Raw genomic sequence first — 115,343 nt, forward strand, 5'->3', positions numbered from 1 at the left:
GAGTCCGGGAAGCCGCCGCGTTCTCGTTGATGAAACTTTCAGAAAACGATCGGGATCTGCAGGACTTGCTGATGGAAGCCGCCGAGGATACGTCTAATCCGGTCGGAGTTCGCACCGCTGCGCTCAATGCTCTGGCGAGTCAGCAGGAGGCGATCGGCCGCTTCCATTCCCGCCTCAACAGGCTGGCCAAGTCGGACAAGGAAGAAGCTGTCCGCGTGGCCGCCGCCGCTGGGCTCCAGCCGCTTCGCTGACTTCGACAGCACTTGAAATCGACGCCGTCCGTGCGGAACAATAGCCCTCCATCGGATTTCATCTCGATAGACATGCTCGCGAGGTCTGCGACGAGGCACCATCCTGGCCGCCGCCGCTTGTGAGTACCGCCGCCACGGAGTGACGGTTCGGGTTGAAAAATGGACTGGTCCACTCGAGATGAACACGGAGTCTCCGCTTGAACTTCTTCGCCCACGCGATTGCCTTCCTCGATAATCCTTACTTCGTCGCCGGGACCTCGGCCCCTGACTGGTTGAGCGTCGCCGACCGACCGGTACGCATTCGGGCCCGCCTGATCGACAAGTTCCTCGGTGAGCACGATCAGAACGATGCCGACGAGAACTGCACCGACGTTCCGTTTGCGTTCGCAGCCGGGGCCCGCCAGCATCTGACCGATGACGACTGGTTTCATCGCCAGCGGATCTTTACGGAAGTGAACGCTGACCTCGCGAAGCGATTCCGCAGGGACCTTGGCCCGGACGACAACTTCCGCGCTGGCTTTCTCGGGCATATCGTCACCGAGATGCTGCTCGATCGAATCCTGATCGAACGGTGTCCGGAACTGCTTGATCGCTACTACGAAGCCATCGCGTTTGTCGACGCCGACGAGATCCAGGCCACGGTGGGGCAGATCGCGACGCGGCCGACCGATCGGCTGAGCAGTCTGTTGCCGCGGTTCGTCGATGAACGCTTCCTGCAGGATTACGTGGACGAGAAGAAACTTCTGTTTCGCTTGAATCAGGTCATGCGACGCGTCAAACTCCCAGTGTTAGCCGACGAAATCGAGGAAACCCTGGCCGAATCTCTGGAGGTCGTGGAAGCACGACATCGGGATCTGCTGCCGGCTCATGTCCTCGACTCTCTTGATGCTCACACAACTCAAGTGGACTCCGGTCGTCCGCAGTCGCGATGACCGTTCGTCCCTGTCCCGTCTCTCAGATCATTCAGACTTGCGTTCGAGGAGTGCGTTGATGAAATACGGAATGAACCTGCTGTTGTGGACCGCAGCCGTGACGGAAGATCACTTTCCGCTGCTCGAAAACATCAAAGGCTGGGGCTACGACGGCGTTGAACTTCCCATGTTCGAGTTCGACGTTCCTCATCATCAGAAGCTCGGCCAGAAGCTGAAAGATACCGGCCTCGAAGCAACTGCCGTGACGGTCTGCACGCCCGAAGAGAACCCAATTTCGCCGGACGCCAAGATCCGTCAGGCGGGTCTCGATCGTTTGAAGCGGGCCATCGATGCCTGTGAAGCCGCCGGTGCCACGCACCTCTGCGGACCAATTCACTCGGCTCTGGGTGAGTTCAGCGGACAGGGCCGCACCGAAGACGAATGGAAGTGGGCTCAGGAGATACTCGGCCAAGCCGCCGATCACGCCAAACAGGCTGACGTGATGCTGGTCTGCGAGTACCTCAATCGCTTCGAATGCTACTTCCTCAATTGCGCCGAAGACTGCTCGAAGTTCACTCGCGAAGTCAATCATCCCAACTTGAAGATGATGTACGACTCCTTCCACGCCAACATCGAAGAAAAGTCGATCACGCAGGCGATCGAAACCTGCCAGGATCAGATGGTTCACGTTCACATTTCCGAGAACGACCGCTCCACTCCGGGTGAAGGGGACATCAAATGGGATGAAACCTTCCAGGCACTGAAGAAGGTCAACTACGACGGCTGGTTCGTCATCGAAGCCTTCGGCCTGGCTCTCCCGGAACTCGCCGCCGCAACTCGCATCTGGCGACGCATGTACCCCAGCGAAGAACATCTGGCCCGCGAAGGCCTCGCCTTCATGAAGGGCAAATGGGAAGCGCTCAACTAGAGGATTTCCATGCTTCTCCTGCAGTCGCATGGGTGCCAAGCCGCGGCCATGCTGAGTTTGCTCCTGCAAACGCCTGCAGTCGAAGTTTGAATTTGCTTTGGAGCGGATCGCTCACGTTCAACAGAATCACAAGAGACTCAGCGCTGGCATCGCCGGCGCTGAGTTTTTTTCCATGGAAGGACGGAGACCATCAGTTGGCCAGAAACTGATCGATCGGCGTGCCGTTCACCGTCTTCAGTGTTGCGATTCGGCGGATTGTCTCGCGGGAATTCTTCGCGAGTTCAGGAGGACAGGTCAGTTCTCTGAGCGGCAGTGAGACAAGCGGCGAGAGATCGAGTCGCGCCGGTGCACCAGGGAGCGTCAGTTGCTCGAGAGTCGTCATCGCGACCAGCGGCGTCAGGTCTCTGGTCTGTTCCGTCAGGCTCAGAGTCAGCCCTCGAACTTTGTCATCGGTCTGTGAGAACTGAAGGGTGGTCTTTTCAGGATCGTTGTACTCGTCGAGCTTTGTTCGCAGAGCCGAGATCTGATCGGCAGCGGCTAGAGATTCCAGCGACCGGCTGAACTGCTGCAGCTCTTCCCGACGTTCCCGTCGCTGCTCCCAGAATTCCCCGGCTGATCTGGAGTTGATTGTTCGCACCGAAAGATCTCTGACGAGCTCTTCAGCAGCGGGATCGTGGAACGGAAGATCAATCGTCAGTTCTTTGAGAGACAACGATTTCAAAGGCTGCAGGTCGATGAGATCCAGCCCGGAACAGTGGAGCTGAGTAATTGTGGCCTCCCCGAGAGCAGCCAGGTCTCGGACCCGGGTGTCATTGCAACTGAGATGATCCAGGGTTTTTCCCTGAAGCGGCGCCAGATCGGCGACCAGAGTGCGGTCCAGTTTGACGACTTTCAGCGGAGCCGGAGCCAATGGCGTGAGGTCCGCGACTTTCGATCCTGACAGGTCGAGTTCCGTTAACGGACAACCGGCGATGGGGGCCAGCGTGTCCAGCGCTCCACAGTTTCCGGCCTCCAGTTTTTCGAGCGGCATCCCGGCCAGCATCGAGAAGTCCGAGACGGGGAGCCCGGCACATTCAAGCCTTCTCAGTTTCATGCCTTCAAGCGGACTGAGATTGACAATTCTCGTTTGACCACAGCTGAGCTCCCAGAGGGGCATCCCGCGAATCGGTTCCAGATCATTGACCGGCGTCCCGTAAATCGCCAATCGTTCAAGAGGCATCCCCTTCAATGGCGAAAGGTCTGAGATCGAGCAAAGATCACAGTTCACATATTTCAACGGCATCCCGGCCACGGGCGACAGATCAGACAGCTGCTCATTGCACCAGAAAAACAGAACCTCGAGTGACATCCCCGCCAGCGGGGAAAGATCGGAGATCTTTGTATGAGCACAATAGATCTTCTTCAGGTTCAGACCGCGCAACGGCGAGAGGTCGGAAACGCTTGAATTGCTGATGTCGAGTGTTGTCAGCGGTAACCCCTGAAGCGGCGCGAGATCGGTCAGCCCGCTGTGAGTCATGTGAGAGCCGCTGATCCAGAGTTCCCTCAAATGGGGCAACGCTCGTACTGGCCAGAGTCGTGCCAGGCCGTCTCCGTTGAAGGAGAGGCTGACGATCTGACCGTCTTCGACCTTCTCGATCACATGGGAACCGAATTCGGGATTCTCCCATCGAATTCGGTTCTTAACAACTTCGAGTTGCCTGTCGATCGGCAGCCTTGCCACGGAGTCGAAGAACGTTTGCTGATCGGCGGTCGGCGTCCATACCGGGACGGGATTCGAGACTCGCTCGTTCCAGTGAATCGTTGTTCGGGGAAGGACCTGGGAGATCCTGTGGAATCCAGCTTGTGTGACTTTTGTCTTCGTCAGAAACAGGGTGTGAAGTTCGCGTAGATCCTCCAGGTGCTTCAGTCCGTCGTCGGAAACAGAGGTTCCTTCGAGAGTGAGGAAATTCAAATGGGGGGCCTGTTTCAGGTCCGCCACCGTGGCATCGTCGGCGGGTGTGTAGGTCAACAGCAGACAGTTCAGGGTTTTCATTCCCGACAACGATGGGAGAAGAGAAAGGTTCTCGTGCGTGATCCGCGTGAAGCCAACACGCAGGTCGACCAGTTCAGAACAATTCGTGAAGTACTTGAGGCAACTGCCGTCGATATTCGATTCGCCAATGTTGATCACCTTGAGGCCACGGTTCTGACGGAAGTTTGCCAGCCCCGCATCGGTGTAGTTGGGAGACCGTTCCATAAACAATCCCCGCAAGTTCGTGGTTCCCTGGAACGCCGCCAGACCGGCATCGGTGACACGCTCATTGCGATCGAGACTGGCATGGGTCAGCCGAAACGATCCCGGCGGCAGGTTCTCAACTGAAGTGATATTGGGTGTCTCACCATAAGTGCTGTCATCGTTGATGCGGATCTTCCCGCCGATCGAGAGCACATACTCCGCTGCCCGACGATCGACGTCGACCTCAGCGAGATCCGGTGCTGTTTCGGGCGGCGGTTCGCGAGAAATGCGGATGACCTCACGTCCATTTCGCGAGACGGTCACCAGTTCCTGTCGCAGAATCTGCCCCTCCTTCGTCGCGACGAACCTGTAGCTTCCCGGCTTCAGTTTCAATTCTTTGATCCCAGTCCCGGAGACGACAATCTCCCTGCCATCGACGGAGACGCTGACCTGTGGATCTCCGACATCGATGACGAGCGTGCCTTCGGGATAGAACAGGCGAATGACCGAACTGCTGACGCTGGTGAGGCCGGTCGCTTCCGTCGCTCCCATGCTGAACAGCAGAAGACAGAGCAGGCTGACAATCATCACCGCAGGCCGGAGTCGTGCGTTCTTTCCAGCGGCGGCGATGTCCAGGTTCTGCAGCTGTCGCTGATAGTCGTCCAGCAAATCCGCCACCTCGCCAGCGGTCTGGAATCGCTTTGCCGGATTCTTGTGGTGAAGCTTTCGGACAACATCGGTGATCCACTGCGGCGTTTCGGGAATGATCTCGCGAATATCACGCGGCTTCTCATCGATGATCCGATTCATCACCGCGATCGGTTTGGGGGCCCGGAATGGCAATCGGCCACTGCACATCACGTAGAGCACGCTACCCAGACTGAACAGATCACTGCGAGAGTCGAGCCGATGGCCCAGCGCCTGTTCTGGCGACATATAGGATGGAGTTCCCGCGATTCCGCTTTGCGTCTGACTGGCATCATCCGCGGCTCGGGCGAGACCGAAGTCGGTAATCTTGACCTGTTCGGTGCCGGCTTCGATCAGAATGTTTCCCGGCTTGATGTCGCGGTGAATCAGACCTCGATCGTGAGCAGCGGCCAGGCCGCGGGCGATCTTCTTTCCGATTCGCAATACGGCTTCGATCTCGAACGGGCCGGTCTCTTCGTGAAGTTCCTGCAGAGACTTCCCGTCGACGTACTCCATCACAAGGAACGGCACCGGCGAGTCTTCCACGGCATAAATGCCGACAACATTCTCATGACGGATCGATGCGGTGGCCCGTGCCTCTCTCAGGAACATTTTCCGGGCTGGCGATGTCACCGCGAGTTCGGGTTTCATCACCTTGATCGCAACCGTGCGATGCAGTCGTTCGTCGAATGCCTTGAACACGATCCCGCAGCCACCCCGGCCGAGCAGTTCGGTGATCTCGTAGTGTGCGAGGCGACCGATCGAATCCGGCGAATCGGAAGGTTCCAGAAACGGAAAGGTCGCCTCAGCGGAATGTTGTTTCCCGCTCGGCTCTCCATCGGTCGGCGCGTCCTGCGCCAGGTAAGTTGCCTTCATCTGCTCCAGAGCAGGAACATCCAGAAACTTGCCCGAGCGTTCATACTCGACAAGCAACGCTTCGATTCGTTGACGCAAATCGGAGTCCGTGCCACATGCGCGCCGGACGAAATCCGTTCGCTGGCGGGCGTCGGAGATTGCGAGAGCCTCCGTAAAGATCGTTTGCTCATTCATCGTTACGACTTCAACGCTTCGTTTGGACGGGAGATGATAAAGTGAACACAGGGTGCACTATTGGATAGAACTCGACCGGGATTCAAGTCACTCGCGAAAAGCCGGAAGGTGCCCATCATCCCGACGAGTTCCGTCGAACTTTCAACGGGTCCCGAACGCCTGTCGAAGACCGATGCCCATCTCGAGCAATCCCTTCGAATCGGAGTTCTGGACCATTCGCTGAACCTGCTTCAGTTCCTCGGTCGACATCTCCTCGCGGAAGGCTTCGATCAGCAGCTGACCGATGATTTTGATCGTCCCGTTTGCCACGAGAAACGGGGCCTGCAGCACACCCGACGAACCGAGATTCTTCACCTCGTAAATGTTGCCGCGTTCATCGCACAGGAAGGCGAGTCGAGTTTCGCCGTAGCCGCCCGAGTTCCATTCGTAGTCGTAGGCAAGGTAGAAGTGCCCCGGGATCGATTCGCCGGCATGATTGGTCACGCCCCCCCGTCGCACATAGCTGAAGCTGGTCAGGTCCGCCCCCATGTGAACGATTCCGATAATGTGCTTGGCATTGTTTGTCGAATCGAGATAGTCCTGAGCCCGGTTGATCGCGGTCGAGGTCTGGGCTTCGCAGAAGCTGGCGGTGACGAGCAGCGAGAAGAGCGCAACGGTAGCGGACAGACTGCGGTTGGAAATCATGACGTTTGCCTTTCTGAGTTCAGGAGCGGAAGAGAGCAGCGATTGCGATCCCGTTTCGCTGAACGTGAAAAGGCGCTGGGATCGCGAGCGTGCGAACCCCGGCCGACCAGGCACTCAGACAAAGAGTGTTTCGCACGTCATCAGTCAGTGCGATTTCTGCGCGTTGAGTACGTCAGCAATTTTCAGAAAAATCGCGAGAACCACGAATCTCACGTCCGAGCCAGGCTTTGGCGTACGCCCAGTGACGGTCGGCGGTTCGCGGAGAGATCTCGAGAATTTCGGCGGCCTGCCGCAGCGTCAGCCCTGAGAAATAGACGAGCTGAACGAGCTCAGCCGCCTGCGGATTCACCGTGGTGAATTTCTCGAGCGCATCATCAAGCGCGATAAGATCCTCTGCCGGATCTGAGAAGGAGACGGTCATCTGCTCGTGGAACTCATGGCGAATCGCGTTTCCGCCCCGTTTGAGACTCTGCTTCCGACGAGCGTGCTCGACAAGAATTCGGCGGATCGCAATCGCAGCCGCCCCGAAGAAGTGCCCCTCGTTCTTCCATTCATCGCGACAATGCAGCACGAGCCGAAGATAGGCATCATGAACCAGAGATGTCGCATGGCGACTGTTGCCAGCGGGTTCGCGAGCGAGATAGGAAGCGGCCAGTTTGCGGAGCTCATCGTAAACGTGGGGGAGCAATTCTTCAGCCGAGGACTGATCCCCCGCCTGGACCGCCTGCATCAGTTTTGTGATTTCAGGCATGCTGGCCCGCCCCGCTTGTGATTACCGACCTGTTCAGCACTGAACTGTCAGTCTACGAGGTTGAGGACGGGCGTACAACTGGAGACGGAATTGTGCGGCCTAAGCTCGATTCCGAAGAAGCTTCTGAAGCAATGTCAAAAGTCGACGGCGAGAGAAGCGTGGAACGTCGCTCAATCCGGGTCGCCGCCCTGGGCGCGGAGGACCGCTACTTCGTCGCCGGGGTTGACGTGGGTTCGCAGGCGAGCCAGCAGGTGGATGACTTCGCCGGCGGACTCGGCACTGACATCGACAACGACGCCCGGCCAGGTGATCTGGTAGAGTAGATCACCGGCGGCAATCTGCTGGCCGGGGCGGACATACCAGGCGGTCAACTCCCCTTCAATCTCCGTCGTCTCACCGATGCCCGGGTTCGGCACCTGAAGCGCGAGATCATGGAAGCGGCCGGACGACGAATTCATAGGGCAGCCGGCGATGAATTAGTGGGAGACCTGGGCAGCCATTTCGCCGGCGTGATAGCTGGAGCGAACGAAGGGTCCGCTCGCGACCATCGAGAAGCCGAGCAGGCGGCACTGTTCGCCGAGTTCGTCGAACTCTTCCGGCGGAATGTACCGCTCGACCGGCAACTGTCCCGGGCCGGGCTGCAGGTACTGGCCAATGGTCAGCATGTCGCAGCCGACGCCGCGAAGATCGGAGGCGACTTCGAGGACTTCGTCCATCGTTTCGCCAAGACCGAGCATGAGTCCGCTCTTGGTCGGCATCTTCGGGGCTTCGTCTTTCACCTGCTTGAGCAGATCGAGCGACCGCTGATAGCCGGCGTTCCGACGCACGCGGTGATACAGTCGCGGCACCGATTCCATATTGTGGTTGAAGACATCCGGTCGGGCTTGAATGACCGTCGAAATCGAATCGCGGTTGCCTCGGAAATCGGAGGTCAGCACTTCGACCTCGGCTCCGGTCTTCTCGCGAACCGCTTCGATGCATTCGACGAAATGCTGAGCCCCGCCATCGGGGAGGTCGTCGCGGGTGACGCAGGTGATGACGACGTACTTCAGGCCCAGGCGAGCAGTCGCTTCGGCGAGTCGCTGCGGCTCATCGATCAGGATGTCGCCGGTTTTCCCCTTGGGAACCGAACAGAATCCGCACGGGCGGGTGCAGACGTTGCCCAGAATCATGAAGGTCGCCGTTTTCTGGGCCCAGCACTCGGTCCGGTTCGGACATTTTGCGCTTTCGCAGACGGTTTCCAGTTCCAGGTCTTCAATGATATTGGACGTGAACGCCATCTGCGTGCTGGGAAGCGGCCGCTTCAACCATTTGGGGAGGCGGCGTTTGGGGCGTTCGGGCTCGGGGGTGACGATCGTCAGTTGTTGCATGAGAGCAGACACCAATCTCTAACAATGAGGTTCCGCATGGCGGGTGTGCACCAGATTATAGACGGCAGCGGCTCCGATGCGAATCATGCTCAGAATTCTGCGTCTCTGTTCCTCGGAATCGGCAACCGATCGGCTTGCCAACGGTTCATTTAGGCGAATTCGACGAAGAGATTCGGCTCAGCAGCGGATGGCGGGAGAAAACGGTAATCTCGGTCTGATCCAACCAGCGATTGATGAGATCGACAAGCGAGGTTTTCACAGCCGGGAGGCCGACTCGCTGCATCGTTTCGGATGATAATGACGAGGAATTCCGCTCTTCAGCGAGCCGATACGTGCGATTGACATTAATATAGGTCGCGCCCTGAATCAGCGACTGTCGAGCCGCATGCCCGCTGCGGGCAATCAAACCGGTCCGTCCCAGATGCCCTGCTCCGGTGGTAAACGACACCTGGGGCGCCAGGACTTCGCGGCAAAGTTCCTGAATCAGCCGGGCGAATTCGTCTCGAAACGAAATTGCCGAAAGTTCAGTCTGGGCAAGGGAAAACGTCGAATAGACGCCGAGTTGACCGGGACCGTGCTCCCACAACCCGCCCGGACGGATCATCGGAACGGCACTGCGTCGCAATTTCACGAGTTCGGGGTCTTCGTACTCCCTGCTGGAGATCGCCTCGGTTCCGCTGGAGGTCGATTTCGGGTGCTCGCAGATCAGGATCGCCGCCCGATGAATCCGCGTGGCACGCACTTCTTCGGCGAACAGTTTCTGCAGTGCCTGCGCGGACGAAAAGTCGACCTTGCCGAGCAGAAAGAGCTCCAGCGATCGGGGAGGACGAAAGAAAGACGACATAAGTAAATAATCGGGTATTGGGACAGAAACGGGGTGTCAACAGGTCATCATATCCCCCAAAACCCTGAAAACAAAGTGGATTTCGCAACCTCGCTGAAGCGGTCTGGTTTCGGGGAAATCCGCCATCTGAATAAAAAAATCACACATTGGGGTTGAATATCGGTATCGGATGACCGAAGCTCGATCAAGACAACAAATCAATGATTGCTCATTCGAGCGCATTCGCACGACGCTTTATATCTATTTGTCAGCCCACATATCTATGTGTGGGATATCTTCCTGTCACAGCTAAGGAGATGTTGTCATGTTTCGGCACACGGAGCGCCGTTCGGCGTTTACTCTGATCGAATTGCTTGTCGTGATCGCAATCATTGCGATCCTGGTCGCGCTTTTGCTTCCAGCCGTCCAACAGGCCCGCGAAGCTGCACGACGCTCCGCCTGTAAGAACAATCTCAAGCAGATTGGCCTTGCCCTCCACAATTACCACGACACCTTCAAGGTGTTCCCACCAGGCTATATTGGCGACTTTGGCCATTACAGCAATTCTGGTGCAACTCCGGTCGTCCATCCCAAGGGGGCGACCAACAACGTCGCTCAGTGGAACTGGACCGCCTTCATCGCTCCGATGGTTGAACAGGGAGCGGCTTACGATCTGCTTGCAATCAGCGATCGGCACGGAGCCGCGGCTATTGATGACTGGGCCAATACGCAGTCGACGTTCCAGACACCCGTCTCCGTCTTTCGCTGTCCTTCGGATGCCGGGCCGGATACCGGAAGCGGTTTGCGACGCGCACGCGGCGAGACCAGCACCGCCCGTCGCGAGGTTGCCATCAGTAACTACGTCGGCATGAATCGTGGAGCCAACAACACCAACGTCCGTGCCCGGAAACGTCAGTCGACTGGCATCTTCTATGTCGACAGCAAGACCCGCATCCGCGACATCACCGACGGGACGAGCAATACGCTGCTGGTTGGTGAGCGTTGCTGGCAGTACAAAACGGTGCATCCGACCAACGGAAACGTCGTGACGATGAATGCCAACGCCGGTAACGTCTGGGTGACACGGTCTTCGAATGACCCGAACAATGAGTGTAACGGCTGCGGATATACCGATTCTCTCGCTGTGACCGGCCTGTCGGTGAATGGGAAAGACATTCTCAACTCGGCCGGCAATGTGGCCCACAATCGCATTCGTGGACGTCTCTCTTCGCTTCACGCTGGTGGAGTTCAGGTCACCATGGCGGATGGCTCGGTCCGGTTCGTCAGTGAGAACCTGAGCACAACCACCCTGAATCGCATCGGCAATCGTCGCGATGGCAACGTGGTGGGCGAGTTCTAATCCCCCGACAGCATTCCGATTGTTTCCTGGGATTTTCTCTGTCGGTTCCTCTGTTACGGAGTCTTTATGTCTACTCTTAAGCCTCAGTCTCTTCGCAGGTCGGCCTTTACGCTGATCGAGCTGCTCGTTGTGATCGCAATTATCGCCATTCTGGTCGCACTGCTTCTGCCCGCGGTCCAGCAGGCCCGCGAAGCCGCACGTCGTTCCGCCTGTAAGAATAATCTCAAGCAGATTGGCCTGGCGCTGCATAACTATCACGACACCTTCAAGGTCTTCCCACCCGGATACATCGGCGATTTCGGCCATTACAGCAATTCGGGTGCTACTCCCGTCGTGCATCCAAAGGGGGCGACCAACGGCGTCGCCCAATGGAGTTGGACTGCCTTCATCGCTCCGATGGTGGAACAGGGGTCGGCGTATGATTTTCTCGGGGTGAGCGAACGGCATGGGGCCGCGGCGATCGATGACTGGGCCAATACGCAGTCGGCGTTCCAGACGCCGGTCTCTGTCTTCCGTTGTCCTTCGGACGCCGGTCCGGATACCGCGGGAAGTATTCGACGGACCCGTGGCGAAACGAGCACCACGCTCCGCGAAGTTGCTCTGAATAACTACGTGGGCATCAACCGCGGGGCCAACAGTCTCAACGTTCGGGCTCGCAAGCGTCAGTCGACTGGAATCTTCTATGTCGACAGCAAGACGAAGATCCGGGACATCACCGACGGAACCAGCAATACGCTGATGGTTGGTGAACGTTCCTGGGAGTACAAGACAGTCCATCCGAACAACGGGAATATCGTGACGGCGCAAACCCGGGCCGGCAACGTGTGGGTGACCCGTTCATCCAATGATTCAAACAATGAGTGCGCCGGATGTGGCTATTCCGACGCACTGGCTGTGACCGGGTTGTCCGTGAATCCGAAGGATATTCTCAACGGGGCCGGAAACGTCGCTCATTGGAGAATTCGCGGTCGCCTGTCATCGCTCCACGCGGGTGGAGTCCAGGTAACGATGGCAGACGGTTCGGTTCGATTTATCAGTGAGAACATGAGTACCGTCACCTTGAATCGGATCGGGAATCGCCGCGACGGAAACGTGGTCGGCGAGTTCTAATCCGCTGAGGCAACAATCCCCTGCCCATCATGCGGTGTTGCGGCGTTTCGTTCGCAACACCGTAGCGGTGTGGAGGGTGCGTCAGGATTTCAGACAAAATTTTTGAACGTACATGTTTCGACTTGAACAAATGTCCGACATCAGCGATCGTTGATGCTATGGACGGCTTCCTGTGGCAATCTGTTTGACCTCCGTCCAGATCGATCCAATTCGTAGTTCCGAGTTCTCGGATTTTTCTGTGTCGGTTGTTCTGTTCAGGGAGTCCCCATGTCGCCGTGCCGCCCCCATTCTCGTCAGAGATCCGCATTCACGCTGATCGAACTTCTTGTTGTCATCGCAATCATTGCGATCCTTGTTGCCCTGCTGCTGCCCGCAGTCCAACAGGCCCGGGAGGCAGCTCGCAGGAGTTCCTGTAAGAACAATCTCAAGCAGATTGGCCTGGCATTGCACAACTACCACGACACGTTCAAAGTGTTCCCGCCGGGATACATCGGCGATTACGGGCACTACAGCAATTCGGGAACCACCCCTTCGATTCATCCCAAGGGAGCGACAAGTGCGGGAGGAAACGGGGCCGCACAATGGAACTGGACGGCTTTCATCGCTTCGATGATGGAACAGTCCGCCGCTTACGATCTTCTCGACGTTTCCGGCCGTCACGGTGGTGCCGCGATCGACGCCTGGTCGGCGACCGGAAATACGTTTCAGACTCCGGTGTCCGCGTTTCGCTGTCCGTCTGACGTAGCTCCGGACGTTGGAACGGGTCATCGCCGCGTGCGGGGTTCGACCAGCGGAACACTGCGGGCTGTGGCGATCACGAATTACATTGGTGTGAACCGCGGAGCGAATAACCGGAACGTGTGGGCTCGAAAGACCCAGGCGAACGGAATCTTTACCGTCGACAGCAAAACCCGCATGAGGGACATCACGGATGGGACCAGTAACACGCTGATCATCGGCGAGCGATGCTGGGAGTACAAAGTCACGAACCCGGGTTCTGGTGCGGTTGAAACTGTGAACGCCAATGCTGGAAATCTCTGGGTTACCCGATCCTCGAATGATGCGGACGTTCAATGCACAGGCTGTGGCTACGGAGACGCTCTTGGCGTGACCGGCCATGAACCTAACACCAAGAATGTACACGACTCGTCCGATGTCCTGCAGCATAATTACACGCGAGGACAGTTTTCTTCGCTCCACTCAGGTGGAGCGCAATTTGTCCTGGCGGATGGGTCGGTCCGGTTCATCTCTGAGAATCTGAGTAACGCCACTTACACCCTGTTGGGTAACCGACGTGACGGTAACGTGATTGGTGCGTTTTAAGACGATTCGCCGGCTGCGGGTTCATTTGCCCGCAGCCGGCATTCCTATCTGAGTGAGTATCATCAGGCAGAGCCGCATTGTCAGTGGTCCTGATCCTTGTGGCCTGCCTTCCCTTGCCGTTCAGGCATCAGTGAACAGGTTGCACATCCTATGACGAAGACTTCGCTGCGAATTTGCTCTCTTGTTATCCCGGTTTTTGCCCTCGGTCTCCTCACGGGTTGCGGCGGCGACTCCGGTCCGAGTCGCGTGCCCGTTTCCGGGAAAATTACGGTCGACGGCAATCCGATTGAGCTGGCTCAAATCGAGTTCCGCCCGAACGTCGGCAAGGGAGACATCACCAATGCTCCAACCGCTTTCGGGTATGTGAAGAACGGGGAGTATTCGATCCCGGAAGTAACCGGTGCGATTGTTGGCGAGCACGATGTTACCGTCCGGGTCGTGGAGCCGAGCGAAGAAGAAGAGGATGAGGAAACCGTGGTGGGTGAGTTTCGGACGACCGCCACCGTCCAGAAAGACGGCGAGCATGTTCACAACTTCGACTTCACCCAGGGAGAAATCGTTCGTCCTGAAGATGAAGAGAACTAATCGAGGCGACGTCATCCCGTGCTGGCAGCGTGGTTTGCCGGGCGGTGCAGCGATCGGTGTTAGAGTCTGCCGATTTTCTCCAGGTTGACTCAGACAAGGGTGAAGACCTTCACTCGTCGCGACGATAATCAACGTAAGTGGTTCCCAGCTTACAGGTTATCGCCATGCGCACTCTATCCAGTCTTCATCTCTTCGCGACTCTTCTGATTCTGGCTGCATTGCCGGGCTGTACTGGTCTGCGCGGGTTCCCCAGTCTGATTTACCTCAATGCCGATACGAACAGCTACTCCCGGCCGAGCCTGATCTTTGAACGGATCGGCCATGACAGTTCGCCTCCGGCGTCTACGGCCTACTTTGGCTGGCTGCATGGTCCGGCATCGATGACGCCGGCTCCTTCGGAGTATCAGACGGCTTCTTCGCAAGTGACGCCGAATCACGCGACCGTGAATTCCCAGCCGATGGGTGTCCGCGAGTCGCTGAGACCGATGTCCGAGCCGGGATCTGTCGAGAGACCGATCGCGCCAGCCCCGCCGGCGGCGCCTATTGAGATTATCGTGCCCCCAGAGCTTGCTCCTCCGCCGGTTCAGTTTCCGCGGCAGGTGCCGCTTCCCGGTGCCCCGGCTGAGACGGAATCGCGACAGGAACTGCCTTTCGACGCCCCGTCCGCGTCCATTCAGCGCTCGACCGTGGTGCAACCTGCGGGGTATGGCCGTCCGAGCCTGCCGAGTTCACGAGTTCTGTTTGCCCGGCCGTAGTGGGAGCTTCGCGGTCATGGTGTGCCGTAAAGTCCTTAATCATATGGGCTTGCTTCATGCGGAACGGCCGAGTCCGACTCTCTGTTCGACGCTTCGACCGACGTGCTACACTGCGCGGGGAAGTGTTGCATAGCGGTTCATAGGGAGCGGTTCGATTCACAAGAATAAATGGGTCCATCTGGCGGTTGGGTTCTCCATCACGATCGCCTGTCTGGCGTGGGCGGTGCGAGATGTCGACTGGACGGAAGTCGGACGACAGTTTTCGAACGCCCGTTATGAAACGATCCCTCTTTACCTGATCGCTCTGGCGGCGTTCTATGTGCTCAAGGCGATCCGCTGGAAATGGATCCTGTTGCCGCTCAAGGATGTGCCGGCCCGCCGGGCCGCCGGGCCGATGATGATCGGCTTCATGGGCAACAACGTTCTGCCCGCCCGTCTGGGCGAACTGATCCGCGTGTTCATGCTCAGCAGGCAGGAGAAGATTCCGGCTGCGGCCGTGTTCTCCAGTGTGGCGATTGAACGCGTGCTCGATCTCCTCGCGGTTCTGTCTCTGGTTGGTCTGGGCATGATTACCGTGCAGAACCTTCCCCCAGTCTTTGTGGAGCGCTTCTTCTATATTGGACTTGTCGCGATCGCGATGGTCGTGGTGTTGATTCTGGCCGTGATCTGGATCGAACGAGCCGTCCGACTGGCTCGCTGGCTGATCGAACATTTGCCGCTGGGATCCGAACTTAAGCACAAGCTGACCGAACTTGTCGTCGCGGCGGCGGAAGGAACCGGGGTGTTGCGACGGGGCCGTCTGCTTGCCCTTCTGATGCTGAATTCTTTCGTTCAGTGGAGCCTGAACTGCGTCCTCATCCTGATCTCGCTCTGGAGTTTCGGGGTCGAAGTCCCCTTCCCGGCCACCTTGATTCTGCTGGGCGTGCTTGTATTTGCCGTCACTATTCCGACCTCGCCCGGCTTTTTCGGAGCCATTCAGGTCGCCTTCGTCGAGACGCTGAAGATCTTCGATGTCTCGGCGAACGCGGCCTTTGCGGCTTCGATTTATTACCACCTGCTGCAGTATGTTGTGGTGACCGCGATCGGTTTCTGGTACCTCGGCCGCTCCGGTTTCTCGCTGGAACGCCTTCAGGACGAAGCCGAACATGTTGATGAAGAGATCGAAGCCACCGCCTGATTCGGGGCGGTGCGAGCCGTTATTGACCGATTTTCCCGGAAAATATACAGTCCGCGCAGTGCTTCGGACGGCGATCGGGTCAACAGCAACGTTGCGGGCCCGCAGCCGAATTCAGGATGAGAGCGGCGCTCCATGAGTTACGGTGACGATTCTACGATGACTCCGATGACGGCTCGCAGTCGCGGCTGGCCGTGTCTGCGGCAGTTCTGCGTCTTTATGGAGAACCGCGTCGGGCGTCTGCACGAGTTGTTTCAGGTGCTGGAACGCAATGAACTTCGCGTCATCGCGATGAGCGTGGTCGACTCGGCGGATTTTTCAACCCTCCGCCTGATGGTCGACGATGCCGACCGGGCCCGGGAACTGTTCAAGCTCTCGAATTTCACCTGGTTCGAGAACAATGTCGTCGGCGTCTGCCTGCCGGACGATCCGCAGCCGATGGTTCGCGTCTGCCTGGCTCTGATGCAGGCCGAGCTCAATATTCAGTACACCTATCCTCTGATCTACCGGCGTGGTGGACGCGGAGCGATTGCCATTTCCGTCGATGATGTCGACATCGCCATGCAGATTCTGCGGGATCGCGGTCTGGAGATTATCACGGAAGACGATCTGAGGGACGACGACCATTACTTCTGTTGATCCCGATTCGTCCGCCGGCCGGCCGAACATGCGGCGCCTCGCGATTGCTCTACTGAAGTGGAGCCTGTTCATCGTTGTGATGATCTTCGTGGTCCGCTACGGCTATCGTCAGACGCAGCAAATCGACTGGCGGTCGATCTCGTGGTCGCCGGGCTGGTTGATTCTCGCTGTGATCGTCTACTTCCTCGGGTGGATCCCGGCGGCCTGGGTCTGGGGCGAACTGATGCGCTCGGCCGGGGCCTCGATTGATTCCTATTCGCTGCTCCGGGCTCACTTCTGCGGACACATCGGGAAGTATGTGCCGGGCAAAGCGCTGGCTCTGGTGATTCGAGCCGCCCTGGTTCGCGAGTTCAATATCGGGATGGGTCTGGCCGCGATGATGGCGACTGTCGAAACCCTCTTCACGATGTCGACCGGGATGCTGCTGACCGTGGTTCTGTTGCCGGTCGTACTCGGGACCGCCAGTCCTCAGTTGATTGCCGAAGCGCCGCCGCAACTGGCGCCGATCTTTCAGGCTCCTTCGTGGCAGCGCTGGCTCGCTGCGGGAGTTGTCGTGATTGTTGCCGCGGCTCTGATTCCTGTCTTCTCGAGACTGCTGGCACTGGCGGCAAAGAAGCTCTCGGGAAAATCTTCGAACGGATCTCAACCGCCGGAACTGCGTCTGCCATTCAAGACCGTGCTTCTGTGGGGGATTGTGATCGGCATCGGCTGGCTGCTGAATGGGCTGTCGCTCGGTCTGGTCCTCAAGGGCATCGGCATCAATCCTGATCTCACCAATCAGCCCCTGCTGTGGACCTGTGCGGTCGCGGGGGCAACTTCGCTCGGCTTCTGGGTGCTGTTCGCTCCCGGCGGCCTCGGCGTTCGCGAAGCCATTCTGGTCGGTCTACTCCAGTTGTCTCCGCAGATTGACACCTCAATCGCCGTCCTGGCATCGGTCCTGCTGCGACTGGTCTCTTTCGGTAGCGAAGTCGTGTTCGCTCTGTTGCTGTATGCCGTGCCGCGACGACGAATCATCGCTCCAGAGGAATCGGCAGAGTAGCTCCGTTTGGCTGTTAGTCGGCGATTTCTTTCAGCACCTCGGTCGCGGCGTCGATTGTGGCGTCGAGATCTTCATCCGTGTGGGCGGCTGAGATGAAGAGGGCTTCGTACTGGCTGCAGGGGAAGTAGATGCCCCGGTCGAGCAGGCCGTGGAAGAAGCGGGCGAAACGCTTCGTGTCGTTCTGACTGGAGATCGAATAGTTCTTTACCGGCTGGTCGTTGAAGAACAGCGTCATCATGCTGCCGACGCGGGCGAGTTGATGCGGGATCCCGGCAGCTTCCGCGGCGGCCTTCAGTCCGGCTTCCAGTTTCGCGCCCGCCTCATCGAGCCGCGGATACGGATCGAGTTCCTTGAGCAGTTGCAGGGTCGTGAGTCCAGCCGCCATAGCAACGGGATTTCCGGACAGTGTCCCGGCCTGATACACGGGCCCTTCTGGCGAGACGCGGCTCATGATTTCGTTCTTGCCGCCGTAAGCACCGACAGGCATGCCGCCGCCGATGATTTTCCCCATCGCGGTGAGATCCGGCGTGATGCCGAACAGAGTCTGAGCGCCGCCGAAAGCAACGCGGAAACCGGTCATCACTTCGTCGAAGATCAGAACCGTTCCATTGTCGTCACAAAGTCGGCGCAGCGTCTGCAGAAACTCCTGATCAGGAACGACGGTTCCCATGTTGCCGACGACCGGTTCGAGAATCACACAGGCGATTTCGGAGCCGTACTTCTGGAAGGTCTCTTCGAGCTGCTGGCAGTCGTTGTACTCAACCGAGAGCGTGTCTTTGGTGCAGCCTTCAGGAATGCCGGGGCTCGATGGCGTGCCGAGTGTGAGTGCTCCGCTGCCGGCCTGAACGAGCAGGCTGTCGACATGGCCGTGATAACAGCCGGCGAATTTGACGATGCGATCCCGTCCGGTGTAGCCGCGAGCGACACGAATGGCCGACATCGTCGCTTCGGTACCGGAGTTGACCATGCGGACCTTTTCCAGCGAAGGCACGGCTTCACAGAGAAACTCCGCCATATCGGTCTCAGCGGCAGTCGGAGCACCGAAGCTGGTCCCCTTCTCCAGAGCAGCGGCGATCGCTTCGGTGACTTTGGGATGTCGATGGCCGAGGATCTGCGGCCCCCAGGAGCCGATGTAATCGATGTAGCGGTTGCCATCGAGATCGTACAGGTACGCGCCCTGGGCGCGGTCGATGACTACGGGATCGCCGCCGACGGCTCCGAAGGCGCGAGCGGGACTGTTGACTCCACCCGGGATGACTTTGCGGGCCCGTTCGATCTGCTGCTGACTGGCGGTACGTTTCATGGGGTGTCCTGACTGGTGTTCTTTGCCGGCGGCTCGTTGAAAGAGGGCCGCGATTCCTGATTCGGTGCGGCAGGCGGGAGCCTGCTTGTGGTTGTATTCGTTACGACTTCTGGCGGGTGGCCCACCAGCGTTCGAAGAGGAGGACGTCCATCTTCAGGTCTTCGAGCGTCTGGTACTGTGCGTTGATTTCGCTCACCATGAAGTGGGCGTACTTCTTCTTGTGCAGAAGGTTCCAGATCTCGAACATCAGTTCGCGGGAACAGTACATCGGCCGATGTTCGTCGTGCCCAGGAACATAACCGGGCAGGTGGATGTGATTCAACTTGTCGGGGTACTTCTCGAGAATGCGCGAGACGAGGTCGATCACCTTTTCTCGTGGCCCGTCCTTCAGTGTGAACTTCCACAGATGTTCGATGTCGAGGTTCAGCCCGGGGTTCTTCTCGGCCCAGTCCCAGATCTGCTTCTCATCGAGATAGTGATTCTCGACAGCCAGGCGGATCTCGGGATGCAGAGTTTTCAGTGTCGCTCCCCACTGGTCAATCATCGGCTGGTGAATGACCATCGTGCGGCAGCCGAGCTGGCGATAGAGTTCAACCGCTGCAGCCACGGTCTTCTCCGTCACCTTTTTATTGGGGAAGTGGGGCACGTACTCGAAAGGAAAATCGTGCGCGTTCGCGATGATCTTCTTGACGTTCTCCAGCAGATCGGCCGACAGGTAGAACTCGGCGAAACGGAAGCCGGCTCGCCAGGCGAGTTCGAAGGCAGGCGTTTCCGGGGCGAACTTGGTCGCAATTTTCAGCATGAAAGGTCTCTCTTTCCTCAGTGGAAAGTGGCGTACAGGGGGCCTTCCGCATTATGGCGACTGATCCTCATCGTGCAACGAGGGCCGGTCGGTCAGTCTGTCGCGGCCACGGATCTCGGCTTCACGCATGCGGCCGCAGGACGTTCCGGAGTTGCTCGACGAGAGCTTTCTGAACCGTCCCGGAACGATCGTGATTGCCGCACGCGGCCGACCGCACTCCGAACAGATCGGGCCGCACGCCGGCCTTCAACAGAGACTCCATCGCGCCTTGCGACAGCGAACCGGCGAGGCCAATGCGAATCGCCGACTCTCGACAGAGTTCAACGAGATCCCGGAGTTGATTCACCGGCAGGCTGTCGAGCAGGGACCGTCCCGCTTTCTCGGCTGTATCCACCATCAATCCGTCGTAGCCGATGTTCCGCAATGAGACGATTTGGGGGAAAGCCTTCGACAGCAATGGACGATCGGCGTAGAGTGCGGCAATCCAGCGAGGGCGACTGATTCCGGCCTGATCAAAACGTTGCCTGAGACGCCGGAGCGCTTCTTCCCATTCGGCGGGATCCTCAAGTGTCCCCGGGCCAACCTTCAGATAATCGCAACTGTTGAGCAATGCAGGGATCGGGCGCTCAGCGGGCCATTCATCAAGCTCTCCCAATGCCACGCTGAGCCGGCGGAGGCGGGACGAGCCGAGGTGTTTCGCGATTGACACGATCACATCAACGCATGCCATTCCGAGAGGGCCGTTCGCCGGTTCTTTGATGTCCACGATGCTGCAACCGCCGTCCAGTGCGGAAGTTGCTTCAGGGACATTTCGGACACTGATTAGCAGTTCTGGCATCAGCAAACTTTGATAAAGAGCAGAGAACTCGCGGAATTCCGGACGGAAACTGCAAAACTGATCGTGATGTTTTCCGGAATGCCCTTATAATCCCCGCGTCTGCCGACCTGCAAACGTCAGTCATTACGAGCAGGGAGAGCGTCGTCCAGTTGACGGTCGGCGACAATGCTTCGCCCGTTTCGCGCGAAACGGCACTACCCCGCGGCTTGATGCCGCCCAACCTCCGACGAGTTCCTACACAAATGCAACGTTCCGACCTCCGCAATATCGCCATCATCGCCCACGTCGACCACGGGAAGACCACGCTCGTCGACAGTCTGCTCAAGCAGTCAGGGCAATTCCGCGACTCCCAGCTGACACAGGAGTGCATTCTCGACTCGAACGATCTGGAGCGTGAACGGGGTATTACCATTCTCGCGAAGAATATCGCCCTCAGCTACAACGGCGTGAAGATCAATATCATCGACACCCCGGGCCACGCCGATTTCGGTGGCGAGGTGGAACGCGTTCTCAGTATGGCCGACGGAGCCCTCGTGCTCGTCGATGCCTTCGAAGGTCCGCGTCCCCAGACTCGCTTCGTGCTCTCCAAGGCTCTCGAGCAGAAACTGAAGCCCCTGGTGGTTATCAACAAGATTGACCGCCCCGACTGTCGCCCCGATGAGGTGCTGTCCTTTGTCTTCGACCTGCTGGTCGAACTGGGAGCCGATGACGAGACGCTCGACTTCCCGTACGTCTACGCCAGTGGCCGCAGCGGCTTCGCCACCCACGATCCGAAAGATCGCGAGGGCACCATGCAGCCGCTGCTCGACATGATTATCGAACACATCCCCGGCCCGACCGTTGAGATGGAAGAGCCGTTCCAGATGATTGCGACGACCCTCAGCTGGTCGAAGTACGTCGGCCGGATCGCCACGGGGCGCATCAAGTCGGGCAAAATCAAGACCGGCGAAAAAGTCGTTGTCATGCGGGCCGATGGCAAGCGGGAAAACGCAACCGTGGAACAGGTCGAGGTCTTCAATAACCTGGGCCGCGTCGCCGTTCCGGAAGCCACCGCGGGCGACCTGGTCGCTCTGATCGGACTGCCGGACCCCGAGATCGGCGATACAATCGCCCATCCGTCGGTTACGACCGCCATGCCGCGGATCAAGGTCGATGAACCCACCATCTCGATGACGTTCACGATCAACAGCTCGCCGTTCGCCGGAAAGTCGGGCAAGTTTGTGACGACTCGCCATTTGCGTGAACGTCTTCACCGCGAACTGCAGTCGAATGTCGCCCTTCGCGTTGAAGAAACGGATGTCAAAGAGTGCTTCCGAGTTTCAGGCCGTGGCTTGCTGCATCTGTCGATCCTGATCGAAGAGATGCGACGGGAAGGCTACGAGCTTTCTGTGGGCAAGCCGGAAGTTATTCGCAAAGAGGTCGACGGCGTTATTCACGAGCCATTCGAACAGCTCTCGATCGATGTTCCGACCGATCTGGTTGGAGCGGTGATGGAACTGATCACGCCGCGTCGCGGACAGATGCTCGACATGAGTTCGGGCGATTCCGGTCAGTCGCATCTGGAGTTCATGATTCCCGCTCGTGGCCTCATCGGCCTGCGAACCCGGTTGCTCAATGCGACCCGTGGGGAAGTTGTGGTCAACCATCGCTTCGATTCGTATCGCCCCAGCGAAGGCGAACTGCCGAGCCGGGCGAACGGCGTACTTATCTCTCAGGATTCAGGCAAGGCTTCGGCTTATGCTCTGTGGAAGCTGGGCGAACGAGCCGTGATGTTCATTCCGCCGGGAACCGAGGTCTACACCGGAATGATTGTCGGGGAGAACTCCCGCGACAACGACATGGTCGTGAACCCGATCCGCGAGAAGAAGCTGACGAACGTCCGGGCGTCCGGTTCGGACGATGCCATCCTGCTGCAGCCGCCCCGCGACATGTCGCTGGAAGTGGCTCTGGAGTACATCGAACGGGATGAATATGTCGAAGTCACGCCGGATGCGATTCGCCTGCGGAAGATCGGCCTGACCGAGCAGGAACGTAAGCGTCGCCCGCAACTGGTCAACTCGTAAGACTCAGCCGAGTCGACTGAAAACAGAAAGCCTTCTCCCGGAAATCGAGAGAAGGCTTTTTTTTGTCGCGTGGTTTCCGTTTACAGTCGGTCAGGTGTCGACTGAACTATTCAAAAGAGCGGGTTTCGCACTTCGATTCGCTGGGGAAGTTCTTGGGAACGTCGGTCATGCTGACCTTGCCTGTCGCGGCCCATTCGGTGCCACGCTGCAGCGTCACCTGGAAACCGACGCTGCTCAGCGCGACGGTATCGTGTCCGAGGACGGTGTGGAACACGCGGCCGTCTCCGTATTCGAGTGTCATCAGCATTGGTTCGACTTCGCCTGAGCCACGAGTTTCTGGATCGGAATAAGCGGTCGCCAGCACGTTCAGATTCCGTGCCGGTCCGCGCAGCCGATCGTAGAGCTCGTCTTCGCAGTGCATCCATTTCGAAGGCAGCCCTTTCATGATGGGATGGTCTTCATCGAAGGTGGTGACGACGAACTCGTGCCGCGATCCGTGGCTGCCGCCACGACCGGGCGATTCGTCGCGAACGACCTTGCCCTCGCGGAAGCGGATGTAAGGGCCCGAGGCTTCTGAACGACCGCCCCAGCCACCCAGCCCGATGATCTGGTTGTATTCCGGCCATTCCGGGAAGGAATTGTTAGCTGCGTGGACAGAGACGAACCCGCCTCCATTCTTCACGTAGGCGACGAAGTCCTTGCGGGTCTGTTCCGACCAGAGGGTGCCGTTGTAATTGGAGACGACGACATCGTAGTCGGCGAAGTTGGGCCGGAAGGCGGACATGTCTTCGCCTTTCGGAGGAGACGTCGCCCGATCGACCTGAAAGCGTCCTGTGGACTCCAGAATGTCGATCAGGATCGGCGAAGTGATTTCCCACTTGTGATTATTCTGGCCATCGACCAGCAGGACTGACAACTTGTCGGCGGCGGAAGTGGAAGTCGCGGAAACGAGGACGACGGACAGAATCAGACCGAGCAACTTGTAGATTCTCATGATGTGTTTCACTCCTGTGAGGGCAAAAAAAAAGCTGCCCGCCAGGCGGACAGCTCTGTTTGATTGTCTGGACTACTTCGCTTTGAAGCAGTACAGGCGGGACCGGTCGGCGACGTACATCTTGCCGTTGGCAAATGTCGCCGTGCTGTAGATCGACGAATCGAACAGCTTTTCGGCCAGCACCTTTTCTTCCTTACCGGCCTGAAGAATAACGAGGTCGCCGTCTTCATCGCCCAGGAAGACCTTGCCGTCTGCAACCATCGGGGAACCCCAGATGGCGGCAAAGGCGTCGTATTCCCAGTAGCGTTCCCCGGTCTTGAAATCGATGCAGTGGAGGAAGCCACTCAGGTCCGGAGCATACACGAGACCATCGTGGATCGCCGCTGTGGAAATCGTGCGGCGGAAGATCAGGTCGCCCTTGCGGCCGGTGATTGAGCCATCGGCATCAACACCACCGACGTGCCAGATCTGAGCCGAGTTCGGGTTCTCTTCGCCTTCCGGAGTGACGGGAGAGACGTCGCCGGTCTTGGTCGCATCGACGCGATAGATGTGGCCAACCCCTTCGCCGTGTTCCGGATCCTGACCGACGGCCAGGATCACGCTGTTCTCAAAGAAGACCGGCGTCGAAACGATGTTGTTTCGCGTTCCACGTCCACCCAGTTCCCAGCGGGAGTCTTTCGGGTTGAGGTCGAACTTCCAGACGATGTCGCCCGACTTGCCATCGAAGGCGTACAGCCAGCCGTCTCCACCAGGCATGTAGACCTGAGCCTGCCCGTTGATCATTCCGACAGCCGGCGAGGACCACTGACCGTGGAGAATCTGGTCGAACGGTTCGTTGCTTTCCCAGATGATCTCACCGGTGTTCTTGTCCATGCACAGGAAGCTCGGAGAGCGAGGAGCAGGGATTTCGAGGTGAGCCTCATCGACCCCGTTGGAGGTCAGCAGATACAGATAATCGCCATGGATGACGGGCGAGCTGGTTGCCAGGTTATGCGGGAACACGCCGAGCGTTTCGATCATATCGTACGACCAGATAATGTCGGCATCCTGCTGTTCGCTGTCGGCTTCTTCGGTGTACGGACCATCGTTCTCGTTGTCCCGAAAACCTTCCAGGTCGAGGCACATCACTTCGCAGCGATTGGTGATGACCCAGACGCGGTTGCCTTCAACACAAGGCGTCGAGCAGATGCCCTGTTCCGGCCAGTCGTTCACACGGCCCTGAGGCAGTTTTTCGCGAGTCAACTGCCAGAGGAACTCGCCGGTTTCGTCGTCGAAGCAGAGGACGACGCCGCGGTCCCCTTCGTGCTGCGGACGGTATTCCCCACCGTTGTTGGTTCCGACCAGCACTTTGCCATTGGCGACAACCGGGTTGCCGTAGGTCTGGGAGCCGAGACGAGCGGTGAAGATCAGGTTCTTCCCTTCAGAAGCTTCGAGAGCCGGCTCGAAGTCGAGCGAAACTCCGGAGATCTTGTTGACCATGTTGCGGGTCGGATCTCCACCCCACATCGGCCAGTCGCCAGCACCCGCGCCGTTCGCCTGAGCGGTTTCCGCCGGCTTGCTGTCAGCCTTGGACGTTTCAGCCGCGGCTGGCTTCTCTTCCTTCATTCCTTTTGCGGCTGTTGTGCCAGCTGGAGCTGGCGTCGACGTGGTGGCCGGGGCCGGGGTTGAGGTCGTTGCCGGAGCAGGAGTGCTCGTTTTGGCCGGTGGCGGAGTCGTGGTCGTAGCCGGGGCTGGCTTGTCAGCCGGCGGCGAAACCTGCGGCACGGTCGTCAGATCGGGAACGATCATCTTCTCGAGAGCGTCCGGAGCCAGGGCTGCCGGAGCAGCATCGTCGGCATGGCCGTGATCACCGTCATGGTCGTGATCGTGTCCATGATCGTCGTCGTGTCCGTGATCATGACCGTGGTCGTCGCCGTGATCATCATCGTGACCCGCTTCTTCCGTCGGCGTGGCAGGTTGGGGAGGTTCAGCACATCCCACCACCCAGACGGCCACGGAGCAGCCGAGCACCGCGAACGAGGTCTGTTGTAAAATGGTTTTCCAGGACCATTGAGGCATCTAAGTAATCCTTTATTTCAGAGGAAGCGGCTTGCGCTCGCTGTGTATCAATTATTCTTCGCGGAAGACTTTGACGTTGTCGAACAGCGAGTCGGCCATGGCGTAAACATAGAAGCCCGGGCTCCCCTGCTCGTTGGGATGTGGATCTTCGGCATCGATGGTCCACTCTTCCGGCTCGTCTTCATCACGCTTCCAGACCTTGCCCAGAACATGGGCCACGCCATCGCGGATCTCGACTTTACACTTCATCGTGTACCAGACATCCGGATCGGAGCGGTACTTCACTTCCTTGGCCATCCGCAGGTGCGGAGCCCAGCTCTGCACTGTCAGCTTGCCAAAGTTTCCTTTGAGAATCAGGTTGTACCGCTGCACGGTAATGCCGACGCTCGGCAACTGGCGAGCCGATTCTTTCATCATCACATCGGCCTGCATCGTGTAGCCGGACATTTCCGGATAGCCGATCCACATGTAGGCGGAAGGACGTCCCTTGTTCAGGGAGTTAATCAGCACGTTTTCGCCATCGACCTGATGCGGCTTGAGCTTCAGGAACGCATTGACCCATGTTGGCGGAACCTGGGTTCCAGTCAGGCCATCGAAGTTCCAGCTCCAGTCGCCGCCCGGGAAGTACCGGACGCGAGCGGTGGTGGTCAGATCCCCCGCCTTGGCCGTGACCAGGCCGGCGTAGTCCTTTTTGCCACCTTCCAGAACCAGCTTCTTCCCGTCTGCTTTGGCGACAGAAGCCAGTGCATCGTCCGGGGTCAGTTCGAAGTCGAGCGTCTTCAGGAAGACACCGTTCTTGTCGTAAGCACGCAGTTCATATTCGACGGAGCCATTGTCGGTGACGTAAGTCTCGTACGGCATCAGGTGAATGGTGTCGATCTCGTCGCCGGCACTTTCTTCCTTCGCCAGCGGCGGAATCGGGTCTGCTTCGACCTTGGCATCTTTGTCGCCGATGCAGATCATCCGGTCGCGAGTACAGAAGTAGACGCGTCCGTTGGCAATGGCGGGTGAGGCATAGATCTCATCGTATCCAGCCGATTCGGTGGCCAGCAGCTGCGTGTGGTACAGCGATTCGCACTTCTCGCGGCTTGGCTTGAGAATGTGAATGTTGCCGTTCACTTCCATCACATACAGCTTGCCATCGGCCCAGACCGGCGAACCTTTGCCGACGGTTCCCAAGGAATGGCTCCACAACTGGTCGCCCGTCTTGGAATCGAAGGCGACCAGGTTGCCGGTGTCAGTCACGACATACAGGATGCCGTCCTTGACCAGCAGGCTGGCATAGCCCGCTTTGATATCATCGACACGCCAGACCGAAGCGGTTTTGGTCACATCGCCTTCGCCGGTGGCCCGCAGGCACTCGACGCGGCCGAACTTGATGTTGTCGACGTTGTCTTCCCCGTGCGACATGTAGACGAGATCACCGTCGACAACCGGAGAGGAGTTCAATCCCCGTTTCGACATCTTGTGACCCCAGATCGTTTTCCCTGTGCGGGCGTTGATCGCGTAAAGGCCGCCATCCGGGTTCCCGGCAATCATCATTCGCTGACCGTTGATCACGGTGATAATCGGACCGGAGTAGTTGGTGTCCAGCGGAGCCCCGCCCACCTGAGAAGCCCACTGCAGTGAACCCGTCTTTTTATCGAAGGAGTAGTAAGTCTGCTTGGGCGGCGGAGCGGCGGTGTCACCCCAGTTGAGTCCAAAGAAGCTGACGATCACGCGATCTTCATCGATGATCGGAGTCTGGGTTCGTCCGCCGTAGCCGGAGATCTTGCCATACTCTTCGAACAGCGAGTGCTGCCAGAGCACTTCACCTTCCGGGCTGTAGCATTTGAAGAGACCACTGACGGAGTGAACATAAACGTTGCCCGTTTCCGGATCGCCGACCATCGAGGCCCAGCCCACTCGCGGTGCGGGAATGTCGGTCTGAAAGACGTTGAAGACGTCCTTCCAGAGGACGTCGCCCGTTTCCGCATCCCAGCAGACAACCTGTTCGCGGGCGTGAATCTTTTCTTTCGGATCGGTCACGTCATCGGCCGTGCGGCAGTTGAGGTAAACGCGACCGTTCATGACAACTGGAGTCGATCGACCGCCGATTTCGGAAGTCCAGAGGACGTTTTCCCCGGTCTCGAGATCGAAGCTTTCCGGCAGATTCTTTTCGCGGCTGACGCCGTTCATTTCCGGGCCACGCCAATGCGCCCAGTCATTAGCGTTCAGCGTTGTCGCGAACACCAGTAACAGGCATAACCCTGCCAGGTGTGAGAACTTCATAGCTGATTCCTTTGCGTGCAAGTCAAGGAGTGATGAGGTGTGTTCAAGCGGGCTGGAGTCAATCGTCTCGCTGTTTTCCGTCAACGTCTGCGTCGTCAGAATGTCGTCGATTGATATGTTGATGCAGGCCTTTCGAGTGTACGCATCCGCTCTTCGGTTGTAAACGATGACGTAGCCTGCCCAGATCAACGCGGCTGGTTCGTCTTCCTCGCGGCGATGGTCGCCTTCATCGAGCGGCGTCGGGAATGCGGTTCATTGTATAGTAGGCCGATCGCGGAAATAGCCCGAGGCTTTCCGCCAGGTGCAGTTCGTAAACGTAGGCCGGTCGCAGTTCGTCGACCTGCAGCTGAATGGTCCGTCCATCATCGGAGACGGTTATCGCTTCAATCGCGGGGCGATAGCGGCCGGAATCGGGCGTGGCGTAATCTCCTTCCCAGACGCGGGTATAGCCCACGAGATTGTACGTCTCTTTCTCGCGAAGCGTTTGACCGTCGAGTGGTTCGAGCAGTTCAATGTCGAAGCCATCGGCCGTCGCGCGGACTTCCCGAATGCCATTCGGAAACTCATTCTGAGGCGTCATCCGAACGATCTCGCCCGTGTTCTGGCCGCCGCGCCACCCGCTGTCGTGGATGTTCCCGATATAAATGTTGCCATCTGGACCTACGGTTCCGCACATCGGACCGAGGAAGACCGGGGCATCGTCCGGCAGTTGTTCCGCCGATTCCGTCATCGCGTAGCACGCGCCCTGCACTTCTCCGCCGACGTCCTGCAGCGAGAAGCGGACCAGGAAGCGGTAATTGTACTCGCAGCCGACGCCGTGTCCGCGGAACGCTTTCAACCCCGGTGACTCGATGTCCTCCGGAATGAAGAAGATCCCGTTTACGCTGCGAGTCCACGGGTGTGGAATCTGAATGGCTGCTCGTTTCTCCTCGCCGTTCGCACCCTGCAAGGCAGGCACTCCGTACTGCGCGCCGGGGACGATGTGATTGATCTCGTTGAAACAGTTCTGGACCCCCTGCTGATCGCTGACGAAAATCCGGCCGCGACTGTCAGCCGCGATGCCGATGGGGTACCGGAGAGCCGAACCGATCTGTGTTGGTTCCTTCGATTCATTGATTCTCAGAACATCGCCTCGCCAGCGAATCAGAGCAGGATCACGTTTCGGCTGAGCGTAGTCGCTGCCTGTGGCCACGTAGAGATTGCCCTCATCGTCTTTGGCGAAGCCGGTCACCCAGTCGTGATAGTTATCGCTGTGCCCCCAGCCATCGGCGACCAGGTCCACGGTGGGATGCGAAGTTCGATAGTTCTCGACCTTCAGGATGTCCGGCTTGTGAGCGATGTAGAGGGAATCGTCCTCCACATGCAGGCCGAACGGTGCGGCGAGGCCTGAAGCGATAACCTCGAGCTTGTCGCCGAGTCCATCGTTGTCGGAATCGTCGACGGCGTAGACCTGCCCTTTCAGAGACGATACCAGGAGCTGGTCCTTTCTTGACCATGCGAATGCCGTCGGCATCAAATTGCTGCTCAACGGCAGACGCTCGGTTTTGAAGCCGGGAGTTCCAGAAAGGACATCGGGACGTGTGGAGACTTCGGGCTTCTCGGCAAACGGAGTGAGCACGCGGTTGTTCAACGCAGTGAGGTAGCTCAACTGGAGTGTTTGTAGCGAGTCCGATTGAGATTCGAACGACAATGAAGTCTGGGACGTTCCGAGCGGCATCTGCTTGCCGCCTGCCTGCAGACGCGGTTCCCCCAGCAGGGGGCCTTCCGCCGACTGGCGCAGTTGCAGTTGATATCCGTTGGGAATGCCGCCGGCTTCGATCACGCGAGAAAATCCGGTGTCGGCCGAGCTTTTCGCAGTCGTCCATCGTTCGCGAATCTGCACAGGAATGCGTCGTCCGTCGACCGGAAACCACAGGTCATAGGTGAACTGCACCCCGTCTGAGATAATCTGATAATCGTGCAGTGAAGCCGCCCGGCCTGATTCGAGCTGGGGGGCGATCGGTGAAGACTCTTTCTCGTCAGAGGCGAGCAGAACGAAATCGGAAGGCTGGCTGAAGTTCTTAACGACCGGAGCGCCAGTCAGTTTCCACAGCCACGATTTCCCCTCAGCTTCCTGAGCGGCGAAGTCGCCGTAAGTCCACTCAAGCAGGCGGGCCTGGTCGAGGTCGAACAGCAGACTGTGTCCGTTGTTGAGACCTACGGCGAACGGCCGGGGAATGAACGTACGTTTCTCGCTCGCATTCAGCTCAAAGACATCGCGAATCACCCGGGATGGTTCGTGCGGCTGCACAACGAAGTACTGTTCCACCACGGTGGGATTCGACGGCGCTTTGAAGTCGGGACTGTTGATCGCCTTCCAGACGACCGTCAGCTGATCATGGACATCGTGCACGGCGAAGCCTGGTTTGGCCATGTTATAGCTCGGCATTTCCATGCCCGGCACGATTCGCAGTGGAGACGACACCCAGCGCAGGAAATACGGAGCCCGCAGGCGACTGTCGATTCCGAGCAGATCGGAGCCTCGTGTGCCGAGCGCGGTGTTTCGCGGCTCGTAATCGCCGAACTTGTGGCAGGCGATGCAGTTGAAGGCGCGGCCTCCGGTCAGTTCCCGTCCGGCCAGAAGCTGCTCGGCTGACGTCAGCTCCACAGACGACAATTGCAGACGTTCATCGGGGATGGGATCGGGCAGCCGGTCGTGAGAAATCAGGTAATGAAGTAACTGGTCAGACTCGGTCTTGCTGTGTTTGAACTTTGGCATGCGGACTGACAGCCAGGGGAGTCGTTTCGGCAAGTCGCCGCGAATCCCTTTCGCCAGCGATTCCTCGTGCATGCGATCTCCGACCGCGGTGAGATGCGGCGCGATCATTCCCTGACTCTGTCCGGCGAGTCGCTTGTCGTGCTGCGACACCTCGCCAGCGACCATGGCGATTCCGGTGTTGCGATCGCGAGGATGGCAAGCCAGGCAGTTCTTTTCCGTCAGGAGATCCGCTCCTCGGGCAAAGCTCATCTCACGGAAATGAGGATTCTCTTCATCAATGTTGTGATAGCTCTTGAGCCACGCCTGAATGGCAGACGCATCGGCCTGGGGATAATGCGGCCGGTGGTGAAGCTTCTCGTCGCTGGCAGGTTCGAGGCACCCCGGGCGGTCAGTGCGGCCGGCGAGCGAAATGTATTCACGCGGCTTCGCAGCGGCTTCGTCGTCGGCGGAAGTCTCGTTAAAGCCGGGAATCTCGTGGCAGGCGACGCAGCCAAAGCGGTTGATCAATTTCCTGCCGTGCTCCATGCTCGGATCGTGTTCCGCATTGTCGATCGAGCCCGGATCCTGTTCCAGCGATGCCAGATACATCGCGACCTGCTGGATCTCTTTCTTCTCCAGCGAGGGTTCCGGCATCCGGTGATGTTTGTTGAGTCGAGCCGGATTCTCCAGCCAGCTGATCAACCAGGGTTGACTTCGCTTGGAGCCGACGCCGTCCAGACTTCCTCCGCCGAACAGTCCGTCCGTGCCCAGCTCACCGATCACATGGCAGGCCAGGCAGCCAGCCGAACGGGTCAGCAGTTCGCCTTCTTCACGGTCTTTGTCCTTCAGCTTCCTGTCGGCCCTGGTCAACTGGGGCGACTTCGTGGACGACTTCCGCAGATAGCGGGCGATGTCTGCGGCTTCCTCCGCGGTCATCTTGAAATCGGGCATCTTTTCATGCTGTGTCGCCGGTGTGATCAGCTTGGAAACAATCCAGGCTTCTTCGAGCGCCGTTCCGGCGTGCAGCAGAGAAGGGCCGGGGGAGCTTTCGAGCGTGTTGCTCTTTTCATGGCAGCGATCGCAATGCCGGGCTCGGAATTCGAGCCGGCCCCGTTCGATCTCCGCCAGTTCCGGTTCGCCCTCAAACCGGTAAAGCAGATAAGAAGGAAGGGGCTCGATCGGGAACTTGTCGGAGGACCAGAACAGTTTGACCACTGCCGTGGAGCCTGTTTTTCGATAGTTGATTTCGAGTTCTGTCTCTCCGAAGTTGAGATCGGTTAACTCTCCGGAAACCCACTTCGGTTCCGAAGCAGTCGCCTTGAGGACCGACTTGCCGTCCAGCAGCACATCGACTTCGCCGCAGAGGTAGGCGTGAAAGCGATGAGCTCCGTTGTTTCGGATGAGAAACGCTCCGTCCCAGGTGACGGAAAAGGAGCCGGGAGGCAGTCGCAGATCCGGGGAGCCTTGCTGCCAGTCGAAGGCGATGTCGGGATCGAGTCGCTGAATCGAGACATCGCCTGCCGTGTAGGTGGCCAGCAGGCCGGGAGGGAAATCACTGTCTTCGGGGTCTTCGGCGGGAGCAGCCAGTGCCGTTGAGCAGGGCCACAGAAGGAGGGCGATCAGGACGAGCCGGACCGGATCGGTCCAAAGGCTCTGCTTGTGTCGTGCCATCTGTTCCTTTTCATCAGTTGGAGTACATCTTCCAGGCACCCAACTCGCAGTTGAGGACCAGAGTATCATTATCGCGCACGACGTGGATTTCCACCTTGTCGCCCGGTTGATACCCAGAAAGCTCCATGACGAGATCAGAAAACGAGTCGACGGGCACGTCGTCAATTCGAACAATATTGTCATCAACCCGCAGTCCAGCCTGCTCGGCCGCGGTGCCTCGTTCGACATGAACGACCTGGCATCGGGAGTTGGGCGCGGACTCTTCTGTAGCCGCCGCGATTCCAAGATAAGCGGTCCCGCGGTAGGTGAGACTCATATGAGAATTGGCCTCGCGGAGTTCGCGGATCCACTCCGAGGAAAGATTGGGGCAGGCGAACAGATGGAGATCAGCCAGATTCGGCAGATCGCCGATCAGTTTGGTGAGATCATCTTCGGTCACATCGGAGCCGGAGAACGACAGACCGCGAATCTCGGGAAAGTCTGGCAGCGATTCGAGCGTTTCCGGGGCGACGGGCCTTGTTCCGAAGCTGATCCGTTGAATAGCCTGCATGACCGGCGGCGAAAATCCGGTGTGCCGCTCGATCTCCCTCGCAATGCCGGTCCACGTCGACTCACGAGGATACGTGGCGATCATGACTCCATCGGCGCGCAATTCCGTAAGAAAGGCCTGTTGAAGACCGATCGGAATGTAGAAGATGGTGCCCAGAGCCCCGATCAGAAAGGTGATCGCGGCTGTCATCAGCCAGAATGCAGAACGCGATTTCGCGGACGTCTCCCTCCGAACAACCGCTTCCGAGTAAAAATCCGGGCTCGAATCGATCGACATGGTAAGCATCTTTGAGTAGTCATCCTTCAGGCATTCCCGTGCTGGCGAGGGAGCGCTCGGAACTCTCAGCTCGGTGGAATCACCATATAAGAACGTGTTTAAGGGTGTCAGCGGTAGGGTAGCGGAAAAATGTCCAGACAGGAAGCCGATCGCGAGGATCTGTTCGAGGAAGCCACCGCGTGCCGAATTCGGGGAGAATTGATCCTCGACGGCCGCAAAGTCTTCGTCGGATTCCGGAGTCTGGGACAGCCTTCGTTCTACTTCGGGGCTGATCCCGTTTATCAGTTTGATGAACTGTTTCGACTCCGCCGGGCTTACCACAGCGGAGATCTTTATCGCAGTGAAGGGACGACGCTCAGCCGGTTAAGGCGGCATCGATCAGATAACGCTTCGATCCTGTCGCGACAGGACCTGAATACGAACGAACTGAACGAGTTCCGAACGGAAATGGAGATATGGTTCCGGGGGTTGCTTGAAGCTCTTTCCCGGGGGCTCGTGACTGCAGGCCGGACGACCGAACCGGCAGACGAGTTTCTGACACGTGTAGAAACGACTTCCCGACAGGTTCTGGAGAAAATGGACCAGCTCAGTCCGGCAATTGCTGCCCGATGAATGGGCTGGACGTTCCAGCTCTCCTACGGGAGAGGTCCGACATGAACAACCTCATAGTCATTGCGTTGACGTCGCTGCTCAAATCGTACGGCGAGGTTAACATCCGGATAGTTCCAGATCAACAAGTTTTCTGACTGAGAAGCAATTCTTGTCACCGTTTTCGGAGCCCCGATCGTGGCGACGACGTGTTCCCGTTTCATACCCGGTACGATCCGACCGGCCTGAATGGCCAGTTCGATCTCGTTTGGCTGAACCATCGGCGCGTCATCGCTCGAGATCCACTTGTCATTCTGCTGGATGAAGCCCCATTTGTTCAGGAGTCCCTGAAGCGGCGTATCGCCGGGATAGCGTTCGATTCCTCTTAAAAGAACCTCTTTGGCCCGTTCCCGCTGGTCGAGCCAGTCGTCGTAATCGACCGCCGTCTGCAGATAGTCTGAAGGGCCAGCCCGATCGAGTTGCCCTGCGCGATGGTCGAGCCATTTCCGCATCGCCGCTTCGGCCATCTTCGCATCGCCCTGATCGCAGTACTGCTGAGCGAGCGAGAGCAATTCGGTCCGGGTGGCGGAGAGCAGGTTGCCGCTGCGATACATCAGAGCCGCATCGCGGAGCTGCTGGGCAAAGTCGGGATCATCGGGAGCGACCATTGCGTATTCTTTCGCCAGCAGGTCTCCATTGGCACCGCCCGCTGAGAGTCGATCGGTCATCTCCTGTTGCAGAACCTCCAGAAAAAACAGGCGACTCAATTGCTGTCGGGCATGGTTCGATGCTCCGACGTAGGTTTCGATCGGATTGCGACGATAGTCGTCGAACAGTTTTCCGGAGAGACTGGTGAGGGGAACGATGCTGCCGGGAAGCGATTTCTCGACCTGTTCGCGAAAGCTGGCCCAGTCAAATGTCGGCGTCGACTTTCGCTGTTCCAGCTGCAGCCGCAGGCCTTCGTGCTGAAGGGCCTGCTGCCGGTTGGCCGGAATCCCCATGCGGGCGGCTTTCGTGGAGAGCTCTTTGAGAAATGCGGGGGTGATTTCCGCGCGCCGGCTCCGTTCGATCTGGAGTCCCCGTTCCAGCAGATCGATCCCCAGTTTCTTGAGCAGGGAGTCGTCATAAAAGTCGGCCCGTTCGACTGTCTTCTCCCCGAGTTCGTACCACGGCTCGGCATCATTGTCGGGTAACAGAGCCCGCGAGATTTGCAGCTGGTCGGTATCGGCAGGTCGTTGCTGGACCGAATCGACCATGAATTTCAGTTCGCCCTGATCGCGTTTGAGTCGGCCGGTGACTTCCAGTGTTTTGCTGCGGCCGAGGGGCCGAGGTGTTCCAGAGGGGAGATAGAAGAACAGATCGCACTTCAGAAAACGCATCGCGGTCGGTGTGAACGACGAGTACCGACCCTCAACACGTAGCGGTTCACCAACCAGATCGGCCCACTGATCCTGGACGGCAACGAACTCGGGAATGGAGAACGACGTCCTCTGCGCCGCGGCTGCCGGCACGGTCAGAGAGAAGACAAGTGCCGCAACGATCGAGAGAACTCTCATGGCTTCTCCAGTCCCAGCAGTTTCTGCTGGCGTTCCAATACGGTCCGTAGAGAATCGTCGGGCATCCATTCCGATTCCAGTTCGAAACCCAGCGGGATACAGGTTTCGGGGTTGGACCAGAGGAATGCCGAGTTCGGCACGACCACGAGCCGCCAGACATTCTCCCGGGGATCGTCGGCGCGGCTCAGTGCCTCGATCTGGCCCGCGAGCAGGAGATGCAGCTTATCGCTGGTCTGCCCAAACGGTTGCAGAACCTGCGTCGGCCAGACGATTTCGAGTGTCTGCTTTCCCAGGGGAATCCGCTGCGTGACCGACTCGCCCTCCCTGGGCGGTGACAGCCAGGTCTCGACGACGAGCCAGCGATTGGCCAGTTGCAGTCGAAACAGAGTCTCGCGATCAAGCATCGTCGTGTCGGACGATCCAAATTCCTCAACGACATCGCCCAGCGATAACACGCATAAACCTTGAACGGCTTGCAGTTCCCGGTCCTTCTGCAGGACATCGAGCGCGAACGGATCAGTCCGACGCAGTTCCCGAACGGCCTGCGCGGCGAGCTGGTAGTGATCGGTCGCTTCGGCCCAGCGTTCGTCCGCCAGGGCCTGCTCCCCGGCCGCCGTGGCTTCACGGAGCACGCCGAACGCACGGGATTGCTGCTGGCTGCGAACGGCGAGATAGCCGCCGATCCCGATGACCAGCACAATTGATACGATCGTCAGCCGGAGTGGAGTCAGCGCCTGCCAGCATTGCCAAAGCAGGTACTTGATTTGTGTCCGGAGAGCAGTACCGGCTGCAGCGGTTTTCAGGCCGAGTGTGCGACTGATTCGGCGGAGTCCCCCGCTGAGCTTCTGCGAGATCGGGGCTTCCCCCTTCTTCCGCCGATACTTCTTACGGATACGGCGCGGTTCCGGGTAAGTGCTGATCGGCAGAACGAAATGTCGCCGTTGGCAATTCCGGCAGGTGATGAATTGGACGGCATCGGATCGATCGCCCTCGATCGGCTTCCCGCACACACACTCCTGTTGATACCGCGGAACCGCCTCCGCGGTTTTGACGGGCCGCTTAGGTTTCCGTTTTGGAACCTTGGCCTTCTGTTCTGCGGGAATGTCGGGCATAGATTTGGACTGCTGAAGGGAGCGAACGATGTCTTCCTATTGTTTCCGCTGAATGGCTGTTCCTCAAGCGCCGCAGCCAGGATGACAAGAAAACAACGATCCGAGACCGCTGCATGGGGACCCGGGGAGGCTGACCGTATCGATCCTGTCGATCCGTCTATCTCTGGTTTCCTGTTTTGCGCAAAAACCTCACATTGACTCTGGAAACCGGAGTTAAATGGGTAATATGGTTAAACTGGTGGTTGCGGGGGCTTTGTGCGCCGGGGTACGGCGTGAACGCCGCAAATCATTCAGGTTGAACATCATTGGCCTCATGCGACGGACGATAAACACGTAAGGCCGGTTCTGTTGAAGGATTCAGTACGTCATCCTTCTGGAAAGTTGACTCTATGAAGCCGATTCCCATTTTCAAGCAGATGATGATCTGCATGGTGGTCGCCACGATAACGATCACCAGTGCTGTTTCCGCTCAGGCTCAAGACGAAGTCGGGCTGCAGGCGATTTTCCGTGAAGCCATTCTGAACGAGCCACCCTGGGGCATCCGCCGGGGCGATTTCGAAGCGCTGCCGGAAACCTGGTCCGAATGGCGCGACGAAACCGTCAGCAAGCTGCAGAAGCTGTACGGCTTCGATCCGCTGACAATTGAAGAACAGAACGCTCTGCTCGCTGAACTTCGCGGGCAACTCGACGAAGTCTATGCCGCTTTCGGTGAAGTCGATGGTCAGACACTTGATCTGCTCGTCGATCTGGAAGGCAAGATCTCCCGTCGCCTGGCGATCTACGAAGACCTGGTCGCCGTCTCGACATCAGCTTCTGAAGAGCAGATGAACGAACTGCGTCCCGCCATCGCCGAACTGCTGCAGGCTCTGGAACGCTATGAATCGGACGATCGCGACGTCGAAATCACTCTGAACGACGAGCAGCCGAAGACCGTTCCGGCTCTTCTTTCCGAGATCGAAGCCGCCGGCGGAGAAGCATTTCAGTCTCTCGCGACCACGATTCGTGTCAACTATTACAACTTCAACGTGCGGACGTTCATTTCCGAACCGTTCGCTGACTACGCCTTCTATCAGTGCCGCCTGGAATGTGGTCCGGTCTGCGATTTCATTCTCGGAGCCCGCGTTTCCGGCACGCAGCGAACCAGTTCGGGAACGTACATCGACTTCCTGCCCTGCGACGATGCCGCCGAGTTCGCTGTCCGCATTAACGGCAACACCCGTGCTTCGACACGGGGCGTGACCGATCAGGCCACGATCTTCACGAAGGGAAATCACTACTTCAACGGTAAGAAGGTGATCCGCTTCGACGGCAACGAGTACTCGTACTACCGTGCTTCGCTGGGCGTGAACGCCAACAACCAGGTGACCGGTGCCCGCCTGAACCATCGCGGACTGATCGCCAAGCTGATCGGCGACAAGATCGCTTACCAGAAGGCTGTCGAGAAGACGCCGCAGACCGAAGCGATTGCCGCCAGCCGTCTGCGTAACCGTGTTCTGCCGGAATTCAATCGCGAAGTCGAGAACACATTCAACGATGTGAATGAAGAGAATCGCCAACGTCGTCTGCGGATGGCCGAAGAAGGGATCGCTCCCAACGAAGTGCTCGCCCGCACCGACGATGACGAACTGCGAATTGCGGAACGCCTGATGAACCCGGGCCAGCTCGCCGCTGACCGGGCCACCACGATCTTCAACTCGCCGACCGGCATGACGGTTCATATCCACGAGAGCTGGGTCAACAACTCCCTGGCGATCGAAACGACTGACCTCGAACCAGGCATGTCGGTTCCGTTCCCCGAGTTCAGCCGTCTGCTGGCGGAGAAGTTCCGTCGTGCATTCGACATCGATCGTGAAACGAAATCTTCAGATGACACCGACGATCAGGTCATCATCTACGATGTCGATCCGCTGCACGTGCAGTTCGAAGGCGGCATCATTAAGGCGATCCTTCGCGTGGGTCTGAAGGCTGCTGATCGTGACAATCCGATCGCTGTCCGCCGCGTTGAGATTCCGCTCGAATACTACTTTGAAGGGGATCAGATTCGCCTGCAGGTGGCCGAGAATCGCGACGTCTACTCGAAGCCGCTTGATACAAGCGACCCGAACTACCGCCGCGGTGAAGACCCGGTCATCGCTGACCGGATTCGTCAGCGGTTCGCCGAACGCCTGGCTGAAGAAACGTTTGATCGCTTCTTCGTGCTGAAGGCCGACGACGAAGAGAAGGAAGTCCCGGTTCAGCTGGCTTCGATGCACTCCGTCAATGGCTGGATGATCCTGGTTATCGAGCCGGACGAAGGCGATCGCGAAGAAGCTCAGGCCGAAGTCGTCGTCGATGCTGACGATGCCGAAGAAGAGGCCGAAGCTGTGATCGAAAAGACCGAAGTCATCGGGAACTGATCGACCGCGATGGCGAAACCGCCGGAGAGTCCTCTTCGGTCGAGCCATTGAGACTGCCAATTGAAACGAAAAGGGCGTAGCATGAACCTGTGCTGCGTCCTTTTTTTATTGGCGCCCTTGTCTCTCATTCCTCCGGTCGGTGATTTCCATGAAACTCGGTTACAACACCAATGGTTTTGCCTTCCACGAGCTTGATCAGGCGCTCGAGATCATCTCCGCCCTCGGCTATCGAAGTGTGGCACTAACGCTGGATACGCATCATCTCAATCCTTTTGCGGATGATCTCGAAGGCCGCTGTGAAGCCCTCCGTCAGCGACTCGAAGAGCTTCAGCTCGGCTGTGTGGTCGAGACCGGTTCGCGATTTCTACTCGATCCCTGGCGGAAGCATCAGCCGACGCTGCTTTCCGCTGCCTTTGAAGGCCGGGAACGGAGAATCCGTTTTCTGGCCCGCTCGATCGATATCGCCGAACGCCTCGGCTGCGAGATCGTTTCCCTCTGGTCAGGACAACCGGACGACGACGCCACGACCGAAGAAATCTGGGAACGTCTCGTCGCCGGTCTGGAGGATGTCACCCGTTACGCCGGCGAGCATAACGTTCGCATCGCCTTCGAGCCGGAGCCGGGCATGTTCATCGATACGATGGCCAGCTACCGCGAACTGCTCGACCGGTTTGATCATCCTCGCCTCGGCCTCACGCTCGACCTGGGCCACGTGCATTGCCTTGAGTCGGATTCGATCCCGGATGTGATCTCCGAATGGCGGGATCGAATCTGGAACATTCACATCGAAGACATGCGGAAGCGCGTGCACGAACACCTGATGTTCGGCGATGGAGAGATCGATTTTCCGCCGGTGCTCCGGGCGTTGGAGAAGATCGACTACTCCGGGGGCGTTCACGTCGAATTGAGTCGCCATGCGCACATGGCTCCGCAGATCGCACGGGAATCGCTGGCCTTCCTGACCAGCTTGAACAATTGATACCAGGCAGGACACGACGATGGCGAAACCGAACTTTCCCGGCTTCCCCCCGGACACCATGCGGTTCCTGAAGGAGTTGCAGCAGAACAACGAGCGCGACTGGTTTGCGACGCAGAAGGATCGTTACGAGCAGGTTTACGTGACACCGACGCTGGCTTTCATTGAAGCCATCGCTCCGCTCGTGAAAAAGGCTTCGCCGTTTCTGCTGGCGATCCCGAAGAAAACGGGCGGCTCGATGATTCGCATCTACCGCGATACCCGTTTCTCTTCCGATCCCACGCCTTACAAGACGCACATCGGCATTCAGTTCCGCCACGAAGCCGGCAAGAACATCCACGCTCCCGGCATCTACGTCCACATTCAGCCTGGCAATGTCTTCATAGGAGCCGGCATGTGGCGACCCGACCGGGATCCACTCCTGTGGGTCCGCGAGAGGATTGCCAACCATCCTGATCTGTGGAAGCGGACCATCAACCGCAAGAAATTCCGCGAGACATACCGGATCGACGGCGAATCGTTGAAACGTCCGCCCAGAGGATTCGACAAAGACCATCCGATGATCGAAGAAATTAAACGCAAGAGCTTCATCGCGGTGTCAGACATCGATCCGAAGACGGTCGAAACTCCCGAGTTCCCAAAAGTTGTCGCTGACCGCATCCGCCTGGCCGAACCGCTGATGATGTTCCTGTGCGATGCACTGGAGTTGAGTTACTGAAGCCAGTCTCCAACGGCTGATCTGTCGAACGCAACTCGCCACGGCTCTTCAATGAAGAAAGGGGATCCCGCCGAAGCAGAATCCCCTTTTCCATTGTCGCGAAGAGAAGTTAGAGCATTGACATGCTTCTTCTGCAGTCGCATGGGGGCCAATCCTCTGCCATGCTGAATTTGCTCTAGTCGCGGCGACCGCCGGCGAAGATCATCAGGTAGTAGAGCAGGGTCATGACCGACTGGAGGGTGGCCGCAACGTAGGTCCAGGCGGCTGCGTTGAGCACGCCATTTACGGCTGCTCCGCCGTTCTGGTCGACAATGCCCATTTCGCTCAGCATCCGCTTGGCTCGATTACTGGCATCGAATTCAACCGGAAGATTAACCAGTTGGAAGAAGACCACGCCGCCGAACAGAACAATCCCCAGCAGAATCAGGTGAATGCTCTGCATGAGCATCCCCAGAATCAGCAGGATGGAGAACGCGGTTCCGCCGAACTGAGCCGCTGGCACAGCCATGTTCCGGATCACCAGCGGACCATAATTCTTTGCATCCTGAATGGCGTGTCCCACTTCGTGAGCGGCAATCCCGACGGAGGAAGCCGTCCGGCCGCGATAGACATCCGGACTGAGCCGTACGATCTTCTGCCGTGGGTCGTAATGGTCCGACAGGTGTCCCTGTGTTTCGACCACTTCGACCTGCTCAAGCCCGTTGGAATCGAGGATGTGGCGAGCCGCTGCCGCGCCGGACAGTTGAGCCGGCACCTTCATTCCATGGGCAAACGCGGAATGGACCTTGTGCTGAGCCCACATCATCAGCAGGACGGGGGGGATCATGAACAACAGATACTCAATCATCTCTCTTCTCCTGGCATTCCTGCCATCTATGAAAGGTCATCAGCCAGTCTGACGTTTTTTCGCTCGCTGAATTTCTCAGACGACTCGACTGACGACGGATTCTCCAAACCAGCAATCGCCGCCACATTGGCAGACGACTCCGCCCGTGCAGAAAGTTGCACGTTCTGCACCATTATTACGGGGGACAACGGAAAATAGCGGGCGCGGTTCAAAAAATCTTGTCGGCCGGAACTGAAGATGCAAACAGCGGTCGAGCCGCCGATCTGAACCCCGTATGCCCTAACTGTCGGGCAACCACAGAATTGTAAAAATTGTAAAAACCGGCATTACAAGTGCGAGGGAATTGGTAAGATCAGTAAGTTAGCAAACCCTTTCGCTGGTGCGGAGGGCTGTCCGATTAGCTTGAACTTTGAGGGGAGATCACAATGAACCGGTTGCTGATTCTGGCATTTCTCTCGGCAGGCCTCGTGCTGGCCAGCGAGACCAACACTGTGGAAGCGGGACATTATCACTCGAGCTGTTACAGCTGCTACGGGGGATACGGACATGCCGGGTACGGCTATTACGGCAGCTACAATTCCTACTACGCACCGGCGTACAGCAGTTGGTACGCTCCCCGTTACGCCGCATACAACTACGGTGCCTATCCGTACTACGGGTACTACCCGAACTACTGGGCTGGTTACTACCCAGGCTATTATCCAGGGTACTACGCCGGCTACTACGGCTACACCGGTTATTACCCCTGGTGGTAAGCCATTCGGATCTTGAGCGGTCTGAGGTCAACGAGGCACTTCCGTTAACGGAAGTGCCTTTTTCATTGGCGATTCATGGGATTTTCTCTACGATGGCAACTGCTTTTCGCCGTCGCTCTTCCTCCTGTTGAAACACTCCCATGGCCTATCGACGCATCGCCTCGCTGAAGACAACCCAGGACTTTCGAGAGTATCTCGCCAGTCTGGATCTCGATCTTGCGATTGACGAGGCTCCACTCTCAGCCGACGAGGGATCGCCGCTCGCCAGACCGATTGATGTCGCCGGATTCCGAGTCGGAAACCGCTGGGCCGTGCATCCCATGGAAGGGTGGGATGGGACGTCGGATGGCAAAGCCACTGCCGAAACGATCCGCCGCTGGCAGCATTTTGGCGAGTCGGGCTGCAAACTGATCTGGGGGGGCGAAGCGATCGCTGTGACACCTGCCGGTCGCGCGAACCCGAATCAGCTCTATTACGCTCCGGAGAATGAAGCCTCGCTCGCGGAACTGCTTCAGACCCTGGAAAATGCCCATCGCAACAGCTTCGGTCAGGATTCCACCGAGGACCTGCTGGTTGGCCTGCAATTGACTCATTCCGGACGCTTCAGCCGCCCTTACGACAAGGCGAAACTCGAGCCACAAATCGCCTACCCTCACCCGCTGCTCGATGAGCGGATTGGCATTGCTGAAAAGACCGGGGAATATCTGCTGACCGACGATCAGATCGCGGAACTGATCGAGCAGTACGTCACCGCCGCACGGGCAGCCGAGAAGATTGGCTTCCGGTTTGTCGACATCAAACACTGTCACGGGTATCTCGGCCACGAGTTTCTCTCGGCGTACACCCGCGAGGGCGAGTATGGCGGCACCTTCGAGAACCGCACGCGTTTTCTCCGTCGAATCTGCGAAGCGGTTCACACGGCCTGCCCGAATCTGATTCTGGGCGTGCGGCTTTCCGGCTTCGATTTTCTGCCGTTCCAGCCGGAATCGTACGACGAGAAAACCGGACGTCCCGGCCCCGGGCAGCCAATGTCGTACGAAGGTTCCGACTACACCGGCTTCGGTTGCGATCGGCGGCACCCGTTGCAGATGGAGCTGACCGAAACAATTCAGCTGCTCAAGCTGATGCGGGACGAACTCGGCGTCGCGATGGTCAACATCACGGCTGGATCTCCGTATTACAATCCCCATATTCAGCGGCCGGCGTACTTTCCGCCCTCAGATGGCTACCAGCCTCCGGAAGATCCGCTGATTGGCTGCGTCCGTCAGTTGAAAGCGGTGGCAGAGCTCAAGAAAGCAGTGCCCGATCTGCCGCTCGTGGGTTCGGCTTACTCCTATTTTCAGGAGTATCTGCCTCATATCGCCCAGGCAGTGGTCCGTCGCGATGAAGTCGATTTTGTCGGCATTGGCCGGCTGATTCTCAGTCAGTGGGAAATGCCGGCTCAGATTCTCCGGGGCGAGGACTACAAATCGGTGAAAAAGATCTGCCGCACCTTCAGCGACTGCACCACAGGGCCCCGCAACGGACTGATTTCAGGCTGCTATCCGCTGGACGACTTCTACAAGACGAAGCCGGAATTCCAAACGCTCAAAGCCATCAAAGCCGGCAAAAAGCCCGAGTAAACCCTGCCTAGGCTGGGAGAGCCGCAGGCGAATCCCGGCACAATGAACGGAACGGACGGGGCCACACGACGTGGTCGAATTGCGGAGCCCCGGTTGATTCAACCGAGCTGGAGAAGCCAGTGGCACACGACCAGGAAGGTGTTTTCCCCCGCCCGGAAATTCCGTTTCCGAGTTGGTCTTGGCCGGTTCGGCTTCTCTTTGTATAAATTGCACATCGAATGGGGAGCGAACGCGCTGGCGAATGCTGGCTGCGCTGTTTCCCTCGATCCGGCCCGGAGGGCCTGGTGGACGATCGAAGACCTCAGCCAAGGGAATGGCGAGATGTACAAAACGCTTTTATGCCAGCGGTATCTGCGAACCCGCTACATTGCTCTGGCCAGCATTATCAGTGTCATGCTCGGCGTGGCGACCATGATTGTCGTCAACAGTGTGATGTCAGGCTTCAGCTCCCAGATGCGGGACCGCATTCACGGACTGCTCGCCGATGTCGTCATTGAATCACACAGCTACGACGGCGTTTCCGACCCGGATCTGCAGATTCGCATCGCCCGCGAAGTCGCTGATGATTACATCGAAGCGATCACACCGACGGTCGAAGTTTACGGCATGCTGAACTTCAACTTCGCGGGGCAGTGGATCACCAAACCAGTCACGCTGATCGGAATCGAGCCGGAAGGGAAAGCCAAGGTCGGTCCGCTGCGATCGTTCCTCGACAGCTACAATCCGGTCTACGAAGAGAATCAGATTGCCCGAGACGCTCTCCGCCCCGACAGCGAACAGCCAAACTGGAATCTCTCGAAAGACGCGATTGAATATCGCCGCGAAAAAATCGACCGGCAGAAGTGGTACGAAGAGCAACTCGCCGCAATGGAGAAGGCCGAGGCTCCGTTGATCGATCCCGCCGCCGCAACGACGGAAGGGGAAACCCCCGACGCGGCCATGCCGAACGATCCGTTCGCCGATCCGTTTGGCGATTCGACCGCGGCCAAAAAGGATGCGGATCCCGCTGATCCCTACGCGCTGATGGATGGCCGCGTGTATGTTGGGGTTGGGCTGGTCAGTTATCCTTATCGCGATCCCGAAACCGGCAAAATGAAGACCATGATGATGGCCAAGCCGGGCGACGATGTGAAGGTCAGCACCGTCACCGCCGGCCGACCGCCCTCTCATGCCGCCTATCAGGCGACGATCGTCGACGTCTTCAAAAGTGGCATGACCGAGTACGACAGCAATCTCGTCTTCTGTAATCTGGACGAACTGCAGGAAGTCCGGGGGATGCTCTCGCCAGCCACCGGCAAGCGAGCCATCACGTCGCTGCATATCAAGCTGAAAGACTACACCCAGGCTTCCGATGTCGTTGAACGGCTGAAGTCCGCCTTCCCGCCCGACCAGTTTGTCGTGAAGACCTGGGAGCAGAAGCAGGGGCCGCTGCTGGCGGCTGTGGAAGTCGAGTCGGCCATTCTGAACGTGCTGCTGTTCCTGATCATCGCCGTGGCCGGATTCGGCATTCTGGCGATCTTCTACATGATCGTCGTCGAGAAGACCCGCGACATCGGCATTCTGAAAGCACTCGGAGCCAGCTCGAGTGGCATCATGTCAATCTTCCTGTCCTACGGCCTTTCGCTGGGCGTGGTCGGCAGCGGAGTGGGTGTCGTGCTGGGACTCATGTTCGTGCACTATATCAACGAAATTGAAGACGTGATCACCTGGGTGACCGGGCGGAAGGTCTTTGATGAAACGATCTATTACTTCCCGGAAATTCCGACCGCGGTTCATCCTTCAATGGTTGTTTCGGTCGCTCTGGGAGCCATGTTAATCGCTGTCCTGGCCAGCGTGTTCCCGGCTCGTCGAGCCGCCCGGATGCATCCCGTCGAATCGCTTCGCCGCGACTGAGTCCCGCAGTTCCGGCTTCCAGCCGGTCGCAGTGAAAATTCGGCCGGGTTTAGAACCCGGCCCCGCAAAAAACTTCCAATCCGCTCTGCGGTCATCGTCAAACGGAAATTCTCATGAATCAGGTGCTCACCCCGCCCGCCATCCAGTTGTCGGCCGTTGCTCTGGACAAGACCTACCGCAAGGGTCCGGAGGAAGTGAATGTTCTGCGGGGCGTGAATCTCGACGTTCGTCGCGGCGAGTTTCTCTCGATCATCGGTCGATCGGGATCGGGCAAGAGCACGCTGCTGCATCTGCTCGGCCTGCTCGACTCGCCGGATATCGGCGAGATTCGTCTGGAAGGGAAACGCATCGACCATCTGCCGGCCAAGACCCGGGATCAGTTGCGGAACCGCGTTTTCGGCTTCGTCTTCCAGTTTTATCACCTTCTCCCCGAACTCACCGTGCTGGAGAATGTCCTTTCTCCACTGATGATCCGGTATTCGTCCTGGGAATACTGGAAGCGGCGGCGCGAACTTCAGGACACTGCTCAGGAGATGATTCAGGAAGTCGGTTTGTCGCATCGGCTCAAGCATCGCCCGAACCAGCTTTCCGGCGGCGAGATGCAGCGAGCCGCAATCGCCCGTTCACTGGTCTCGGAGCCAGAAATCCTGCTGGCAGACGAACCAACCGGGAATTTGGATGTCGAAACCGGGAAAGGCATCATTGAATTGCTCAACCGATTGAATTCCGAGCGACAACTCACGATTATGATGGTCACGCACGACGAAGCGATTGCCGAGCGGGCTCAGAGAATCGTTCGTCTGTCCAAAGGACAGATTGAGAACATTCGGGAGCGTGCCGCCGGCTGATTCGACGACTTCGCACTGGCGAGGCTTCCGTAAAAGCGGTCGTCCTCAATTCCCATCGCACGAGGCGTATTCCCTCGTGCTTTTTTTCGTATAGCGAATCCTATGAAGATCTACCTGAACGGCCAGCTCGTCTCTAAAGAAGACGCCACGGTGAGTGTGTTTGACCACGGACTGCTGTATGGAGACGGAGTCTTTGAAGGCATTCGCATCTACAGCGGGAAGTGCTTCCTGCTCGACGAGCACATCGAGAGGCTCTACGAATCGGCCCGCGCCATCCGTCTCGAGATTCCGATCGACGAACAGGAAATGGAAAAGGCGATTAACGAGACTGTCGCCGCCAACGAACTGACGGACGGCTACATCCGGCTTGTCGTCACCCGCGGTTCAGGCTCGCTGGGGCTCGATATCCGCCGGACGAGCGATCCGCAGGTCATCATCATTGCCGACAAGATCAGCCTCTATCCGCCAGAACTGTACGAGCAGGGCCTGAAGATCATCACGGCCAGTACGCTCCGCAACCATCCCCAGGCGCTAAGCCCGCGGATCAAGTCGCTCAACTATCTGAACAACATTCTGGCCAAGATTGAGGGAACCGACGCCGGCTGCCTCGAAGCTCTGATGATGAATCACAAGGGCGAAGTCGCCGAGTGCACCGGCGACAACATCTTCATCGTGAAGAACGGAGTCCTCCGTACCCCTTCGACTGATGCCGGAATTCTCGATGGCATTACCCGGCGAGCGGTGATCCGACTCGCCCGGGAGGCAGGTCTTACGGTGGAAGAGGTCACGTTGACGCGGCACGATATCTATGTCTGCGATGAATGCTTCCTGACCGGCAGTGCTGCGGAAGTCATTGCCGTGATCGAACTCGATGGCCGCCCGATCGGCGACGGCAAACCGGGGGAGATTACCAAGGATCTCAAAGAGCGGTTCGTGAAGCTGACTCGCTCGTAAGCAGGTCGCGGAGCGGTTCAAGCATGGCCCCCGGGGCTGTCTGTGCGACGGATTTTCGCCACGCAGCGGGTCGCCGCGGAGGTCCTCTGCAGTCAATAAAAAAAGGCGTGATCGACTACACCGTCGATCACGCCAATGTCCACCATCGAAGCAAGTGCGGGCCAACTCCTGCCTCGCGGCTGGGATTATGAAATGCAAGCGATGTGCCAATCGAGTTTTTCTCGGCACAATCGACGAAACCCTATAAATACGGGCCCAGATGTGCTGAGGACTCCCTGCGGAACCGCTCCGGCAATCTGAAATGTTGCAGAACGCAACGTCCAGACTGTGCAATTTCGCTACAGGTGTCTCAGTTTAAAGATCTGCTCCGGAGACCAGGAGAAAGTCATCTTATGTGTGCAATGACGGTTCCCAAATTCATGGCCGCCAAACAGCAGGGCCGCAAGTTGTCCATGCTGACGGCTTACGACTACGCGTGGGCGGAAATTGTGGATCAGGCCGGCGTGGATGCGATCCTCGTGGGAGACACGCTTGGTATGGTCGTGCAGGGAAACTCGACCACATTGCCCGTCACGATAGATGAGATGATCTATCACGGCCGGATGGTCGCCCGTGCTACCCGGAACGCTCTGGTTGTGGTCGATCTCCCGTTTCTGAGCTATCAGGTGTCTCCTCAGCAGGCGATTGAGAATGCCGGACGCATCCTCAAGGAAACCTCGGCAGCAGCCGTGAAGCTCGAAGGGGGCGTCTCTCAAGCCGAAACCATCGCGGCTCTGGTCCGAGCCGACATCCCGGTGATGGCACATGTCGGCTTCAAACCGCAGTCGATCCGTACCGTCGGCTCGATGGGGAAGATCCAGCGCGACGAAGAGGCTCTGCTGAACGACGCAAAAGCCGCCGAGGATAGCGGAGCATTCGCCATTGTCTTGGAGATGGTCTCCCGTAAGATCGCCGCCCGTCTGACGAAAGAGCTGAAAATCCCGACCATCGGAATCGGTGCCGGTCCGGATTGCGACGGGCAGGTTCTCGTGCTCAACGATATGCTTGGCATGAGCCCGGGTTTCTCACCCCGGTTCCTCAAGAAATACGCCGACCTGCACGGCGTCGCCTCAGAGGCGATTCGCCAGTACTCCGAAGAAGTTCGCTCCGGCTCCTTCCCCGACGACGCCCACAGCCACGAGTAGTGCACTACGCAGCGACCGTGATCGGTTCCGCGCAGAAGAAAAGCCCTGCGGATTGAATCCGCAGGGCTTTTGATTTCTATCCGGCTCGCTCGATTCAGGCGGCCTTCTTCTGCTGGCGTTTGCCTGGCAGTTCGTTCTTCACATCTTTGGCCAGACCCAAAGTTTTCAGGGTCCAGATCACGGCGTAAGTGATGTCGACTTCCCAGGCCTTGTGGCCGTGGCGGGCCAGTCGCTGGTAAGCGTGATGGTTGTTGTGCCAGCCTTCGCCGTAGCTCAGCAAAGCGACCCACCAGTTGTTACGCGACTGATCGCGGGTCTGGTAGTTGCGGTATCCCCAGACGTGTGTGGCCGAGTTCACAAACCAGGTGCCGTGATAAACAGCGACCTGACGCAGGCAGAAGCCCCACAGGAAGACCGACAGTCCAACGCCGCCGATGACATATTCGCCCAGAGCGTAAAGCCCGGCTCCAAAAGCGATGAGGATGATCGGGTAGGCATTGTGCAGGAACCGGTGCATCGGGTCCTTCCACATGTCCGGCGCCCAACGTTCGAGCATCCGGTTGACTTCAGCGGTGCTTTTCTGCGGCTGCAGCCAGATGAAGTGCGACCACCAGAAGCCGTCCAGCGGAGAGTGCGGATCGCCTTCCTGATCGGAAAGGGCGTGATGCTTACGGTGTGTCGCCACCCAGAATGCGGGGCTGCCTTCGCCGGAGATGATGCCGCAGATGGAGAAAAAGAACTCCAGAACCCGGGGCACCTTGAAACTGCCATGCGTGAGCAGGCGGTGGTAACCGAGAGTGACTCCCAGACACGCGGTGACGAAATGAAGCACGGCAAACGTGATCAATCCTGCCCACGAGAAGTTGAACAGAGCGAAGATTGCGAGAACGTGCATAACGGCCAGCCAACCGGTCACGCCCCAGTTAATCCCATGCGGAAATCGTTGCTTCATGGTCTGCCACCGACTGTGATGGTCCTGTTTTTCAGCAAGTTTTTCGTGATCTTCCAGCTTGGCCGGCGGAACGATCGGGTCGTTCATGCGGCTGGTCAGATCGTCTGGATTATCTACGGTGAGTGGGCTCAATATAATCTCCTTGTGAGACTTGCATTCTGAGGTTACCGTCAGCGTCAGTCCTGACTTCTGGCAAGCCGTTAAGCACAACTTTGGGTAAACGCGTGCGTGACCCGGAAGAATCGTCTGCACTCCATCCCCGGATCGGGGCACAGTGGCGTAGCATAATCCTACCGGAATTCCCGGTTTAATCCAAACTCAATTCAGGGTCGAAACTTATGCTGCGTCACATTGACGCATAAAAATTCGCCAAGCTACCAAGGTTTGCCGGAAGGGCGAAAAGCGGACGACGAGCGGCCGAATTGCCTTTCGAGCAACATCTCTGCAACTTCCTGGCCAGTGAGTTGGGAAATCAGACTGCCGAACTACAATCGGCATCGGGAGAAGGTTGGAGTTCAATCGAGGGAGACCGAACGCAGGTGGCAGGAACACAACAGTCGACAGACCGCTATGACGCCCTTTTCATTGTTTCCTTCGGCGGCCCGGAGGGAATGGAGGATGTCATCCCATTTCTCGAGAATGTTCTCCGCGGCCGAAATGTGCCCCGGGAGCGGATGCTCGAGGTCGCACACCACTACGAAATGTTTGGCGGCGTCAGTCCGATCAATCAGCAGGTTCGGGATCTGATCGAAGTTCTTCGGCCTGCCATGGACGACGCTGGCGTCGATCTGCCGATCTACTGGGGGAACCGGAACTGGACGCCTTACATTCCCGACGCCATCGCTCAGATGCGGAAAGACGGTGTCCGAAGTGCTTTAGCACTCGTGCTTTCCGGCTACAGCTCTTATTCCGGCTGCCGCCAGTATCGGGAGAATATTGCCGATGGACTGGCCGAAATCGGCAGCGATGCCCCGCGGATCGACAAGATTCGGGTCTTCTACAATCATCCGCTGTTCGTGAAAGCGAACGTCGAGCGTCTTCAGACGGCCATCGCCCGTCTCCCCGCCGAACATCGTGACAGCTGCCAGATTGCTTACACCGCTCACAGTCTCCCCCAGAGCATGGCCGACACTTCGGATTACGTGAAACAGCTGCAGGAAACCGCCCGACTGGTGTCGGAAGGAGCAGGCGTTTCCCCGGAACGCTGGGAGCTCGTTTATCAAAGCCGCAGCGGACGACCGCAGGATCCGTGGTTGGAGCCGGATATCCTGGATCACCTGGACGCACTGGCTCAAGACGGCTCAAAAGCGGTCGTCATCGCACCCATCGGGTTTCTTTCCGATCACATGGAAGTGCTCTTCGATCTCGACGAGGAAGCTGTCCAGAAGTGCGCCGAACTCGGAGTCGCGATGCAGCGTGCTTCGACCGTCGGAACACATTCCGATTTTGTCGCGATGCTCGTTGAACTGATTCAGGAACGTCTCGACTCCGATCAGGAGCGACGGGCGATTGGGCAATACGGCTGCAACCACGACGTCTGTCCAATGAACTGCTGCCCACCTCCGCGGCGTCCAACCTCAGGAAGTCAAGGATCCGCCCGTCCTCAATCCGGCGCCTCCTGAGCGTTCTGAGGGTCGAATCGATTGGCACATCGTAACTAGTGAGATATTTCCCTCACTCGGCTGCGGTTTTCCGCGTCCGCGATTCATTCTGGCCTATTCTTCACGTAGGAGAAGCACGTCTCTTTACGTGGAAAATATACCAGGATGTCTAAACTTTCCCCCAGTGAATTTTTGAAGGAACTCAAGGGCCAGCACTCCGTTAAGGAGACGGCTCACGCTCCCGTTGCGCCCGAACAGCCTGTCGTCGAAGAGATGACATCGCTGTTTGACACGCTCCTTGGAGATGGGACGCAGGAAGCGGAAGCCCCGGCTCGGACGAAAGATGCTCTGCGACAGACGCCGCAGTCGGTTAAGAAAAACGCCGGGCTGTCTGATCTCTTCGACCGCGTGAACTCGCTGCTCCAGGAGCCGAAACCGGTCAATGAACGGTTTTCGCCCAAAGCTCCGGGTAGCCTCGAAGAAGCCATTCTCTGCGCGGACGACGTCGAACGGCTGATCCTCAAGTTCCTGCTGGCCAAAGGATCTGCTTCCGGCCGTCAGATTGCCAATCAGATCCGTCTGCCATTCGCACTGATCGATCCCCTGCTCAAACAATGGAAGTTCGACCAGGTTCTGGATTTGCGCAGTTCAACCGATATGGGCGACTATATTTACGCCATCACCGATATCGGACGCGAACGGGCTCGTCGGTTCTCGGAAGAATGCACTTATTATGGGGCCGCCCCGGTCAGCATCCGAGATTACCTCGACGCGATGCAGCGGCAGAGCATCGCCAAGCAGACCGTTCAGGAAGAGGATCTTCGTCGGGCGTTCTCCGATCTGCTGATCGACGGAACCATGCTCGACAAACTCGGACCGGCGATCAACTCGGGTCGCGGGATGTTCCTGTTCGGGGAGCCGGGTAACGGAAAAACCAGCATTGCCGAGCGTGTGACCTCCTGCTTCGGCTCGACGATCTGGATTCCCCGGGCCCTCGGCATCGATGGCGACATCATCCGCCTGTTTGATCCGGGCGTCCATCAGACCGTGGAACAACCCCGTGGCGAGGGATACCTCGACAACAGCGGCATCGATCATCGCTGGGTGCAGATCGTCCGCCCGACTGTGATTGCGGGGGGGGAACTGACGATGAGGGAACTGGAAGTGACCCAGAATCCCCAGTCAAAAATCTGCGAAGCTCCCCTGCAATTGAAGAGTAACTGCGGGACCCTCGTGATTGACGACTTCGGTCGCCAGCGGATGCCGGTGGACGAACTGCTCAATCGCTGGATCGTGCCCCTCGAAAAACGGTACGACTTCCTGAATCTTCCGAGCGGGAAGAAGCTGCAGGTCCCCTTCGATCAGCTGATCATTTTCTCGACGAACCTGGAGCCAAAAGATCTGGTTGATGGGGCCTTCCTTCGCCGAATTCCCTACAAAATCGAGGTGAAGGATCCTTCCGAAGCCGATTTTACGAAGCTGTTCGAAATCATGGCACCAAAGTTCGGCATGACGGTGAATCGAGATGCAATTCAGTATCTGATCGACACCCATTACCACGCCGTGAACCGTCCGTTCCGTGCCTGTCAGCCCCGCGATCTGTTGCTTCAGGTCCGAAACTTCTGCGTCTACAAGGGAATCGAAAAGAAAATGTCCCCGGAAGGTTTCGACTTCGCGGTCGAGAACTACTTCTCGGTAATGTAATTTTTTCGGTGATGTCGTTCTCTCGGTGATCTAACTCGCTGCGGTCTTTGCCTGCCCGGGATCCCGCCCCTGAAGCTCTAGCTTTCGCGGACGATGGCAACGCGAAAGAACATTCCCGGCTCGTGTTCGCCTGCTTCTCTTCTCCCCCGGTACGTGCTCGCCAAAGTCCATCACACTGGGAAAGATATTCCGTCTTTTTGGGGCGTATCGATTTTGCCGATCACGACGACTATTCCGGTTTTATGGCAGTCGCATCTCTTGCGGTAGCAGTCAGTTACGCAAAATTGACCAATCCGGTTCTGATCAAAAAGAATGCCTCATCTGGATATTCGAAATAAGCCGAACCTGATGATGAGTGTGCGTCATTGACGGAGTTGCGCCAGAGAGATCGACTTCCTCTTCAAACGGTTTGCTCAACTCGCGACGCCACCAAGAGGGACAGGTAATTCGTAGCAGACACGTACTTCGGCCGGGGGATCTTGTCGAAGATCGTGATTTCGAGTGAACAAATCGGCTCAACAGGTCGGCAGGGAGGTGGATTATGTCGCGGCTCGTATGTCTGGCGACTGCAGCATCAGTTGCATTGGTCGTCATGACCCAGCAGTGCAGCTGGGCCCAGTCGGAATCATCGGTGGACGACAGCACTGCGGGAGTGGTGCGGATTGTCAGTCACCGTCAATCCAATCAGTCCGCTCCAGGTCTGATCCGGAACGCCACAAGCGCCAAGCCGATCAATTCGGCGGGCACGATCAACGCGACTCCGGTTTCGAAGTATCACAACAACCATCCGACGAAACTCGGTCCGGTTGCACACGCTCCGAGCCCAGGCTATCCGCAGTTGAACGCTCCGCTGTATCCGTCGCCGCAGCCGATGACTCCGATCTACGCCGGCGGCACGATGATCACCAATCAGGCGTTCTCGCCGCACGAGATGCTCTATCCGCACCAGTACAAGGCTATGTATGGCCCCTACTATTACAAGGTCCGCGGCTCGTGGTACCTGACACCGCTGGGTGTCCGCTCCCATGACCGGTGGGAACTGCAGGGAACGGAAGTGTCGGTCAAGTACCGGTCGCACTACAAGCCGTTCTCCTTCTACTTCCCGCCCGCCACCAGCAATCCCTGGAAATGGTAGGAAGCACCGGCCCGTCTGACGTGGGCCCTTTCACGCCGAGCACTGCAGGACCTGTTTCGCCGTTTCAGTTACATCAGGATGATATTATGAGATCCCCTCTCCATAAGATGACGATGGTCATTGCGATGATCGCAATGAGCACCGCATTCGTGTTCGCCGATGCTCCCGAAGGAACACCGGAAAAGGTGCAGGCCCCTCAGGCCCACAGCGTGCCTTCTTCGGGCCATGGCCAGAACTACCTGCCGGGCGGTCAATGCCAGGACAGCGCCAACTACTGCTACTGTGAAGACGGTGGCATCTGCAACAGCCGGTTCGGCAAATGCAAAGACCGATGCCGCTGCAGACGTTGCGGCAAACTCCGCGGCTGCCGCGGCGACGGCTCTCTGCTGGGACGCCTGAAGCGGTGCAATCCGTTCAACTGGGGAATGGGATACGACGGCGGGCCGAATGGTCTGATCGATCCACGCGGTTGCGGCGGCAAAGGCTGCCCGCCGATCGGCGTCTACCAGATGACTTACCCGGTGAACCCGGACTACAGCGATCCTCGCGATTCCCGCGTGCACGCTGCCCAGGGCTATGGCGTGCCGATGGGTGTGCCTCTGGCGCCGGTTGTCCGTCATCAGTACAACTACAGCTGGGGAGTCCCGGCCAGCCGCGTGACGCATATCTCCAACCACGCTCCACATCTGATGCACTCTCCTCAGGGAGTGTATGGTCTGCACGGCCATCTGCCCCTCGGAGCCGATGGTGCTCCTTATGGCGGAGCCGGTGCTTACGGTGCTCCGGGCGGATATTGCCCGCAGTGTCAGCAGAATGCCCCGATCGGACACTGAGAGAGCGTCGCCTCCTGCGGACGGGCAGGAGGCCACTCCCCGGATTCATCTTTGACAGTCGGATATCAGACAGGAAAGTCTCATGCGTCTCTTGACCTCCCATGCGATCAGCTGTTCCCTGGCCTGCGCCCTGGGACTGGGACTGGTTGCTCAAAACAGCAACGCGGATGAACCGGCTCAGAAGTTGAAGCCCGTTCCCGAATCCAAAGCCATGACGAAACAGGGCGTCACCCATTACCACGGGTCTCAAGGCCACGTGGACGGGGGATACGTTAATGGCGGATACGTTAATGGCGGATACGTCGATGGAAGCTATGTCGACGGCGGCTACGTCGAAGGTGGCTACTACGACGATGGCCGTGGTGGCGTTCTCGGTCGCAATCGTCGCCCTTCACCCGGAACCGGCTGGTGTGCCCCGAGCAAAGTGACTCAGCAACGGCTGCGGGTCGAGTACTGGAAGTACTATCCGCACTACTGGTCTGGATATGGCCCGGGACCGGTCACGCCTTACCATCCCATGGTCTACACGCCAACCGACACCGCTCAGCTCGGCTTCTACTATCAGCACGTTCCGTCCTGGACGGCTCAGCCCTGGCGGACACCGGGTCCCGCTCACCCGGCTGTGTGGCACAACCGCTACTGCGGACGCTGCCAGAACGGCTACAACGCTGGTTACGGCTACGGAGCCTATCCGACCACAGCCAGCACGGGCGGCGTTCATTACGACGGCCAGGAGCAGATTATCCACACGTCGCCAGTTGAACCCGAAGAAGCTGAACGCATGCCGGAAGCCAACGACCAGTCGATCCGACTGCCGGAACCGAGCTTCGTTCCTCGGGCCCCGCGACTGTCGGTCGTGCCAGACGCGCCTCCTGAAATCTAATCCACTTCTGTGGATGTCGAATAAAAAAGGACTCCTGACAATCAGGAGTCCTTTTTTCGTTGATGCGTCGCGGCGGGCGATGAGAGCATTTTCATGCTTCTCCTGCAGTCACATGGGCGCCATTCCGCTGCCATGCTGAGTTTGCTTCTGCAAACGCCTGCAGTCGAACTTTGAGTTTGCTCTAGAACTCGCCAACCACTTCGGTGTCATCGATCCCGACCAGGTTCTCAAGAACGCTGTTCGTATCCCAGGAACCATCGTTGCTGAGATTCACGTTTTCCGAGATGAATCGAACCGAACCGTCCGCGAGAAGAAACTGAGCTCCGCCATCGTGCCTGCTGCTGTAAGCCTGGCTGCGATCGGTGTTCGCTCCCGTCAACGGCGGGTTGATCGGGTAACGAACCGATCCCACGATTGACATAATGCCCTGATTCCAGGCAACCGCGCTGTCTTGCGAGGAAGGACCGGTGCCGTTTGCATCGCGCACGGCCAGCAGGGTTCCTGCCGACATTCTCTGCCCGCCCAGACGCCAGGCTCGTTCACCAACCAGGATGGTATTGCTCGTGCCATCCAGAATGTCGTTGAAGCCGACGCGGCTGTCGCGATAGAACGCTCCGATTGCTCCCGTGGTTCCAATACGCGGGTTCGTCGCCTTCCGTTGCCGCACGGCCGCGATGTTATTGGAGCCGACATAGTTCGTGATCGGCAGACCGGTGTTGGCTCCGCCTGAACCCGGCTGGTTGTCGATGGCGTAACCCGGATCCGGACCTGGATCGTGAACGCGTGGTTTACCTCCATCTGAAGGACAGTTGAAGGCGGCCTGGAAGCCCTGGAATTCAGCACGGTGCGTGTTGATCGCCTGGGAAGCCGGAGTGTTACCGACGTTCAGCAGATCGTACAGGCCGCTCTGTTCCATCTGCGGCAGAATCATGGCCGTCCAGGACCAGTGTCCATCGTTGTCGTTGCTGGACGTCCAGTTGTTGTTGGAATTGCTTTGCATGTCGACGTAGCCCGGAGGCAGCACATTGTACGTGTCGTGATAGTTGTGCAGAGCGAGGCCGATTTGCTTGAGGTTGTTCTTGCAACTCGACCGCCGAGCCGCTTCTCGCGCCTGCTGCACGGCGGGCAGCAACAGCGCTACTAAAATCGCGATGATCGCGATAACAACGAGAAGCTCGATCAAAGTGAACGCGCTTCGGGACCGGGAACCGTTCATTTCACGTCTCCAGAAGAAATTTGAGAGGGAAGGGAAATATAGAGATGTGCCGATACGATACATCTGAATGCATCGCTCCGCAAGATGAACAACCTGATACTATTGCCGACAATTCTGGAGGGTCATCGACAATCCGGTTTACTCACCCCGCAGCGATCGTAGCACGGGCATTCGCACGGCCTGCAGGATGGCGAAGCTCGCTCCGAGCATCCCGGCGGCAAAGACGGCTACCAGCAGCAGTGCGCCACTGGCCCAGGGGACATCGGAACCGCGGCTGAGAATATTGGGCAGCATCGCCCACAGCGCCGTGGCCGTGCCGATGACCAGCCCCACGGTCAGGAGCACCGCGTTTTCAATCAGCACGAGCATGCCGATCATGCCCCGCGAGAATCCAATGGCCCGCATCAGGGCAAGCTCGCCGCGCCGTTCGAGCACGTTTCGCAGCATCACGATCGCCAGCCCGAACGTTCCGAGCAGCAGACCGAGTCCGCCGAGAGCCTGAAACGTGGAGAGATACGTGTTCTGCACGGCCAGAAAACTCTCGAGCCGCCGCCCGACCGGTTCGGCGTCGAAGCCGAGCGTGACCAGCCGCGTTTCGAGCTCGCGCGTCAGTGGTTCCACGTCTTCCATTGGCGTTTCGATGAGGAAGTAGTTGTAGCCTTCGACCTCTGGAAAGAGTTCGAGGAAGTTCGCTTCCGACATCAGCAGCACGCCCTGAAACACACTTCCGCCAAGCGAGCCGACCACAGTCAGATCGACTCCCGCCTGCAGTTCTTCAGGCAGTTCGACCGAATCGCCAATCGCTTTGTGCAGACTGTATTGCAGCGTATTCATATCCCCGATGACGGGAACGTCACCCTCTTCTGTCCGCCCTTCCAGCAGCTTCCACGGATGCTCGGACGGCGTATCGGCGAACAGGAAACCGCCTCGATCGATCATCTCCTGAGGCACGCCGAGGATCGTCGGCAGCCGTGTCTGATACAGATTCAGACAGCTCGCATCTTCCCCGGGCCGCACACGGAACGGCATGATGTTCGACTCGGCCAGCAGTTGGCGGAGCTGTTCATCCTGAGAGCCGATCAGCCCCAGTTTGATCTGCCCTTCTTCAGTGGAGAGATCGTAAAGCACCGGTCGGGCCGACTCGGCGACGATCGAAAAGCCGCCGTTCCCGGAGTTGAAATCAGGCTCCATCTGGGACGGATTCTGCCGCCCCGAGGCCACTGCCACGACAACGAACGTCGCCAGCGCCACCAGAATGACCGTGATGCTGCTTCGCTGACGTTCCCGCGAGGGATTGCGAGCTCCAAGTCGCACCGCTGCCGAGAGTCCGCTCCCCTTCAACGTGGTGGCCCGATAGCGACGCAGCCAGACGACATACAGCAGCAGACTGCCGATCAACGACAGGAATCCCCCCGCGAAGAAGCAGACGATGTGCCAGTTGAATCCGCCAAACGCTTCCGTCCGCGGCACGAGGCCCGACAGCACCCCGAGGACCATCAACACGGCGACGACGAGACAAACCAGACCAATCCAGAGCTTGGCTCCCCCGCCCGTTCGTACGGTTCCCGACTGCGAACTCGAAACACCATGCAGTCGATCTTTCGCGGAGACCCGGAGAATCTGCCGGACTCCGAGCCACATCCCCGGAATCGCAACCACGAAAGCGATTGCCGCTCCGGTCGCCAGGCTTTGCGGCTGCACCGATGTCTGCAGGAACGTCGTTCCGATGGCTCCCCGCCACCAGGTCGTCAGGCCGTAAATCATGAATCGGGCATAGCCGATCCCGAGCAGCGAACCGAGAATCACGCCGCCAATGGCAACGATCGCCCCTTCGCCGAGCAGCAGGTTCCGCACGCTGCTCCGCGCCATTCCGATCGCCGAATAAAGACCGGTCTGCGCGACCCGGGTTTCAATCCCGAGGCGGAACAGCAGCGTGATCAACACCATTGCCGCGGCGATTACAAAGAAGCTGAAGCCGATGAACAGTCCGGTAAAATCCTGCGTTCCCTGGGCGGCTGCCAGTCCCTGCTGTTTCACCGGAAGCACGACCAGCCCCAGACTCGCCGGCGAGAGATTCTGAAGAAACGCCTGCTCGAACTGCTCGGCGGTTTCATCGAGACCGAGCTCCGGATTCACGGCAATCCGCACCGATGTGCTTTCTCCATACCGGCTCTGCCAGAGTTGCCGGGCTTCGTCGAGCGGCATGAAGAGTTTGGGAGTCGTCTTGTACCCGTCCGGCTTCGTGTCGTTGCCTTCCCAGTATTCGTCATCCCGTTCGGTGATGCGATCCGTCTCCATCGGAAAGGGCTGCTCCCAGTCGTTGAGCGTCCGGGCATCGGTAATGCCGGGAACGAACGGCGTGAAGCCCCGGTCATCGGCCACCGAACCATCGAGCGGCAGCACGGCTCCCACACGAAATCGCTTCTCGATGTCGGGAAGCTCTCCGCGCGAGCCGACGACATGATAGGCCAGCGAGACCTCATCCCCTGCCTGCACCTGCAGGTCTTCGGCCAGCCAGCTGTTGATCGCCACTTCCCCCGCTTTGAGTCCGTCGACAGGTTGTCCTCCCGTATTAATGAACGGTCCGAACGGCGGCTCGTTGACGAACTCCACTCCTGCGGCAATCGAATACATCGAGAACCGTTCCGGATTCGAGACGCTGGCAATCTCATTGGCGAGGTAGACCAGGACCGACGACGACGTGAGATCGAGCTGCTCGGCGACGTTGACCGCATGCGTCGACAGCGGCCGCTCGACGATCATCCGATCCGATTCGAGAGCGAAATAGTTCTTCTCCGGCACCTTCCGCAGATGCATGTGGAAGTCGTCGAGCTGCAGCCGTTGTGCCAGCGAGCCGGTCGCCGCGGAAGCGAGCTTGCTGCCCACGGTCACGTCCCCACCGAAGTTGAAGAGCAACGCATTCACCCGAGCCGGCTTCGCGACCGGATTCCGTGGCGTCGCCCGGACCGCCTGCAGATCGAGTTCTTCCTGCAGCCGACTGAGTCGCACATACGCATTCAAAGGGAGCTGTTGATTCGGCTGCAGGGAGAAGCGGCCGAGCGTTGTTTCCGGTTCGGCGACTCGCGTGACCGTCAGCGGAAAGTTGACGACGAGCTCATCGACATCCCGTTCGCCGAGCAGAGACTCCTGAGGAATCGACTGCGGAATATTGACGTACAGACTCAGCTCATCATCTGGACTTGCCTCCAGCTGTTCGGCCAGCCTTCGGTTAATGACGATGCTCTGATCATCCGGCAGGTTGCCTTCTTCACCGCGGAGCATGGCCCAGAGTCGCTCGTCGAGTCCAACAAGGTTGACCTGCCCGGCTGTGGCGATTTCAGGGTCGGCTCCTTCTTCTGAGGGTTCCATCTCGTGCTGCAAGGAAGCCGTGAGCATGATCGCCGGAGCGATCGAAACGCCGGCCGTATCGGGGTTCTCGCTGAGAGCCTGTTCGAGATCGTCCGTCAGTTCTTCCCGAAAGAAGCGGGAACCGGACATCGCGGCATCGACCTCGGCCAGACGATCGAGCGTCATCTGTCGAAGACTGTAACGCACGGAATCGCCGACGATGAGAGCGCCGGAAATCACGGCCGTGCCAATGGCGACGCCGAGCAGAACCGCCAGATTGGTTCGCCAGTAGTAGCCGAGCGTGCGGAAAACGAGCTGTGTGCGATTCATGGATCAGTCCGGAGACGCGGTCAGACGGAAGCGGGAGAGGCGGTCGAATCAGCCGTAACCAGACGGCCGTCTTCCAGCTGATAACAAGTCGGAAACCGCCGGGCGAGGTCCCAGGAATGGGTCACACAGAGCAGCATCGCTCCCGCTTCCCGGCTCACTTCCAGCAGCAGATCGCCCACGACGCCGGCTGTGGCGGTATCGAGGTTCCCGGTTGGCTCGTCGGCAAGAATCAACTCGGGTTGATTAATCAGTGCCCGGCAGACGGCGACCCGTTGCCGCTCTCCTCCGGACAACTGAGCCGGCAGATGTGTCAGCCGATCTTTCAGTCCGACCCGCTCCAACAGCTGGCCGGCCAGATCGCGTCGGGACTGATCGACACCCGATCCCGCCAGACAGGGAAGCAGAACGTTCTCCACCACATTCAATTGCGGCAGCAGATTGTGGTCCTGAAACACGAAGCCGATGTGGGCGTTGCGGAAGGCGGTCTGCTTCGACTCGCCGCCGGCGACCATGTCCTGTCCGCGCAGCGAAATCTCGCCGGCATCAGGGCGATCGAGCGCACTGATGAGATACAGCAGCGTACTTTTTCCGGAACCGGAAGGTCCGGTAATACTGGCGGCTTCCCCCTGCTTCATCGTCAGGTTGAGTTCACGCAAAATCGAAACGGCCTGCCCGGCCGAGACGTAGCTCTTGAACAAATTGCGGACTTCGAGGGCAGCCGGGGCGTCTTCAGCGGGTGTCTGTTCGGACATGGAACCAATCATCGCTAACAGGTCGGAACATGGTCTACGTTGTTCCTTCCAGTATAGCGAACCGGTCCCGCGAGGTCATGAAGCGGGCGGGGAAACAGCAGGTAGCCCGACCGTCACGCAGGCGGGCCACCCGTTGGACGTTTCTAGAACTCGACGGCAATCTGCTTGTTGTTCGGGTTCTCGGCCAGACGTCGCGCCTGGGCCGCCGAAGTGTCGATGTTCAGGGTCAGCCGGGTTTCCCAGGTTGAGGAATCCGGCGTGAAGTCCCAGTGCAGAATCACGGCACAACTCTGGTGGACCAGTTCAAAGCCCCCCTCGGACTGACTGACCGTTTCCAGCGGATAGGTCCAGATTCCGGCCGGTTGAGAGGTCTCCAGCGAAGCATCGAGCCCCAGCCATTCATCAACCAGACCGATGCGTCGCTGCTCGTGCAGATTCTGCTCGGTGCCGAGATGGCCGATGTTGTTCCCCTCTTCGGCGTAGTAGTAGCGGTTCTCCACACCAGCCGCCATGGCCGAGAAGTTGAACTCGACCGCGAGATGAACCCGCTGGCCCGGCTCAAGATCATCGAGACGGTAAGCGATCTCCAGTTCCGACGGAGCAGCCGTCGACGTGGCGACCGACTTGGTCAACTGTGGCGACTGCCCTTCCCAGCGGCAACGGCGGGTCATCACCGCTTCCACGCGGTTCGGGCTGCGTTTGAGCGTCGTCTGGAAGACTGCCTGTTCGGCTTCGCCGATAAAATCGCCCTGCATGCGGAAGTCTTCCATCGACATTCCCGGCGGCAGGACATGGTCCACGAGACTCTTGCGGGCCCACTGATCGTAAATCAGCTTCAGGTGCAGATTCTCCTGCTTGAAGACAATGTCTTCCGAGACCGAAGCGGTCTCGTTGCTGCCGTCGATCTGCCCGGCTGCGTGTGCGAGAATCGTTTCGTGATACGGCTCGGGACGCCGGTTAAGCGTCGCCAGCAGGTTCACGCGGGATCCCCGAGCATCGAGTTCGTAGAGATGTCCGCCCCTCGCCGGGGCGAGATAACCGACGAGCTGATCGCTGGCGATGCGAACTTCCTGACGGGCATCGAGATTGATATCGCGGGACGAAATCTCCACCCAGCGGCCGGTCTTGCCGGAAAGCTGTTCAACGAGTCCGTCGGCTTCAATCAGATGATGGTAGATGGCGTTTCTCAGGTGCGGCAGATACAGCCCGCCGAAGGCGCCGTGCCAGTACGGGCAGTTACACTGTCCGCGATAGAGATGATCGCGGGCACTCTGGAAGATGGCGGTCTGTTCGATCTCCGGTTTGCTGCGAACCAGCTGATCGAGCCGATCGCTGATCTCCCGCATCCGACAATACATCTCGTGAGCTTCGGGATACTTCACCAGGAAGTTCCGCCAGAAGCCTCCACGAAGTCGACGGCGAATCTCCGGCCAGTCTTCTTCTTTGCGATGCTCGCGATTCAGACGAATCAACTCCAGCTGACGATCGGTCGGCAGCGCCCATTCGGTCATCTCGCGGTAGCTGCAGTCGGGAAGATAGCAGCGTCCCAGCGGAGAGACCTCTTCGACGGCCTGCGAGAACGTGCAGACGCGAACCCAGTCCTGATTATCGGTGAGCAGCTGGAAAAATCGCGTCAGCCATTCGTCGCCGTAAACGTGCTGCTTGGAACCGGGCCAGGTGCCGAACTTTTCGCCATCATCACCAAACGCGACCACGGCGTCCGGCTGTTTTTCGTGAACTTCGCGGAGCCAGTCGATCGTCGCTTCCGGCTCGGCAAACGGAATCGTGTAGCGCAGATGCTCGCTGATCGGGAAGACCGAGAGCATCCGGCCATCGTCTTCAGTCACGAAGTAGCCGTAGAGCTCCTCGTCGCCGAAGCCGGCATTCTTGAAGTGGAAGTCATCGAGCACGGTGTATTCCAGCCCGGCGGCCACGGCATCGCGGGTGAAACTCTGCTCCCAGACACGTTCGGGAACCCACATGCCGCGGGGCTTCTTGCCGAAATGCTGCTCAAGATGCTCGCCGTAAGCCTTCATCTGACCGAAGCGATCGCGGGAAGGAATGCTGGCCAGAATCGGTTCGTAGAACGGACCGCCGAGGATTTCGATCTGTCCCGAGTCCGAAAGCGGCTTGAGCCGCTCGATGTACTCCGGGCGATTCCGCTCGATCCAGTCGATCAGACTGCCCGAGTTGTGCAGCGAGATGCGAACCGCGGGGTAATTCTCCAGCACATCGAGGAACGGCTTGTAGCTGTCCTGATAGGCTTCTTCGACCACGTGATCGAAGTTGCCGACCGGCTGATGATTATGGATGGCCAAAACAAGTCGAATGGGACCGGGCATTCCAGCTGCTTCCTAACTCGATGTCGATCGCCGCGGGGCGGAGCCGCACTGTGAACGCCTCGGACAGCACGGCAGGTTTCCTGTCGCCGCATCATACTCCCTGCAAGCAAGTTAGAAAATGAGAGTTGCAGCACGAATTGCCGCAGAACCCATGAAATGACCGCCGCCGTTAAGATAGGCAATCTGTAAGCCGTGCCAGGAGCAGAAGTCGGGTGCGGAGGGGACCGAATGACTTCGTGCGTCATCTCGGTTGGCTCAGACGCGTGCGTCTGGGCCATCTCTGTTGTGCGACCCGACCCAAAACCACGTGGCTGAAGTCTGATCTTCGATGCGATCTAGGCCCCAGCGAGCTGCTGAGCCGCGAATTCCGGGTACACCGGGTTCACGTAGCTGCCCTGACCGAGTTCCCAGCCGGCGATACCGGCGAGGCGGGGGTAGATTTCCCAGTGCCAGCGGAATCCGCACTCGTCGGCGGCGGCGAAGGGAGCGGTGTGGAGGACGAAATTGAAGTCGCGGGAACCGGTCACACATCTTAGACGCAGCAGGGCCTGCCGCATCATCCCGGCGACATCTTCCAGCATTTCCTCCGAAGTCTGATGAAAGTGCGCCCGTTCTCCGTGTGGAATGATGAGCATTTCGAAAGCAAACCGGCTGACGTACGGACAGAGCAGGGTGCAGTGCTCTGTGTGCTGGACGATTCGCTCGTTCGCCTGCAGTTCCGCCTCAAGCAGATCCTGCAGCGGCGTTCTTCCGGTGTGGGCCCGGTATCGTTCGGCGTATTGGAGCTCACGATTCACATGCGGCGGTACGAAGCGCGTCGCCATGAGCTGGGAATGCACGTGCGGCTGTGAAGCCCCCGCGTTGCGGCCCTGATTTTTGAAAACGGTCGCGTGAACGACGTCGGGATGCTCCGCCAGCGCTTTCAGACGCTCGCGATAGCTGAGGAAAATCTGCGAAAACTCCTTGTCCGAGCATTCCGCGATGTCCGTCAGGGGCTGCGGATGTTCGATGATGACCTCGTGCAGCCCGGCGGCCAGTCGCTGACAGTCTTCTTCCGGGGAGGCCTCAGGCGTGAGGACCGGATACTTATTCGGAATGACACGAACCTGCCAGCCGGGCCCGTTCGGCTTCGAATCGTCGTTTCGCAGCGCAAACGACTCGTCCGTCGTGAGATGCTCGTTGAATTCCGCGAACGGATTGGTGCTTCCCGCTTTGGCATCCGCGGTTTGCGAGAGTGAAACGGGGCGGCGGGCCCGGGGCGGAGCAAAAATCACGGGCCAGTCGTGGACGGGATCGTACCGGACTTCGTGATGCTCGCCGGCGAAATGCGCGGACTCCATGGACTCGGACATGTGCAGCAGACTGTCTGGGGATCGGTCGAAAACGCTCAACTGGCTTCGAAAAAGCGGCTGGTCGAGCCGCCCTCTTTGACCACATTAATGCGGACTGGCTTCGCGCATTTGGGGCACCAGCCGACGTACGCATCCTGCGCGGCGTTCAAACGGGCATAAATATAGCTGTTGCAGCACTTCATGTGCACGCCGAGAGTCGGCTGAGAAGGTCTGCGGGGCGGTTGGGAATTGGACATGGCTCGAGATCGCGAAAGGTGCATCCGAAGGAGAAACTGAAATCGGAGGCAGAGCCGGCGACTTCGGGCCGAATCTTAGTTCTCGTGGTCCAACCCTGAAAATACCAACCGGGGATCACCGATTTCAATAACTTACCGGCGAAGCGCGACTTGCATCTGAAGGGCGAATCAGCTTTGATGATGGCGATTTTCAGCCCGCCGCGACCGCCCGCTTGTCTTGTCATATCTACAACCGCCGATAGAGCCTGAGAGATTTGGTGAACCATGGATGCCCTCACCATTCTCGCGACAGTCATCTTCGTGCTCTTTGCGTTCGGCTACGGCGCCTGTTTCGGCAGCTTTCTGAACGTTGTTGTCTGGCGACTGCCCCGGCGGATGCCAATATTGCTGGCCCGCAGTCATTGTCCGAAGTGCAAACACGCGATTCCCGGCTCAGATAACATCCCGATCTTCGGCTGGATCCGACTCAAAGGCCGCTGCCGCTTCTGCCAGTTGCCGATTTCAATCCGTTATCCGCTCGTTGAAACCGCGGTCGCTCTGCTCTTCGCGGCTCTGTTCGTGCTGATTGTGGTCGCTCACGGAATTTCGCTGCCGTCTCAGTTTCTCCGAGATCACGGCGGCAACTGGCTAACCGAGTTCCCCGGTTGTCCGTTGCTGCTGGTCTATATTCATCAGATCGTGCTCGGCTACTTTCTGTTCGGAATTGTTCTGATTGAAGAGGATGGACAGCAGACGCCATGGCGGTGGCCGCTGATCGCGATTGTCCTGCATTTCGTGATCATCGCGTTCAATCCGGCTGTGGGGATGATGGATTACGTCTCGGCCCTGAAGGTGGACCAGTCCGATACCGCAGGCGTGTCGGTTTCGTTCCAGCAGGCTGCGATGTTCGGCTTTGGCGGGGCTTTGCTGGCTGCTGTCCCCGGGCTTCTCGGTCGCTGGCTGCTGGGACCACTGCGTTATCGCAATGGCTATCAGGCCTTTCTGCTGATCGGGTTCTTTCTCGGGCCGGCGTTCCTGCTCTGGACCGCCATGATCGTTGGCTTCTCGCTGCTCGCCCAGCGGGTGGGGGCTCAGATCAGGAAGAATTCCTCGGTCTCGGGCGTCTCGACACAGGTTCTTCTGGCCTGGCTGATCATTCTGTGTACGTGGAGGTGGTGGCCCGCCTTAAACGTCTGATGGGTGGGACGGGCTGAATGGCGCGGCATTGTTCCGGCAAATTTCGTTCGCCATCGCCGCTCCTTCAGAGTAGTATGTTGAGGAAGTCCCCACTCGAGAATGGGGACGTCTCTTCCAGACTCCAGTCTCAAAAATATTCTTTAGTGTCGTTCAGGAGAGATCCGCGATGGTAATGGTTTCCGAGTGGACTGAATCCACTTTCCTTCCCAATAAAGAACTTGAGATCGACAAGATCTTCAAATCGGCCATCAAGCTCGGCTGCTCCGATATTCACCTGCAGGTCGGTCGTCCTCCTGTGTTCCGAATCAAGGGAGGGCTGCGTCCGCTGCAGATGGACCCGATTTCGGAGTCGAAGATGATCGAGCTGACGTTCCCGATGATGGACCAGCGTAACCTCGATATTTTCCATCGTGACGGCGGGGCCGACTTCGCGAAAACGCTGATCGTCGACGGCGAACCCTGGCGTTTCCGTATCAACCTGATGACGCAGATGAGCAAAATCGGCATGGTGGCTCGAAAGATCGAGCGGTCCATCCCGCCGTTCGAAGGGTTGTTTCTGCCGCCGATTATGGAAGAGCTTTGCAAGTACGACCAGGGAATGGTGCTGCTGGCCGGGGTGACCGGTTCCGGTAAATCGACGACGATCGCCTCGATGCTGGACTGGATCAACCACAACTACAATAAGCACATTCTCACGATCGAAGACCCGATCGAATTTATTTACACCTCCGACAACTGCCTGATTAACCAGCGTGAAATTGGACAGGACGTGATCGACTTCCACACGGCGATGAAACATGCCGTGCGTGAAGACCCGGACATCATGCTCGTGGGCGAAATGCGAGACATGGAAACCTTCGAAACGGCTATCCACGCGGCTGAAACCGGTCACCTGGTGTTCGGAACCATCCACGCCTCGAGTGCTCCCGGAACGATTTCCCGTATTCTCGACCTGTTCCCGTCGTCGATGCACGGAGCCATTCGGGCCAGTATCGCGATGAACATGAAGGCGATCGTGGGACAGAAACTGCTCAAGACCATCGTCGACAAGCCGAGTCGTGTCCCGATCGTGGAGGTCATGAAGTTCAACCCGACGGTGCGAAAACTCGTCCGGGAAGGTCTGGACGAAAAACTCACGGCGGCCATTCGCATCGGGAAAGACGAAGGCATGCAGGTGTTCAACGACAGCCTGAAGTCCTTCATCGACCGGGAACTGATCAGCCGTGGCGATGCGTTCGAGATTTCTCCGAACGTGGAAGAACTCAAGATGGCTCTCAAGGGAATCGACGTCAAAGCGGCTGCGATTCTGTAACAGCTTCTCCCGCGACGAGCCTCGAGAACAACTTGCGAACAGGTGCCTCTGCCGGTCCGTCCGGCAGGAGGTGCCTTCTCGTTTGATCTGTACGAATTCAGAACTCTCCGTTACGGTCAGCGTTCTGAATTCACTGTCAGGAAGCGTGATTCGAACAGGCATTTCGGCGAGGGATAACTTCGCTGAGGGATTGACGTTGCGGAGCGGGCCATGAAGATTTCATTTCAGATTTTGACGGGCAAACACAAGGGGAGAATGCTCACCCTTCCGGCCGATGTCGTGAAGATCGGGCGAGATCCCACGGCTCAGATTCGCGTCAATTCGACCGAAGTCAGCCGGATTCACTGTGAGATCACTTTGCGGGACGGCAACGTCTACGTGAAGGATCTGGGCAGCCGGAACGGCACGTTCGTCAATGGCGAGGTCATTTTCGGCGAAGCTCAGATCCGGCCAGGCGACACACTGCATGTCGGCAATATGGTCTTCGAGCTGGCCGGCGAAAAGAAAAAGGCGGCTCCTAAGTCGTCGGAACGAATCCGCCCCCCCGGATCCCGCAATGCGATTCGAACCGCTTCCGAAGAGGATGTGATCGACTGGCTGGCCGAAGATGAGTCCGAGCTTGATTCCGATACGACGATCGTGACGAATACGGAAGCTCGTCAGATGGGGCTGAATGACGCCCCGGGTCCGTCTGCTCCGCTGGTGCCGCGAACCTCTTCGATTTCGCTGAGCCCGGTGGAAGACGGCACGCCGGCCGCAGATGCCGCTCAGATTATTAAACAGTACTGGGCCAACAAGTAATCTGGGTTCTGCTGATTTCAAGGATGTGACCCGACGCTTCGGCACATTTCGCGAATTCTCACACTCAGTCCCTCTGACACTCGCCGATTCCTGTTTACAATCGGGGAAGGTCTACATGCCGGCTTCTTACGGCGTCAGCGATTCTGTTCCCAAGCGACAGCATTTCTGCAGCGCCGCGAAGCCTCCTGTCAGTCATCATGCACACACTTCAGAGGGTAACAGGACATCATGCGCAATATCGTCGGTCTGGTCCTAGGTGGAGGTAAAGGTACTCGACTCTTTCCGCTGACTGCTCAGCGGTCCAAGCCAGCCGTCCCTCTGGCGTCGAAGTATCGGTTGATCGACATCCCGATCGCGAACTGCATCAACAGTGGCGTCGACCGCATTTATCTGCTCACGCAGTTCAATTCCGTATCGCTGCATCGGCACATTCGCCAGACCTACAACTTCGACGGCTTTCACGGCGGCTTCGTCGAGATCCTCGCCGCTCAACAGACGATCGAAGGAGCCGACTGGTATCAGGGAACGGCCGATGCCGTCCGTAAGAACCTCCGCTACATTCAGCAGCCGGGCATCGATTATGTCTTGATTCTTTCCGGCGATCAGCTGTATCGCATGGACTACCAGCAGATGCTCAAGACGCATCTCGATACCAAAGCCGATGTGACGATCGGGGCCCTGCCTGTCGATCGCGAGGATGCCAAGAGCTTCGGCATCATGCAGCTGGACGACACCGGCCGCGTGAAAGGCTTTGTCGAGAAGCCCAAGACCAAGGAAGCAATTGATTCGGTCCGAATGGATCCCGCGTGGATCGATTCTAAAGGGATCGACAGCAAGGGCCGCGACTGCATGGCCAGCATGGGCATTTACCTGTTTGACCGGGACCTGCTTGTCGACTTGTTGACGAAGACGACCCACGAAGATTTCGGCAAGGAAGTCTTCCCAATGGCGATCGCCGATCACAACGTCAACGTGCATCTGTTCGATGGCTACTGGGAAGACATCGGAACGATCAAGTCATTCTTCCAGGCCAACCTGGATCTGGCGAAGCCGAACCCGCCGTTCGAATTCTATCGTCCCGATTCTCCCATCTATACCCGTCCTCGATTCCTCCCGGCGACCAAGGTTACCGGCACCTACTTCGATCATTCGCTCATCGGTGATGGCGGTGTGATCGACGAAGGAACGCGGATTGAGAACAGCGTGATCGGACTTCGCTGCCGAATCGGCAAGAACGTAATGATCAAGAATTCGATCATTATGGGGGCGGATTACTTTGAATCCGAGGAAGAGACTGAACATAATGATGGAGCTGGCGTCCCCATGATCGGTATTGGCGATGGTTGCGTGATCGAGAACGCGATCATCGACAAGAACTGCCGCATCGGCGCCGGAGCTGTCGTCGCTCCCGGCAATCGTCAGGAGGCGGACCTTTCTGATCCCGAGCTCTATATCCGCGACGGAATCCTCGTCGCACCCAAGGGTAGCACCATACCGGCGAACTGGATCCTCCCGTCCTGACACTCCGTCCCGACAGTCCAGTTCGCAAGTCCTTTCTTGCGTTCGGAGACTGTTTTATGTTCGTTCGATGCGGGTTGCTGACGTGTCTACTGTTGACTGCACTGATCGCTTCGCCCTGCGCTGCGGCGGAGTATCAGACGGCTGTTGAGGCCTGGAATGCCGGAGCCGCTGCCCTGCGCTCCGGCAACTACGCCGCCAGTCAGGAGCCGTTCGAGGCGGCTCTGAAAATGACCGACGACGACCGCATGAAAATGCGGATCCATGAAGCTCTGATGGCCAGCTATCGCCTGCTGCCGGAGCCAGATAAGTTCGTCGACAATTCCGAGTTCATCATCGAGAACGCCGAGTACGACGCCAAGAAGTCGCTCACGCGGAGTGCGCTGCTGAGTTTCATGTTTCAGCGTGGCAAGTTGAACGTCATCGAAGACCGGTACACGAAGAACATTGCCAGCAAGAAGAAGCTGGAACTGTCCCATTACATTTTGATGGAGTTGTACGGACGGTATAACCGCAAACCGGAACTGGCCATCACCCACACCAAGGCCTACGCCGAACTGACGAAAGACTCCGGCGTGAAAGTGTCGGCCAGTCACCTCGGTGATCTCGGTCGGCAGTTCGCCCAGGCGGGAAAGCTGGAAGATGCGGCGAAGAAATACGAAGAAGCCGCGGAAAGCGATGAAAAAACGGCCAGCTGGTACCTGAAGGAATCCGCTGACTGCTGGATGAAGCTCGGCAAGGAAGACGAAGCGCTGGCCGCCGTCGAGAAAGCGGAGAAGCTGGGACCCGACACCCGCTCTGACCAGCTCACCCATTTCTGGCATCGCAAGATCGGCGAAATCTACCTCGAACTCGACAAACCCAAAGAAGCGATTCCGCACCTGAAAGCCGCGATCGAAAACACCAAGATCGAGGGCTACATCAAGAGCTGCCAGGAAGCGTTGGCCAAAGCCGAAGCCGCGGTGAAGTAACTCGCCAGAGATGATCTCAACCTGAAGTGGCTTCGAGTTGGGATTGGTTCGCGTTTATTCAGCGGACCGCGGTCAGAAAAAAAGAGATCCGCAGCGGACGCGAGACGCTGCGGATCATTCCGTGGTTCAGATTGCGAACGTGGTCGCGCGGATTACTCCGTCGTTGCGACGGCGTTCTGATTCTGCTGCTGAAGCGTCTTCATCAGACGCAGAATTCGCAGCTCGAGCAGTTCAATCGGTTCCATGTTTCCCCCGGCGGTCAGACGGTCGACTTTCGAGTTGAACTGAGTCTGCAGTTCTGCCAGATTGTCCATCTGCTTCTGCATATCAACTTCGAGAGCCTGTTCCAGATCCTGCTCCAGGCCGACGATGAACTGGCGGGCTTCCTGCGGACTGTCTTCCAGTTCCTTCAGGTACGACTCGATTTCCTGATGGTTCTCTTTCAGGAATTCACGGAAGGCCTGCTTGCTCATCTGCGTTCCTTCGTCGAGACCTTCTTCGACACCGGTTTCGGTGAGTTGCTCCAGTTGAATGCGAGCGTCGTCACTGGAGGCCATCAGCTGTTGACTGACAGTCTCGGCGTACTGATCGCTGTTCTCGCGAACTCGCGTGACGATTTCTTTCCGGATCTCCGGATAGTTCTCTTCGGCATACTGTTCGGTCGCCGCGGCAATGTTCTCCGGCTCCAGGTTCTCCTGAACCTGAGAGTAGGTCATCCCGGCAATGGCGATGAGTTCGACGCAGAAGACAATCAGCAGGACCGTGGTGAGCCCCGGTCCGTTCGACCGGCTCTTGTTGTCGTGACTATTCGTTGACATCAGGTAACTCCTGTATTTCCATTCGGTAGAAAGTGTGTGAATTGTGTTCGGATCAGAGGTCGTGATTAGAGCGGATCGCTCTACCGTATGTCCGCGAATGAGCGTCGAATCGCCTGAAACGCTGCATCTTTCGCGGACCGAACGGTTACAACCAAAAAGTAAACTGCTCTAACCTTCGGACGCCATCTGAGTGATCTCCGATTCGGCTTTGTCACTCAGCTTGAGGACCAGCCAGTCGGAGAGATATTTCAAGAGCTGTTCGCGGGTCTGCTCCTGCGAGGCCTGTTCGATCGGTTCGATCTGTTCCCAGAGAGTCATCGTCCGTACCGACTGATTCTTGAGTTCATCGATCGAGTAACGTTCCATCAGACGATCACCCACTTTACGGAACTCGGCGATCAGCTGGTCGACTTCTTCACGACTCGCATACTCGGGAAATTCAGCGGCAACGACGTCCCGCTGGGCGACCCAGAAATCATCGGTCTGTTTTTTCGTTTCCTGCACCAGCGTCTGTTCAAGATCGTCCAGATACGTGGCGCTCTCGCGATCGAGAATCTTCACGTACTTCGGATAATCTTCTTCGAGCTGCTTCTGCATGGCAGTCGCGAGCGGCGGGACAACGTCGCGGGTCAGCTCATACGATTCCCGGACGATCGTGTCCGAGTTGTCCTGAATCATTTCGCCCATCTCCTGGGCGATCTCTTCCTCCTGCAGATCCGGAGTCGGCGGGCCAGAATAGGCTGTATAGCCCCAGATCGCCCCGACGCCCACAATGAGCACGGCGAGGATCAGGTTGTTGACGGTCGAAAATGGGTTCATGTCGGTCTCCTGTCACTTCGGTGGTTGAAAACGGCGATCTCTGATCAACAGCAGCGCCTGCTGTCGGATCCGGGAGAGGCCTGAAAAATGAAGAATGTTGGCGACGGCTGAGCGGACATGTTGTCTGGTTAGAATCCGGACAACGGAGGAAGAGCGGCCATCAATGGCTGAAAACCGTCTCCCATGCCCGACTGTGCAGTCGCATGGGGTCAATCTCGGCGGTGAGTGACACGAGTTCGCAAACCCGATACCGTTCAGTCAGGAAATGCCCGTACGGATTTAGCGAAGAGGTCTACTGAAGTGGAGTGTCTGTGCGTACGGAAGCGACGTGAGTTCGTCGCAGCGGCATCGTTTCGCTGAAGGGGCGACACATCCCTGAAGGAGCCGAGAGACTTTCTATAGCAGAGCCAGACAATCGCGGTCACACGATGTCGACACGATCAGCGAGCGTTCCGCGATCGCCGGAATAGTAGTGTACATCCAGTTCCAGTCAGCAGAATCGCGAAGATCCATTTCCAGAACCATGGGCCGAAAACCACGGTCGCATTGAACAAAATAAAGCCGAAGACGGCGTGCAGAGTGAGTCGATACCAGTCAGGTAGCCCGCTCAGACGCCGCCGGACTGAATACCAGATGTCCACGGGCCACCAGACGGTCAGCAGATAATTGACCCAGAGTCCGCCTCCCCAGGCGATTCCCGTCACTGTTGCCGTCTGTTGAGCGGTATGAGTGTAGGCGGCTGCGAGGTTCCAGTGATGGACATAGTGAAACGCGGCGAAAAAATGGAGAAGATACAGGAGGAAGCCGCTGCACCAGATTGCCGTCGCGAATCGATCCGCCGAAACTCCGGCTGATCGGGACCACGGCCAGATTCGCAGATCGTAAAGCAGTCGCAGGATGTAGCAGACGACCACGAGCCTCGCGGACCCGAGCACGAGCAGATCGGCCTCATCCACGGAAGATCTCTCCAGACGCCAGACGCCATTGGAACGGTTTTCGGGTCATTCTCCGACTTCTCGCCGCGGTTTGACGGCGTTTTCCGCCCTTCCTATCCTACTCAATCTCCGGAAAATTCCGTAGCGTCGTTTTGAGAATGAGGACTTCGGAACGTGTGTGGCTGGCCCGGCCAGTCACTTCATGAGAGAGACCACCATCGCACTGGCAGAGCCAGTGCCCCCCGACCGACGCAGTGGAGGCGTCGGGATCCCGAATCAGGAGTTGATCGGCTTTGCCACGGAAATCGAAGAAATCAAGCAACGGACAGGCGGTGCCGATCCCGGAAGATACGGACCGCATTCAGTACGTCTCGCTGTCGGAAGAAACCCGCCGCCGGTATCTGAATTACGCCTATTCGGTGATTCAGTCACGGGCCCTGCCCGACGTCCGCGACGGCCTCAAGCCGGTGCAACGGCGGATCATGTACGTCATGTTCAACGACCTCGGCATCACCGCCGGGGCGAAGCATCGGAAATGCGCCAAGATTTCCGGCGACACGATCGGTAACTACCATCCACACGGCGATGCGGCTGTCTACGAAGCGCTCGTTCGTATGGCTCAGGACTTCACCCTGCGGGAGCCGCTGGTCGATGGACAGGGGAACTTCGGGTCCATCATCGGATTGCCCGCCGCGTCCGCCCGATACACGGAAGCCCGACTGACGGCGATCGCCGGCGAATTGATGACCGAATTGCGGTATCAGACCGTCGACATGCGGGACAACTACGAAGGGACCCGCCAGGAACCGGTCGTCCTGCCGGCGCGGTTTCCGAACCTGCTGGTCAACGGCACTCAGGGAATCGCGGTTGGAATGGCGACGAACATTCCGCCGCACAATCTCGGCGAAGTGATCAGGGCCTGCGTGCATCTGATTGAAAATCGCGAAGCTACCGTCGCTCAGTTGATGAGGTACATCAAGGGCCCCGACTTCCCGATGGGGGGCCGCATCGTTACCGACCGTCGCGAACTGCGCACGGTTTATGAGACCGGACGTGGGGCCATTAAGGTGCGAGCCGAGTGGCAGCCCGATCCGCTGCAGAAGGGACGCGTCAGGAACAACATTGTCGTTACCTCGGTGCCGTACAACGTGGAAACCGGTCCGCTGATGGCGGAACTGGGAGGCATCGCCGAATCGAAAAAGCTGCCGCAACTGCTGGCCGCGATCGACGAGAGCAGCGAAGAACTCGGCTTGCGAATCGTGCTGGAGCTCAAGAACGCCGACGATGCCGAAACGGTCATGGCGTATCTCTACAAGCACACGGCGCTGGAACAGAACTTCAACGTCAACGCAACCTGCCTGGTGCCGGATGAGCATGACAACCTCTCGCCGGCTCAGCTGAACCTCAGGGAAATGCTCGACGCGTTTCTAAAGTTCCGCTTGAAGACCGTCACGCGGCGGCTCGAGTACATACTGGCTCAGCTCGAAAAGCGAATACACATTCTCGAAGGCTTCGAGATCATCTTCAATGGCCTCGATCTGGCGCTGAAGATCATCCGCAGCAGCCAGGGCAAAGCCGACGCCGCTCAGAAGCTGATGAAGTCCTTTCCGATCGATGCCCCGCAGGCCGATGCGATTCTCGATCTGGCCCTGTACCGGATTTCGGAGCTCGAAATCGACCGCATCATGGAAGAGCTCAAAGAGAAACGGGCGGAAGCCAAACGGATTCGCGCCATTCTCGCTTCCGAAAAGAAGCTCTGGGATCTGGTCAGCGAAGAACTCAGTGAGCTCGGCGACAAATACGGCAACAAACGTCGCACGGCAATCGGATCTTCCGAAGAGATTTCGGAGTTCGATCCGACGGCCTACATCGTTCGTGAGAACACGAATGTCGTCGTTACGACCGATGGCTGGCTGAAACGCGTGGGGCGAATTCAAAGCGTCGACAAGTTGCGAATTCGCGAAGGCGACGAAGTGCTGAATGTGCTGCCGGCCAGCACGCTCGATACGGTCGTCTTCCTCGCCGACGACGGCACGGCGTACACGCTTCCCGTCGATCAGATCCCGGCTTCAACCGGTTATGGCGAACCGCTCGCCAAACATGTGAAAATGGGTGACGGCGTCCGGATCATTTCCGCGCTCACGACCGATGCCCGGTTTACGCCAGCCGATGTTCCGGAAGGGGGCGAATCGCCCACGCCGTATCTGCTCGTGGCGACCGCACGCGGACAGGTCCTCGCCATTTCCTTCTCGTCATTCCGCCTGCCTTCCACGAAAGTTGGCCGAAAATATTGCCGGCTGGCTTCGGGCGACCGGGTCGTTTTCGCGAACCTGATCATCGATCAGGAAACGATGTTCATGGCGACCCGCGACGCCCGGGTGATTCATTTCTCCCTGTCCGACGTCCCGCTTCTCGGCGGACCCGGTCGTGGCGTGAAAGGCATCAAGTTGGAAAGCGACGACGAATGCATCGGAGCGATGTTGCTGGCTCGACCAAGTGACACGCTGCATGTGATCAACGATAACGATAACAAACTCGCGTTCGGCCAGGCCAAGTACGGCGTGACCTCCCGCGGCGGAAAAGGCGTGAAAGCCAGTCAGCGGGTTGGCTTCAAGAACATCGTTCGCCCGGACATCCCTCTGGTCGAGTGGAGTGAACTTGAGTAGAGCCACGAACGCACGTTGTGCTGGATACGCCTGACGGCTATCTCAGCCTGCGACCGGGCCTCAGTTAAGTCTTATTGAATACAGGTCCTTCGCCTCCTTCCGGGGGAGAAGGTGCCCGAAGGGCGGATGAGGGGCCGATTAACCAGCGACGCTCCACTCCACTGATGATACACAGCGGCCCACGAAGCATGGAACGCACATTTGCCCCTCACCCTAACCCTCTCCGTGAGGGGGCGAGGGGACGACTTGTTGGATAACCAGCGGCCGGTGAGATCCCGGCCTTACAGTGAGATAAGCGAATGGCGACAGCATCTCCTTCCAAATACAACGCGTCGGATATCGAGGTTCTTGAAGGCCTCGAAGCGGTCCGGCGTCGACCTTCGATGTACATCGGCGGGGTCGATACGCGTGGCCTGCATCATCTGCTCTGGGAAGTGGTCGACAACTCCGTCGATGAATTTCTCGCCGGTCATGCCGACACGATCAAGGTGACGCTGCACAAAGACGGCTGCGCCCTCACCGTGGCCGACAACGGACGCGGCATTCCGGTCGACAAGCACCCCAAATACAAGAAGTCGGCTCTCGAAGTTATCCTGACGACCCTGCACGCCGGGGGGAAATTCTCCGACAAGAACTACGCCCGCAGCGGCGGTCTGCACGGCGTTGGTTCGTCGGTCGTGAACGCTCTTTCCGAAGAGATGGTCGTCACGGTTCATCGCGATGGCTTCGAATGGATTCAGCGCTACAAACGCGGCCGGCCGACAACGCCCGTGAAGAAGGTGAAGCCGTTCAAAGGTCACGGTACCGTCCTCTACTTCCGTCCCGATGACGACATCTTCCGCCGCATCGCCTACAGCGCTGAGACGATCCGTCAGCATCTGGAAGATATCTCCTACATCCACGCCGGATTGAAGATCCGCTTCGTCGATGAAGCGAAGAACGAGACGCATGAGTTCCACCAGCCGGAGGGGATCAGGGCGTACGTCATCAAGCTGACCAAGGACGAAAAGAAGAAGCCGGTCAGCGATGCCATTTTCTTCGCCGAGAAAGAAGACGGCACCATTCGCACGGAAATCGTGCTCCGCTGGACCGAAGCGACCGACGAGCACATTCGCAGTTATGTGAACGGTATCCGCACCCATGCCGGCGGTACGCATTTGAACGGCGTCCGCTCCGGCGTGGTCAAAGCCGTGAAGAACTACATGGACGTCCACAATATCAAGCCAAAGGGTGTGGCCATCTCGGCGGAGGATATCCGCGAGGGGCTGCTGGGCGTGGTCTCCGTCTTCCATGGCGACCCGATGTTCCAGGGGCAGACCAAGGAGAAGTTGAACAACCCGGAAGTCACGGCTGTGGTCGAATCGCTGGTTCGTCCGAGTCTGGAAACGTGGCTGAACAACAACTCCTCGATCGCCGATGCGATTCTCGGTCGAATCATTCTGGCTGCCCGGGCCCGTCAGGCGAGCCGCGATGCGGTCGCTCAGGTCAAACGCAAGACTCCCGGCGGCAAACGGACGAATCTGCCTGGCAAACTGCTCGACTGTCGTTCGAGCAATCCGGAAGAATCCGAGCTGTTCATCGTCGAAGGGGACTCGGCCGGCGGAACCGCTGCGTCGGGCCGCGACAGCCGCATTCAGGCGATTCTTCCCCTGCGTGGTAAGGTGCTGAATACGGAGTCGCTGAAGGTCAACAAGTTGATGGCCAATCAGGAAATCAACGATCTGGTTGAAACACTCGGCACGGGAATCGGCCCGACCTTCGATATCCACAAGCTGCGATACAATCGCGTCATTCTGCTGATGGATGCCGACGCCGATGGTTACCACATCTGCACGCTGCTGCTGACGTTCTTCTTCCGTCATATGACGGAGCTGATTCGTCAGGAGAAGCTGTATATTGCCCAGCCGCCGCTCTACCGGATCATGACGTCGAAGGAGAACTACTACGCCATCGACGACATGCACAAGGAGCAGATTCTGGCTTCCCTGGCATCAAACCGGAAGTACGAAATCAGCCGCTTCAAAGGACTGGGCGAGATGGACGCCTCTCAGCTGAAAGAGACGACACTCGACCCGAAAAAGCGGGTGCTGCTGAAGGTCGAAATCGAGAATCAGGTTGATGCCGATCAGACCTTCCACCAGCTGCTCGGGAAGGACGCCAGCGAGCGGTACAAGATCATCATGTCGGAGTCGGCGCTGGCAGACGATCTCGACGTTTGATATTCTGGCAGGAACGGCAGGAGCTTGATTCTGTAGGCTGGGATCGCCGTACGCCGTATCTCGGCTCAAAGTGCGATCGGTGCCGGGAGACGGCTTTACCTGTCCTCGCCTGAAACTTCGTTCGCATCGCTCGTCTTCGTCGTTCAATCCACGCCAGACACCAACTGACTCCCCAACGGCCTGAAACAGTGGACTTTCTTCAATGATTTTGACAGGCCAGGAAATCAAGGCTCAGCTCGGCACGAACATCGTCATCGAACCGTATGACGATAGCCGGCTCAACCCGAACAGTTATAATTTGACGTTGCACGATGAGATCCTCGTTTATGAGGAAATCGTGCTCGATATGGCGCGGCCGAACCGGTACACGCGGTACAAGATTCCGGCCGATGGCATGGTCCTCAGCCCGAATCAGCTGTATCTCGGACGGACCGCCGAACGGACCGAAACGCACAATCTGGTGCCGATGCTCGAAGGGCGTTCGTCGATCGGGCGGCTCGGGCTCTTCGTGCACATTACGGCCGGCTTCGGCGATGTCGGATTCTGCGGCTACTGGACGCTCGAAATGTTCGCCGTCCAGCCGATTCGCATCTATCCCGGCGTGCCGATCTGCCAGATCTTTTATCACACCATCACCGGCGACGTGACGGAATACTCAAGCGGCAAGTATCAGCGGAATCAGGATATTCAGCCGAGCCTGCTGTATCGCGACTTCGAAAAAGAAGACCGCCAGATGCGGCTCGGATTCGACGAGAAAGAATGACAATGATCGACGAAGTCCGCAGCGAAGCCCAGCTTCTCAGTCACGAATATCTGATTCGCGTGGGGCAGATTGCGGAAACGCTTCGCTGCTTCGCCGAGACCGATGTCGAACTGAACCGGGGCGACCAGATTGCCGTGCAGACCGATCGAGGGCTGCGGTTCGCCAGTGTGCTGAACCGGTTGAGCAGCGAACCACTTGCTGTTGAAGACGACGAACTTCCCTCGCGATTCGTCCGCCGGCTCTCCGACGACGACCAGAAACGCCTGACCGAATTGCGGGAGCAGGCGGACAGGGATTTTCCGCGCTGGCAGCAGCGGATTGCCCAATGGAAGGTCGCCGTCGAACTGCTCGATCTGGAGTGGACTCTGGACGGCGAGCGGGTCATGCTGTACGTATTGAATGAACGCGGCCCGGAGTGCACGAAGCTCGCTCTGATGGCGGCGGCCGCAGGACTGGGCATCATCGAAGTGGTGCCCGTCTCTCCAGACGGACAACGGCAACCGACTTCTTCCGGTTCCGGCGGATGCGGCTCCGGCGGTTGCAGCAAGTAACCTCGGCCGGGATTCATCCACCGATCGATGTTCCTTCGCCCCCTTCAGGGGGAGAAGGTGCCCGAAGGCGGATGAGGGGGCGATCAACCAGCGACGTTCTATCTCTCATCGAGATCAACGGCCTACGAAGCTTGGAACCCGCATTTCCCCCTCATCCTCTCCCCCAAGGGGGCGAGAGGATTCATCACGACGACAAAAATTTCTTACTGATGCCTAACGGTCGACTTTCTCAACGATCGAACGAACAGACAACAGGAATACCATGGCAAACGCAGAGACAACGATGTGGGATGAACTCGACACGAAGATCGGCGGAGATGCCGGGGCGGCTCTGGAAGCGCTCATGACTCATCTGCAGCAGGAGGGGGATCCGCATCATCTGTTCGATGCCCGGTTGATGAAGTGGAAATTCGATAACGGCCTGCCGGTGATGCAGCCGACAAGCGTGGCCGATGTCCCCCGGGAAAAGCGGTCCGAGTTCGAACAGGTTTACATCGAAGCGGCTCGCGAGACCGGGAAACAACTGCTCGAACGCAAGCAGCTGACCGATGCCTGGATGTACTTCCGGGCGATCGACGAGCCGGAGATTATGGCGGAAGCTCTCGAAGGCTATCAGGCTCCAGACGATCTCGATGAAGAGTTCGAAGAGATTCTCCAGCTCGCACTGTATCAGCGGATTCATCCGGCCAAGGGCGTCTCGCTGATGCTCTCGACGCACGGGATGTGCAACACGGTAACCGCAGTGGACCAGCTCTATCTGGAGATGAAGGCGGACGATCGCAGTCAATGTGCCGAGATCATGGTCAAGCAGCTGTACGATGACCTGGCGCACAACGTCCGTTACGAAGTCGAGCAGCGCAGCCCGATGCTGCCGCCCGATTTGTCGCTGACCGATCTGATCGCCGGGCGGCAGTGGTTGTTCGAGAACGAGAACTATCACATCGACGTCTCGCATCTCAACGCCGTCGTCCGCTTCGCACGTTCTCTGGAAGAGAACCAGACGGAAGCGATCGAGAAGGCGATTCAGCTGTGCGACTACGGGGCCCGCCTCGCTCCGCATCTGCAGTATCCGGGCGAGCCGCCGTTCGATGATTACTACGTGGCCCACAAGCACTACTTCCAGATCGTCGGCGACAAGAACCGCGACGAATCGCTGGAGTTCTTCCGCGAACGGATGCAGCAGGCCGAAGAGCCGTCCGATCGAGAGCTGATCGCCTACGTCCTGGTCGACCTGCTGATGCGTCTCAAGCGGCACGACGAAGCGGTCGAAGTGGCCGAGAAATACCTCGGCGAAGTCCACGAACAATCCGGCTTCTCCTTCGTTGCTCTCTGCGAAGACACCAAAGACATGGACGCCCTGCAACGCCACGCAAAGAAGGTGAATAACCCCGTCCTCTACGTGGCCGCTCAACTGCAGAAGACCCGCGGAAAGTAAACCAACGGGTGCCATGCCCACGATCGCGTGGGCATGCTCTGCGCTACTCGACTGCCGAAGAGCTAGGGCATCATCGCAAAGGGTGGCCCGTCCGCCGCTGCGGGCGGGTCGCGGAAGCGACAAGAGGCCGCGCCATCCGCGTTTTGAACTGGAATCTTCGGCCCTTGCAGAAACCTCGCTCATGGCGCGGCCTCTTGTGACTGCGTCACCCGCCCGTGGCGGACGGGCACCCCCGCGTGGGCAATGCCCTGCGCGACTTTCCATTGCCGTACTCCGGTACGCTGGGATAGCGAAGCGTATCCCAGCACAATGCACGTTCTTCGCTGGTAAAATGCTGCAGGTGAATTCTGCGTATGCTGGATTATGATTTTCTCGTCAGTGAGACTCGGCTGTTCGCTTCTTCACAAGACAGCGTAGATGCGGCGATAAGTGATGCGAAGTGCTTCGAGGGATCGAAGGCGTTTCGTCAGATACAGATGTCGCTGACGGATCAAAAGATCATTGGCATCACATATTCAGACTCGCATGCATCGCTCGTATTCGAGAACGATCGTGCGATCAACATATCGTTGATGTCGAGTGGCGTTAGCGTTGCAATTGGACCGCTCATTCCCAACAACGATTCAAGGCACACGTTAAGATTGAAGTACGCAAGAACCGGGGATGTTCAAACTTGGCAGCGCGAACGTGACCTCTCCGCATGCATCGGCTTCCGCGTAACTCGATTGTGGCGATCTGGTCCAGCATGGTTCATTTATTTTGAAGGGCGTCCAATTCTTTTCGTTTGCTCTCACGCCGGCCGGTGGGCCAACGGGAAGTCTGCAAACCTGCTAACCTGGGGCGATTCCGACTGAGTCTTGAGATCCTGGTATGATTGGAAACGGCCTTCCTCAACCCAAAGTACAGAGTGCTGGGATACGTCTTAGGACTATCCCCTACGCCTGAAGTTCAGCAGGGAGGGGTGGCCCGTCCGGCACGGGCGGGTGACGAAGTCACAAGAGGCTGCGCCATAGGCGAGATGGATACGAGGGCCGGACGATTTCAGTACAACGCGCGGATGGCGCTGCCTCTTGTCGCTAACGCGACCCGCCCGCTGCGGCTGACGGGCCACCCGTCCGATCTAAACGTAATGAGAATCGCGAAAACAAATCGCTCGACGCCGATTTGCTGGGATACGCTTCGCTATCCCAGCCGAAACCTCCGCTCGCAACCTTTGCATCTCCGCGGCTTTGTGTGAGACTAATCCCGCCATACCTTCACTGCATCGCACGCATGCAGAGGATGCATTTCCCTTATTGGCTGCTGGGACCAATAATCCCCCTGCTGAGTGAGACACAGAGCCAGTGGAGACATTCGGATCTTCTCCCTGTCCGCCCGGCTCCCGGCGAGGAATGTCGGGAGCCGGGATTTTCAGGGATCGAGCCGCAGGCCCAGTCCGCTGTGCAGTCGACTGCGGCGTGGAGGGAGTTTGTTGGCCCGTTCCCGAAGCGTCTGGCCGACGCGCACAGCGGATTCTGCCCGCGGCTCGAGCAGACTGCGAAACGCGGGTTGTGATTTCGTCCGTCCCCGACACAATGTGGAGAGTCGCACGTTCCACATGACGGAGGGGAAATCATCGGACTGTTCAGCTCATCGAAAACTGTACGCTGGGGGATTCTCGGGACCGCCCGCATCACGCGGCGGGTTGCTCCGGCCATTCATCGAGCCGAGTCGTCGGAACTCGTCGCCATCGCCAGCCGCTCGCGCGAGAAAGCCGAGACCTGGGCGGAGACGTATGACTGCCCGGAGATCGTCGACAGCTACCACGCTCTGCTGGAGCGGGACGACATCGACGCCGTCTACGTTCCGCTGCCGCCGCATCTGCACGCCGAATGGACCATCAAGGCGGCTCAGGCGGGCAAGCATGTCCTCTGTGAGAAACCACTCGGGTTGACTGTCGACGAAGTCGAGCGGATGGTCACCGTCTGTCGGAATGCGAAGGTCTGCTTCGATGAAGGGGTGATGTGGTATCATCACCCGCGAGCCGCGAAGATGCAGAGGGTGGTCGCCTCCGGTCGGCTCGGGCAGATTCGCCGCGTGACGTCCGCCTTCAGTTTCCCCTGGCAGAGCACGGTGAAACCCGAAGATGAGTATCGTCTGCGCGCCGAAGAGGGAGGCGGCAGCCTGATGGACCTCGGCTGGTACTGCATCGGAGCCGCGCTGTGGGTCTTCGGTTCGCTCCCGGAATCGGTGCAGGGACGGCAGACTCCCGCCGCTCCCGAAGCAGATGAGAGTTTCAGCGGCTGGCTCCATTTCTCCGAGCATCAGGAAGCCTTCTTCGACTGCTCCCGAACAATGACATCCCGCCGCTGGATCGAAATCGCCGGCACCGAGGGTTCACTCGTGTGCGATGACTTCACGCGTCCCTGGAAAGAAGACAAATGCCGCTTCTGGGTGCACGATGCCCAGGGCAACGCCGAGGTGGTTGAGTCGGCGACTGATAATCAGGAGACCTGCATGATCGAGAACTTCTCGCAACGGGTCCTGAGTGGCGAGATCGATCCTGAGCAAGGGAAGCGAGCACTGCAGACCCAGCGAGTCGTCGAAGCGCTGCAGTTGAGCGCCCGAGACCGTCAACCTGTGGACTTGCAATCGTAGGTTGGGATAGCGAAGCGTATTCCAGCCGATGCGGTTTCAGTGCTGGGCACTTCGGCTTATTTGTTCAACTATGGCAAAGCCACATATTGAGCAGGAGTCAGTATAATCGCACTGCAATCCTCGCTTCTCATCTGACCGACACTCGAGACCCGGAATGAAGACGTTCTTTCGTGATGAGATGGTCGTCGTGCCGCATGACTTGACGATACCGGCCCATGAGAAAGCGTTTCGGTTGCTCAACAGATTGCGGCAGGGGCGGCAGCTGGAACTCGTTTCTAATTTTGCGCCGCTCCCAATCACCCAATGGACCGGTATCCACGATCTGACGTATATTCGGTCCGTTTTCGATGCAGATGTAAATCTCTTCGAAGCGGCGTCCATCCCAGTATCGGATCTCATGGTGGCCGCAATTAGAGACTCTGCAGCGAGCCTCTTTGCAGCAACGGCGGCGGCACTGGCAACGGGTTGTGCTTTTTCTCCCACGTCCGGATTCCATCATGCTCACTGGGCACACCCCGGCGTCTTTTGTTTGCTGAATGCGCTCCCTCTGGCGGCACGGCATGCATTGTCCTATCCGACGGTAAACAAGGTCCTGATTCTGGATTGTGACTATCACTGTGGGAATGGAACGGACGACATCCTCGCTCGTCTCGATGACAACCGCATTGATCATCATTCGCTAGGTTATAAGTTCACGCGACCTACGCACGCACAAGCCTATCTGCAGGAAATGGAGCGTGTGTGCGAATCGATAAGTGACAGGATCTTCGACCTCGTGATTTATCAGGCAGGAATGGATGTGCTGCTGGGAGACCCTGCAGGCGGTGGCATTCTGTCTCTTGATGCATTACGCCGGCGCGATGAGCTCGTCTTTTCAGCGTGTTGCGATGCCGAAGTCCCGATTGTCTGGAATCTTGCCGGAGGCTACACGTTGCCCGACGGATCTGGAGCAGACGCTGCGGTCGAGGGGCATCTCAATACTTATGATTGTGCTGTCGCGATATTTGGCTGAGTTCTCAGAATGATCTCGAATCCTGATCAGCTGTTACTTCGAGAAACGCATTCTGGCGAAACCTCTTGCCGACTTCGTCGGCCTCGGTAGCGGAGCAACCGGGGCTACCCCGTGAGGTTCGCTGATTACGACTGCCACTGGCTCTGCCAGTGTAACGAACGATCGTCGTTACTAATGAAGCACTGGCGGAGCCAGTGGCACACGGCGGAAAGCAGGGCGGCGATTACGCCATGCGGCGCATGTATTCCCGGGCGCGGCTGAGGACGGGGCCGATGCTGTTTTCGGGGACGCCGTAGAGGGTGCTGATCTCTTTGTAGCTCTTGCCGTCCAGGTGATAGGCACGGACGATGTTGGCTTCCTGATCGGAAAGCGATTTGATCAGGTAATCGAGCTGGTCGCGGGTCAGCACTTCGGCTTCGCCCGCATGATCGGTTGCGGGCTGCTTTTTGGCGGCCGAAGCGGGAGGAGCCGACTGCTTGCGGCGTTTGGCGATCTCTTTCACGGCGACTCGACGCGATACAACAGCCAGATACGTTGCCAGCGAGCTCTTGCCGCGGAAAAGGCGGAGTGTCTGGAACTCGTTCGAGACGATGGTGGCGAGGATCTCGGCGGAGATCTCATCGATGTCGGCGTCGTTGAGCGGGTAGCTGTGGCATTCCGCGGTGTGACGAATCGCGTGTACGAAGACGCCGACGAAGCGGTTGATGAACCTCTGCCATGCAGCGGGCTTGCGCTGCAGGCAGTTCTTGATCAGTTCGCGATCCGCTTCCGTTAAAGCCATTGCTGCCGATATCACAGGGGCCAGAGTGAAAGGGGATAGGACGGCAGCTCCATTCTTGCGGTCGCTATGACAGTCTCTGCACAGCGAACATCCCCGGACCTCGCTCCGTTATCGGGGCGGCGAACGCTGCTACCTCTCTAAAGTTTATGCCTGCATGGAATTGCGGACAAGAACTTTTTACAGCGTTCGCGTCCCGGTTTTCGATCACGCGCCGTATTTTTCCAGTCGTCCGGCATGGGCTAAAGCTAACGACATCAGATATTTTGCCTCAAATTGCCCCAGTCCCCCCTTCAGGCAACTCGATTCCCCGAACGTATCGCAGGCATCGAAGCGGCAGGTGTCGGCACTGATCATCGTCGGCACCGGGTGCCAGCTGTGCGACTTCATCATGCTCGGCGTGCTGTGATCGCCGGTGACGATGAGCACGTCGGGATTCAGAGCCGTAATCCGCGGCACGGCGGCGTCGAGCTCTTCGATCCGTTCGACTTTCTTTGCGAAATTGCCGTCTTCACCGGTCGAATCGGTATATTTGAAATGCATGAAAAAGAAGTCGTAATCGTTCCAGGCGGCTTCGAGGCGGTTGCACTGATCGTCCAGCGTCTGTCCGGCATCGAGCACGTCCATGCCGACGAGGCGGGCCAGGCCGCGATACATCGGGTAAACGGCGATAGCAGCTGAGCGGGTGCCGTAAACTTCTTCGTACGTCGGGATCTCCGGCTTCTTAGCGATGCCGCGGAGCGTGAGGAAGTTGGCCGGGAAGTCGTCCTTCAGAACTTCGCGAGCCTGCTTCAGGAATTCCTTGGCGATCTCAACGGTCTTCTCCGAACCGGCGGCTTTGGCGGTCGGTTCGAGCGGAGCGACGCCGGTTCGCTGCGGGTCGGTATCAGCCACATCGCCGCCGAGCCCTTCGCCGCGGAAGACGATGACCAGACGATATTCCTTCACGTGGCGAACGAAAACTTCGACGCCGGGGATCTCGATCTTGTCGAGCTTCTCGCAGAGTTTGGCTCCGACATCGCTGCCGATGCGGCCGGCCCGGCGATCGGAGATGTTGCCGTTCTCATCCAGGCTGCAGTAGTTACCGCGAATGGCCACGTCCTTGGGGCCGAGTTCGAAATCGATGCCGAGGGCTTCCAGCACGCCGCGGCCGATGTTGTATTCGATCGGGTCGTAGCCGAACAATCCCAGGTGCCCAGGGCCGCTTCCGGGGGTGACGCCGGGAAGAACCGGGGTGCTCAGTCCGAGCGTCCCTTTCTTGGCGAGGGCGTCGAGATTCGGTGTCTTGGCCGATTCGAGTTCCGTCTGTCCACCCGGCTGCTGGGGGAGACCGCCCAGTCCATCGGCGACGAGCATCACAATCTTGGAGTCGTTTTTCCGCTGAAGTTCCCGAGTCAGATCGTGCAGGTTCATCGCAAGGCCTTGTGGAATGCTGGATCAATGTGCAGAGAAAAGTGTGTCGGCAGCCGTTTCACAGAGCTTAGCCGCCGCACCTGCCGGGCATTGTGAAGGGGGGGCGAAAAATTCTCAAGTCAGGGCTCCGATTGCACCTGCGTACTTGGAATAAACGGTGTCGGCGGGTAAAGTTAGATCAAACCCTGTTGATATGGACCAGCATCGAAACGTCCTGTGACAGGATCGATGCGCCCGTTCCGTCAGCCTCCCGGCTGATTCCCCGAACGGACGCGGCGGATCGCCCGATCTGCTTTGGAGCTGGTTCAACCCCTGCAAAATTCATCTCCCTCTTCCGAAATAAGGACAAATCATGACGGAGTCTTCCGCCTTTTCACGACGTGATCTCCTCAAAACTTCGGCCACTGTCGGAGCCGTGGTGGCTGCCAGTGGCATCTCGAGCCGGGCCTTTGCTGCCGGGAACGAAACGATTCAGGTCGCACTGGTCGGTTGCGGCGGACGCGGCACCGGAGCAGCGGCTAATGCTCTGGAAACTCAGCAGGGGCCGGTCAAGCTGGTCGCCATGGCCGACGTCTTCGAGAATCGGATGAGCCAGAGCTATAACGCACTGAATGGCCGCTACAGCGACAAGATGGACGTGCCGGAAGATCGCAAGTTCATCGGCTTCGATGCCTACCAGCAGGCCATGGACTGCCTGAAGCCGGGCGATGTCGTGATTCTGACCACGCCCCCCGCCTTCCGCTGGGTCCACTACAAGTACGCCATCGACAAGGGCTTGAACGTCTTCATGGAGAAGCCGGTCACCGTCGATGGTCCCACGAGCCGCAAGATGCTCGAACTCAACGAACTGGCCAAAGACAAGAACCTGAAAGTCGGCGTCGGCCTGATGTGCCGCCACTGCGAAGCTCGCGGCGAGCTGCACGATCGCATTCAGAATGGCGAGATCGGCGACATCGTCCTGCTGCGGGCTTACCGTCAGGCTGGTCCGACCGGGTCCGCATTCGCTCCGCCGCACGGCGATGACATGAACGAGCTGATGTATCAGGTCAAGAACTTCCACGGCTTCCTCTGGCTGAGCGGGGGCGCTTACAGCGACTTCCTGATTCACAACATCGATGAATCGTGCTGGATGAAAGATGCCTGGCCGGTGAAGGCCAAGGGCTCGGGCGGACGTCACTATCGCGGCAAGTATGTCGATCAGAACTTCGACAACTACTCGGTGGAGTACACCTTCGCTGATGGGACGAAGATGTTCCTGGAAGGCCGCACGATGCCGGGCTGCGACAAGGAATTCGCCAGCTACGCGCACGGCACGAAGGGCTCGGCTGTGATTTCGACCTCGGCTCACCATCCGGCGAAGTGCCGCATCTACAAGGGGCAGAACTTCGTCGACAGCGATCTGAAATGGGAATTCGGCCGCAAGGAGCCGAACCCGTATCAGCTCGAATGGGAACACCTGATGGCCGCCATCCGCAACGACAAGGAATACAACGAAGTCGAACGCGGCGTCATGGCCTCCGCAGTCACCTCGATGGGCCGCATGTCCTGCCACACCGGCCGGACAATCACGCTCGACGAGATCATGAACTGCGACCACGAATTCGCCCCCCAGGTCGCCCAACTGACTCTCGACGGCGACGCCCCGCTGATGAAAGACAAGAACGGCAACTACCCCATCCCCATGCCGGGCCTGAAGACGAAACGCGAATACTAAGAGCGTTTTCTGAATAAATGATTGAGGGATCTCGGAGGTGCTCCGGGATCCCTTTCTTCGTTGAGGCACGGTGTACCTGCAATTAGCTCTTTCTTCCCTCTGGCCGCGATGCATCGTTAATCTTGGCTTCAGATCGTCCGCACGCTCTCGTCGGGCATTAAATTGACCACCGTTCCGGCAGACGGTACTCTGAGTACAGACTGTGGGGAAGTAGGGGGTTTAGACATCTTGCCTGAGTGGTTTTATGAATCTTCAAACGATTTCGGTTTCAAATTACCGAAGCATCACTACAGCTAAGAAGATCCGGCTGGACAGGACTACTGTCTTGATCGGTCCCAACAATGAGGGAAAGTCAAATATTCTTAGAGCATTGGTCCTGGCCATGACTGCGCTTACCCGGGGGCGCGTGGTGTCCGGGTCGGGTAGATTCAGAAGGGTCGGCTACAACGTCCAAGGCTATAAGTGGGAAATGGACTTCCCAATCAATAAGCAGGCCAAACAGCCGAAGGGCGAAACCGAGATCATTCTCGAGTTCAAACTGGAAGACGCTGAGTACGCTGAGTTCCAGAAAGAGGTGAAGAGCAAAATTACTGGATTGCTTCCCCTAAAGCTCCAAATCGGCAAGGCCGGAGTCACAGTGACTTTTCACAAGAAAGGACGTGGTGCAGCAACTCTCTCGAAGAAGTCATCGAAGATAGCAGAGTTTGTTTCCAACCGAATTGAGTTTGAACATATTCCTGCTGTTCGTACGGCGGAATCGGCGCAAGATATTGTATATGAACTTGTTAGTCGGTCGCTCGAGGCGCTTGAGCAAGATCCTGTTTACATCGAAGCGCTTAACACCGTGGCAAGCCTTCAGAATCCAATCTTGGATTCCCTCTCAGATAATATCCACAATACGCTACACCAGTTTTTACCTCAGGTGAAAAAAGTTGAAATTAAGATGCCAGAAGAGCTACGATTTCGAGCCTTCCGTCGAGGCGTAACCGTCTCGGTTGACGATGGCACCTTGACTCCTTTGGAATACAAAGGCGATGGCGTCCAGTCTCTGGCAGCCTTAGCAATGATTCGTCACGCTTCCACTCACGCTGGAAAGGGGAAGAGTTTCGTAATTGCAATTGAAGAGCCTGAGTCCCACCTTCATCCGAAGGCGATTCATGAACTTAAGGAGGTTATCGACGATCTCGGGAAGCAGCACCAAGTCATCATCACGTCGCACAATCCACTTTTTGTTGATCGACGCGTTCTCACCAGCAACATCATCGTTAACAATAAAAAAGCCCAAGCGGCTACTAACGTGGAAGAGATTCGCAATATTCTTGGGGTGAGAGCGTCTGATAACCTAAGAAACGCTGAGATGGTGTTGGTTGTCGAGGGTGAGGATGATGTTTCTTCGATTCGGGCAATTTTGGGGGCCCGATCTACATACCTGACAAAGTGTTTTGATAATGGATCGCTCGCTCTCGATTCACTGGGAGGCGGTACGAACTTGCGGTATAAGCTTAGCTTGTTGCGAGATTCGATTTGTCTCTATCACGTGTTCCTGGATTACGATAAATGCGGCCAAGAGTCATACGACGCGGCGAAACGCGCCGGGCTTCTTGAAGATGGTCAGATTAACTTTGCGCGCGCATCTGGCCGGACAGAGAGCGAGCTTGAAGATCTCGTTGATGTAGGTGTATATAAGGGGGCTATCGAAGCCAAGTATCGGATTTCACTCGATAACCCAAGGTTTAAGGGAAGGAAGAAGTGGTCAGACAGGATCAAGGATGTGTTTGTTGCTCATGGGAAGCCTTGGAGTAACGAAACAAAGAACGATGTCAAAAACCTTGTTGCTGAACAGATTTCTGCCGATCCGTCGAACGCGATAAGCGCGATAAACGATACAGTCGTCGACGGCTTGACTTCGGCGCTTGAAGGTAGGCTACAAGAGAAGGAAAAAGCCCAACAGGACGCTTCATGCAGCGCGTAAGCACCTGTCAAAGCTGTGTTTTAGGCCTATTGTGAATGATGATTCGCGACATACACCAACTGCGGGAAGCGCCCCCTTACGGCATTGTAGCGGTTGAGGGTCTCGCCACCGCTGAGGCGGCGTTCCAGACTGCTGCAAAGTATGTACCATATTGCCCCGAACATCTCGACGTATGGTCGCCGCAATTCGCGCAGATCATTTTGGAGTGTGCCAGCCAGGTTGATTCGCTTTGGAAGGCCGTTGAGAAGACTGAGAACCCGTCGTCTTCTACCGACAAACTCACGATTAAGAATCACTGGGACCGCTACCGGGATTCCGTCTCACCACAGAAGGTCATCTTTTTCGGAGGACCGAATCCAGCAGTTATCTCCCCTTTCGACGTCTGGAGTGACACCACCTTTCAATCTCCTGATTGGTGGCAGGCGTACAACAAACTCAAGCACGACAGGTTTACATATCAAGCGGAAGCGACAATGTCCAATGCTTTGCGTTCGATTGCGGGCCTGTTTCTCGCGATCGTCTACTGCGGCGTGTGTGACCTAGCGTTGATCTCCGCTCAAATGCTCGACACTTCCAAGCATGGTTACAACCCTTGGGCGTTCACTAAATCGGGCTTTTTGCGTGATGTTCCGTTTATGTGTCGCACGATAATTGATACTCGTCTTTTTGCTCACCCGCTTGGTGTATTTGGTGTATCGGAATGCACACTTTCGAACTGGTGGGACAGTCATAGTCCAAGGTTCAATATTTGGTGGGCGTTAAATGCTGTGAAGTACACCGTCGGCGTTACCGGCAAGTAGATAAAGGATGTGACATCCGCTGTCCGGAATTGATGCTCTTGTGAACCGTAGCGTGGTCTCATAGATTGGAGCGATGTCTGCTTGGTCAGTGACCGGGACAAAGCGCCGCGATCCGTCTACCCGGCAGGGGGCCACTGGCTTTGCCAGTTCGAGCGTTTATCCACCCGAGACCATTCAAGAATCTCATCTCACCGTCTGGCCTGTTTTCGATCGTTGACGCCGTATGAGCATTGAAGCCTTCGTGATGAACTACCGGAATGGCGATGTCCATCCGCTGCCGTTCGAGGACATTCGTGCGATCTTCGACACGCCGGGCACAACCTGGAATGCGGATCACAATTATTTGAACGTTCGGTTCTCCGATCCCGACGACTATGTGGACATCTTCTGCGGTTGCGATGCTCCCTCGATCGGCTCGGTGAAAGGGCTCACGATCGCTCGACCCATTCGTCACGACGATTTTCTGAGCCGCATGTTCCAACTGCTCCAGCTCGACAACGTCATGATCTTCTACTCCGATGAAACAACACCGATCTTCCATCGGACATCCGACCGTTCGGCCTACCCCGACGATCTACTCGCCGAGTTGGGGACTCCAAGGTATGCTGAGTCTCCAGACGATTTGCTGCACCAGACGTGAGATGAAACGTCGGGGGCACAATCGTGTGTCCCGGAGTATGGGAACCGGGCGGTTCGGCAATGGAGATAATTACCTGCACCGTGTGACGCCCGAAGTTGGGCACGGAGGAAACCTCCCGCAATGAGCATGATCTACGTCATCCAACAGGCGTCGGAGGATACGATCGGAAAACTGCATGAGACTCCCCGCCTGATCTATTCATTTGTTGGCGGAGAAGTACCGGAGCCACGATCTCACGGGTTCTTCGCCAGGCTACTGGGAGCCAGGTATCACCGTCCTGTTTCAAGTGCACCGGTCACGTTCGAAACTGTCGACGAGATTTGCGACCTCGACAAGGCATGGCACGGCCTGCACTTTCTACTCACCGGATTGGATTGGGAAGGAGATCCGCCGGCCGCATTTCTCCTCAACTGGGGAACGGAGATCGGCAACGTCGACCTTGGATACGGACCGGCTCGCTCGTTCACCCCTGGAGAAACGGGCCAGATCCACGAATTTTTGCAGCGCACTGATGTCACGACACTTCGTTCACGATTCGACGCGACGACGATGATGGATTTGGATATCTACCCGTCAATATGGGATCGTGATCCGACGGAAGATTCCCTTGGATACTTACTCGAATTTTTCGAAGCCCTCCGGCGGTACGTTTCCAGCGCATTCGTTCGACGCTACGGCTTGATCGTACACCTTGGATAACTGTTTGCAGTCCCGCGCCCGCAGGGTGGCACGGGCTCTGCCGGTGCGAACGTTTCCAGCGTTCCGGACCGGCAGGCGGTCAGGCCGCAATGCGGCCGGCTTAACTCTATTATTTTGAACCACCTCTTCGCAGGCCCTGCAAGGACTATGGCCGGGCTGTGATACCGAGAAGTTAGAAAGTGATCCCCAGTATGTTCCGACGACTGTTCAACGGCTTCTTCAGCAAATCGGCACCCGACGGGCCGCGAGGTTCGGCGTCGATGACACTTGAAGAACAACTGAATAAGCTTGCGGCTTGCGGAATTCGACTGAACGATGGCGTGACCGTTGATGACCTTCTCTACTCATTTGACCGGGAAGCGTACGAGGAGAAGCCGTTTGACCTGGTGCTGTTCATCCTGGGAGCCGAGGTGGAACGCGAGCCATGGGAACGCCCGTTTTGCTCTCGCGTCTGGGCCTTTGATCCGGAGTGCATTGAGGGAACCGGAGATTATGTCCGGATCGTCAAGCGGCTCTGCGAGGTCGCCGGTCAGCCGGACCTGATGACCGATGTCTCCGACTCGGTGGATTTGGAGACTGGCGAGGCCTGGCTCAAGTACACGATCGATGGCCGCCATCGAGAGTGGCCGGTGGAAGTCAACGATGACTGGGCCGACATGATGACCCTGTCCTATGTGATGGATGACATCGAGCGGGATGGCTGCCGGTTCTATTCAAAGGAGAACGGCCAGGGGATGATTCTGTACTACCTGGACGCCGCCACTGCGGACGAGATCAACAAGCTGTCGAACAACAGCCTGAACCCGGTTGTCGCAAGCTGACGTGTGATTTACGTCGCGGGAGTGAGTGGTTTCGGGTTTAATGCACGCATTCGCCCGGGCACTGAGACGAAGGACTTCCGTTCCTGTCCGGATACGGCCACGGTTTGCCGTCAATTTAAGAGCGTCCTGGCGAACCAGGAGTTGCAGCTATGTCGGACGAGAAGACCCCGCCTAAATTCTTGAGATTTCACCATGTTGCACTGGGCATCGTTGTGTTCGGCATCTTCGCTTTCTCGTGCGGCGGCTGTTGGTTGCTCGTTGGTCGGTCCGAGCATTTGGCGACATTCACGACCGGTTCGTACACGATAAACGTTTACGCCGAGGCTCCATTTCATTATGAACCGCCGGGATACATCTATTTCGAACTCAAACAATGGGGGCAAACTCGTATTCCCAAACGTTGTTTCATGGGCATTGGTCCCGAAAGAAAACCGGGCCAGGAGTTCAGACTCATCACTACCGACGACGGCGAGATTGCAGCCTTAGTTCTCAATAATGACATCCAGCTGATTCATGAGTTTTCGTCCGGATTCACATGGCCAGGACCTTACACCAACGTCACTGAGCCGCAGTGGCAAACTGCGGAATTGATGCTGCAACGACTCCGGCGAAGCAATCCTGGTGTAAGCTGTTCACGCCAACGGGAGTATCGAAGGGAACTTGATCACTTCCGCTAAATGAGGCCGAACAATCGCGCACACGCGAGCGGCAGAGGGGGCTGGCCGACATTCACGCTGGCGTGGCGAGCAACCGTACGTCCAATAAGCAGCCTGACGGCTGAGCGGTCAGGCTGCTTGTTCATTTTCTCGGGCTCATTAGGTCCGCTCGACTTCTTCCGGCACGGCTAACACGTGGCCGGATTCGGTCCAGGCTTTGGCGCCGCCTTCGTAGTCGTAGACCGTTTCGAAGCCTGCTCTTTCGAGTTTCTCGGCTCCCCTGGTTGAGGAGTTGCATTGCTGGCTGGCGCAATAGACGACGATCGGCTTGTCTTTGCCGCCGGCGGTGGATTCGACTTTGTCGGCGAAGTCGGCGTCGCTCTGGGGAATGTTCACCGAGCCGGGGATTTCGGTTTTGGCGAAATCCTCTTCGGACAGGGTGTTCACGAGCAGGAAATCGTCGTTGTTGTCGATCATGCGCTCCAGCTGCGTTGTTTCGAGCGATTGCATGGGTTCTCTCCTTCTTCAAGTTCTGCGCAGCCGCGATTGGTCAACCGCGGCGTTGCGTTCGATTTCAGGAATTAACCCGCAAGCGGCATGCCTAACGGAGAGAAAGTGGCCCGCTTACGGGGCTTCATCCAGCCAGCGGAGCAGGAGAATGGTGACGTCATCGACTGGACGGACATTAGCGCAGAAGCGGGTGACGTCGGTGTAGAGCAGGTCGGCGATTTCGTGGACGTCGCGTTCGTGCTCGACGCAGATCAGATCGAGCAGACGCTGGATGCCGTACTGTTCCCCGGAAGGCGACATCGCTTCGGTGATGCCGTCGGTCACGATGAGGACGGTATCTCCCCGATGCAGTCGCGAGGTGTGCGTCACGCCGATTTCGTTCTGCCGCGTCATTCCGACCGGCAGGCCGTTGGAATCGAGGACTTCGACCTTGCCGTTGGCACGAATGAGAAAGCCCTGATGGCCAGCGGCCGCGTACTCGAAGCCCGCGAGGCTGGTATCGATCGCGCCGACGAACATGGTGACGAAGCGACGATGCTTGGTGTCCTCGACGAGCGACTCGTTGAGGCGTTTCATAATGTCGGCCAGATCGGAGTGCGACGCGGCGTAGGCCCGCAGATAAGCGCGGGTTTGAGCGGCGAGCAATGAGGCGGCCAGATCGTGCCCGCTGACATCGCTGACGACGAACCCGAAGCGGCCGTCGGCCAGTTCGAAATAGTCGTAGAAATCACCCCCGACGGCTTCGGAAGCAAACGAGACGCCAGCGGCGTCGATGCCGGGGACTTCCGGATGATCGGCTGGGAGGAGGCTTTCGGCGATTTGACGAGCGGCGTCGAGTTTGGAGGCGGTCTTTTCCAGTTCGATCTCGGCTCGGTAGGCGTTCTTGTAATCGAGCAGCAGCCCGATCAGCGGCGTGCAGTAGGCGATGATCTTCAGCAGGTAGGCATTGAAGAAGTTGGCATCGAACAGCTCCCGCGAACCGAGTCCGGCGACCAGATGCAGCAGCGTCGCGGGCAGAGCACACCACATCAGGCTGTGCGAAAAGATGTTCGGATACTTCCGGTAGAACTTCGGCAACAGGATGGAGCCGAGAACGATCCAGAAGAGAAGCGGAATCGATTCCCAGGGGCGCGGGACCCACAGTTCTGGATAGAGCGCATCGGGAACCGGAAAGGCGATCGCGAGCACCTGGATAATCAGATAGGCGAGCAGCCCGAACAGTCCGGCCATCACGAACAGAATGCGCGTTTCGCCTCGCGGCTCGGGATGGCTGGGGGGCCGCTTGCGAATGAGAAACGGCAGCGTGCCCGCCGCGAGGATGGCGACGTTAAACGTTCTCGAAGCCGCCCAGGTGAAGGGAAGGAAGTTATTCAGATTCTCGACCCCGGGGATGATGCCATCGGCCGCGAGAATGTTGCAGGCATCGAGCATTCCGGAGAAGAAGAGAGCGGTGCCGATAATCGGCGTCGTGACATCGTGCTTGAGCCGAAAGTGGACGAACGACAGAACGCCGGTCATCAGAGCGATGCAGACAGCCGTCCACTCCAGAATCGTGTGTAACGCGCGGCCGATCAGATACTGCTGGACGACATATGCGGTGACATTCTCCTGGCCGATTGCACGGGCCTGCAGGTTCGTCTGCGAATAGTCGACTCCCCAGCCGAGAAGCCACATGAGCGTGGGGACCGCCGTCGCAATGACGATGGCCCAGATCATGGTGGTCGGAAGTCGGTTCGGCTTCATGAGATCCTTCGCTGCTGTTCGTTCGGTCTCAGGAACGAGATGACAGGGTTTCTCTCATTCTAAACCATTCGGGCAGTTTCAGGAGTCGAGAATCTTCAGGAGCGGACTGTGCGGACGACGCGATGGAAATGCAGTTCCACTTCGCGATCGACGACGCGGCGCACGGCTTCGACCAGACAGGTCGGCTCGTTGTCCGATTCTCCCTGACGAATGATGTCATTCAAGGGCGTTCCGGGCAGAACGGTGAACGCAGTCTGATTGATGATCTGATTGCCGGCGTCGAGTTCGGGAACGATGAAGTGAGCCGTCGCTCCGTAGGTGAGCATGTGATGGCTGTAGGCATCGTGGTACGGCCGGAATCCCGGGAACGAGGGAAGCAGGCCATGATGCAGATTGATGATGCGTCCGCCGGCGAATTCCCAGCAGAGCCGCGGGGGGAGAATCTGCATGTAGCGGGCGAGAATGATGTAGTCGACTTCGTACTTGTCGAGGATCTCGACGAACTTGTCGTTATCGGGCTTGCCGTTGTCATCGCCGATGCTCTCCCAGGGAACCTCGAACTGCTCGGCGACGTTGCGACAGGCTTCGCGGTTCCCCAGCATGACGGCTGCCTGCGCTTTGAGGCGACCGTCGCGAATGTTGCGGAGCAGGGCGAGCGAGATCTCGGGGCGATACGTGGTGCAGATCGCCAGGCGGGGCGGTCGCTGGTGTTCATCGCGGGCCCAGGTGCGAATCGAGAGTCCTTTGAGGCGGCCGATTTCGTCGAGGCGCTTCCGGAGGACATCGACCGGTTCGACCTCGGTGGGCCAGTCGAGACGGAGCATCATGGCGAACAGATGCTCGGAATCGCGGTCGTACATCTGGATTTCGTAGATGTTCGCCCCGGCTCCGGTCACGTAGTGGACGATGGGATCGGCGAGCCCTCGATTATCAGGTCCAACAGCCGTTATAGTCACTTGCATGATGTAGCCGTTATTTGCTCGGGAATGACCTGGAATTCATTCCGACGATCATAGGAGATTCAGGATGTCACTGGAAACGATCTGGGCGCCATGGCGATTGTCCTACGTGGCGAAGGACGAGCCGGCGGAAAAAAAGTCTACCACCCCACCGGGCGAGAAACCGTGCTTTCTTTGTCAGTATCGGGAATCTCCCGCCGACGATGCCGAAAACTTCGTGTTACTCCGGGGAGAGAAGACATTCGTGGTCTTCAATCGCTACCCCTACAACAACGGGCACCTGCTGATTGCCCCCCAGCAGCATCTGGGCGATATTGAAGAGATTCCGGTCGACGTCCAGGCGGAGTGTCAGGCGATGCTGGTCAAAATGACGAAGCTCCTGCGGAGCGTGATTAATCCCGATGGCTTCAATGTCGGGCTGAATCTCGGTCACGTCGCCGGGGCAGGGCTCCCGGGGCATCTGCACTGGCATATTGTGCCCCGCTGGAACGGCGACACGAATTTCATGCCGGTTCTGGGCGATACGAAGGTGATTCCGCAATCGCTGGAAGCTCTGTACGCGGCTCTGAAAGAGAAGCTGGATGAAGACAAGTCGGGCCGGTGACTGCGTCATTCTCTGCCTCATTCCCGGTCGAAACGCGGCCCTGCGGGGGGATCTTTGTTGTCGAGTTGTGTCAAGTGTTCACTGGGCGTTGGCTCTCAAAACCATCAAAAAAGTCGACGCAAGCGACTCCATTGATATTTGAAAATCGGGCCGGTTTCCCATTTAACGGGAAAAATTCATCTCGTTACAATGGGCCCGTTCAAATCCCGCTGAGGAGACACCAATTCCAATGCTTGAAACCTTCCGACCACATCTGGCGCAGGTTCGCTGCTCCCTGAGTCCGATGGGCCGCCTGGCTGTCATTTTCGCACTCGCTCTGACGTTGCCCGGCTCACTGATGGCTGCAGAAGGCTGGACCGAATTCCGGGGACCTAACGGAACCGGTATCGCTCCCGAGGCCGATCCTCCCGAGACGTGGAGTGAATCGGAGAACGTTGCCTGGAAGACCGCCATTCACGGCAAAGGTTGGTCGTCGCCGGTCGTCGCCGATGGCAAGGTCTGGCTGACCACCGCCTCCGAAGACGGCAAGGAGATGTTCATCGTCTGCGTCGATGCCGAGAGTGGGAAGATTCTGCACGATAAGCTGCTGTTCACGAACGACGAACCGCGTGAGATTCACGTGACCAACAGCTATGCCTCCTGCACGCCGGTGATTGAAGGAGATCGGATCTATGTGCACTTTGGCAGCTACGGCACCTGCTGTCTGAATACCCAGACGCTGGAGAAGTACTGGGAACGCCGGGACTTCCCCTGCCATCACTGGCGCGGCCCGGGGTCGTCTCCGATCATCTACCAGAACATGCTTTTCGTTCACTACGACGGCTTCGACTACCAGTACATCGTGGCTCTCGACAAGCAGACCGGCGAAACGATCTGGAAGAAAGATCGTCCGGATCTGTTCGAGACCGACGACGGCGATCAGAAGAAAGCCTACGGGACGCCGGCCATTTTCGAGATCGGCGGGCAGGATGTCCTGATCAGCCCGTACGCCAAGGCGACGATGGCTTACGATCCTCAGACCGGGGAAGAACTCTGGTATGTCCGTTACGAACAGCATTCCACGGCAAACCGCCCGCTGTTTGACGGAAAATCGATCTTCATCGGTACCGGTTTCGGCAAAGGGAGTTTGATCGCGATCAATCCCGAGGGAGCAGAAGGCAATGTGACGGAGAGCCATGTCCGCTGGGAACAGAAGCGGACGATGCCTTCGAAGCCTTCGCAGCTGCTGATCGACGGTCGAATCTACACAATTGCCGATAAGATTGGACTTGCCTCTTGCCTCGACGCCTCGACCGGCGAACTATTGTGGCAGGAACGCATTGGAGGCACGTTCTCCGCTTCACCCATCTATGCAGGTGGGCATATTTACTTCTGCGACGAAGACGGAAAGACAACGGTCGTGGCTCCTGGAGAGACGCTGACGATCGTTGCGGAAAATCAGCTCGACCAGGGATGCATGGCGACGCCTGCCCCGGTCGGAAAGGCTCTTTTCCTGCGAACAAAAACAGATTTGTATCGCCTTCAGGCCACGCCCTGAGACGTCCACGGACAACGCCGAAACCCTCGAACCGACTCAGCGTACGGGCCTGTTTCGTTCGTTTCCTGCGAATGCGGTCATATCACACAACCCCGGATCAGAGAACACGTTCAGCACATCAACGGAGTGCATTGCCGTTCTCGCGTCCCCCTATTGAAGCCCTTCATCGGGCAGGAGTCTCTCTTTGAGATCTCGATCAATGTTCATGGGATTGTCCGTCCTCGCCCTGGCGACCGCCAGTGGTTGCGGCAAGGAAGATCCTCTCGCTCTTACAGGAACTTCGAATGCTTCGGAGGCGCGATCGTCCTCGAAAGCTGAGACGCCGAAGGAGCCTGCGCCCTCTCCCGGAACGGCCTCGTGGCCGCATTGGCGGGGGCCGGATCGGGATGCCATCTCGCGGGAAACGCTCGATCCGAGTGTCTTTCTCGGAATGCCGCCCATCGTCTGGCGGTACAACGTCGGCACCGGATACAGCGCTGTCAGTGTGGCCGACGGGCGGCTGTTCACAATGGGGCATCGCGAAGGGAACGAAGAAGAAACCGTCTGGTGCCTGGACGCGGCCACAGGCAAACTGCTCTGGCATCTGGCCTATCCCTGTGCCCTGCTCGATCACCTGCACAAAGGGGGACCGGGGGCGACGCCAACTGTCGACGGGAAGTACGTTTACGTCAACAGCCGCGAGGGGGAAGTCCGGAAGATCGAAGCTGAGACCGGGAAACTGGTCTGGATGTTCGACATCCGAGAGGAGCTGAATCTGCCGCTGCCGGAATGGGGACTGACCTGTTCGCCCGTGATTCGAGGCAACGAAGTCATTCTGGAAGCGGGAAGCATCTTCGCCATCGATAAGGAATCGGGCAAGCTGAAGTGGCAGACAACAGCTCATATGCCCGGATACGGCACTCCGGAACTGTTCGAGTTCAAGGGGCAGTCCTATGCGGCGGCTCTGAATAACGAGGGCGTGACGGTTGTCGATCTGAACAAGACCACGGAGGTCTGCTTCTATCCGTGGGAATCGCCGTACGATACGAATTCGACGACGCCGCTCTGGAAAGACGGCGAACTGTTCGTCTCGACCGGCTATAACGTCGGCTGCGGGGTTCTGGACTTCAACGGCAGCGAACTGTCGGTGCAGTGGCAGAACAAATCGATGCGGAATCACATGAATTCCTGCGTTCTGAAAGACGGCTGGCTCTACGGATTCGATGGGAACTCGCACAACCGCCGCACGGTGACACTGAACTGCGTGAACTGGGAGACCGGCGAAACGGCATGGACTGTTCGCGACCTGGGCTGCGGTGCGCTGATGGCGACCCAGGAGCATCTGATCATTCTGAGCGATCAGGGCGAACTGCTGCTGGCCGAAATGACTCCGGACGAGTTCCGGGAGCTCGGACGGCTCGAAGTTTTGGACGAACAGTGCTGGACCATGCCCGTTCTGTGCAATGGATTCGTCTACTGTCGCGGCGCGGACGGTGGACTGGCCTGTGTTGATCTGAACATTCAGGACTAAGGCGGTTCGAAGTCGCGAGATCGGCGGAAGTTACGATCCACTCCGATGTTTCTGCTTGCATCCCGGCACGGAATGCGTTATCAGCAAGTGTTTTACGCATCTTCCCTTCTGGCTTACTGGTCGTTATGGCTCGACATCTCCGCATTTTCGAAGTCGAAAAAGTTCCTCCGTGCTTTTACGTCACCCCGGCCGGTCAGGGGGCGAGTTTTCGGTATGCCGACCTGCAGATGGAGACGAACACGGTTCGTGCCATGGTCGCCGATGCGGATGCGCCGCTGCTGATTATCGATCTGCACAAAATGGACTATTTCGGCTCGGAGTTCATTGGCTCGCTGATCCTGCTCGGACGCGAAAAGAAGCTTCGTGGCGGGAAGGTCGCCATCTGTGCCGCCAGCCCCTATATGCTTGAAGTGCTGCGAAACATGAGCCTGTTCAAGCTCTGGCCCTACTACGACACCCGCGAAGAAGCCGTCGAAGCTCTTTCCGCGTAAGACGGGATGACACAGAGATTTATCTCTGCGTTTCGAAGCAACGGGCGGCCTGTCCTGCTCGTAATCTCCCGAAATCACGGGATGGCCCACGTGCACGTCTGGGTGACGACGTCACAGGAAGAAGCTGTGCACCGCAGGCTTGTCGTTCCGAATGAGACCGTCTGTCAGCCGCCTCTTGTGGCTTCGCCACTCAGACGCACGCGTCTGAGCCAACCGGTGTTGTTCGGAATGCTTGAATCTGAGGGTTCCACTTACTTCCGGCTGGCGGATTTCATCAGCACCCAGCCGAAGACGCCGACGCCGACCAGGACCATGCCGTATTCGGGAGGCGTGATGTTCGACCACCATCTCAGGGCGAACGTGTAGTAGAAATCGGCGTAGAAGCAGATGTTCGTCCAGAGTGTGTTGAGCATCGCCAGGGCCTGAAGAGAAAAGATTCGTACGGTCGACTCGCGCAAGCGCGGGCCAGTGTGTCTCCTGAAAGCATAGGTCGCAATTGAGCAGGCAGCGCCGCTCGACGGCCAGCTCGAGACCTCGTCTGGCTTTCGCAGCGGTTGTGCAGATTGTATCGTTTGGGAGTCGCCTTCTGCTGACTCTCATCTGGGATTCCCGCTATGCGCTCTCTGCGATTGCTGTTCGGACTCGCTCTGCTGGTCTCACTCTGTTCCTGTTCCGGCGAAGTTCCGCAGCCCGCCCGAGAAGCCGGATCCAGCGAATCGGCTGCCGACCATAACGAGTTCACGCTCATCCCGGTTACGCTGGCCCTCAACTGGCTGCCGGAAGCCGAGCATGGCGGCTTCTACGCCGCTCTTTCGAAGTGCTATTACAGCGACGCCGGTCTCGACGTCGAGATCCTCCCCGGCGGCCCCGACAGTCCGGTCATTCAGCGGGTGGCGACAGGACGCGTGACCTTCGGCATCTCCAACGCCGACCGGATTGTGCTCGGACGGGCTCAACAGGCTCCCGTGGTCGGCCTGATGGCTCCGCTGCAGCACTCGCCTCGCTGTATTGTCGTGCATGAAGCCTCCGGCATCGAGTCGTTCGATCAGCTGAAGAACGTGACTCTGGCAATGAGCGATGCCCCCGCGTTCTCACATTATTTACGCAAGAAACTTCCGCTCGAAGACGTGAAGATTGTTCGCAGCACCGGGTCTCTCGGGCAGTTTCTGGAAGATCCCCGGTTTGCTCAACAGGGTTATGTTTTCAGTGAACCCATCGTTGCCGCCGAGCAGGGGGTGAAGACCCGGGCTCTGATGGTCTCGGAACTGGGTTTCGATCCGTATTCGAGTGTGCTGATGACCTCAGAATCTTTGATCGAAGAAGATCCGGAACTCGTTCGCAAGTTTGTCGAAGCCTCGATCGCCGGCTGGAAAGACTATCTTGCCGATCCCCAGCCGATTCACGAGCAGATTCAGCAGGCCAATCCCGAGATGCCGGTCGCAGTCATGAATGCGGGGTTTGAATCGTTGAAGCCGTTATGTCTGAACGGCAGCGGGGAGTTCACCGGCACGATGACCGCCGAACGCTGGCAGACACTCGTGAGGCAACTCGAGGAACTGGAACTGGTCGAGAGCGGGCAGGGGAAGCCGGACGACTGCTACACCCTGGAATTTCTGAAGGCAGCCAACTGAGCCGTGAACACCGAACCTGAGCAGACCGAAATTGATCCGGACGAAGTGCTGAACCGTCGGGAACGCATCCCGATGGACATCGATCACGACCCCTTTCTTGGGGGCCGGACCCTTTCGCCGTGGCAGCAGAAACTCAACGAGATCATCTTTGGCGTCGATACACCGGCGGGGCGATATTTCGATGTCGCGCTGCTCGTGGCAATTCTGATTTCCGTGATGACCGTCGTGCTGGAAAGCGTTTCCGGTCTGCAGGCGAGATTCGGTCTGTATTTTCTGGCGTTGGAGTGGTTCTTCACCATTCTGTTTACAATTGAATATCTGCTGCGTCTCAGCTGTGTCGAACGGCCGGTTCGTTATGCCAGGAGTTTCTTCGGCATCGTCGATCTGATGTCGATCATTCCGACTTACGCGGCCATCTTCATAGCCGGAAGCCAGTCGTTTCTGGTCATTCGCGCGCTGCGATTACTGCGCGTCTTCCGCGTGCTCAAGATTGCGCATTGTCTGAAGGAATCGCAATATTTGTGGATCGCCTTCCGGGCCACGCAGAGCAAGATTCTCGTCTTTCTGCTCGTCGTCCTGACGTTGATTCTGATCATGGGCTCGGCCATGTATCTGATCGAAGGCCCGAAGAACGGCTTCACCAGTATTCCGAAGAGCGTCTATTGGGCGATTGTGACGATGACCACTGTCGGTTACGGCGATATCGCCCCGCAAACCGTTGTCGGGCAGACACTCGCGGCTGTCGCGATGATCCTGGGCTATGGCATCATCATCGTGCCGACCGGCGTCTTCTCGGTCGAAGTCATCCATGCTTCAAAGACCGAGCGGCATCTTGATGTGCCGTGCACGCACTGCGATCTGCATCAGCACGAGACCGACGCGTTGTATTGCAAACACTGCGGGACCGTGCTTCCTCGGGCGGCTCGATTGTTCGAGCTCAACCGCCAATCGCGATTGGAGTCGGAGTGAACCCGATGAAGATGAACGGGAGTGTGATGCAGCCGAGAATGACGCGGAACCAACCCAGCGGAACATAGTCATCTGCTGTCGGCGGATGGTAAGGCCCCATCATGATGATCAGCATCAGCATCAGGATGAACGACAGATTGCCCGACAGGAACATGTAGGCCAGGGCTCCAAAGATGAGCGCTCCGGCGACCGCGTGAGCCCGCTTCCGCAGCAGGGCGTACAGAATATGGCCACCGTCGAGCTGGCCAATCGGAATCAGGTTCAGAGCGGTGATGAAGATCCCGACCCAGCCGGCGTCGAGAACGGCACTCTCCAGAACCATGCCCGGCGGCCAGCCGCCGCGAACGGCATCGACAATCCACTTGAGTAGAGGAGGGGCGATGAACTGAAAATCGTCCGCCGGTACATCAGCGATTGGAACCGGCTCGGCTGTTATCGCACCGTAGATGCAGACCGGGATCGCGATTACGAGTCCGGCGAGCGGACCAGCAATGGCAATGTCGAAGAGCTTCTTGCGATCTTCGCCGCCACCCGGTTTCACGATGACGGCTCCGAACGTTCCGAGCGGAGAGATGGGCATCGGTAAAAAGAAGGGCGGAGAAGCCGGGACACGGTAGAAGATCGAAACCAGATAGTGTCCCATTTCGTGAGCCAGCAGAATCGCCATCACGGGAACCATGTAGCCGAATCCGTCGTCGTAGCGCCGTTCCCCCACCCACCAGGTCGACAGACAGGTGGCGATGAACAGTCCCAGCGACCAGAGATACGCGGTGTGGACCGGCCGACGGCGGCGAACCCGTCGAGGTTCGACATCCTTGACGGGGACGGTCTGTCCGTCAGGAAAGATCAGAATCTCCTGAACGGTACGGCGGTCGCGGGAGTCATTCATGAATACGGAACGGGCTCAACGGAGCGGTTCGAGGATAGCAGGCTGATTGCGGCAAATCGTTCGGAACAAAAAGGCAGCATTTGGGGCGAAAGATCACTTAGAGACCGACTCCGGGAGAGCGATCCGCTTCTAGAGCATTATCGCGGCCAGGGGCGTTGTTACAATTGCTTCTGTAGACCAAAATCGAGAATGACTTTCATTTCACGACTGGATTCGTCGCGGCGAACCGGGAGACGGATGGACAATCACAATGGCCGACAAGGAGCGGAACAAAGATCTGAGACCGAGCAGACGCGATCTGCTTTCCGGACGGGCGATTCGACATTCGATGGAACGCCACGGGCAGGAACTTGCCGATGCGCTGGCCCGCGATGAGAAAGCAGCCGCGTTTTCCTCGGCTGATACCGTTCGCCTGACCACTCGGGCGATGGCCTGCGAGTTCTCGATAATTCTGAATCCTTCGGAGGATCGACGGCAGACTATCACGGCGTCGGATGCGCTCGACTTCGTTCATCCGGTTGAAGATCAACTGACAGTCTACCGGGATCAGAGCGACCTGATGCGGCTCAACCGTGACGCGATCAATGGGCCGTGTTCGGTCGACGAGGAACTGTTCGAACTGCTGGAACTCTCGCTGAAACTGGCCGAAGAAACACAGGGTGCGTTTACGCCCGCCGCTCGGGCCTTGAATCTTCTTTGGCGGGAATGCCGGGCGCGAGGAGACGTTCCGAAGGAATCGGATGTCGCGGATGCAGTCCACTGCAGTGACTGCCGCAAGGTTGTGCTGGACCGGACCCTGCAGACGGTGCACCTAACCGATCCGAGAATGGGGCTCGATCTGAGTGGGATTGGCAAAGGCCACGCGCTCGACAGGATCGCGGCGTTTCTCGAGCAGGAGGAGTTGTCGAACTGTCTGATCCATGGCGGTCACAGCAGCATTATCGCCCGGGGTTCGCATCGGAAAGCGGGAGGCTGGCCGGTCGGAATCCGACATCCTCAGTTTCCGCAGAAGCGGCTCGCGACGCTGATGCTGGAAGATCGGGCCTTCTCGGCCAGTGGCAGTGGGGTGCAGTTCTTCCGTCATCAGGGCAAACGCTACGGGCACATTTTTGATCCGCGGACCGGCTGGCCAGTCGATCATATTCTCAGTGCAGTCGTCACCGCTCCGTCGGCCGCGGTTGCCGATGCTCTGTCGACCGCGTTTTATGTCCTGCCGCTGGAGGAATCGCTGGCGTATTGCGAACGGCACCCCGAGATCACCGCGCTGATCTTCCCTCAACCCCGTTCCGGGCAGCGACTGGAACCGGTTTCGATTCATCTCGATGAAGACCGGCTTCTGTGGCATTGAAGGCCGGTCCGGTTATGCGGACTGTAACGGTTACCGTTTTCCCGACCGGGGCAGGAAGGCCATTCTTCCGATATTTGGACCGCAAGTCCGCCCGGCATCGTTTCTCGACCTAGCTTTGAGTGGGTCGAAGCGAAATCACTCCGGGCAGGTCTGGTACCTGCGTCATTCTGAGATAAAGCGGAAGAGGTGGAACATGGCAACTGTCTTTGGTTCACAGGAACAGATTCTGGATCGACGCAGCAGCGATCGCGACAACGAATATAACGGGCCGGATCGTCGCCAGTTCGGCGATTCCCGGGAGCACGCCCGGCCGGAAGTGGCCGAGCTCGCCAACGCCGTTGATCAGTACAAACTCCGACATCGTCGGCGGTTCGTCACCTACGACGAACTCTACGCTGTCATCCGGGAACTCGGTTACGTCCGCCCCGAATAACGAACACCTTATGAGCTGACTCCTTCGTATGAGCACGATACGGTTCCTCAACCGTGTCGTGCTTTTTCATGCGCGGTCGGAATCGCCCCGTTTATTCAGGCAGAACTGGAAAGACCTGGGTGGTGACGAAGACCTTCTGGCCATTGAAGTCTTCAATCAACTCCGGCGCCCAGCGTTCGATTTCCTTCTGCTCGGTTTCCGAAAGTGTTCGGTAGTCCCTGAGAAAGAACGTGTCGGGAAGAGCAGAGTCGAGAATGCCCATCTCCTGCAGAGCCGAAAAGCGGTCCGGCGTTACGAAGTCGGTGTATTTGTACGACGTGCGATACCGCAGAATCTCCTGCCAGTTCACCAGCACATAGCGAATATGATGCTTCTTGAAGATCTCGCGGATCTCCTCGGCGGGCCGATTCTCCCATTCTCCTTCCGGCTGATCGCGGTTGACGACGCCCGTCCATTCGGCGAAGAGGGACCGGTCGAACACGGTGTTGTAGTGATAAGGGAAGGTGGCATCGAACAACTCGGCTTCTCCGACGCTCAGCACGGCTCCGTCTTTCCCCTCCATCAGATCATTCAGAAAGACGACTTCCGGCGAGGTGATGTTGGCGGTCATCTCTCGGACGGCTTTCAAATCGGTGACATAGGCGTTGTAGCCGGAGAGTCCTGTGGTAATGAACGCAAAGTTGTAAAGCAGAGCGGGGGCCAGAAAGACCACGACCCCCAGCCGGGTTCGCTGAAACAGCCACCAGGCTCCGTAGCCGGCCAGGCAAACGGCGACCGGCAGCAGCGGCACCCAGAACCGGTCGATGCGATGCGTCAGCAGCCACCACGAGAACAGCAGCCAGGCGAGATAGAGACCGACCCAGCGAATCGAACGTTCGCGGAAACCGACGAACAGGCCAATCAACCCGAAGCCCGCCACGAGGGGCGACTGCCAGTCGTTGACGGCGAAGACATCGAAGACGCTCGCGAACAGATGCGTGATGCGATGCTGATTCGGGCTGTGGGCGGCTTTCCATTTCTCATTCAGGTCGGCATCCCAGTCGTCGCCGCCGAAGATCGAATAGGCGAGTGGGTAAACCGGGTTGCCGGTTTCCACCAGATTCTTCGCCATCCAGGGACCGAATGTGACCACTGTGCCCAGAACGAACACCCCAGCTCCGAACGCCAGTTCGCGACCGGTGCGTTTGCCGTTGCGGACAGCGACCACGTAAGCGGCCAGCAGGAAGAGCGAAATCGGAACCGTGACCGAAATCAGTCCCGGATACTTGCACGCGATTGCGCTGCCCGCGAGCAGTCCGGTGACGAACAGCCAGCGATTCGGCTTCGGTTTTTTCTTGAGCAGATCGACCGCGATCAGCGTGGCCAGCAGTGTCGCCGCCACATACAGGCAGAGACCGCCCTCGGTGTAAGCGATGATCGAAATTCGATACGTCCAGGGAATCGTAAGAAAGATGATTGCTCCCAGGTAGCCGGCTACTGGAGTGGACCAGCGTCGGAGAATGGTATAGACAATCATCGCCGTGAGCGGGGCGAAGCCCATGAGAATGGTCTTTCCGGCCACGGCTCCCCAGTACCAGTCGCCCATCAGTACCATGCCGGTGAGGGTGAACATCTCGGTGAGAAACGGAAAGCTGGTATAGACATTGTGCGGCAACATCTGGATCTGGCCGGCAAGAAAGTACTCCTTCGGCCCGCCGAAGTGATACTCCTTCACATCGAAATCGGTCGACGGCAGCATTGCCCCCAGAGCGATGGTGATGAGAAACGGCGTCACGACGAGCAGGGTCCACAATCGCGGTGACTTCAATGTCCACTGTCGTTGAGACCACTTGTGCGACTGCAGCAGCACCCACGATTTCATTCGACCGTACCACGCGGAGATTCCACCGTTGGCGCGGGAATGCATTGCGGTCCAGAAGATCAGAATCAGCAGATAGACGAGCTGAAACACCAGGCGATTCAGCAGCCCCGCGAGTCCAAGCCCCAGCGTCACCAGCGAGAGGAGCGACAGACCGGTCGCGATGCTGAGCGTATGCCATTCGGCTCGTCCGGTCGCTTTGATTTTCAACCCGAGCGAGTGGAACAAACCGGTTCCCAAGCAATAGGCGAGCAAGTAAATCGAAACCGCGATCGCGAGAAACGGTATCCGCTGGGGCAGGAATTTCAGCCCGGCCGGCGGCGCGTCGGCATGACGCAACGGAACAAAATCGTCAAGCAGGATCTGAGGCACATACTGCCAGACCATCCAGCGGTTCCATTTCGTTCCATCGGGCAGGGCCTGAGCGTTGGGCAGCACCTGCGAGTAGAACATCAGGAAGAACGCGGCCAGCCAGCCGAATGCCAGCAGCAGCGATTGCCAGGGCTTCAGCGAAAACGACGCCCGTTCCGGCGCAGCGGGCGAGGAACCGGAGGAAGAAGGATCAACCATCGACGAATTATCACCATCTGCGGCGAGCAGAACAGGAACTCAGAAGCACGGACTCGAACGGGATCGATCAAGTCGCGGAAAAGTCCCAGTATAGCAGTCGAGCGGGGACGAGAAATGGAGCGGTCTCTCGGGGACGCGGCAAATGGTGGCAAAACAGCGGCCAGCAACGTCCCGTGAAGCTCTTCAGCAAAAGAGCCAGAAAGAAGCCCGGCCGGGGCTCGAACCCAGACTAACGGAATCAAAATCCAGACGCATCAACAGGTTGCGCACAGGAGAGGTTCAGGGAAGCAGAAGTTCGCTATAATCACCGATTGTATGTAATCGCTGGTTGACCATCAGGAAACACGTAGGGAGCGGAATCTGCTCACACCCTTACTCACACTCACATTCAGGGATAGCCCGACGGGGCGAAAAGCGGACCATCCAACCGCCTTCCCTGTTTCTCTTCTGGATTCGCTCGGGAGGGCGAGGTTGATGAAGATTGAGACACAGGCTGACCTCTGCACGTACCGGGATCGTCTGATTGAGGCTGTGGAATCGACCAGGGCTGTGGCTGTTCTGTGCGGCATGTGGCTGACGCCGTCCACATCTCACGGCAACCGACTGGAACAAGAGGGGGCAGATATCCGGGCCACGCTCGTGGGCTTGAGGAGGGAATTCCAAGCTGCGAACGATCTGCCCGACGAAGTCCCCGAGGAAGTTTTCCGGAGTCTGACCGACCTGCTCAGTGATGGGAAGAATCTGCCGCAACTCGTTAGTGGAAAGCCTTCAGGTAGCTCCGGGCAATTCAATGTGAGCATTGCCAATCGGCTGCGTCTCGTCGCGATGGACTTTCTGCGGGCCACTGCGGCGGAGGCCGGAACATCCTTCGCCGTCGAAGTGCCGGAATTCGACGATCCACACTCGCCGTCAATTGCTGACCGTGTCCAAGTAGGCGTCGACGTAGCTCTTGTCCAGGAACTGCTCCCTGATGTGCTCAGGGCAATGGATTCGCTACTGACAGGCCGGATATGGGAAGTCGACGACGATTCTTTCGTCCCGCCCAGCGAGGCCACATTGGCGAGCCTCTTTGCTGGTCTGCAGGGGAATGTCCGTCTGGAACTGAACACTGCCCGAAGCCTATTCCCAGCCTCACCAGCATCGTCCAGGGAGCCCGTTAATCTCATTGTGGAGACACCGCCGCCCGGCCACGGGGGAGAACTGGACAGTGACAGACCTCTCAATCCCGCCCGATGGTTTACTGACGATTTACTTACTGCGGCAAAAGTAGACAGCACAACATTAAATCGATGGGTACGATCGGCTGAAGTGATCCCTACAGATCAGGGGGACAGGAACCGCAAATTCACCGACGAAGAAGTGCAGCGGATCGCCGACGCGGCAGCAAAACTGAACAGCAGGAAGGCCAAGGCCGCCAGCCGTCAACTCCAGGCTCTCATCTCCAAACCTGCATAGCTGCAAAACACCTGCATTTCCCCTGCACCCCTGCATATGACCTGCAGTGTCTGATTCAGAGATTGGAATTCCTATTTACAGGTTGTTTAATGCGTCGACCGTCATATTGACGGCATTCATACCGACGACCTGAAGGCAGGAGACAATCAAGATGTCAGGCATTGGAGCAGGCGGGGACGGCGAGATTAACTCGGGCTCTGTCTACACCCTCAGTGAGTTTCAGCGGCGAGTCGGGCTCGGTCGGGTGGGCATGCAGACGGCTCGCCGACAGGGGCTGAGAGTCATCCGCCAGCACAATCGTGCATACGTCCGGGGAAGCGACTGGCTGGACTATCTGGAAAGCACCCAAGGCGATCAGAGCAGTAAGTCGTAATTGCGACAATGGCAATCAACTTAAAGCATTCAAATAAGTAAGCCCGCGCCGGGCGACCATCCGGGCGGGCTCGATAAGACATCACTTTCACTCAGCAAATGAAAGGTAACAGGATGATACCCTTCGAGGTTACAGCGGACAAGAGGATACTCCGCGACAGCAGGGACGACGCCTTTTTTCAACTGGCAGAACCCCGGCTGATCATGCAGGATGACTCGACGCTGTGCTGCCCCTGCTGTGGGCATGACTCCCTGCACATCACAAGCGTCACCGTCTGCCAAGGCCATGAAACGGCCATCAGCTTGAACGACCGCACGTTCATCTATCCCAGCCAGAGACACCGGCACGAACGGGGCTCCGTAGTGTTGACCCGCTACTACTGCGAGGCTGGTTGCGAATTCATCTACGCCGAAGCCTTCCGCAAAGGGGTCGTCACACGCGACCTGTACCAACGCAGCACTGTCGGCATCACTACGCATGAACTATGGAGAGACTGACAGTGATTTCAGCAGCAATGGACTACAAGACAGCTCGGGCGGAAGTGCTGGCGAGAGCGGACGTCGTCAGCGAGATGAAGGCATGGGGCGTTCGCTTTGCATCGGAGCGCGAAAGCAGCGGATGGGTTCCAGCTCACGGACTCGACCGGGAGGACCAGAATCCCAGCGCCGCAGTGAATCTCTCTGATGATCGGTTTGAGCGAGGCACATTCAAGGATCATGCCACACAGGAGCGATTGAGTTTCTTCGACGTGGCTGTTCGGCTCGGGCAGTTCCCAGACTTCCATTCCGCATTGCGGCACTTCGCGGAAAAGACCGGCGTGGATTTGCCAGGGCGTTCACAAGCAAAGTCTCGAGACTGGGGAAAGCCGATTGCAGAGTATCCCTACGCTGATGAATCCGGCAACGTGCTGTTCAAGGTGGTCCGGATGCAGAAGGCCGACGGAACGAAGGACTGTATTCCCCATGCGAAAGTCGGCGAACTCTGGAAAATGGGGCTGAAGAAATACGGGATTCGCCGCATTCCGTACCGGGCCGATGAACTCGCCAAACTGGGACCAGGAGACGAAGTCTGGATTGCAGAAGGTGAGAAGGACGCTGATACATTGGCCGGGCTCGGGCTGGTTGCTACGTGCAATCTTGGCGGCGCTGGGAAGTGGCGGCGGGAAGATTCGCATCATGTCACCGGCATGCACGTGATCCTTGCAGCGGACAACGACGACGCAGGCGAGGCCCATGTCCAGAAGGCTGCGAAGAATCTGAAGGGGCGGGCGGCATCGATTCGGATTGTTCGATTCCCTGAACTGCCCCGGAAAGGTGATGTAACGGATTTCATTGAAGCCGGGGGAACCGTGGAGCAACTCCGGGAGCGGGCCTTGCAGGCTGAGGAATGGACCGAACCACCACCAGAGCCGAATCATCTCACCGCGACCGATGGGACAATCGAGACGTTCACGGCACAAGAGGCGACCGACTACGCGAACGCTCGACTGTTCATCAAGCTGCATGGTCAGGATCTGCGGTACGTTCACAGTTGGAAACGCTGGCTAATCTGGACGGGAACACATTGGCGGAAAGATGAAACCGGCGAAGTGTATAAACTTGCCTATTCTGTCGCCGACACACTGTTCCGGAAGTCGCACACAATCTTCGACGATGATGAGAGGCGGGCATGTCAGCGACACGCACAACGGGCCGCGAACGCAAATGGAATCGAAGCCTTCCTGAAGCTGGCTCAATCTCTGGTTGCCGTCGCCGTGGAGGATCTGAACTGCGACCCGTGGCTACTGAATTGCCAGAACGGGACTATTGACTTGAGAAACGCCCAGTTGCGGCCACATTCCCGCGACGATCTGCTCACTGTGATCTGCCCGACAGAGTTTGATCCCGAGGCACCATCGTATCACTGGGACCGGTTCCTTGAATCCATCTTCGCGAACTGCGGGGACGTGATTCCATTCATTCAGCGGCTCTCTGGTTCTGCTCTGGTGGGCGTGGTTCGGGATCACATCCTGCCGGTTTACTGGGGCTGTGGAGCGAACGGGAAAACGACGTTCCTCAATGCACTGATGGGCACGCTCGGGAATGATTACTCAATGCAGGCCATCCCCGAGATGCTCATTGACGATGGCAACGATCGACACCCAACCGAGAAGGCGGACCTGTACGGCAAGCGGTTTGTGGCAGCTGTTGAGACCGAGGCCGGGAAACGGCTCAAAGAATCATTCGTGAAGTCCATCACCGGCGGCGACCGTATCCGGGCGAGATTCCTCTATCGAGATTTCTTTGAATTCGATCCGTCTCACCTGATTGTTCTCTGTACGAACCACAAGCCGAAGGTGCAGGGCGATGACTACGGCATCTGGCGACGGCTGCGGCTGGTGCCATTCACCGAGACGTTCCGGGGGAAGGATGCAGACCCGACTCTCTCCGACAAACTGAAAGCCGAAGCGGCGGGAATTCTGGCGTGGATGGTGGTCGGTTGCCTCGACTGGCAGAACCAGGGGTTGAACGAGCCCGAGACCGTTCTGGCAGCGACAGAGGAATACAAAAACGAATCCGACCTCATTGGTGGGTTCATCGAAGCCTGTTGTTACATCAACAGCGGAATGCAGGTTTCATTCTCTGCGCTTTATGAGGCTCTGCGGGAATGGTGCGACGAATCGGGAGAGAATCTTCCATCGCGAACCCGGATCGGTCGCACACTCAATGAACGGTTCGAGCAAGTCCCGAATGTTCGGGGGCGATGGTATCGCGGACTCGGGCTCAAGGACATCAGGAACGAAGATTGAGCAACGGTTGCAATGGTTCAACGCACTTTCCGGAAACTTTCCCATACACACACTCGTGTAACACTTTTCAGAAAACCGTTGAACCGTTGAACCGTTGACGAACACCACCAAAACAGGAAGGAACGGTAGGTTATGGAAGCTTTTAAGCTGCATCCGGTCGCGGAATTGTTCCCAGAGATGACCGAACAACAGTTCGAGATCCTGAAAGCGGACATCCGGGCGAACGGCTGCAAGGAATCTGTTGTGCTCTATCGGGGTGAAGTGATCGATGGCCGGCACCGGCTCAGGGCATGTCGGGAACTGAAGATTGAACCGCAGCTGGCGGACCTTGATGAAGACTTCGACCCATGGGAATTCGCTATCAGTAAGAACCTCTGCAGGCGGCATCTCACCACAAGTCAGCGGGCAGTAATCGCGGCGGAATTGGCGAAGCTGAAGCGGGGTGACAATCAACACGCTCAGCATCGGCAAAATTGCCGGACCACCAGCGAAGCGGCGAAAGCCCTGAACGTCAGCGAGCGAACAGTCCGGGCCGCGAAGCAAGTTGCGGACAAGGGCTCACCAGAACTGCAGCACGCCGTTAAGACTGGCGAGATGTCTGTCCACCGGGCAGCGAGCATAGCCCGCACGACACCACCAGCAGACCAAGCCACAGCGGCGAAGCAAGGCACCGACCAGACCGACCAGGCATTCGATGAAGACGCGGCAACTGATCGCCTTTACGACCGTCTCCGTTCCGAATTGCATCGATGGCCGGTTGACCGTCGGCACGTTGCAGCGGAACACGTCCAGCTGATCCTCGACGAATACCCACCAGCACAGGGGGGGCGATCGTGAGCGAAGCGACGTTATACGTCTGCCCGATCTGCGGAGAACAAGCCGTAGATATCACACCGGGGACAATCGCGAACTTCTGGCGCTGCGGGGCATGCCGACAGGCCATCAGGAAAGATGAACGGGGACGGCTGGTGCAATGGCTCAACCCGTGGAAGGCGGGCACCAAGAAAGCCCGACGGCAATTCACGAAACGATTCACTAAGAAAGAAAGGCGGCGATAATGGCGACCTTAATCAACAGGCTGATCTGCGAATCAGCATTGGTTTACCACTGCATCCGCTCGGGTGTCGCGTACTGGTCACGCATGAGGCGGCTGGCTCGGGATGGCTCGCAGGATCTGATTGGCATGGTCCTGCAGGGC

The 115,343-nt window shown here is 58.0% G+C and carries 96 protein-coding genes and 1 pseudogene (2 of these 97 running past the window's edge); 61 read left to right on the forward strand and 36 right to left on the reverse strand.

Annotated features, from left to right (window positions below):
• The 3 genes from L1A08_RS14475 to L1A08_RS14485 form a co-directional block, all read left to right on the forward strand.
• Nucleotides 1-251, forward strand: the final stretch of a protein-coding gene (locus L1A08_RS14475) for a serine/threonine-protein kinase (protein WP_238757155.1). It extends 1,060 nt beyond the left edge of the window; 251 of the gene's 1,311 nt are visible here — the last part of the coding sequence; its start codon lies off the left edge, out of view; the stop codon is at nt 249-251.
• Between the two features lie 197 nt (nt 252-448).
• Nucleotides 449-1,183 carry a hypothetical protein gene (locus L1A08_RS14480; RefSeq protein ID WP_238757156.1) on the forward strand — a complete coding sequence of 245 codons (735 nt, stop codon included), beginning with the start codon at nt 449-451 and terminating at the stop codon, nt 1,181-1,183.
• Nucleotides 1,184-1,241: 58 nt separating this feature from the next.
• Nucleotides 1,242-2,090, forward strand: coding sequence for a sugar phosphate isomerase/epimerase family protein (locus L1A08_RS14485; protein ID WP_238757157.1), 849 nt, complete (start codon nt 1,242-1,244; stop codon nt 2,088-2,090).
• Between the two features lie 190 nt (nt 2,091-2,280).
• Here L1A08_RS14485 and L1A08_RS14490 read toward each other — a convergent pair whose 3' ends face one another.
• The 6 genes from L1A08_RS14490 to L1A08_RS14515 all read right to left on the reverse strand — a co-directional run bounded on the left by L1A08_RS14490 (nt 2,281) and on the right by L1A08_RS14515 (nt 9,691).
• Complete coding sequence (locus tag L1A08_RS14490; RefSeq protein ID WP_238757158.1) at nt 2,281-5,946, reverse strand: serine/threonine-protein kinase; 3,666 nt, start codon at nt 5,944-5,946, stop codon at nt 2,281-2,283.
• Nucleotides 5,947-6,183: 237 nt separating this feature from the next.
• Nucleotides 6,184-6,726, reverse strand: coding sequence for a hypothetical protein (locus L1A08_RS14495; RefSeq protein ID WP_238757159.1), 543 nt, complete (start codon nt 6,724-6,726; stop codon nt 6,184-6,186).
• 172 nt (nt 6,727-6,898) lie between these two features.
• Nucleotides 6,899-7,477 carry a sigma-70 family RNA polymerase sigma factor gene (locus tag L1A08_RS14500; protein WP_238757160.1) on the reverse strand — a complete coding sequence of 193 codons (579 nt, stop codon included), beginning with the start codon at nt 7,475-7,477 and terminating at the stop codon, nt 6,899-6,901.
• A gap of 170 nt (nt 7,478-7,647) precedes the next feature.
• Nucleotides 7,648-7,935, reverse strand: a complete 288-nt coding sequence (locus L1A08_RS14505) for a biotin/lipoyl-containing protein (protein ID WP_238757161.1) — start codon at nt 7,933-7,935, stop codon at nt 7,648-7,650.
• A gap of 18 nt (nt 7,936-7,953) precedes the next feature.
• Complete coding sequence (gene lipA, locus L1A08_RS14510; protein WP_238757162.1) at nt 7,954-8,847, reverse strand: lipoyl synthase; 894 nt, start codon at nt 8,845-8,847, stop codon at nt 7,954-7,956.
• A 145-nt stretch (nt 8,848-8,992) separates the two neighbouring features.
• A complete protein-coding gene (locus L1A08_RS14515; RefSeq protein WP_238757163.1) occupies nt 8,993-9,691 on the reverse strand; it encodes a hypothetical protein in 699 nt (232 codons plus the stop codon).
• A gap of 304 nt (nt 9,692-9,995) precedes the next feature.
• Between L1A08_RS14515 and L1A08_RS14520 the strand changes: the two genes are divergently transcribed.
• The 8 genes from L1A08_RS14520 (at nt 9,996) to L1A08_RS14555 (ending at nt 17,655) form a co-directional block, all read left to right on the forward strand.
• Nucleotides 9,996-11,030: a DUF1559 domain-containing protein gene (locus L1A08_RS14520; RefSeq protein ID WP_238757164.1), complete on the forward strand. Its 1,035-nt coding sequence runs from the start codon at nt 9,996-9,998 to the stop codon at nt 11,028-11,030.
• Nucleotides 11,031-11,096: 66 nt separating this feature from the next.
• On the forward strand, nt 11,097-12,140 hold the full coding sequence (locus L1A08_RS14525; protein ID WP_238757165.1) for a DUF1559 domain-containing protein: 1,044 nt from the start codon (nt 11,097-11,099) through the stop codon (nt 12,138-12,140).
• Nucleotides 12,141-12,407: 267 nt separating this feature from the next.
• Complete coding sequence (locus tag L1A08_RS14530; RefSeq protein WP_238757166.1) at nt 12,408-13,463, forward strand: DUF1559 domain-containing protein; 1,056 nt, start codon at nt 12,408-12,410, stop codon at nt 13,461-13,463.
• Nucleotides 13,464-13,613: 150 nt separating this feature from the next.
• Entirely contained in the window at nt 13,614-14,048 is a 435-nt protein-coding gene (locus L1A08_RS14535; RefSeq protein WP_238757167.1) for a hypothetical protein, read from the forward strand.
• A gap of 164 nt (nt 14,049-14,212) precedes the next feature.
• Complete coding sequence (locus L1A08_RS14540) at nt 14,213-14,803, forward strand: hypothetical protein (protein WP_238757168.1); 591 nt, start codon at nt 14,213-14,215, stop codon at nt 14,801-14,803.
• Nucleotides 14,804-14,981: 178 nt separating this feature from the next.
• Complete coding sequence (locus L1A08_RS14545) at nt 14,982-15,980, forward strand: lysylphosphatidylglycerol synthase transmembrane domain-containing protein (protein ID WP_261362905.1); 999 nt, start codon at nt 14,982-14,984, stop codon at nt 15,978-15,980.
• A 156-nt stretch (nt 15,981-16,136) separates the two neighbouring features.
• On the forward strand, nt 16,137-16,616 hold the full coding sequence (locus tag L1A08_RS14550; protein ID WP_238757170.1) for an acetolactate synthase: 480 nt from the start codon (nt 16,137-16,139) through the stop codon (nt 16,614-16,616).
• A 28-nt stretch (nt 16,617-16,644) separates the two neighbouring features.
• Nucleotides 16,645-17,655, forward strand: coding sequence for a lysylphosphatidylglycerol synthase domain-containing protein (locus L1A08_RS14555; RefSeq protein ID WP_238757171.1), 1,011 nt, complete (start codon nt 16,645-16,647; stop codon nt 17,653-17,655).
• A 13-nt stretch (nt 17,656-17,668) separates the two neighbouring features.
• Here the strand turns inward: L1A08_RS14555 and hemL are convergent, their stop codons facing one another.
• From hemL to L1A08_RS14570, 3 genes are all read right to left on the reverse strand, one after another.
• Complete coding sequence (gene hemL / locus L1A08_RS14560) at nt 17,669-18,958, reverse strand: glutamate-1-semialdehyde 2,1-aminomutase (protein WP_238757172.1); 1,290 nt, start codon at nt 18,956-18,958, stop codon at nt 17,669-17,671.
• 100 nt (nt 18,959-19,058) lie between these two features.
• The gene (locus tag L1A08_RS14565; RefSeq protein WP_238757173.1) at nt 19,059-19,760 is read right to left on the reverse strand and encodes a sugar phosphate isomerase/epimerase; all 702 of its coding nucleotides are present in this window, start codon (nt 19,758-19,760) and stop codon (nt 19,059-19,061) included.
• A 121-nt stretch (nt 19,761-19,881) separates the two neighbouring features.
• Nucleotides 19,882-20,598, reverse strand: a complete 717-nt coding sequence (locus L1A08_RS14570; protein ID WP_238757174.1) for a (5-formylfuran-3-yl)methyl phosphate synthase — start codon at nt 20,596-20,598, stop codon at nt 19,882-19,884.
• Between the two features lie 242 nt (nt 20,599-20,840).
• Here L1A08_RS14570 and typA point away from each other — a divergent pair, with 242 nt between their 5' ends.
• Nucleotides 20,841-22,661, forward strand: a complete 1,821-nt coding sequence (gene typA / locus L1A08_RS14575; RefSeq protein WP_238757175.1) for a translational GTPase TypA — start codon at nt 20,841-20,843, stop codon at nt 22,659-22,661.
• A gap of 106 nt (nt 22,662-22,767) precedes the next feature.
• Here the strand turns inward: typA and L1A08_RS14580 are convergent, their stop codons facing one another.
• From L1A08_RS14580 to L1A08_RS14600, 5 genes are all read right to left on the reverse strand, one after another.
• A complete protein-coding gene (locus tag L1A08_RS14580; protein WP_238757176.1) occupies nt 22,768-23,655 on the reverse strand; it encodes a ThuA domain-containing protein in 888 nt (295 codons plus the stop codon).
• Nucleotides 23,656-23,727: 72 nt separating this feature from the next.
• Entirely contained in the window at nt 23,728-25,713 is a 1,986-nt protein-coding gene (locus tag L1A08_RS14585; protein WP_238757177.1) for an outer membrane protein assembly factor BamB family protein, read from the reverse strand.
• Nucleotides 25,714-25,764: 51 nt separating this feature from the next.
• Nucleotides 25,765-27,984 carry an outer membrane protein assembly factor BamB family protein gene (locus L1A08_RS14590; protein ID WP_238757178.1) on the reverse strand — a complete coding sequence of 740 codons (2,220 nt, stop codon included), beginning with the start codon at nt 27,982-27,984 and terminating at the stop codon, nt 25,765-25,767.
• 226 nt (nt 27,985-28,210) lie between these two features.
• Nucleotides 28,211-32,392 (reverse strand): c-type cytochrome, encoded by a 4,182-nt coding sequence (locus L1A08_RS14595; protein WP_238757179.1) that lies wholly within the window; start codon nt 32,390-32,392, stop codon nt 28,211-28,213.
• A 13-nt stretch (nt 32,393-32,405) separates the two neighbouring features.
• On the reverse strand, nt 32,406-33,218 hold the full coding sequence (locus L1A08_RS14600) for a PDZ domain-containing protein (protein ID WP_238757180.1): 813 nt from the start codon (nt 33,216-33,218) through the stop codon (nt 32,406-32,408).
• A gap of 129 nt (nt 33,219-33,347) precedes the next feature.
• Between L1A08_RS14600 and L1A08_RS14605 the strand changes: the two genes are divergently transcribed.
• Nucleotides 33,348-33,830 (forward strand): hypothetical protein, encoded by a 483-nt coding sequence (locus L1A08_RS14605; protein WP_238757181.1) that lies wholly within the window; start codon nt 33,348-33,350, stop codon nt 33,828-33,830.
• A 23-nt stretch (nt 33,831-33,853) separates the two neighbouring features.
• Here L1A08_RS14605 and L1A08_RS14610 read toward each other — a convergent pair whose 3' ends face one another.
• Nucleotides 33,854-35,362 carry a hypothetical protein gene (locus tag L1A08_RS14610; RefSeq protein WP_238757182.1) on the reverse strand — a complete coding sequence of 503 codons (1,509 nt, stop codon included), beginning with the start codon at nt 35,360-35,362 and terminating at the stop codon, nt 33,854-33,856.
• Complete coding sequence (locus tag L1A08_RS14615) at nt 35,359-36,474, reverse strand: hypothetical protein (protein ID WP_238757183.1); 1,116 nt, start codon at nt 36,472-36,474, stop codon at nt 35,359-35,361. The genes L1A08_RS14610 and L1A08_RS14615 overlap by 4 nt, the downstream gene beginning before the upstream one ends.
• A 389-nt stretch (nt 36,475-36,863) precedes the next feature.
• On the opposite strand from L1A08_RS14615, the gene L1A08_RS14620 reads away from it, so the two are divergent.
• The 3 genes from L1A08_RS14620 to L1A08_RS14630 all read left to right on the forward strand — a co-directional run bounded on the left by L1A08_RS14620 (nt 36,864) and on the right by L1A08_RS14630 (nt 40,564).
• Nucleotides 36,864-38,870, forward strand: a complete 2,007-nt coding sequence (locus L1A08_RS14620) for a hypothetical protein (RefSeq protein WP_238757184.1) — start codon at nt 36,864-36,866, stop codon at nt 38,868-38,870.
• A 148-nt stretch (nt 38,871-39,018) separates the two neighbouring features.
• Nucleotides 39,019-39,849, forward strand: coding sequence for a sugar phosphate isomerase/epimerase family protein (locus L1A08_RS14625; protein WP_238757185.1), 831 nt, complete (start codon nt 39,019-39,021; stop codon nt 39,847-39,849).
• A 19-nt stretch (nt 39,850-39,868) separates the two neighbouring features.
• The gene (locus L1A08_RS14630; RefSeq protein WP_238757186.1) at nt 39,869-40,564 is read left to right on the forward strand and encodes a DUF2461 domain-containing protein; all 696 of its coding nucleotides are present in this window, start codon (nt 39,869-39,871) and stop codon (nt 40,562-40,564) included.
• A 175-nt stretch (nt 40,565-40,739) separates the two neighbouring features.
• On the opposite strand, the gene L1A08_RS14635 is transcribed toward L1A08_RS14630, so the two are convergent.
• The gene (locus tag L1A08_RS14635; RefSeq protein WP_238757187.1) at nt 40,740-41,411 is read right to left on the reverse strand and encodes a zinc metallopeptidase; all 672 of its coding nucleotides are present in this window, start codon (nt 41,409-41,411) and stop codon (nt 40,740-40,742) included.
• 425 nt (nt 41,412-41,836) lie between these two features.
• Here L1A08_RS14635 and L1A08_RS14640 point away from each other — a divergent pair, with 425 nt between their 5' ends.
• The 6 genes from L1A08_RS14640 (at nt 41,837) to panB (ending at nt 48,667) form a co-directional block, all read left to right on the forward strand.
• A complete protein-coding gene (locus L1A08_RS14640; protein WP_238757188.1) occupies nt 41,837-42,166 on the forward strand; it encodes a hypothetical protein in 330 nt (109 codons plus the stop codon).
• A gap of 140 nt (nt 42,167-42,306) precedes the next feature.
• Nucleotides 42,307-43,788: an oxidoreductase gene (locus tag L1A08_RS14645; protein ID WP_238757189.1), complete on the forward strand. Its 1,482-nt coding sequence runs from the start codon at nt 42,307-42,309 to the stop codon at nt 43,786-43,788.
• A 321-nt stretch (nt 43,789-44,109) separates the two neighbouring features.
• Nucleotides 44,110-45,681, forward strand: a complete 1,572-nt coding sequence (locus L1A08_RS14650; RefSeq protein WP_238757190.1) for an ABC transporter permease — start codon at nt 44,110-44,112, stop codon at nt 45,679-45,681.
• Between the two features lie 113 nt (nt 45,682-45,794).
• A complete protein-coding gene (locus L1A08_RS14655) occupies nt 45,795-46,529 on the forward strand; it encodes an ABC transporter ATP-binding protein (protein ID WP_238757191.1) in 735 nt (244 codons plus the stop codon).
• A gap of 102 nt (nt 46,530-46,631) precedes the next feature.
• Complete coding sequence (ilvE, locus tag L1A08_RS14660; protein ID WP_238757192.1) at nt 46,632-47,483, forward strand: branched-chain-amino-acid transaminase; 852 nt, start codon at nt 46,632-46,634, stop codon at nt 47,481-47,483.
• Between the two features lie 392 nt (nt 47,484-47,875).
• A complete protein-coding gene (panB, locus tag L1A08_RS14665; protein ID WP_315860590.1) occupies nt 47,876-48,667 on the forward strand; it encodes a 3-methyl-2-oxobutanoate hydroxymethyltransferase in 792 nt (263 codons plus the stop codon).
• 94 nt (nt 48,668-48,761) lie between these two features.
• Here the strand turns inward: panB and L1A08_RS14670 are convergent, their stop codons facing one another.
• Nucleotides 48,762-49,751: an acyl-CoA desaturase gene (locus tag L1A08_RS14670; RefSeq protein ID WP_238757193.1), complete on the reverse strand. Its 990-nt coding sequence runs from the start codon at nt 49,749-49,751 to the stop codon at nt 48,762-48,764.
• 407 nt (nt 49,752-50,158) lie between these two features.
• On the opposite strand from L1A08_RS14670, the gene L1A08_RS14675 reads away from it, so the two are divergent.
• The 5 genes from L1A08_RS14675 (at nt 50,159) to L1A08_RS14695 (ending at nt 55,775) form a co-directional block, all read left to right on the forward strand.
• Nucleotides 50,159-51,241 (forward strand): ferrochelatase, encoded by a 1,083-nt coding sequence (locus L1A08_RS14675; RefSeq protein ID WP_238757194.1) that lies wholly within the window; start codon nt 50,159-50,161, stop codon nt 51,239-51,241.
• Nucleotides 51,242-51,385: 144 nt separating this feature from the next.
• On the forward strand, nt 51,386-52,924 hold the full coding sequence (locus L1A08_RS14680) for an AAA family ATPase (protein ID WP_238757195.1): 1,539 nt from the start codon (nt 51,386-51,388) through the stop codon (nt 52,922-52,924).
• A gap of 541 nt (nt 52,925-53,465) precedes the next feature.
• A complete protein-coding gene (locus L1A08_RS14685) occupies nt 53,466-54,059 on the forward strand; it encodes a hypothetical protein (protein ID WP_238757196.1) in 594 nt (197 codons plus the stop codon).
• An 86-nt stretch (nt 54,060-54,145) separates the two neighbouring features.
• Nucleotides 54,146-54,892 carry a hypothetical protein gene (locus L1A08_RS14690; RefSeq protein WP_238757197.1) on the forward strand — a complete coding sequence of 249 codons (747 nt, stop codon included), beginning with the start codon at nt 54,146-54,148 and terminating at the stop codon, nt 54,890-54,892.
• An 82-nt stretch (nt 54,893-54,974) separates the two neighbouring features.
• Entirely contained in the window at nt 54,975-55,775 is an 801-nt protein-coding gene (locus L1A08_RS14695; RefSeq protein ID WP_238757198.1) for a hypothetical protein, read from the forward strand.
• Between the two features lie 181 nt (nt 55,776-55,956).
• Here the strand turns inward: L1A08_RS14695 and L1A08_RS14700 are convergent, their stop codons facing one another.
• From L1A08_RS14700 to L1A08_RS14725, 6 genes are all read right to left on the reverse strand, one after another.
• A complete protein-coding gene (locus tag L1A08_RS14700) occupies nt 55,957-56,991 on the reverse strand; it encodes a DUF1559 domain-containing protein (protein WP_238757199.1) in 1,035 nt (344 codons plus the stop codon).
• 138 nt (nt 56,992-57,129) lie between these two features.
• Complete coding sequence (locus tag L1A08_RS14705; RefSeq protein WP_238757200.1) at nt 57,130-60,669, reverse strand: FtsX-like permease family protein; 3,540 nt, start codon at nt 60,667-60,669, stop codon at nt 57,130-57,132.
• Between the two features lie 20 nt (nt 60,670-60,689).
• Complete coding sequence (locus tag L1A08_RS14710; RefSeq protein ID WP_238757201.1) at nt 60,690-61,421, reverse strand: ABC transporter ATP-binding protein; 732 nt, start codon at nt 61,419-61,421, stop codon at nt 60,690-60,692.
• Nucleotides 61,422-61,564: 143 nt separating this feature from the next.
• The gene (locus tag L1A08_RS14715) at nt 61,565-63,763 is read right to left on the reverse strand and encodes an alpha-amylase/4-alpha-glucanotransferase domain-containing protein (protein ID WP_238757202.1); all 2,199 of its coding nucleotides are present in this window, start codon (nt 63,761-63,763) and stop codon (nt 61,565-61,567) included.
• Nucleotides 63,764-64,098: 335 nt separating this feature from the next.
• A complete protein-coding gene (locus L1A08_RS14720; RefSeq protein WP_238757203.1) occupies nt 64,099-65,103 on the reverse strand; it encodes a galactose-1-phosphate uridylyltransferase in 1,005 nt (334 codons plus the stop codon).
• Nucleotides 65,104-65,150: 47 nt separating this feature from the next.
• Nucleotides 65,151-65,351 carry a hypothetical protein gene (locus tag L1A08_RS14725; RefSeq protein ID WP_238757204.1) on the reverse strand — a complete coding sequence of 67 codons (201 nt, stop codon included), beginning with the start codon at nt 65,349-65,351 and terminating at the stop codon, nt 65,151-65,153.
• 264 nt (nt 65,352-65,615) lie between these two features.
• Here L1A08_RS14725 and L1A08_RS14730 point away from each other — a divergent pair, with 264 nt between their 5' ends.
• From L1A08_RS14730 to L1A08_RS14750, 5 genes are all read left to right on the forward strand, one after another.
• Nucleotides 65,616-66,527 (forward strand): prepilin peptidase, encoded by a 912-nt coding sequence (locus tag L1A08_RS14730; RefSeq protein WP_238757205.1) that lies wholly within the window; start codon nt 65,616-65,618, stop codon nt 66,525-66,527.
• Nucleotides 66,528-66,693: 166 nt separating this feature from the next.
• Nucleotides 66,694-67,839: a type IV pilus twitching motility protein PilT gene (locus tag L1A08_RS14735; protein WP_238757206.1), complete on the forward strand. Its 1,146-nt coding sequence runs from the start codon at nt 66,694-66,696 to the stop codon at nt 67,837-67,839.
• A 210-nt stretch (nt 67,840-68,049) separates the two neighbouring features.
• Nucleotides 68,050-68,640 (forward strand): FHA domain-containing protein, encoded by a 591-nt coding sequence (locus L1A08_RS14740; RefSeq protein WP_238757207.1) that lies wholly within the window; start codon nt 68,050-68,052, stop codon nt 68,638-68,640.
• A gap of 228 nt (nt 68,641-68,868) precedes the next feature.
• On the forward strand, nt 68,869-70,161 hold the full coding sequence (locus tag L1A08_RS14745) for a glucose-1-phosphate adenylyltransferase (RefSeq protein WP_238757208.1): 1,293 nt from the start codon (nt 68,869-68,871) through the stop codon (nt 70,159-70,161).
• A 56-nt stretch (nt 70,162-70,217) separates the two neighbouring features.
• Nucleotides 70,218-71,129: a tetratricopeptide repeat protein gene (locus tag L1A08_RS14750; protein ID WP_238757209.1), complete on the forward strand. Its 912-nt coding sequence runs from the start codon at nt 70,218-70,220 to the stop codon at nt 71,127-71,129.
• 152 nt (nt 71,130-71,281) lie between these two features.
• On the opposite strand, the gene L1A08_RS14755 is transcribed toward L1A08_RS14750, so the two are convergent.
• The 4 genes from L1A08_RS14755 to L1A08_RS14770 all read right to left on the reverse strand — a co-directional run bounded on the left by L1A08_RS14755 (nt 71,282) and on the right by L1A08_RS14770 (nt 74,062).
• Complete coding sequence (locus L1A08_RS14755) at nt 71,282-71,947, reverse strand: hypothetical protein (protein ID WP_238757210.1); 666 nt, start codon at nt 71,945-71,947, stop codon at nt 71,282-71,284.
• A gap of 168 nt (nt 71,948-72,115) precedes the next feature.
• The gene (locus L1A08_RS14760) at nt 72,116-72,766 is read right to left on the reverse strand and encodes a hypothetical protein (protein ID WP_238757211.1); all 651 of its coding nucleotides are present in this window, start codon (nt 72,764-72,766) and stop codon (nt 72,116-72,118) included.
• 440 nt (nt 72,767-73,206) lie between these two features.
• Complete coding sequence (locus L1A08_RS14765) at nt 73,207-73,722, reverse strand: hypothetical protein (RefSeq protein ID WP_238757212.1); 516 nt, start codon at nt 73,720-73,722, stop codon at nt 73,207-73,209.
• A gap of 97 nt (nt 73,723-73,819) precedes the next feature.
• Entirely contained in the window at nt 73,820-74,062 is a 243-nt protein-coding gene (locus L1A08_RS14770) for a hypothetical protein (protein ID WP_238757213.1), read from the reverse strand.
• On the opposite strand from L1A08_RS14770, the gene L1A08_RS14775 reads away from it, so the two are divergent.
• The 9 genes and pseudogenes from L1A08_RS14775 (at nt 74,034) to L1A08_RS14815 (ending at nt 84,984) form a co-directional block, all read left to right on the forward strand.
• A complete protein-coding gene (locus L1A08_RS14775; RefSeq protein WP_238757214.1) occupies nt 74,034-76,367 on the forward strand; it encodes a DNA gyrase/topoisomerase IV subunit A in 2,334 nt (777 codons plus the stop codon). The two genes, L1A08_RS14770 and L1A08_RS14775, sit on opposite strands and share 29 nt — an antisense overlap.
• Nucleotides 76,368-76,666: 299 nt before the next feature.
• The gene (locus tag L1A08_RS14780; RefSeq protein WP_238757215.1) at nt 76,667-78,586 is read left to right on the forward strand and encodes a DNA gyrase/topoisomerase IV subunit B; all 1,920 of its coding nucleotides are present in this window, start codon (nt 76,667-76,669) and stop codon (nt 78,584-78,586) included.
• A 202-nt stretch (nt 78,587-78,788) separates the two neighbouring features.
• On the forward strand, nt 78,789-79,349 hold the full coding sequence (dcd, locus tag L1A08_RS14785; RefSeq protein WP_238757216.1) for a dCTP deaminase: 561 nt from the start codon (nt 78,789-78,791) through the stop codon (nt 79,347-79,349).
• Nucleotides 79,346-79,900 (forward strand): hypothetical protein, encoded by a 555-nt coding sequence (locus L1A08_RS14790; RefSeq protein WP_238757217.1) that lies wholly within the window; start codon nt 79,346-79,348, stop codon nt 79,898-79,900. Before dcd ends, L1A08_RS14790 begins: the two co-directional genes overlap by 4 nt.
• A 262-nt stretch (nt 79,901-80,162) precedes the next feature.
• A complete protein-coding gene (locus L1A08_RS14795) occupies nt 80,163-81,335 on the forward strand; it encodes a hypothetical protein (protein ID WP_238757218.1) in 1,173 nt (390 codons plus the stop codon).
• A 353-nt stretch (nt 81,336-81,688) separates the two neighbouring features.
• Complete coding sequence (locus L1A08_RS14800; RefSeq protein ID WP_238757219.1) at nt 81,689-82,189, forward strand: hypothetical protein; 501 nt, start codon at nt 81,689-81,691, stop codon at nt 82,187-82,189.
• An 841-nt stretch (nt 82,190-83,030) separates the two neighbouring features.
• Nucleotides 83,031-83,264: pseudogene (locus L1A08_RS14805) on the forward strand (Gfo/Idh/MocA family protein); the annotation flags it as partial.
• Nucleotides 83,265-83,972, forward strand: a complete 708-nt coding sequence (locus L1A08_RS14810; protein ID WP_238757220.1) for a Gfo/Idh/MocA family protein — start codon at nt 83,265-83,267, stop codon at nt 83,970-83,972. It abuts the pseudogene before it with no gap.
• A gap of 154 nt (nt 83,973-84,126) precedes the next feature.
• Complete coding sequence (locus tag L1A08_RS14815; protein WP_238757221.1) at nt 84,127-84,984, forward strand: hypothetical protein; 858 nt, start codon at nt 84,127-84,129, stop codon at nt 84,982-84,984.
• Nucleotides 84,985-85,207: 223 nt separating this feature from the next.
• Here L1A08_RS14815 and L1A08_RS14820 read toward each other — a convergent pair whose 3' ends face one another.
• The gene (locus L1A08_RS14820) at nt 85,208-85,765 is read right to left on the reverse strand and encodes an RNA polymerase sigma factor (protein ID WP_238757222.1); all 558 of its coding nucleotides are present in this window, start codon (nt 85,763-85,765) and stop codon (nt 85,208-85,210) included.
• Between the two features lie 204 nt (nt 85,766-85,969).
• Nucleotides 85,970-87,175, reverse strand: a complete 1,206-nt coding sequence (locus L1A08_RS14825; RefSeq protein WP_238757223.1) for a 2,3-bisphosphoglycerate-independent phosphoglycerate mutase — start codon at nt 87,173-87,175, stop codon at nt 85,970-85,972.
• A 352-nt stretch (nt 87,176-87,527) separates the two neighbouring features.
• Between L1A08_RS14825 and L1A08_RS14830 the strand changes: the two genes are divergently transcribed.
• From L1A08_RS14830 to L1A08_RS14860, 7 genes are all read left to right on the forward strand, one after another.
• On the forward strand, nt 87,528-88,889 hold the full coding sequence (locus L1A08_RS14830; protein ID WP_238757224.1) for a Gfo/Idh/MocA family oxidoreductase: 1,362 nt from the start codon (nt 87,528-87,530) through the stop codon (nt 88,887-88,889).
• Between the two features lie 244 nt (nt 88,890-89,133).
• Nucleotides 89,134-90,861: an ATP-dependent nuclease gene (locus L1A08_RS14835; protein ID WP_238757225.1), complete on the forward strand. Its 1,728-nt coding sequence runs from the start codon at nt 89,134-89,136 to the stop codon at nt 90,859-90,861.
• 35 nt (nt 90,862-90,896) lie between these two features.
• Nucleotides 90,897-91,661, forward strand: a complete 765-nt coding sequence (locus tag L1A08_RS14840; protein WP_238757226.1) for a hypothetical protein — start codon at nt 90,897-90,899, stop codon at nt 91,659-91,661.
• Between the two features lie 223 nt (nt 91,662-91,884).
• A complete protein-coding gene (locus L1A08_RS14845) occupies nt 91,885-92,301 on the forward strand; it encodes a hypothetical protein (protein ID WP_238757227.1) in 417 nt (138 codons plus the stop codon).
• Nucleotides 92,302-92,421: 120 nt separating this feature from the next.
• Nucleotides 92,422-93,000 (forward strand): YfbM family protein, encoded by a 579-nt coding sequence (locus tag L1A08_RS14850; RefSeq protein ID WP_238757228.1) that lies wholly within the window; start codon nt 92,422-92,424, stop codon nt 92,998-93,000.
• Between the two features lie 191 nt (nt 93,001-93,191).
• Complete coding sequence (locus tag L1A08_RS14855) at nt 93,192-93,821, forward strand: hypothetical protein (protein WP_238757229.1); 630 nt, start codon at nt 93,192-93,194, stop codon at nt 93,819-93,821.
• Between the two features lie 149 nt (nt 93,822-93,970).
• A complete protein-coding gene (locus tag L1A08_RS14860; protein ID WP_238757230.1) occupies nt 93,971-94,498 on the forward strand; it encodes a hypothetical protein in 528 nt (175 codons plus the stop codon).
• 138 nt (nt 94,499-94,636) lie between these two features.
• Here the strand turns inward: L1A08_RS14860 and L1A08_RS14865 are convergent, their stop codons facing one another.
• From L1A08_RS14865 to L1A08_RS14875, 3 genes are all read right to left on the reverse strand, one after another.
• The gene (locus L1A08_RS14865) at nt 94,637-94,987 is read right to left on the reverse strand and encodes a rhodanese-like domain-containing protein (RefSeq protein WP_238757231.1); all 351 of its coding nucleotides are present in this window, start codon (nt 94,985-94,987) and stop codon (nt 94,637-94,639) included.
• A gap of 114 nt (nt 94,988-95,101) precedes the next feature.
• Complete coding sequence (locus L1A08_RS14870) at nt 95,102-96,730, reverse strand: PP2C family protein-serine/threonine phosphatase (protein WP_238757232.1); 1,629 nt, start codon at nt 96,728-96,730, stop codon at nt 95,102-95,104.
• Between the two features lie 95 nt (nt 96,731-96,825).
• Nucleotides 96,826-97,692 carry a formyltetrahydrofolate deformylase gene (locus L1A08_RS14875; RefSeq protein WP_238757233.1) on the reverse strand — a complete coding sequence of 289 codons (867 nt, stop codon included), beginning with the start codon at nt 97,690-97,692 and terminating at the stop codon, nt 96,826-96,828.
• Nucleotides 97,693-97,756: 64 nt separating this feature from the next.
• Between L1A08_RS14875 and L1A08_RS14880 the strand changes: the two genes are divergently transcribed.
• The 4 genes from L1A08_RS14880 to L1A08_RS14895 all read left to right on the forward strand — a co-directional run bounded on the left by L1A08_RS14880 (nt 97,757) and on the right by L1A08_RS14895 (nt 101,831).
• On the forward strand, nt 97,757-98,293 hold the full coding sequence (locus tag L1A08_RS14880) for an HIT family protein (RefSeq protein WP_238757234.1): 537 nt from the start codon (nt 97,757-97,759) through the stop codon (nt 98,291-98,293).
• A gap of 229 nt (nt 98,294-98,522) precedes the next feature.
• Nucleotides 98,523-99,830 carry an outer membrane protein assembly factor BamB family protein gene (locus L1A08_RS14885; RefSeq protein WP_238757235.1) on the forward strand — a complete coding sequence of 436 codons (1,308 nt, stop codon included), beginning with the start codon at nt 98,523-98,525 and terminating at the stop codon, nt 99,828-99,830.
• A gap of 184 nt (nt 99,831-100,014) precedes the next feature.
• Entirely contained in the window at nt 100,015-101,340 is a 1,326-nt protein-coding gene (locus L1A08_RS14890; RefSeq protein WP_238757236.1) for an outer membrane protein assembly factor BamB family protein, read from the forward strand.
• Between the two features lie 125 nt (nt 101,341-101,465).
• Nucleotides 101,466-101,831: an STAS domain-containing protein gene (locus tag L1A08_RS14895; protein ID WP_238757237.1), complete on the forward strand. Its 366-nt coding sequence runs from the start codon at nt 101,466-101,468 to the stop codon at nt 101,829-101,831.
• Between the two features lie 251 nt (nt 101,832-102,082).
• Here L1A08_RS14895 and L1A08_RS14900 read toward each other — a convergent pair whose 3' ends face one another.
• Nucleotides 102,083-102,244 (reverse strand): hypothetical protein, encoded by a 162-nt coding sequence (locus tag L1A08_RS14900; RefSeq protein ID WP_238757238.1) that lies wholly within the window; start codon nt 102,242-102,244, stop codon nt 102,083-102,085.
• A gap of 201 nt (nt 102,245-102,445) precedes the next feature.
• Here L1A08_RS14900 and L1A08_RS14905 point away from each other — a divergent pair, with 201 nt between their 5' ends.
• Together L1A08_RS14905 and L1A08_RS14910 are read left to right on the forward strand one after the other, a co-directional pair.
• Nucleotides 102,446-103,462, forward strand: coding sequence for an ABC transporter substrate-binding protein (locus tag L1A08_RS14905; protein WP_238757239.1), 1,017 nt, complete (start codon nt 102,446-102,448; stop codon nt 103,460-103,462).
• 3 nt (nt 103,463-103,465) lie between these two features.
• A complete protein-coding gene (locus tag L1A08_RS14910) occupies nt 103,466-104,431 on the forward strand; it encodes an ion transporter (protein ID WP_238757240.1) in 966 nt (321 codons plus the stop codon).
• On the opposite strand, the gene L1A08_RS14915 is transcribed toward L1A08_RS14910, so the two are convergent.
• Nucleotides 104,400-105,320 carry a site-2 protease family protein gene (locus L1A08_RS14915; RefSeq protein WP_238757241.1) on the reverse strand — a complete coding sequence of 307 codons (921 nt, stop codon included), beginning with the start codon at nt 105,318-105,320 and terminating at the stop codon, nt 104,400-104,402. The genes L1A08_RS14910 and L1A08_RS14915 overlap by 32 nt on opposite strands.
• 250 nt (nt 105,321-105,570) lie before the next feature.
• Between L1A08_RS14915 and L1A08_RS14920 the strand changes: the two genes are divergently transcribed.
• A complete protein-coding gene (locus tag L1A08_RS14920; RefSeq protein ID WP_238757242.1) occupies nt 105,571-106,668 on the forward strand; it encodes an FAD:protein FMN transferase in 1,098 nt (365 codons plus the stop codon).
• Nucleotides 106,669-106,861: 193 nt separating this feature from the next.
• Entirely contained in the window at nt 106,862-107,101 is a 240-nt protein-coding gene (locus tag L1A08_RS14925) for a hypothetical protein (protein ID WP_238757243.1), read from the forward strand.
• 91 nt (nt 107,102-107,192) lie between these two features.
• Here the strand turns inward: L1A08_RS14925 and L1A08_RS14930 are convergent, their stop codons facing one another.
• Nucleotides 107,193-109,529, reverse strand: coding sequence for a glycosyltransferase family 39 protein (locus L1A08_RS14930; RefSeq protein ID WP_238757244.1), 2,337 nt, complete (start codon nt 109,527-109,529; stop codon nt 107,193-107,195).
• 474 nt (nt 109,530-110,003) lie between these two features.
• Between L1A08_RS14930 and L1A08_RS14935 the strand changes: the two genes are divergently transcribed.
• The 5 genes from L1A08_RS14935 to L1A08_RS14955 all read left to right on the forward strand — a co-directional run.
• Nucleotides 110,004-110,984, forward strand: a complete 981-nt coding sequence (locus L1A08_RS14935; protein ID WP_238757245.1) for a hypothetical protein — start codon at nt 110,004-110,006, stop codon at nt 110,982-110,984.
• Between the two features lie 151 nt (nt 110,985-111,135).
• Complete coding sequence (locus L1A08_RS14940; RefSeq protein ID WP_238757246.1) at nt 111,136-111,357, forward strand: hypothetical protein; 222 nt, start codon at nt 111,136-111,138, stop codon at nt 111,355-111,357.
• 499 nt (nt 111,358-111,856) lie between these two features.
• The gene (locus L1A08_RS14945) at nt 111,857-114,145 is read left to right on the forward strand and encodes a phage/plasmid primase, P4 family (RefSeq protein ID WP_238757247.1); all 2,289 of its coding nucleotides are present in this window, start codon (nt 111,857-111,859) and stop codon (nt 114,143-114,145) included.
• 132 nt (nt 114,146-114,277) lie between these two features.
• Nucleotides 114,278-114,982, forward strand: coding sequence for a ParB/RepB/Spo0J family partition protein (locus L1A08_RS14950; protein WP_238757248.1), 705 nt, complete (start codon nt 114,278-114,280; stop codon nt 114,980-114,982).
• A 220-nt stretch (nt 114,983-115,202) separates the two neighbouring features.
• On the forward strand, nt 115,203-115,343 hold the beginning of the coding sequence (locus L1A08_RS14955) for a hypothetical protein (RefSeq protein ID WP_238757249.1). The gene runs 432 nt beyond the window's last position; 141 of the gene's 573 nt are visible here — the first part of the coding sequence; the start codon lies at nt 115,203-115,205; its stop codon lies off the right edge, out of view.

Source organism: Rubinisphaera margarita (assembly GCF_022267515.1).
Classification (GTDB): Bacteria; Planctomycetota; Planctomycetia; order Planctomycetales; family Planctomycetaceae; genus Rubinisphaera; species Rubinisphaera margarita.

Bases quoted from the DNA above. Each gene is read 5' to 3' on its own strand.
- L1A08_RS14485 (WP_238757157.1), top strand. From the start codon at position 1,242: ATGAAATACGGAATGAACCTGCTGTTGTGGACCGCAGCCGTGACGGAA.
- L1A08_RS14495 (WP_238757159.1), bottom strand. From the start codon at position 6,726: ATGATTTCCAACCGCAGTCTGTCCGCTACCGTTGCGCTCTTCTCGCTG.
- L1A08_RS14500 (WP_238757160.1), bottom strand. From the start codon at position 7,477: ATGCCTGAAATCACAAAACTGATGCAGGCGGTCCAGGCGGGGGATCAG.
- L1A08_RS14505 (WP_238757161.1), bottom strand. From the start codon at position 7,935: ATGAATTCGTCGTCCGGCCGCTTCCATGATCTCGCGCTTCAGGTGCCG.
- lipA (WP_238757162.1), bottom strand. From the start codon at position 8,847: ATGCAACAACTGACGATCGTCACCCCCGAGCCCGAACGCCCCAAACGC.
- L1A08_RS14515 (WP_238757163.1), bottom strand. From the start codon at position 9,691: ATGTCGTCTTTCTTTCGTCCTCCCCGATCGCTGGAGCTCTTTCTGCTC.
- L1A08_RS14520 (WP_238757164.1), top strand. From the start codon at position 9,996: ATGTTTCGGCACACGGAGCGCCGTTCGGCGTTTACTCTGATCGAATTG.
- L1A08_RS14525 (WP_238757165.1), top strand. From the start codon at position 11,097: ATGTCTACTCTTAAGCCTCAGTCTCTTCGCAGGTCGGCCTTTACGCTG.
- L1A08_RS14530 (WP_238757166.1), top strand. From the start codon at position 12,408: ATGTCGCCGTGCCGCCCCCATTCTCGTCAGAGATCCGCATTCACGCTG.
- L1A08_RS14535 (WP_238757167.1), top strand. From the start codon at position 13,614: ATGACGAAGACTTCGCTGCGAATTTGCTCTCTTGTTATCCCGGTTTTT.
- L1A08_RS14540 (WP_238757168.1), top strand. From the start codon at position 14,213: ATGCGCACTCTATCCAGTCTTCATCTCTTCGCGACTCTTCTGATTCTG.
- L1A08_RS14550 (WP_238757170.1), top strand. From the start codon at position 16,137: ATGACTCCGATGACGGCTCGCAGTCGCGGCTGGCCGTGTCTGCGGCAG.
- L1A08_RS14555 (WP_238757171.1), top strand. From the start codon at position 16,645: ATGCGGCGCCTCGCGATTGCTCTACTGAAGTGGAGCCTGTTCATCGTT.
- hemL (WP_238757172.1), bottom strand. From the start codon at position 18,958: ATGAAACGTACCGCCAGTCAGCAGCAGATCGAACGGGCCCGCAAAGTC.
- L1A08_RS14565 (WP_238757173.1), bottom strand. From the start codon at position 19,760: ATGCTGAAAATTGCGACCAAGTTCGCCCCGGAAACGCCTGCCTTCGAA.
- L1A08_RS14570 (WP_238757174.1), bottom strand. From the start codon at position 20,598: ATGCCAGAACTGCTAATCAGTGTCCGAAATGTCCCTGAAGCAACTTCC.
- typA (WP_238757175.1), top strand. From the start codon at position 20,841: ATGCAACGTTCCGACCTCCGCAATATCGCCATCATCGCCCACGTCGAC.
- L1A08_RS14580 (WP_238757176.1), bottom strand. From the start codon at position 23,655: ATGAGAATCTACAAGTTGCTCGGTCTGATTCTGTCCGTCGTCCTCGTT.
- L1A08_RS14585 (WP_238757177.1), bottom strand. From the start codon at position 25,713: ATGCCTCAATGGTCCTGGAAAACCATTTTACAACAGACCTCGTTCGCG.
- L1A08_RS14590 (WP_238757178.1), bottom strand. From the start codon at position 27,984: ATGAAGTTCTCACACCTGGCAGGGTTATGCCTGTTACTGGTGTTCGCG.
- L1A08_RS14595 (WP_238757179.1), bottom strand. From the start codon at position 32,392: ATGGCACGACACAAGCAGAGCCTTTGGACCGATCCGGTCCGGCTCGTC.
- L1A08_RS14600 (WP_238757180.1), bottom strand. From the start codon at position 33,218: ATGTCGATCGATTCGAGCCCGGATTTTTACTCGGAAGCGGTTGTTCGG.
- L1A08_RS14605 (WP_238757181.1), top strand. From the start codon at position 33,348: ATGTCCAGACAGGAAGCCGATCGCGAGGATCTGTTCGAGGAAGCCACC.
- L1A08_RS14610 (WP_238757182.1), bottom strand. From the start codon at position 35,362: ATGAGAGTTCTCTCGATCGTTGCGGCACTTGTCTTCTCTCTGACCGTG.
- L1A08_RS14615 (WP_238757183.1), bottom strand. From the start codon at position 36,474: ATGCCCGACATTCCCGCAGAACAGAAGGCCAAGGTTCCAAAACGGAAA.
- L1A08_RS14620 (WP_238757184.1), top strand. From the start codon at position 36,864: ATGAAGCCGATTCCCATTTTCAAGCAGATGATGATCTGCATGGTGGTC.
- L1A08_RS14625 (WP_238757185.1), top strand. From the start codon at position 39,019: ATGAAACTCGGTTACAACACCAATGGTTTTGCCTTCCACGAGCTTGAT.
- L1A08_RS14630 (WP_238757186.1), top strand. From the start codon at position 39,869: ATGGCGAAACCGAACTTTCCCGGCTTCCCCCCGGACACCATGCGGTTC.
- L1A08_RS14635 (WP_238757187.1), bottom strand. From the start codon at position 41,411: ATGATTGAGTATCTGTTGTTCATGATCCCCCCCGTCCTGCTGATGATG.
- L1A08_RS14640 (WP_238757188.1), top strand. From the start codon at position 41,837: ATGAACCGGTTGCTGATTCTGGCATTTCTCTCGGCAGGCCTCGTGCTG.
- L1A08_RS14645 (WP_238757189.1), top strand. From the start codon at position 42,307: ATGGCCTATCGACGCATCGCCTCGCTGAAGACAACCCAGGACTTTCGA.
- L1A08_RS14650 (WP_238757190.1), top strand. From the start codon at position 44,110: ATGTACAAAACGCTTTTATGCCAGCGGTATCTGCGAACCCGCTACATT.
- L1A08_RS14655 (WP_238757191.1), top strand. From the start codon at position 45,795: ATGAATCAGGTGCTCACCCCGCCCGCCATCCAGTTGTCGGCCGTTGCT.
- ilvE (WP_238757192.1), top strand. From the start codon at position 46,632: ATGAAGATCTACCTGAACGGCCAGCTCGTCTCTAAAGAAGACGCCACG.
- panB (WP_315860590.1), top strand. From the start codon at position 47,876: ATGTGTGCAATGACGGTTCCCAAATTCATGGCCGCCAAACAGCAGGGC.
- L1A08_RS14680 (WP_238757195.1), top strand. From the start codon at position 51,386: ATGTCTAAACTTTCCCCCAGTGAATTTTTGAAGGAACTCAAGGGCCAG.
- L1A08_RS14685 (WP_238757196.1), top strand. From the start codon at position 53,466: ATGTCGCGGCTCGTATGTCTGGCGACTGCAGCATCAGTTGCATTGGTC.
- L1A08_RS14690 (WP_238757197.1), top strand. From the start codon at position 54,146: ATGAGATCCCCTCTCCATAAGATGACGATGGTCATTGCGATGATCGCA.
- L1A08_RS14695 (WP_238757198.1), top strand. From the start codon at position 54,975: ATGCGTCTCTTGACCTCCCATGCGATCAGCTGTTCCCTGGCCTGCGCC.
- L1A08_RS14700 (WP_238757199.1), bottom strand. From the start codon at position 56,991: ATGAACGGTTCCCGGTCCCGAAGCGCGTTCACTTTGATCGAGCTTCTC.
- L1A08_RS14705 (WP_238757200.1), bottom strand. From the start codon at position 60,669: ATGAATCGCACACAGCTCGTTTTCCGCACGCTCGGCTACTACTGGCGA.
- L1A08_RS14710 (WP_238757201.1), bottom strand. From the start codon at position 61,421: ATGTCCGAACAGACACCCGCTGAAGACGCCCCGGCTGCCCTCGAAGTC.
- L1A08_RS14715 (WP_238757202.1), bottom strand. From the start codon at position 63,763: ATGCCCGGTCCCATTCGACTTGTTTTGGCCATCCATAATCATCAGCCG.
- L1A08_RS14720 (WP_238757203.1), bottom strand. From the start codon at position 65,103: ATGGAGTCCGCGCATTTCGCCGGCGAGCATCACGAAGTCCGGTACGAT.
- L1A08_RS14725 (WP_238757204.1), bottom strand. From the start codon at position 65,351: ATGTCCAATTCCCAACCGCCCCGCAGACCTTCTCAGCCGACTCTCGGC.
- L1A08_RS14730 (WP_238757205.1), top strand. From the start codon at position 65,616: ATGGATGCCCTCACCATTCTCGCGACAGTCATCTTCGTGCTCTTTGCG.
- L1A08_RS14735 (WP_238757206.1), top strand. From the start codon at position 66,694: ATGGTAATGGTTTCCGAGTGGACTGAATCCACTTTCCTTCCCAATAAA.
- L1A08_RS14740 (WP_238757207.1), top strand. From the start codon at position 68,050: ATGAAGATTTCATTTCAGATTTTGACGGGCAAACACAAGGGGAGAATG.
- L1A08_RS14745 (WP_238757208.1), top strand. From the start codon at position 68,869: ATGCGCAATATCGTCGGTCTGGTCCTAGGTGGAGGTAAAGGTACTCGA.
- L1A08_RS14750 (WP_238757209.1), top strand. From the start codon at position 70,218: ATGTTCGTTCGATGCGGGTTGCTGACGTGTCTACTGTTGACTGCACTG.
- L1A08_RS14755 (WP_238757210.1), bottom strand. From the start codon at position 71,947: ATGTCAACGAATAGTCACGACAACAAGAGCCGGTCGAACGGACCGGGG.
- L1A08_RS14760 (WP_238757211.1), bottom strand. From the start codon at position 72,766: ATGAACCCATTTTCGACCGTCAACAACCTGATCCTCGCCGTGCTCATT.
- L1A08_RS14770 (WP_238757213.1), bottom strand. From the start codon at position 74,062: ATGCGGTCCGTATCTTCCGGGATCGGCACCGCCTGTCCGTTGCTTGAT.
- L1A08_RS14780 (WP_238757215.1), top strand. From the start codon at position 76,667: ATGGCGACAGCATCTCCTTCCAAATACAACGCGTCGGATATCGAGGTT.
- dcd (WP_238757216.1), top strand. From the start codon at position 78,789: ATGATTTTGACAGGCCAGGAAATCAAGGCTCAGCTCGGCACGAACATC.
- L1A08_RS14790 (WP_238757217.1), top strand. From the start codon at position 79,346: ATGACAATGATCGACGAAGTCCGCAGCGAAGCCCAGCTTCTCAGTCAC.
- L1A08_RS14795 (WP_238757218.1), top strand. From the start codon at position 80,163: ATGGCAAACGCAGAGACAACGATGTGGGATGAACTCGACACGAAGATC.
- L1A08_RS14800 (WP_238757219.1), top strand. From the start codon at position 81,689: ATGCTGGATTATGATTTTCTCGTCAGTGAGACTCGGCTGTTCGCTTCT.
- L1A08_RS14815 (WP_238757221.1), top strand. From the start codon at position 84,127: ATGAAGACGTTCTTTCGTGATGAGATGGTCGTCGTGCCGCATGACTTG.
- L1A08_RS14820 (WP_238757222.1), bottom strand. From the start codon at position 85,765: ATGGCTTTAACGGAAGCGGATCGCGAACTGATCAAGAACTGCCTGCAG.
- L1A08_RS14825 (WP_238757223.1), bottom strand. From the start codon at position 87,175: ATGAACCTGCACGATCTGACTCGGGAACTTCAGCGGAAAAACGACTCC.
- L1A08_RS14830 (WP_238757224.1), top strand. From the start codon at position 87,528: ATGACGGAGTCTTCCGCCTTTTCACGACGTGATCTCCTCAAAACTTCG.
- L1A08_RS14835 (WP_238757225.1), top strand. From the start codon at position 89,134: ATGAATCTTCAAACGATTTCGGTTTCAAATTACCGAAGCATCACTACA.
- L1A08_RS14840 (WP_238757226.1), top strand. From the start codon at position 90,897: ATGATGATTCGCGACATACACCAACTGCGGGAAGCGCCCCCTTACGGC.
- L1A08_RS14845 (WP_238757227.1), top strand. From the start codon at position 91,885: ATGAGCATTGAAGCCTTCGTGATGAACTACCGGAATGGCGATGTCCAT.
- L1A08_RS14850 (WP_238757228.1), top strand. From the start codon at position 92,422: ATGAGCATGATCTACGTCATCCAACAGGCGTCGGAGGATACGATCGGA.
- L1A08_RS14855 (WP_238757229.1), top strand. From the start codon at position 93,192: ATGTTCCGACGACTGTTCAACGGCTTCTTCAGCAAATCGGCACCCGAC.
- L1A08_RS14860 (WP_238757230.1), top strand. From the start codon at position 93,971: ATGTCGGACGAGAAGACCCCGCCTAAATTCTTGAGATTTCACCATGTT.
- L1A08_RS14865 (WP_238757231.1), bottom strand. From the start codon at position 94,987: ATGCAATCGCTCGAAACAACGCAGCTGGAGCGCATGATCGACAACAAC.
- L1A08_RS14870 (WP_238757232.1), bottom strand. From the start codon at position 96,730: ATGAAGCCGAACCGACTTCCGACCACCATGATCTGGGCCATCGTCATT.
- L1A08_RS14875 (WP_238757233.1), bottom strand. From the start codon at position 97,692: ATGCAAGTGACTATAACGGCTGTTGGACCTGATAATCGAGGGCTCGCC.
- L1A08_RS14880 (WP_238757234.1), top strand. From the start codon at position 97,757: ATGTCACTGGAAACGATCTGGGCGCCATGGCGATTGTCCTACGTGGCG.
- L1A08_RS14885 (WP_238757235.1), top strand. From the start codon at position 98,523: ATGCTTGAAACCTTCCGACCACATCTGGCGCAGGTTCGCTGCTCCCTG.
- L1A08_RS14895 (WP_238757237.1), top strand. From the start codon at position 101,466: ATGGCTCGACATCTCCGCATTTTCGAAGTCGAAAAAGTTCCTCCGTGC.
- L1A08_RS14900 (WP_238757238.1), bottom strand. From the start codon at position 102,244: ATGCTCAACACACTCTGGACGAACATCTGCTTCTACGCCGATTTCTAC.
- L1A08_RS14905 (WP_238757239.1), top strand. From the start codon at position 102,446: ATGCGCTCTCTGCGATTGCTGTTCGGACTCGCTCTGCTGGTCTCACTC.
- L1A08_RS14915 (WP_238757241.1), bottom strand. From the start codon at position 105,320: ATGAATGACTCCCGCGACCGCCGTACCGTTCAGGAGATTCTGATCTTT.
- L1A08_RS14920 (WP_238757242.1), top strand. From the start codon at position 105,571: ATGGCCGACAAGGAGCGGAACAAAGATCTGAGACCGAGCAGACGCGAT.
- L1A08_RS14925 (WP_238757243.1), top strand. From the start codon at position 106,862: ATGGCAACTGTCTTTGGTTCACAGGAACAGATTCTGGATCGACGCAGC.
- L1A08_RS14930 (WP_238757244.1), bottom strand. From the start codon at position 109,529: ATGGTTGATCCTTCTTCCTCCGGTTCCTCGCCCGCTGCGCCGGAACGG.
- L1A08_RS14935 (WP_238757245.1), top strand. From the start codon at position 110,004: ATGAAGATTGAGACACAGGCTGACCTCTGCACGTACCGGGATCGTCTG.
- L1A08_RS14940 (WP_238757246.1), top strand. From the start codon at position 111,136: ATGTCAGGCATTGGAGCAGGCGGGGACGGCGAGATTAACTCGGGCTCT.
- L1A08_RS14950 (WP_238757248.1), top strand. From the start codon at position 114,278: ATGGAAGCTTTTAAGCTGCATCCGGTCGCGGAATTGTTCCCAGAGATG.